Origin of the sequence: Nocardioides endophyticus (assembly GCF_039543845.1) — a bacterium.
GTDB classification, from domain to species: Bacteria; Actinomycetota; Actinomycetes; order Propionibacteriales; family Nocardioidaceae; genus Nocardioides; species Nocardioides endophyticus.
This window is the reverse complement of sequence record NZ_BAABKN010000005.1, coordinates 113,750-223,448: the sequence shown is the minus strand read 5'-3', so window position 1 is coordinate 223,448 and position 109,699 is coordinate 113,750. Positions and strand designations below refer to the sequence as shown.

Annotated in this window: 118 protein-coding genes, 2 tRNA genes and 3 pseudogenes (2 of these 123 cut by a window edge); 71 read left to right on the top strand and 52 right to left on the bottom strand. The window is 68.8% G+C overall.

What is annotated here, in order from left to right; translation table 11 throughout:
- Window positions 1-515, top strand: the 3' portion of a protein-coding gene (locus ABEA33_RS03435) for an FHA domain-containing protein (RefSeq protein WP_345525174.1). Its footprint begins 175 nt before the window's first position; only the last 515 of its 690 coding nucleotides appear in the window; its start codon lies beyond the left edge, outside the window; its stop codon occupies window positions 513-515.
- 107 nt (window positions 516-622) lie between these two features.
- Here the strand turns inward: ABEA33_RS03435 and ABEA33_RS03430 are convergent, their stop codons facing one another.
- Window positions 623-1,189 (bottom strand): O-methyltransferase, encoded by a 567-nt coding sequence (locus ABEA33_RS03430; RefSeq protein ID WP_345525173.1) that lies wholly within the window; start codon window positions 1,187-1,189, stop codon window positions 623-625.
- A 402-nt stretch (window positions 1,190-1,591) separates the two neighbouring features.
- Between ABEA33_RS03430 and ABEA33_RS03425 the strand changes: the two genes are divergently transcribed.
- The 8 genes from ABEA33_RS03425 to yidC all read left to right on the top strand — a co-directional run bounded on the left by ABEA33_RS03425 (window position 1,592) and on the right by yidC (window position 8,538).
- Window positions 1,592-1,729 (top strand): hypothetical protein, encoded by a 138-nt coding sequence (locus ABEA33_RS03425; RefSeq protein ID WP_156390915.1) that lies wholly within the window; start codon window positions 1,592-1,594, stop codon window positions 1,727-1,729.
- An 11-nt stretch (window positions 1,730-1,740) separates the two neighbouring features.
- Window positions 1,741-2,823: a 3-isopropylmalate dehydrogenase gene (locus ABEA33_RS03420; protein WP_345525172.1), complete on the top strand. Its 1,083-nt coding sequence runs from the start codon at window positions 1,741-1,743 to the stop codon at window positions 2,821-2,823.
- A 156-nt stretch (window positions 2,824-2,979) separates the two neighbouring features.
- Window positions 2,980-4,056: a branched-chain amino acid aminotransferase gene (locus ABEA33_RS03415; protein WP_345525171.1), complete on the top strand. Its 1,077-nt coding sequence runs from the start codon at window positions 2,980-2,982 to the stop codon at window positions 4,054-4,056.
- A gap of 129 nt (window positions 4,057-4,185) precedes the next feature.
- Window positions 4,186-5,220, top strand: coding sequence for an iron-siderophore ABC transporter substrate-binding protein (locus ABEA33_RS03410; protein ID WP_345525170.1), 1,035 nt, complete (start codon window positions 4,186-4,188; stop codon window positions 5,218-5,220).
- A 35-nt stretch (window positions 5,221-5,255) separates the two neighbouring features.
- Window positions 5,256-6,314 (top strand): ABC transporter substrate-binding protein, encoded by a 1,059-nt coding sequence (locus tag ABEA33_RS03405; RefSeq protein ID WP_345525169.1) that lies wholly within the window; start codon window positions 5,256-5,258, stop codon window positions 6,312-6,314.
- A gap of 128 nt (window positions 6,315-6,442) precedes the next feature.
- Window positions 6,443-7,354: an MBL fold metallo-hydrolase gene (locus ABEA33_RS03400; protein ID WP_345525168.1), complete on the top strand. Its 912-nt coding sequence runs from the start codon at window positions 6,443-6,445 to the stop codon at window positions 7,352-7,354.
- 26 nt (window positions 7,355-7,380) lie between these two features.
- Complete coding sequence (locus ABEA33_RS03395; protein ID WP_345525167.1) at window positions 7,381-7,692, top strand: hypothetical protein; 312 nt, start codon at window positions 7,381-7,383, stop codon at window positions 7,690-7,692.
- Between the two features lie 57 nt (window positions 7,693-7,749).
- Window positions 7,750-8,538 (top strand): membrane protein insertase YidC, encoded by a 789-nt coding sequence (gene yidC, locus ABEA33_RS03390; protein WP_345525166.1) that lies wholly within the window; start codon window positions 7,750-7,752, stop codon window positions 8,536-8,538.
- 214 nt (window positions 8,539-8,752) lie between these two features.
- Here yidC and ABEA33_RS03385 read toward each other — a convergent pair whose 3' ends face one another.
- From ABEA33_RS03385 to ABEA33_RS03370, 4 genes are read right to left on the bottom strand one after another with little or no spacing between them, the layout of a single operon-like run.
- On the bottom strand, window positions 8,753-9,769 hold the full coding sequence (locus ABEA33_RS03385; RefSeq protein ID WP_345525165.1) for an ABC transporter substrate-binding protein: 1,017 nt from the start codon (window positions 9,767-9,769) through the stop codon (window positions 8,753-8,755).
- Entirely contained in the window at window positions 9,753-10,604 is an 852-nt protein-coding gene (locus ABEA33_RS03380; RefSeq protein ID WP_345525164.1) for an ABC transporter ATP-binding protein, read from the bottom strand. The genes ABEA33_RS03385 and ABEA33_RS03380 overlap by 17 nt, the downstream gene beginning before the upstream one ends.
- A complete protein-coding gene (locus ABEA33_RS03375) occupies window positions 10,601-11,710 on the bottom strand; it encodes a FecCD family ABC transporter permease (RefSeq protein ID WP_345525163.1) in 1,110 nt (369 codons plus the stop codon). Before ABEA33_RS03375 ends, ABEA33_RS03380 begins: the two co-directional genes overlap by 4 nt.
- Window positions 11,707-12,753 (bottom strand): FecCD family ABC transporter permease, encoded by a 1,047-nt coding sequence (locus tag ABEA33_RS03370; RefSeq protein WP_345525162.1) that lies wholly within the window; start codon window positions 12,751-12,753, stop codon window positions 11,707-11,709. The genes ABEA33_RS03375 and ABEA33_RS03370 overlap by 4 nt, the downstream gene beginning before the upstream one ends.
- Before the next feature lie 117 nt (window positions 12,754-12,870).
- Here ABEA33_RS03370 and ABEA33_RS03365 point away from each other — a divergent pair, with 117 nt between their 5' ends.
- Together ABEA33_RS03365 and cimA are read left to right on the top strand one after the other, a co-directional pair.
- Complete coding sequence (locus ABEA33_RS03365; protein WP_345525160.1) at window positions 12,871-14,448, top strand: serine/threonine-protein kinase; 1,578 nt, start codon at window positions 12,871-12,873, stop codon at window positions 14,446-14,448.
- A 168-nt stretch (window positions 14,449-14,616) separates the two neighbouring features.
- A complete protein-coding gene (cimA, locus tag ABEA33_RS03360) occupies window positions 14,617-16,209 on the top strand; it encodes a citramalate synthase (protein WP_345525159.1) in 1,593 nt (530 codons plus the stop codon).
- Here the strand turns inward: cimA and ABEA33_RS03355 are convergent, their stop codons facing one another.
- Window positions 16,210-16,809, bottom strand: a complete 600-nt coding sequence (locus ABEA33_RS03355) for a TetR/AcrR family transcriptional regulator (RefSeq protein WP_345525158.1) — start codon at window positions 16,807-16,809, stop codon at window positions 16,210-16,212.
- A gap of 73 nt (window positions 16,810-16,882) precedes the next feature.
- On the opposite strand from ABEA33_RS03355, the gene ABEA33_RS03350 reads away from it, so the two are divergent.
- The 7 genes from ABEA33_RS03350 to ABEA33_RS03320 are packed head-to-tail and all read left to right on the top strand — an operon-like array spanning window position 16,883 to window position 21,070.
- Window positions 16,883-17,434, top strand: a complete 552-nt coding sequence (locus tag ABEA33_RS03350; protein ID WP_345525157.1) for an NAD(P)H-dependent oxidoreductase — start codon at window positions 16,883-16,885, stop codon at window positions 17,432-17,434.
- Window positions 17,435-17,479: 45 nt separating this feature from the next.
- On the top strand, window positions 17,480-18,877 hold the full coding sequence (locus tag ABEA33_RS03345; RefSeq protein ID WP_345525155.1) for an amidase: 1,398 nt from the start codon (window positions 17,480-17,482) through the stop codon (window positions 18,875-18,877).
- Complete coding sequence (locus tag ABEA33_RS03340; protein ID WP_345525154.1) at window positions 18,871-19,389, top strand: GNAT family N-acetyltransferase; 519 nt, start codon at window positions 18,871-18,873, stop codon at window positions 19,387-19,389. Before ABEA33_RS03345 ends, ABEA33_RS03340 begins: the two co-directional genes overlap by 7 nt.
- A 39-nt stretch (window positions 19,390-19,428) precedes the next feature.
- Window positions 19,429-19,602, top strand: coding sequence for a hypothetical protein (locus ABEA33_RS03335; RefSeq protein ID WP_345525153.1), 174 nt, complete (start codon window positions 19,429-19,431; stop codon window positions 19,600-19,602).
- A gap of 2 nt (window positions 19,603-19,604) precedes the next feature.
- The gene (locus tag ABEA33_RS03330; RefSeq protein ID WP_345525152.1) at window positions 19,605-19,988 is read left to right on the top strand and encodes a VOC family protein; all 384 of its coding nucleotides are present in this window, start codon (window positions 19,605-19,607) and stop codon (window positions 19,986-19,988) included.
- Window positions 19,989-20,000: 12 nt separating this feature from the next.
- A complete protein-coding gene (locus ABEA33_RS03325) occupies window positions 20,001-20,657 on the top strand; it encodes an SDR family oxidoreductase (protein WP_345525151.1) in 657 nt (218 codons plus the stop codon).
- Window positions 20,654-21,070, top strand: coding sequence for an MmcQ/YjbR family DNA-binding protein (locus tag ABEA33_RS03320; RefSeq protein WP_345525150.1), 417 nt, complete (start codon window positions 20,654-20,656; stop codon window positions 21,068-21,070). The genes ABEA33_RS03325 and ABEA33_RS03320 overlap by 4 nt, the downstream gene beginning before the upstream one ends.
- A 2-nt stretch (window positions 21,071-21,072) precedes the next feature.
- On the opposite strand, the gene ABEA33_RS03315 is transcribed toward ABEA33_RS03320, so the two are convergent.
- From ABEA33_RS03315 to ABEA33_RS03305, 3 genes are read right to left on the bottom strand one after another with little or no spacing between them, the layout of a single operon-like run.
- A complete protein-coding gene (locus tag ABEA33_RS03315) occupies window positions 21,073-21,684 on the bottom strand; it encodes an energy-coupling factor transporter transmembrane component T family protein (RefSeq protein WP_345525149.1) in 612 nt (203 codons plus the stop codon).
- Window positions 21,681-22,376, bottom strand: coding sequence for an energy-coupling factor ABC transporter ATP-binding protein (locus ABEA33_RS03310; protein WP_345525148.1), 696 nt, complete (start codon window positions 22,374-22,376; stop codon window positions 21,681-21,683). Before ABEA33_RS03310 ends, ABEA33_RS03315 begins: the two co-directional genes overlap by 4 nt.
- Before the next feature lie 4 nt (window positions 22,377-22,380).
- Window positions 22,381-22,998 carry a biotin transporter BioY gene (locus ABEA33_RS03305; protein ID WP_345525146.1) on the bottom strand — a complete coding sequence of 206 codons (618 nt, stop codon included), beginning with the start codon at window positions 22,996-22,998 and terminating at the stop codon, window positions 22,381-22,383.
- A 117-nt stretch (window positions 22,999-23,115) separates the two neighbouring features.
- Between ABEA33_RS03305 and ABEA33_RS03300 the strand changes: the two genes are divergently transcribed.
- Entirely contained in the window at window positions 23,116-23,700 is a 585-nt protein-coding gene (locus tag ABEA33_RS03300; RefSeq protein WP_345525144.1) for a TetR/AcrR family transcriptional regulator C-terminal domain-containing protein, read from the top strand.
- A 22-nt stretch (window positions 23,701-23,722) separates the two neighbouring features.
- Here the strand turns inward: ABEA33_RS03300 and ABEA33_RS03295 are convergent, their stop codons facing one another.
- The 4 genes from ABEA33_RS03295 to ABEA33_RS03280 form a co-directional block, all read right to left on the bottom strand.
- Complete coding sequence (locus ABEA33_RS03295) at window positions 23,723-24,556, bottom strand: SCO6745 family protein (protein ID WP_345525143.1); 834 nt, start codon at window positions 24,554-24,556, stop codon at window positions 23,723-23,725.
- 77 nt (window positions 24,557-24,633) lie between these two features.
- Window positions 24,634-24,879: a hypothetical protein gene (locus tag ABEA33_RS03290; RefSeq protein WP_345525142.1), complete on the bottom strand. Its 246-nt coding sequence runs from the start codon at window positions 24,877-24,879 to the stop codon at window positions 24,634-24,636.
- On the bottom strand, window positions 24,876-25,691 hold the full coding sequence (locus ABEA33_RS03285; protein ID WP_345525141.1) for an isocitrate lyase/PEP mutase family protein: 816 nt from the start codon (window positions 25,689-25,691) through the stop codon (window positions 24,876-24,878). The genes ABEA33_RS03290 and ABEA33_RS03285 overlap by 4 nt, the downstream gene beginning before the upstream one ends.
- Before the next feature lie 55 nt (window positions 25,692-25,746).
- A complete protein-coding gene (locus tag ABEA33_RS03280) occupies window positions 25,747-26,088 on the bottom strand; it encodes a DUF1801 domain-containing protein (protein ID WP_345525140.1) in 342 nt (113 codons plus the stop codon).
- Window positions 26,089-26,171: 83 nt separating this feature from the next.
- On the opposite strand from ABEA33_RS03280, the gene ABEA33_RS03275 reads away from it, so the two are divergent.
- Both ABEA33_RS03275 and ABEA33_RS03270 read left to right on the top strand, forming a co-directional pair.
- Window positions 26,172-26,432, top strand: coding sequence for a hypothetical protein (locus ABEA33_RS03275; RefSeq protein WP_345525138.1), 261 nt, complete (start codon window positions 26,172-26,174; stop codon window positions 26,430-26,432).
- A gap of 1 nt (window position 26,433) precedes the next feature.
- Window positions 26,434-26,955, top strand: coding sequence for a pyridoxamine 5'-phosphate oxidase family protein (locus ABEA33_RS03270; protein WP_345525136.1), 522 nt, complete (start codon window positions 26,434-26,436; stop codon window positions 26,953-26,955).
- A gap of 142 nt (window positions 26,956-27,097) precedes the next feature.
- Here the strand turns inward: ABEA33_RS03270 and ABEA33_RS03265 are convergent, their stop codons facing one another.
- From ABEA33_RS03265 to ABEA33_RS03240, 6 genes are all read right to left on the bottom strand, one after another.
- The gene (locus tag ABEA33_RS03265; RefSeq protein WP_345525135.1) at window positions 27,098-27,664 is read right to left on the bottom strand and encodes a M23 family metallopeptidase; all 567 of its coding nucleotides are present in this window, start codon (window positions 27,662-27,664) and stop codon (window positions 27,098-27,100) included.
- Between the two features lie 10 nt (window positions 27,665-27,674).
- Complete coding sequence (locus tag ABEA33_RS03260; protein WP_345525134.1) at window positions 27,675-28,112, bottom strand: VOC family protein; 438 nt, start codon at window positions 28,110-28,112, stop codon at window positions 27,675-27,677.
- A complete protein-coding gene (locus ABEA33_RS03255) occupies window positions 28,109-30,352 on the bottom strand; it encodes a GNAT family N-acetyltransferase (RefSeq protein WP_345525133.1) in 2,244 nt (747 codons plus the stop codon). Before ABEA33_RS03255 ends, ABEA33_RS03260 begins: the two co-directional genes overlap by 4 nt.
- A complete protein-coding gene (locus ABEA33_RS03250; protein WP_345525132.1) occupies window positions 30,349-31,605 on the bottom strand; it encodes a lysine N(6)-hydroxylase/L-ornithine N(5)-oxygenase family protein in 1,257 nt (418 codons plus the stop codon). The genes ABEA33_RS03255 and ABEA33_RS03250 overlap by 4 nt, the downstream gene beginning before the upstream one ends.
- Window positions 31,602-33,056, bottom strand: a complete 1,455-nt coding sequence (locus ABEA33_RS03245) for a pyridoxal phosphate-dependent decarboxylase family protein (RefSeq protein ID WP_345525131.1) — start codon at window positions 33,054-33,056, stop codon at window positions 31,602-31,604. The genes ABEA33_RS03250 and ABEA33_RS03245 overlap by 4 nt, the downstream gene beginning before the upstream one ends.
- Before the next feature lie 392 nt (window positions 33,057-33,448).
- Window positions 33,449-33,682, bottom strand: a complete 234-nt coding sequence (locus ABEA33_RS03240) for a hypothetical protein (RefSeq protein WP_345525130.1) — start codon at window positions 33,680-33,682, stop codon at window positions 33,449-33,451.
- Between the two features lie 72 nt (window positions 33,683-33,754).
- On the opposite strand from ABEA33_RS03240, the gene ABEA33_RS03235 reads away from it, so the two are divergent.
- From ABEA33_RS03235 to ABEA33_RS03200, 8 genes are all read left to right on the top strand, one after another.
- A complete protein-coding gene (locus ABEA33_RS03235; RefSeq protein WP_345525129.1) occupies window positions 33,755-35,230 on the top strand; it encodes a recombinase family protein in 1,476 nt (491 codons plus the stop codon).
- 341 nt (window positions 35,231-35,571) lie between these two features.
- On the top strand, window positions 35,572-35,772 hold the full coding sequence (locus ABEA33_RS03230; protein WP_345525128.1) for a helix-turn-helix domain-containing protein: 201 nt from the start codon (window positions 35,572-35,574) through the stop codon (window positions 35,770-35,772).
- Between the two features lie 852 nt (window positions 35,773-36,624).
- Window positions 36,625-36,858, top strand: coding sequence for a hypothetical protein (locus ABEA33_RS03225; RefSeq protein WP_345525127.1), 234 nt, complete (start codon window positions 36,625-36,627; stop codon window positions 36,856-36,858).
- 78 nt (window positions 36,859-36,936) lie between these two features.
- The gene (locus ABEA33_RS03220) at window positions 36,937-41,391 is read left to right on the top strand and encodes a hypothetical protein (protein ID WP_345525126.1); all 4,455 of its coding nucleotides are present in this window, start codon (window positions 36,937-36,939) and stop codon (window positions 41,389-41,391) included.
- 128 nt (window positions 41,392-41,519) lie between these two features.
- Complete coding sequence (locus ABEA33_RS03215) at window positions 41,520-41,777, top strand: hypothetical protein (protein WP_345525125.1); 258 nt, start codon at window positions 41,520-41,522, stop codon at window positions 41,775-41,777.
- Window positions 41,777-42,130: a hypothetical protein gene (locus ABEA33_RS03210; RefSeq protein ID WP_345525124.1), complete on the top strand. Its 354-nt coding sequence runs from the start codon at window positions 41,777-41,779 to the stop codon at window positions 42,128-42,130. The genes ABEA33_RS03215 and ABEA33_RS03210 overlap by 1 nt, the downstream gene beginning before the upstream one ends.
- Before the next feature lie 34 nt (window positions 42,131-42,164).
- Window positions 42,165-43,346 (top strand): hypothetical protein, encoded by a 1,182-nt coding sequence (locus ABEA33_RS03205; RefSeq protein ID WP_345525122.1) that lies wholly within the window; start codon window positions 42,165-42,167, stop codon window positions 43,344-43,346.
- Window positions 43,347-43,616: 270 nt separating this feature from the next.
- Entirely contained in the window at window positions 43,617-43,901 is a 285-nt protein-coding gene (locus ABEA33_RS03200) for a hypothetical protein (protein ID WP_345525121.1), read from the top strand.
- Window positions 43,902-44,063: 162 nt separating this feature from the next.
- On the opposite strand, the gene ABEA33_RS03195 is transcribed toward ABEA33_RS03200, so the two are convergent.
- Together ABEA33_RS03195 and ABEA33_RS03190 are read right to left on the bottom strand one after the other, a co-directional pair.
- Window positions 44,064-44,267 carry a hypothetical protein gene (locus tag ABEA33_RS03195; protein ID WP_345525119.1) on the bottom strand — a complete coding sequence of 68 codons (204 nt, stop codon included), beginning with the start codon at window positions 44,265-44,267 and terminating at the stop codon, window positions 44,064-44,066.
- Entirely contained in the window at window positions 44,264-44,509 is a 246-nt protein-coding gene (locus tag ABEA33_RS03190; RefSeq protein ID WP_345525117.1) for a hypothetical protein, read from the bottom strand. Before ABEA33_RS03190 ends, ABEA33_RS03195 begins: the two co-directional genes overlap by 4 nt.
- A 301-nt stretch (window positions 44,510-44,810) precedes the next feature.
- Here ABEA33_RS03190 and ABEA33_RS03185 point away from each other — a divergent pair, with 301 nt between their 5' ends.
- Window positions 44,811-45,143, top strand: coding sequence for a hypothetical protein (locus tag ABEA33_RS03185; RefSeq protein WP_345525115.1), 333 nt, complete (start codon window positions 44,811-44,813; stop codon window positions 45,141-45,143).
- 152 nt (window positions 45,144-45,295) lie between these two features.
- Here ABEA33_RS03185 and ABEA33_RS03180 read toward each other — a convergent pair whose 3' ends face one another.
- The 5 genes from ABEA33_RS03180 to ABEA33_RS03160 form a co-directional block, all read right to left on the bottom strand.
- Complete coding sequence (locus ABEA33_RS03180; RefSeq protein WP_345525114.1) at window positions 45,296-45,796, bottom strand: hypothetical protein; 501 nt, start codon at window positions 45,794-45,796, stop codon at window positions 45,296-45,298.
- A gap of 62 nt (window positions 45,797-45,858) precedes the next feature.
- Window positions 45,859-46,491, bottom strand: coding sequence for a hypothetical protein (locus ABEA33_RS03175; protein WP_345525113.1), 633 nt, complete (start codon window positions 46,489-46,491; stop codon window positions 45,859-45,861).
- A 33-nt stretch (window positions 46,492-46,524) separates the two neighbouring features.
- Window positions 46,525-47,379 (bottom strand): 3-methyladenine DNA glycosylase, encoded by an 855-nt coding sequence (locus ABEA33_RS03170; protein WP_345525112.1) that lies wholly within the window; start codon window positions 47,377-47,379, stop codon window positions 46,525-46,527.
- A complete protein-coding gene (locus tag ABEA33_RS03165; protein WP_345525111.1) occupies window positions 47,376-48,113 on the bottom strand; it encodes a hypothetical protein in 738 nt (245 codons plus the stop codon). Before ABEA33_RS03165 ends, ABEA33_RS03170 begins: the two co-directional genes overlap by 4 nt.
- Window positions 48,110-48,646 carry a SigE family RNA polymerase sigma factor gene (locus ABEA33_RS03160; protein WP_345525110.1) on the bottom strand — a complete coding sequence of 179 codons (537 nt, stop codon included), beginning with the start codon at window positions 48,644-48,646 and terminating at the stop codon, window positions 48,110-48,112. Before ABEA33_RS03160 ends, ABEA33_RS03165 begins: the two co-directional genes overlap by 4 nt.
- 113 nt (window positions 48,647-48,759) lie before the next feature.
- Between ABEA33_RS03160 and ABEA33_RS03155 the strand changes: the two genes are divergently transcribed.
- The 6 genes from ABEA33_RS03155 (at window position 48,760) to ABEA33_RS03130 (ending at window position 53,057) form a co-directional block, all read left to right on the top strand.
- The gene (locus tag ABEA33_RS03155) at window positions 48,760-49,491 is read left to right on the top strand and encodes a M15 family metallopeptidase (RefSeq protein ID WP_345525109.1); all 732 of its coding nucleotides are present in this window, start codon (window positions 48,760-48,762) and stop codon (window positions 49,489-49,491) included.
- 24 nt (window positions 49,492-49,515) lie between these two features.
- A complete protein-coding gene (locus tag ABEA33_RS03150) occupies window positions 49,516-50,325 on the top strand; it encodes a fumarylacetoacetate hydrolase family protein (protein WP_345525108.1) in 810 nt (269 codons plus the stop codon).
- Window positions 50,322-51,788: a glutamate--tRNA ligase gene (gene gltX / locus ABEA33_RS03145; protein ID WP_345525107.1), complete on the top strand. Its 1,467-nt coding sequence runs from the start codon at window positions 50,322-50,324 to the stop codon at window positions 51,786-51,788. Before ABEA33_RS03150 ends, gltX begins: the two co-directional genes overlap by 4 nt.
- A 17-nt stretch (window positions 51,789-51,805) precedes the next feature.
- Window positions 51,806-52,768: a CPBP family intramembrane glutamic endopeptidase gene (locus ABEA33_RS03140; RefSeq protein ID WP_345525106.1), complete on the top strand. Its 963-nt coding sequence runs from the start codon at window positions 51,806-51,808 to the stop codon at window positions 52,766-52,768.
- 51 nt (window positions 52,769-52,819) lie between these two features.
- Window positions 52,820-52,891: transfer RNA gene (locus ABEA33_RS03135), tRNA-Gln, on the top strand.
- Between the two features lie 93 nt (window positions 52,892-52,984).
- Window positions 52,985-53,057 (top strand) — tRNA-Glu (locus ABEA33_RS03130).
- A 186-nt stretch (window positions 53,058-53,243) separates the two neighbouring features.
- On the opposite strand, the pseudogene ABEA33_RS27350 reads toward ABEA33_RS03130, so the two are convergent.
- A pseudogene (locus tag ABEA33_RS27350) lies at window positions 53,244-54,296 on the bottom strand (tyrosine-type recombinase/integrase); the annotation flags it as partial.
- Between the two features lie 38 nt (window positions 54,297-54,334).
- Window positions 54,335-54,574 (bottom strand): helix-turn-helix transcriptional regulator, encoded by a 240-nt coding sequence (locus ABEA33_RS03125; protein WP_345525105.1) that lies wholly within the window; start codon window positions 54,572-54,574, stop codon window positions 54,335-54,337.
- A gap of 109 nt (window positions 54,575-54,683) precedes the next feature.
- Between ABEA33_RS03125 and ABEA33_RS03120 the strand changes: the two genes are divergently transcribed.
- Window positions 54,684-55,328, top strand: coding sequence for a helix-turn-helix domain-containing protein (locus ABEA33_RS03120; RefSeq protein ID WP_345525104.1), 645 nt, complete (start codon window positions 54,684-54,686; stop codon window positions 55,326-55,328).
- On the opposite strand, the gene mobF is transcribed toward ABEA33_RS03120, so the two are convergent.
- Window positions 55,325-57,910 carry a MobF family relaxase gene (gene mobF, locus ABEA33_RS03115; protein WP_345525103.1) on the bottom strand — a complete coding sequence of 862 codons (2,586 nt, stop codon included), beginning with the start codon at window positions 57,908-57,910 and terminating at the stop codon, window positions 55,325-55,327. The two genes, ABEA33_RS03120 and mobF, sit on opposite strands and share 4 nt — an antisense overlap.
- 285 nt (window positions 57,911-58,195) lie before the next feature.
- Between mobF and ABEA33_RS27575 the strand changes: the two genes are divergently transcribed.
- Window positions 58,196-58,420 (top strand): DUF3024 domain-containing protein, encoded by a 225-nt coding sequence (locus tag ABEA33_RS27575; protein WP_486348355.1) that lies wholly within the window; start codon window positions 58,196-58,198, stop codon window positions 58,418-58,420.
- A 330-nt stretch (window positions 58,421-58,750) separates the two neighbouring features.
- Here ABEA33_RS27575 and ABEA33_RS03110 read toward each other — a convergent pair whose 3' ends face one another.
- Entirely contained in the window at window positions 58,751-59,197 is a 447-nt protein-coding gene (locus ABEA33_RS03110) for a hypothetical protein (protein ID WP_345525102.1), read from the bottom strand.
- A gap of 140 nt (window positions 59,198-59,337) precedes the next feature.
- Window positions 59,338-60,150, bottom strand: a complete 813-nt coding sequence (locus ABEA33_RS03105; RefSeq protein WP_345525101.1) for a COG4705 family protein — start codon at window positions 60,148-60,150, stop codon at window positions 59,338-59,340.
- Window positions 60,151-60,252: 102 nt separating this feature from the next.
- Between ABEA33_RS03105 and ABEA33_RS03100 the strand changes: the two genes are divergently transcribed.
- A complete protein-coding gene (locus ABEA33_RS03100; protein ID WP_345525100.1) occupies window positions 60,253-60,618 on the top strand; it encodes a hypothetical protein in 366 nt (121 codons plus the stop codon).
- 5 nt (window positions 60,619-60,623) lie between these two features.
- Here the strand turns inward: ABEA33_RS03100 and ABEA33_RS03095 are convergent, their stop codons facing one another.
- The 6 genes from ABEA33_RS03095 to ABEA33_RS03070 are packed head-to-tail and all read right to left on the bottom strand — an operon-like array spanning window position 60,624 to window position 66,396.
- Window positions 60,624-62,093, bottom strand: a complete 1,470-nt coding sequence (locus ABEA33_RS03095) for a glycosyltransferase family 39 protein (protein ID WP_345525099.1) — start codon at window positions 62,091-62,093, stop codon at window positions 60,624-60,626.
- Window positions 62,090-62,593 (bottom strand): GtrA family protein, encoded by a 504-nt coding sequence (locus ABEA33_RS03090; protein WP_345525098.1) that lies wholly within the window; start codon window positions 62,591-62,593, stop codon window positions 62,090-62,092. The genes ABEA33_RS03095 and ABEA33_RS03090 overlap by 4 nt, the downstream gene beginning before the upstream one ends.
- On the bottom strand, window positions 62,583-63,356 hold the full coding sequence (locus tag ABEA33_RS03085; protein WP_345525097.1) for a polyprenol monophosphomannose synthase: 774 nt from the start codon (window positions 63,354-63,356) through the stop codon (window positions 62,583-62,585). Before ABEA33_RS03085 ends, ABEA33_RS03090 begins: the two co-directional genes overlap by 11 nt.
- 42 nt (window positions 63,357-63,398) lie before the next feature.
- Entirely contained in the window at window positions 63,399-64,223 is an 825-nt protein-coding gene (locus tag ABEA33_RS03080; RefSeq protein WP_345525096.1) for a PIG-L deacetylase family protein, read from the bottom strand.
- Entirely contained in the window at window positions 64,223-65,359 is a 1,137-nt protein-coding gene (locus tag ABEA33_RS03075; protein WP_345525095.1) for a glycosyltransferase family 4 protein, read from the bottom strand. Before ABEA33_RS03075 ends, ABEA33_RS03080 begins: the two co-directional genes overlap by 1 nt.
- Window positions 65,359-66,396 carry a lysylphosphatidylglycerol synthase domain-containing protein gene (locus ABEA33_RS03070; protein WP_345525094.1) on the bottom strand — a complete coding sequence of 346 codons (1,038 nt, stop codon included), beginning with the start codon at window positions 66,394-66,396 and terminating at the stop codon, window positions 65,359-65,361. The genes ABEA33_RS03075 and ABEA33_RS03070 overlap by 1 nt, the downstream gene beginning before the upstream one ends.
- Window positions 66,397-66,489: 93 nt before the next feature.
- Here ABEA33_RS03070 and ABEA33_RS03065 point away from each other — a divergent pair, with 93 nt between their 5' ends.
- Genes ABEA33_RS03065 through ABEA33_RS03055 form a run of 3 tightly spaced genes read left to right on the top strand, consistent with a single transcriptional unit; the run spans window position 66,490 to window position 69,550 of the window.
- Window positions 66,490-67,584: a phosphatase PAP2 family protein gene (locus ABEA33_RS03065; protein WP_345525093.1), complete on the top strand. Its 1,095-nt coding sequence runs from the start codon at window positions 66,490-66,492 to the stop codon at window positions 67,582-67,584.
- The gene (locus ABEA33_RS03060; RefSeq protein WP_345525092.1) at window positions 67,581-68,240 is read left to right on the top strand and encodes a response regulator transcription factor; all 660 of its coding nucleotides are present in this window, start codon (window positions 67,581-67,583) and stop codon (window positions 68,238-68,240) included. Before ABEA33_RS03065 ends, ABEA33_RS03060 begins: the two co-directional genes overlap by 4 nt.
- The gene (locus tag ABEA33_RS03055) at window positions 68,237-69,550 is read left to right on the top strand and encodes a HAMP domain-containing sensor histidine kinase (protein ID WP_345525091.1); all 1,314 of its coding nucleotides are present in this window, start codon (window positions 68,237-68,239) and stop codon (window positions 69,548-69,550) included. The genes ABEA33_RS03060 and ABEA33_RS03055 overlap by 4 nt, the downstream gene beginning before the upstream one ends.
- 108 nt (window positions 69,551-69,658) lie before the next feature.
- Here ABEA33_RS03055 and ABEA33_RS03050 read toward each other — a convergent pair.
- Together ABEA33_RS03050 and ABEA33_RS03045 are read right to left on the bottom strand one after the other, a co-directional pair.
- Window positions 69,659-70,288 (bottom strand): annotated as a pseudogene (locus ABEA33_RS03050) (alkaline phosphatase family protein); the annotation flags it as partial.
- Window positions 70,289-70,544: 256 nt separating this feature from the next.
- Window positions 70,545-71,255, bottom strand: a complete 711-nt coding sequence (locus tag ABEA33_RS03045) for a VTT domain-containing protein (protein WP_345525090.1) — start codon at window positions 71,253-71,255, stop codon at window positions 70,545-70,547.
- Between the two features lie 78 nt (window positions 71,256-71,333).
- Between ABEA33_RS03045 and ABEA33_RS03040 the strand changes: the two genes are divergently transcribed.
- The 3 genes from ABEA33_RS03040 to ABEA33_RS03030 all read left to right on the top strand — a co-directional run bounded on the left by ABEA33_RS03040 (window position 71,334) and on the right by ABEA33_RS03030 (window position 73,243).
- A complete protein-coding gene (locus ABEA33_RS03040; protein WP_345525088.1) occupies window positions 71,334-72,167 on the top strand; it encodes a COG4705 family protein in 834 nt (277 codons plus the stop codon).
- Window positions 72,167-72,994 carry an undecaprenyl-diphosphate phosphatase gene (locus tag ABEA33_RS03035; protein ID WP_345525429.1) on the top strand — a complete coding sequence of 276 codons (828 nt, stop codon included), beginning with the start codon at window positions 72,167-72,169 and terminating at the stop codon, window positions 72,992-72,994. Before ABEA33_RS03040 ends, ABEA33_RS03035 begins: the two co-directional genes overlap by 1 nt.
- 111 nt (window positions 72,995-73,105) lie before the next feature.
- Window positions 73,106-73,243 carry a hypothetical protein gene (locus tag ABEA33_RS03030; protein ID WP_345525087.1) on the top strand — a complete coding sequence of 46 codons (138 nt, stop codon included), beginning with the start codon at window positions 73,106-73,108 and terminating at the stop codon, window positions 73,241-73,243.
- A 415-nt stretch (window positions 73,244-73,658) separates the two neighbouring features.
- Here the strand turns inward: ABEA33_RS03030 and ABEA33_RS03025 are convergent, their stop codons facing one another.
- The 10 genes from ABEA33_RS03025 to ABEA33_RS02980 form a co-directional block, all read right to left on the bottom strand.
- Window positions 73,659-74,114 (bottom strand): site-specific integrase, encoded by a 456-nt coding sequence (locus ABEA33_RS03025; RefSeq protein WP_345525086.1) that lies wholly within the window; start codon window positions 74,112-74,114, stop codon window positions 73,659-73,661.
- A gap of 33 nt (window positions 74,115-74,147) precedes the next feature.
- Entirely contained in the window at window positions 74,148-74,843 is a 696-nt protein-coding gene (locus ABEA33_RS03020) for a tyrosine-type recombinase/integrase (RefSeq protein WP_345525085.1), read from the bottom strand.
- A 3-nt stretch (window positions 74,844-74,846) separates the two neighbouring features.
- Complete coding sequence (locus tag ABEA33_RS03015; RefSeq protein ID WP_345525084.1) at window positions 74,847-75,062, bottom strand: helix-turn-helix domain-containing protein; 216 nt, start codon at window positions 75,060-75,062, stop codon at window positions 74,847-74,849.
- A 291-nt stretch (window positions 75,063-75,353) separates the two neighbouring features.
- Window positions 75,354-75,959 (bottom strand): energy-coupling factor transporter transmembrane component T family protein, encoded by a 606-nt coding sequence (locus tag ABEA33_RS03010; protein ID WP_345525083.1) that lies wholly within the window; start codon window positions 75,957-75,959, stop codon window positions 75,354-75,356.
- The gene (locus ABEA33_RS03005) at window positions 75,956-76,639 is read right to left on the bottom strand and encodes an energy-coupling factor ABC transporter ATP-binding protein (RefSeq protein ID WP_345525082.1); all 684 of its coding nucleotides are present in this window, start codon (window positions 76,637-76,639) and stop codon (window positions 75,956-75,958) included. The genes ABEA33_RS03010 and ABEA33_RS03005 overlap by 4 nt, the downstream gene beginning before the upstream one ends.
- Window positions 76,633-77,766: a thiolase family protein gene (locus tag ABEA33_RS03000; protein ID WP_345525081.1), complete on the bottom strand. Its 1,134-nt coding sequence runs from the start codon at window positions 77,764-77,766 to the stop codon at window positions 76,633-76,635. Before ABEA33_RS03000 ends, ABEA33_RS03005 begins: the two co-directional genes overlap by 7 nt.
- Entirely contained in the window at window positions 77,766-78,464 is a 699-nt protein-coding gene (locus ABEA33_RS02995) for an AMP-binding enzyme (protein WP_345525080.1), read from the bottom strand. Before ABEA33_RS02995 ends, ABEA33_RS03000 begins: the two co-directional genes overlap by 1 nt.
- 283 nt (window positions 78,465-78,747) lie before the next feature.
- A complete protein-coding gene (locus ABEA33_RS02990) occupies window positions 78,748-78,930 on the bottom strand; it encodes a hypothetical protein (protein WP_345525079.1) in 183 nt (60 codons plus the stop codon).
- Window positions 78,866-79,213 carry a biotin transporter BioY gene (locus ABEA33_RS02985; protein ID WP_345525428.1) on the bottom strand — a complete coding sequence of 116 codons (348 nt, stop codon included), beginning with the start codon at window positions 79,211-79,213 and terminating at the stop codon, window positions 78,866-78,868. The genes ABEA33_RS02990 and ABEA33_RS02985 overlap by 65 nt, the downstream gene beginning before the upstream one ends.
- A 204-nt stretch (window positions 79,214-79,417) precedes the next feature.
- Window positions 79,418-80,173, bottom strand: coding sequence for an enoyl-CoA hydratase/isomerase family protein (locus ABEA33_RS02980; protein WP_345525078.1), 756 nt, complete (start codon window positions 80,171-80,173; stop codon window positions 79,418-79,420).
- Window positions 80,174-80,257: 84 nt separating this feature from the next.
- Here ABEA33_RS02980 and ABEA33_RS02975 point away from each other — a divergent pair, with 84 nt between their 5' ends.
- From ABEA33_RS02975 to ABEA33_RS02870, 22 genes and pseudogenes are all read left to right on the top strand, one after another.
- On the top strand, window positions 80,258-81,946 hold the full coding sequence (locus ABEA33_RS02975) for an AMP-binding protein (RefSeq protein WP_345525077.1): 1,689 nt from the start codon (window positions 80,258-80,260) through the stop codon (window positions 81,944-81,946).
- 81 nt (window positions 81,947-82,027) lie between these two features.
- Window positions 82,028-83,179: an acyl-CoA dehydrogenase family protein gene (locus ABEA33_RS02970; RefSeq protein ID WP_345525076.1), complete on the top strand. Its 1,152-nt coding sequence runs from the start codon at window positions 82,028-82,030 to the stop codon at window positions 83,177-83,179.
- A 10-nt stretch (window positions 83,180-83,189) separates the two neighbouring features.
- Window positions 83,190-83,990: a PaaI family thioesterase gene (locus ABEA33_RS02965; RefSeq protein ID WP_345525075.1), complete on the top strand. Its 801-nt coding sequence runs from the start codon at window positions 83,190-83,192 to the stop codon at window positions 83,988-83,990.
- 110 nt (window positions 83,991-84,100) lie between these two features.
- Window positions 84,101-84,670, top strand: a complete 570-nt coding sequence (locus tag ABEA33_RS02960) for a TetR/AcrR family transcriptional regulator (protein ID WP_345525074.1) — start codon at window positions 84,101-84,103, stop codon at window positions 84,668-84,670.
- 289 nt (window positions 84,671-84,959) lie between these two features.
- Window positions 84,960-86,171: an ABC transporter substrate-binding protein gene (locus tag ABEA33_RS02955; protein ID WP_345525073.1), complete on the top strand. Its 1,212-nt coding sequence runs from the start codon at window positions 84,960-84,962 to the stop codon at window positions 86,169-86,171.
- A gap of 9 nt (window positions 86,172-86,180) precedes the next feature.
- Window positions 86,181-87,122 carry a branched-chain amino acid ABC transporter permease gene (locus ABEA33_RS02950; RefSeq protein WP_345525072.1) on the top strand — a complete coding sequence of 314 codons (942 nt, stop codon included), beginning with the start codon at window positions 86,181-86,183 and terminating at the stop codon, window positions 87,120-87,122.
- On the top strand, window positions 87,119-88,042 hold the full coding sequence (locus tag ABEA33_RS02945) for a branched-chain amino acid ABC transporter permease (protein ID WP_345525071.1): 924 nt from the start codon (window positions 87,119-87,121) through the stop codon (window positions 88,040-88,042). The genes ABEA33_RS02950 and ABEA33_RS02945 overlap by 4 nt, the downstream gene beginning before the upstream one ends.
- Window positions 88,039-88,791, top strand: coding sequence for an ABC transporter ATP-binding protein (locus ABEA33_RS02940; protein ID WP_345525070.1), 753 nt, complete (start codon window positions 88,039-88,041; stop codon window positions 88,789-88,791). Before ABEA33_RS02945 ends, ABEA33_RS02940 begins: the two co-directional genes overlap by 4 nt.
- Entirely contained in the window at window positions 88,775-89,515 is a 741-nt protein-coding gene (locus ABEA33_RS02935; protein WP_345525069.1) for an ABC transporter ATP-binding protein, read from the top strand. Before ABEA33_RS02940 ends, ABEA33_RS02935 begins: the two co-directional genes overlap by 17 nt.
- 54 nt (window positions 89,516-89,569) lie before the next feature.
- Window positions 89,570-90,940 carry an acyclic terpene utilization AtuA family protein gene (locus ABEA33_RS02930; protein WP_345525068.1) on the top strand — a complete coding sequence of 457 codons (1,371 nt, stop codon included), beginning with the start codon at window positions 89,570-89,572 and terminating at the stop codon, window positions 90,938-90,940.
- Complete coding sequence (locus tag ABEA33_RS02925; RefSeq protein WP_345525067.1) at window positions 90,940-91,278, top strand: AtuA-related protein; 339 nt, start codon at window positions 90,940-90,942, stop codon at window positions 91,276-91,278. Before ABEA33_RS02930 ends, ABEA33_RS02925 begins: the two co-directional genes overlap by 1 nt.
- On the top strand, window positions 91,275-92,126 hold the full coding sequence (locus tag ABEA33_RS02920) for a phosphate acyltransferase (protein WP_345525066.1): 852 nt from the start codon (window positions 91,275-91,277) through the stop codon (window positions 92,124-92,126). Before ABEA33_RS02925 ends, ABEA33_RS02920 begins: the two co-directional genes overlap by 4 nt.
- Before the next feature lie 26 nt (window positions 92,127-92,152).
- Complete coding sequence (locus tag ABEA33_RS02915; RefSeq protein ID WP_345525064.1) at window positions 92,153-93,751, top strand: acyl-CoA carboxylase subunit beta; 1,599 nt, start codon at window positions 92,153-92,155, stop codon at window positions 93,749-93,751.
- Between the two features lie 7 nt (window positions 93,752-93,758).
- Window positions 93,759-95,741 (top strand): acetyl/propionyl/methylcrotonyl-CoA carboxylase subunit alpha, encoded by a 1,983-nt coding sequence (locus tag ABEA33_RS02910; protein WP_345525063.1) that lies wholly within the window; start codon window positions 93,759-93,761, stop codon window positions 95,739-95,741.
- Window positions 95,734-96,516 (top strand): enoyl-CoA hydratase/isomerase family protein, encoded by a 783-nt coding sequence (locus tag ABEA33_RS02905; RefSeq protein ID WP_345525062.1) that lies wholly within the window; start codon window positions 95,734-95,736, stop codon window positions 96,514-96,516. The genes ABEA33_RS02910 and ABEA33_RS02905 overlap by 8 nt, the downstream gene beginning before the upstream one ends.
- A complete protein-coding gene (locus ABEA33_RS02900) occupies window positions 96,513-97,340 on the top strand; it encodes a TIGR03084 family metal-binding protein (RefSeq protein ID WP_345525061.1) in 828 nt (275 codons plus the stop codon). Before ABEA33_RS02905 ends, ABEA33_RS02900 begins: the two co-directional genes overlap by 4 nt.
- Complete coding sequence (locus ABEA33_RS02895) at window positions 97,340-97,762, top strand: hypothetical protein (RefSeq protein ID WP_345525059.1); 423 nt, start codon at window positions 97,340-97,342, stop codon at window positions 97,760-97,762. Before ABEA33_RS02900 ends, ABEA33_RS02895 begins: the two co-directional genes overlap by 1 nt.
- Window positions 97,759-98,172 carry a MaoC family dehydratase gene (locus tag ABEA33_RS02890; protein WP_345525057.1) on the top strand — a complete coding sequence of 138 codons (414 nt, stop codon included), beginning with the start codon at window positions 97,759-97,761 and terminating at the stop codon, window positions 98,170-98,172. Before ABEA33_RS02895 ends, ABEA33_RS02890 begins: the two co-directional genes overlap by 4 nt.
- On the top strand, window positions 98,169-99,146 hold the full coding sequence (locus ABEA33_RS02885; protein WP_345525055.1) for a TIGR03617 family F420-dependent LLM class oxidoreductase: 978 nt from the start codon (window positions 98,169-98,171) through the stop codon (window positions 99,144-99,146). The genes ABEA33_RS02890 and ABEA33_RS02885 overlap by 4 nt, the downstream gene beginning before the upstream one ends.
- Window positions 99,143-100,324, top strand: coding sequence for a thiolase family protein (locus ABEA33_RS02880; RefSeq protein WP_345525054.1), 1,182 nt, complete (start codon window positions 99,143-99,145; stop codon window positions 100,322-100,324). Before ABEA33_RS02885 ends, ABEA33_RS02880 begins: the two co-directional genes overlap by 4 nt.
- Before the next feature lie 145 nt (window positions 100,325-100,469).
- Window positions 100,470-101,294 (top strand): 3-hydroxyacyl-CoA dehydrogenase NAD-binding domain-containing protein, encoded by an 825-nt coding sequence (locus ABEA33_RS02875; RefSeq protein WP_345525053.1) that lies wholly within the window; start codon window positions 100,470-100,472, stop codon window positions 101,292-101,294.
- A 14-nt stretch (window positions 101,295-101,308) separates the two neighbouring features.
- Window positions 101,309-101,551, top strand: a pseudogene (locus ABEA33_RS02870) (acyl-CoA dehydrogenase family protein); the annotation flags it as partial.
- A 337-nt stretch (window positions 101,552-101,888) separates the two neighbouring features.
- Here ABEA33_RS02870 and chrA read toward each other — a convergent pair.
- Window positions 101,889-103,265: a chromate efflux transporter gene (gene chrA / locus ABEA33_RS02865; protein ID WP_345525052.1), complete on the bottom strand. Its 1,377-nt coding sequence runs from the start codon at window positions 103,263-103,265 to the stop codon at window positions 101,889-101,891.
- Between the two features lie 50 nt (window positions 103,266-103,315).
- Between chrA and ABEA33_RS02860 the strand changes: the two genes are divergently transcribed.
- From ABEA33_RS02860 to ABEA33_RS02850, 3 genes are all read left to right on the top strand, one after another.
- Entirely contained in the window at window positions 103,316-104,113 is a 798-nt protein-coding gene (locus ABEA33_RS02860) for an arsenate reductase/protein-tyrosine-phosphatase family protein (protein WP_345525051.1), read from the top strand.
- Window positions 104,106-104,495, top strand: coding sequence for a VOC family protein (locus ABEA33_RS02855; protein WP_345525050.1), 390 nt, complete (start codon window positions 104,106-104,108; stop codon window positions 104,493-104,495). Before ABEA33_RS02860 ends, ABEA33_RS02855 begins: the two co-directional genes overlap by 8 nt.
- Window positions 104,496-105,030: 535 nt before the next feature.
- The gene (locus tag ABEA33_RS02850; protein WP_345525049.1) at window positions 105,031-107,445 is read left to right on the top strand and encodes a phosphoketolase family protein; all 2,415 of its coding nucleotides are present in this window, start codon (window positions 105,031-105,033) and stop codon (window positions 107,443-107,445) included.
- Here ABEA33_RS02850 and ABEA33_RS02845 read toward each other — a convergent pair.
- Together ABEA33_RS02845 and ABEA33_RS02840 are read right to left on the bottom strand one after the other, a co-directional pair.
- A complete protein-coding gene (locus ABEA33_RS02845) occupies window positions 107,442-108,590 on the bottom strand; it encodes an acetate/propionate family kinase (RefSeq protein ID WP_345525047.1) in 1,149 nt (382 codons plus the stop codon). The two genes, ABEA33_RS02850 and ABEA33_RS02845, sit on opposite strands and share 4 nt — an antisense overlap.
- A 108-nt stretch (window positions 108,591-108,698) precedes the next feature.
- Window positions 108,699-109,238, bottom strand: a complete 540-nt coding sequence (locus tag ABEA33_RS02840; RefSeq protein WP_345525045.1) for a cation:proton antiporter domain-containing protein — start codon at window positions 109,236-109,238, stop codon at window positions 108,699-108,701.
- A 97-nt stretch (window positions 109,239-109,335) separates the two neighbouring features.
- Here ABEA33_RS02840 and ABEA33_RS02835 point away from each other — a divergent pair, with 97 nt between their 5' ends.
- Window positions 109,336-109,699: the start of an MFS transporter gene (locus ABEA33_RS02835; RefSeq protein ID WP_345525044.1), read on the top strand. 1,235 nt of this gene lie beyond the right edge of the window; the window shows 364 of its 1,599 coding nt (coding positions 1-364); the start codon lies at window positions 109,336-109,338; its stop codon lies off the right edge, out of view.

Below are 109,699 nucleotides of genomic sequence, written 5' to 3'. Positions count from 1 at the left end.
CCTGCGGCTACGACTTCACCACCGGCTCGATGCCCCGGCCCGTGCCGGCGCCGACGGTCCCTGTCCCGGCGCCGACCCTGCCCGACGCCGGGGTCAACCCGTCGCCGGCGCTCGCGGACCGATGGGTCGCCGAGATCTGGATCGACCCCGACTGGTACGTCGACCAGAAGTCCACCGACCCGCTCCCGTCGCCGGGTCTGCCCCTTGTCGTGCCGCTCAAGAACACCTCGGTGCTGATCGGCCGGGCCTCGCGCAGCCGCAACATCACGCCCGACATCGACCTGTCGTCCGACAACGGCATCAGCCGCCGGCACGCCCAGCTCACGACCGACGGCAGCCGCTGGTGGGTCGAGGACCTCGGATCCTCGAACGGCACCTACGTCGGCGGCAACGTCGGCGCCCTGCCGACCACGCCGGTCCCGCAGGGGCAGAAGCAGGAGATCTCCGCCGACGACCGGATCTACGTCGGCGCCTGGACCCGGATCGTCGTACGCCGGGCCACCGAGGGGGAGTAGCTGAGCCGGTCGTCGGAATCCCCGGTGAACCGGGGATTCCCGCACTTCTCAGGCATTGCAATGCCCGAGAAGTGACAGTTTCCCCGGTGAACCGGGGATTCCTGGGACTACCGCTTGGTGGCGATCACGACCGACGCGTCGGGCGCGACCATCACCTCGACGGCGGTGAACCGGTCGTCGGTCAGCCACTGCTCGCGCAGGGTGTCGACGCGCCCGTAGGTGACCGGCGGCCACATCTCGCACGGTGCGAAGTCGTCGAGCACCACGAGGCCGCCGGGCTCCATGAGCTCGGCGATCGAGTCGACGCTGACCTCGGTGGGCTCGCCGGAGTCGAGGAAGAGCAGCGAGAACGGACCCTCGTCGAGCAGCGTCGACCAGTCCGCCGAGCGCACCTCGACCTGGGGGTCGTCCCTGAAGATGACCGCGGCGGCGTCCGCGAGCTTCGCGTCCAGCTCGGCACTGAGGATCCGCGCGTCGCCGCGTACGCCGGACCGCAGCCACGCCGTACCGACACCGCAGCCGGTGCCGAACTCGGCCATCGTCCCGGTGCGAGTCGCAGCCAGGGTGGCGAGCAGGCGGCCCGTCTCGTTGCGGCAGAACGACGCGTAGCCGGCCTTGCGGGAGACGTCGAACGCACGCTGGACGATCTCGGGGAGGTCGGGAGGAGCGCTCATGCTTCGAGTCTTTCATTGCGGGACGGATGTCTCGAATGGCGAACACTCTGCGAAATGGGCTGACCGGGACGAGGAGGTCGACGTACGGTGGGTGCACCATGCGGAGCGTCTTCGTACTTATCGACTGCCGCGGCGGGGCCTGAGAGAGGCCACCTCGCCGCGGTGTTCGGCGTTGACGGCTTCTCGACTCATCTGAATCGAAGACGCCTCCGCCGGCGTGATCCGCCTCAGTAGCGCGTGATCCGCAACTCTGCTGGTTCTCTTCCTCCCGTGTGATCCACGGGTCCGGACAGGTCATTCCGTCCGGAGAGTCTTCGTTTCAGGTGTGTCGAGCCGAATGGAACACCACGACACATCCACTGAAACCGCCCCTCACGGGCGACACACAGGAAGCGAACTGCCATGTACGACATGTACCCCGAGTGGGGACCGGCCCAGCACCACCCCGACAACCCGCGCAGTCACGAGAACATCAGCCAGGCGGTCCAAGCCTCGCTCGACCTTCGGGACAACGGCGGCCAGCGCCCCGACGACAACTAATCTCTCGCCTCATGACCACTGACTCGAACCCCACGGCCGACACCGGCACGATCAAGCTCGCCGTCATCCCCGGCGACGGCATCGGGCAGGAGGTGACGGCCGAGGCGCTCAAGGTGCTCGAGGTCGCGTCGCCCGCCGGCGTGAAGTTCGAGCAGACCCGCTACGACCTCGGCGCCGAGCGCTACCTCGCCACCGGCGAGGTGCTGCCCGAGTCCGTGCTCGGCGAGATCCGCGAGCACGACGCCATCCTCCTCGGCGCGGTCGGCGGGAAGCCCAACGACCCGAACCTGCCCCCGGGCATCCTCGAGCGCGGGCTGCTCCTCAAGCTCCGCTTCGAGCTCGACCACTACGTCAACCTGCGGCCGTCCCGGATCTTCCCGGGTGCCGCGTCGCCTCTCAGCAATCCTGGTGAGGTCGACTTCGTGGTGGTCCGCGAGGGCACCGAGGGGCCCTACACCGGCAACGGCGGCTCCCTGCGCGTCGGCACGCCGGCCGAGGTCGCCACCGAGGTCTCGGTCAACACCGCCTTCGGCGTCGAGCGCGTCATCCGCGACGCCTTCGCCCGGGCCCAGCGCCGTCCGCGCAAGAAGCTCACCCTGGTCCACAAGACCAATGTCCTCGTGCATGCCGGCGCCGTCTGGTGGCGGCTCTTCCAGGAGGTCGCCACGGAGTACCCCGAGGTGACGACCGACTACATGCACATCGACGCCGCGACGATCTTCATGACCACGGACCCCGCGCGCTTCGACGTGATCGTCACCGACAACCTCTTCGGCGACATCATCACCGACCTCGCCGCTGCCATCACCGGCGGCATCGGCCTGGCGGCGTCCGGCAACGTCAACCCCGACCGGACGGCCCCCTCCATGTTCGAGCCGGTGCACGGCTCCGCGCCCGACATCGCGGGCCAGCAGAAGGCCGACCCCACCGCCGCCGTCCTCTCCGCGTCCCTGCTGCTCGACCACCTCGGGTACGCCGATGCCGCCGCGGCCATCGAGACCGCGGTGATCGAGGACCTGGCCGCCCGTACGCCGGGCACTGCCCGGCGTACCTCCGAGGTCGGCGACGCCATCGCCGCCCGAGTATCGGGCTGACCGCTGCCCGCGACCCGGCGGGTTTCCCCGGCTGACCGGTGAAACCCGCACGACACGCCGGTGGACCACGGCGTGTCGTGCGGGTTTCGGCTGACAAGCCCGCTGACGGGCCTGGCCCCGGTGCAACTACCAGGAAGGCCTACTAAGTTGTCCCCCATGGAGATCAGCACGTCCCCGTCGACCACGACCGTCGACGACGCCCGCCTCGCGGAGATCCTCGAGAACCCCGGGTTCGGCCAGCACTTCACCGACCACATGTTCACGGTCGAGTGGACGCCCGACGCCGGGTGGCACGGCGGTCGGATCGAGCCCTACGGACCGCTCACCCTCGACCCGGCCACGGCTGTCCTGCACTACGCGCAGGAGACGTTCGAGGGCATGAAGGCCTACCGCCACGACGACGGCTCGATCTGGTCCTTCCGGCCCGAGGAGAACGCCGCCCGGATGGTGCGCTCCAGCCACCGTCTCGCGCTGCCCGTGCTCCCGGTCGAGGACTTCGTCCAGGCCGTCGACGCCCTGGTCGCCGTCGACCAGCGCTGGGTCCCGGACGGGGCGGGGGAGAAGAGCCTCTACCTGCGGCCGTTCATGTTCGCGTCCGAGGCGTTCCTCGGGGTGCGGCCGTCCCAGCACGTCACGTTCATGGTGATCGCCAGTCCCGCGGGCGCCTACTTCAAGGGCGGCGTGAAGCCGATCTCGCTCTGGCTCACGGAGGAGTACACGCGCGCCGGCCGCGGCGGGATGGGCGCGGCCAAGACCGGCGGCAACTACGCCAGCTCGCTGGTCGCCCAGCAGGAGGCCACCCAGCACGGCTGCGACCAGGTCGTCTTCCTCGACGGCCAGGAGGGCAAGTACGTCGAGGAGCTCGGCGGCATGAACATGTACTTCGTGCACGCCGACGGGCACATCGTCACCCCCGAGACCGGCACGATCCTCGAGGGCATCACCCGCGCCAGCATCATCGAGCTCGCCGGCAAGATGGGTCACCAGGTCGAGGAGCGGAAGTTCTCCATCGACGAGTGGCGCGAAGGCGTCGCCAGCGGCGACATCACCGAGGTCTTCGCCTGCGGCACCGCAGCCGTGATCACCCCCGTCGGTGAGCTCAAGTGGGACGGCGGATCGGTCCCCACCCCCGAGGGCGGCGGCGACCTTTGGCGCAAGATCCGGCAGCAGCTCGTCGACGTCCAGTTCGGCCGAGCCGAGGACCCCTTCGGCTGGATGCACCAGATCGTGTAGAGGCCCGTTGGTCGAGCAGTGAAGGCCGACGCTCGTTGGCGCTCGCTGCTCGACCAACGGGTGGACCCCGGTGACGGCGCCGAAGCAACTTCCTCTAAGGTTAGGCTCGCCTAAGAAAGCGAGTCCTTCATGCGTCTGCGTTCTGCCCTGGTCACCGCTGCGTTGGCCCTCCCGTTGCTGCTCGCCGCGTGCGGCTCCGACGGCTCCGAGTCTCCCGCCGCCGGTGATCCGACGACCTCCGGCTCGGCTGAGGGCGGCACGTTCCCGGCGACCGTCGAGCACAAGTTCGGCGAGACGGTCGTGCCCGAGGAGCCGAAGCGCGTCGTCAGCGTCGGCGTGACCGAGCAGGACGTGCTGCTCCAGCTCGGCGTCGTACCCGTCGGCGTCACGGAGTGGTACGGCGAGCAGCCGGACGCCACCTGGCCGTGGGCGCACGACCTGCTCGACGGCGCGCACCCCGAGGTGCTCAAGACCGACGACGGCTTCGAGTTCGAGAAGATCGCGGCGCTGGAGCCCGACCTGATCGTGGGCACAAACGCCGGCATGACGAAGAAGGACTACGAGCTGTTCTCGGCGATCGCGCCGACGATCACCAGCACGGACGGCTCCAACGACTACTTCTCACCCTGGCAGGACCAGGTGCTGCAGATCGCGCGCGGCCTGGGACGCGAGGCCGACGGGCAGCAGCTCATCGACGACCTCGAGGCCGACTACGCAGCGGTCGCCGCCGAGCACCCTGAATGGGCGGACCTGACCGCGACGTTCTCCCAGGGAGCGCCGTACGACGGCATCCTCTACGTCTACCCGCCAGGGCTGAGCACCGACTTCCTGACCGAGCTCGGGTTCACCATGACCACCGGCTTCGAGGACTACGCCCCCCAGGGCTCGCAGGCCGAGATCTCCGCGGAGAACGTCGGCCTGATCGATGCCGACGTCATCGTCTTCGCCACCGAGGACGAGAAGGGGTTCGACAGCCTGCAGAAGTTCGGCACCATCGGCTCGCTTTCGGCCGTCAAGGAGAACCGGTCCGTCTACACCGACGGCACGCTCGCCGGCGCCGTCTACTTCGACACCCCGCTGAGCCGGGCGTACGTGCTCGAGAAGCTGACGCCGATGCTCGAGCAGGCTGCCAACGGCGAGGCGCCGCGCGCCTTCCCGTCCTGACCCGACCCCGCACGATCGAGCAACCAAGGAGCACGATGAACCCCACCCGCCGCCGCTTCCTCGCCGGCCTCTCCGTCCTGGCCGTCGCGCCGGTCCTCGCGGCCTGCGGCAGCGACTCCGCCAGCGACGGGGGCAGCGCGAGCAAGCCGTCCTCGAGCGGTGCGCCCGAAGAGTCGGCGTTCCCGGTCACCATCAAGCACAAGTACGGCGAGACCACGATCGAGAAGGCGCCCGAGCGTGTCGTCTGCATCGGCCTCACCGATCAGGACACGCTGATGGCGCTCGGGATCGTGCCGGTCGGCGTGACCTACTGGTTCGGCGACGAGAAGCTCCAGGGCGTCTATCCCTGGGCGCAGGACTACCTCGGTGACGCCGAGCTGCCCACTGTGCTCAAGGAGACCAACGGCGTCGAGATCGAGAAGGTCGCCGCCCTCGCACCGGACCTGATCATCGGGCAGTACGCCGGCCTCACCGAGCAGGACTACAAGAAGCTCGAGGCGATGGGCGTGCCCGTGGTCGCCCAGAGCGGCGACTACACCGACTACGGCACGCCGTGGGACGAGGCGGCGCTCACCCTCGGCACCGCCATCGGCAAGCCGAAGGCCGCCCAGGAGCTGATCGACTCGGTCAAGAAGCGGATCACCGACGAGGCCGCGAAGCACCCGGAGTTCAAGGGACAGACCGCCGGTGTCGTCACGCCGTACGAGGGCCTCTTCCTCTACGGCCCGGAGGACCCGCGCTCGCGGATGCTCCTCGACCTGGGCTTCGACCTGCACCCGCTGATCACCGATGCCGACGACAGCGAGTTCGGCATCTCGCTCAGCGCCGAGCGCACCTCGGACCTCGACGACATCGGCGTCGCCGTGTGGCTCGACTACGAGGCCGACAAGCAGACGCAGAAGCTCTTCGATGCCACCACGGCGTACGACGAGGGCCGCTGGATCGACATCAACGACAGCAACGGCAGCTACTACGTCGCGCACAGCTTCGTGACGCCGCTGAGCATCCCCTACGTGCTCGACCGCTACGTGCCGCAGCTCGCCGCTGCCGCCGACGGCGACCCGAAGACAGAGCCGCCGGCCGTCAAGGACTGACCCCACCACCTGAACGACACAGGCTTGTCCGCAGTCGTCGCCACAACCTCAGCGGACAACAAGCAGGAGCCCGGCGCTCGTCACGGGGAGCCGGGCTCCTGTCATGCCCGGGCCGGTAGCGTGCGCGCATGCGCCTCAAGCTCGGCCGCCCGGACCTCGGCCAGTACGCCCACCGCTTCGACGTATCGCCCGCCACCGGCCCGCTCGGGGTCACCTTCCTCGGAGTCGCGAGCCTGCTGCTCGATGACGGCGAGACCGCGGTGATGACGGACGGCTTCTTCTCGCGGCCCTCGCTCGCCAAGGTGGCGCTGGGCAAGGTCTCTCCCGACCTCGCGCGCATCGACGCGGTCCTGTCCCGGGCGGGTGTCGACCGGCTGGCCGCGGTGCTGCCGGTGCACACCCACTACGACCACGCGATGGACTCGGCCGTCGTCGCCGACCGCACTGGAGCGGACCTGGTGGGCGGCGAGTCCACGGCGTACGTCGGGCGCGGCCACGGCCTGCCCGCCGAGCGCATCCGGGTCGCCACTCCCGGCGAGCCGATGACGTACGGCAAGTTCACGCTCACGCTGGTCGAGTCGCACCACTGCCCGCCGGACCGGTTCCCGGGCGAGATCACCGATCCCGTCGTACCTCCCGTCAAGGTCGGCGCCTACAAGTGTGGTGAGGCCTGGTCGATCCTGGTCGAGCACACGAGCGGCGCCAACGCGCTGCTGCAGGGGAGTGCGGGGTACGTCGAGGGCTCGCTCGCCGGGCGTCGCGCGGACGTCGCCTATCTCGGCGTCGGTCAGCTCGGAGTCCAGAGCGAGGACTACATCCGGACGTACTGGGCCGAGACGGTCGATACCGTCGGAGCGAAGCGCGTCGTGCTGACCCACTGGGACGACTTCTTCCGCCCGCTCGACCGCGACCTGCGGGCGCTGCCTTACCTCGGGGACGACCTCGACGTCACGATGCGCGTGCTCGACGAGCTCGCCGCCGAGTCGGGAGCGAGCATCCACTTCCCGACCGTGTGGCGGCGCGAGGACCCTTGGGCGTAGGTGGCAGGAAGCCCTACGATCGCCACATGAGCCGGGCACCTGAGGTCGCGCAGCTGCGACGCCCGCTCGCGCTCGTGCTGCTGGTCAGCGGAGTGCTCGCGCTGCTGCTGCCGCCGTTGCTCACGGTCGGAGCCGACTCACTGAGCGGTGCAGTCACGGTGCTGGCGCTGGCCCTCGTCGGCCTTGTCGGACTCGGCGTGCACTGGGTGAGCCTGCGCGCTCGCCTCGCACGGGCAGCGCTCCGCTCCGATGACACGCCGACTCCCGTCCTGTCCGGGCGGGTCACCGACCCGGCCCACCACCCGGTGCGTCCACGTGCTCCTGGACTGGCCGCCTGACGCTCGCCTCGAGCGAGCCACGGTCGCCCATCCCTTCTCTCGTCCAGGAGCCTCGTCATGTCCGTTCTCGACCCGTTGTCCCATGCCCTCACCGGCGTCATCGCTGCGGCGTACGCCGGCATCACCGCTCTCGGAGCCGACCCGGCAGCCGGGTCCACCTGGGTGCTCTGCATCGCGGCCCTGGTCGTCGTCGTCCGCGTGGCGATGCTGCCCCTCGTCATCCACGGAGTCCGGCAGGCCCACGCCGTCGCGCGCGCCCGACCGCAGCTGCAGGCGCTCGCCCAGCGCTACCGGAACCGCAGGGACCCCGACAGCCTGCGTGCCTACAGCCACGAGCGACGCCGCATCTCGGCCGAGCACGATGTGTCACCGCTGGGGTGCTTGCCGGTGCTGGTGCAGGTCCCGATCTGGTTGGCGCTCTACCACCTCGTCGCCGACGTGGCGGCGGGCCTGCCGGTCGGAGCCGTCGACGCCGGACTCGTGGCGTCCTTGGGGACGGCCACCCTGATGGGCGTCCCGCTGGCCGCACGCGGGTACCTCGGCGGTGGGTCGGCACACCTGGTGGTCGTGGCGGGCCTCGCCGCCAGCGCGGCGCTGCTGTCCTACGTCACCCAGCGGTTCCTGGTCGCACCCAACACGATGCTGACCGATCTGCCCGACGCGATGACCAGAGTGCAGCAGCTGATGCCCGCGGCCTCGGCCATCGGCCTGCTCGTGGCCGGCGGCGTGGTGCCGGCGGCGCTGCTCGTCTACTGGGTGTGCAACTCGGTGTGGACCCTCGGCCAGTCGGCGATCGTCTGGCGCTGGTTCCCCACGCCCGGCTCACCCGCCGCGTGTCGCTCGTGACATCAGCTACCGCTTCGCCCTGGTGCCTGCCCCCGGCGACCAGATCCCCTTGGCGACGGACGGAACGTGCCCGAATCGGCAGGCGCCAAGACGTCATACGAATCGATGCCCCTAGGCCACGATTCGTATGACGTCCCGCGCGCCGACTGACGTCCCGCGCGCCGTATGACGTCCCGCGCGCCGACCGACGTCCCGCGCCGACACGCGACCGCAGCTACGAGACGATGTCCTTGTCGGAGGCGAGCCAGCCGGCGAGCTCCTCCATGTACTTCGTCTGCGACGGGTAGTCCATCGACAGCGACTCCCAGTCGTGGATCTGGCCGTCCTTGTACGCCGCGAGCCGCGCGAACGTCGGCTGCTCGCCGAGCTGCTCGATCGAGTAGGAGTTGCGGGTGGCGTTGAGGTAGATGTCGGCCTCGTAGCGGTCGGCGTTCTCCCAGCTGAGGATCTCCCAGTAGTAGTCCTTGCCGCCGATCTCGGTGAAGTTCACCCCGATGTCCTGGTAGTACTTCAGCGCCGGGTCGTCGGGTGCCTTGGCGAGGTAGAGGCCGTCGGCGTCGCCGTACATCGGGACGACCGAGAGGCCGCTCTCCGCGGCCTTCGACAGGTCGTCGGATGCGGCCTGGAAGGCAGCCTTGTCGTCGGCGACCTGGCTGCCCTCGCCGGTGTCGACCCCGAGGGAGGCCACGAGCTTCTCGTTGGTCTCGATGACGTCCTTCATCGAGCCGACCTGGGCCACGGCGACGACCGGAGCGATCTCCTTGATCTTCGCGAGCTGGGTCTTGTCCTTGAAGCCGTACATCTCGTCGGTGGTGTCGCCGGTGTACGACGTCGCGACGATGATGTCGGGCTTGGCGGCCGCCAGCTTCTCGAGGCTGATCTCGCCGTACACCTCGCCGACGACCTCGGTCTCGGAGAGGTCGAGGCCGTCGAACATGGAGTCCTCGGCCGGGTCCATCCAGGTGAAGATCGCGACCGGGGTGACCCCGAAGTTCCACAGCGCGGCCGCGGCATCGCCGTACGCCGCGATCCGGGTCGGGGTCTTGTCGAGCTCGACGGTCTCGCCGAGGTCGTCGGTGTAGGACCACGGGCCGTCGCTGGGCGTGGCACTTCCGGTGGCGGCCGGGGCGTCGCCGCCGTCGCTGCCGCACGCGGCGAGGACGACGGCGGTCGCCAGGGCGACGCCTCCGGCGAGCAGCCGGCGACGGGTCGTGTCAGGAGTTCGGCGCATCGGCCAGCTCTTTCTTGTCGGCATCGGGGGACAGCTCGACCGAGTCGGCTGAGGAGGTGGGGACGATGATCGGCAGGCCGGTGCGGGGATCCGTCAGCACGTCGGCGTCGAGACCGAAGGTCTCGGCGAGCATTGCGGGGGTGAAGACCTCGGTCGGGTTGCCCTGGGTGACCAGGACGCCGTCCTTCATCACGGCGATGGTGTCGCTGTAGCGGGCCGCGAGGTTGAGGTCGTGGAGCACCATGACGACGGTGCGGCCGCGTTCACGGTTGAGTCGGGTCACCAGGTCGAGGACCTCCACCTGGTGCGCCAGGTCGAGGTACGTCGTCGGCTCGTCGAGCAGCAGCAGGTCGGTGTCCTGAGCCAGGGTCATCGCGATCCAGGCACGCTGCCGCTGACCGCCGGAGAGCTGGTCGAGCGGCCGGTCGCGCAACCCGGCGGTGTCGGTCATCTCGAGCGCCAGGTCGACGATCCGCTCGTCCTCGGGCGACCACTGGCTGAACCACCGCTGGTGGGGGTGCCGGCCGCGGCCGACCAGGTCGCGCACGAGCAGGCCGTCCGGCGCGATCGGGCTCTGCGGCAGCAGGGCCATGGTGCGCGCGACGTCGCGGGTGTGCAGGTCGTGGATGGACTCACCGTCGAGGAGGACCTGGCCGCTGGTGGGCTTCAGCAACCGCGACATGGTCCGAAGCAGGGTCGACTTGCCGCAGCCGTTGGGTCCGACGATCGTCGTGACCTGGCCGTCGGCGAGGGTGATGGAGAGGTCGCGGACGACGGGGTCGCCGCCGTACCCGATCGTGACGGCCTCGGTGCGCAGTCGTGCGGGAGTTGTCATGCTGAGACCTTTCGGTTTCTGCGGAGCAGCAGCCAGATCAGGTACGGCGCGCCGATGGCCGCGGTCACCAGGCCGGCCGGCAGCGGGAACGGGATGATCACCCGGGTCACGAAGTCGGCCGCGACGACCAGGCAGGCGCCCAGCACCATCGAGGCGAGCATGGGCGGGCGGGAGCCGGCGGTCAGGCGCAGCGCGATCTGGGGGACGACGAAGGCGACGAACTCCAGCGGGCCGACGGCGGACACCGACACGGCGACGAGGCCGACGGCGGCGACCAGGGTCATCAGTTGGGTGAGCTGCAGGCGTACGCCGAGACCGCGTGCGGAGTCGTCACCGAGCTGCAGGGCGTTGAGTGAGCGGGCGAGCAGGATCGAGACCGGCACCAGCACCGCCAGTGTCCAGAGCAGCGGGGTCGCCTGCTCCCAGCCGCGACCGTTGAGCGAGCCGTTGAGCCAGACCGTCGCGCTGGCGGCGTCCATGATCCGAGCCTTGACCAGCAGCCACGAGGTACCGGCCGCCAGCGCGTAGCTCAGCCCGATGCCGATCAGGACCAGCCTCTGGCCGTCGATGCCGCGGCGCCACGACAGGAGGTAGAGCAGCGTCGCGGTGAGCAGCGCTCCGGCGAACGCGGCCATCGGGAGCCCGACGGTCTGCAGGGTGCCGGCGACCAGGCCGCCGCCGTACCCCGAGCCTCCGGCGAGCACGATCACGGCGACGGCGCCGAGAGCCGCACCTTGGCTCACGCCGAGGATGTCGGGGCTGGCGAGCGGGTTGCGGGCGAAGGTCTGGGTGAGCGCCCCGGCGAGGCCGAGGGCGCAGCCGACCAGGATCGCCACCAGAGTCTGCGGCAGGCGCAGCTCCATCACGATGAACCGCTGACCGGCGTCACCGCCGCCGAGCAGCGTTCGGACCACGTCGCTGACCGGGACGTCGAAGTCGCCCATCGACAGGTCGAGTGCCACGAGTGCGGCGAGCACGACCAGGCTGCCGACGACCACCAGCCCGGCGCGCATCGGCACCAACCACGACAGCGGGCCGACCCGCAGCGGGGTGCTGAGGGTGGGGGAGAAGCGCGGCTCGCTCTTCTCGCGGGTGAGGGTGTTCATATCCGCACCATCCGGGTGCGCCGGACCAGGTAGATGAAGACGGGGCCGCCGACCAACGCCATCACGATGCCGACCTGCAGCTCTCCGGGGCGTACGACGACGCGCCCGATCACGTCGGCGCCGACCACGAGCAGACCGCCGATGAACCCGGAGTAGGGGATCACCCAGCGGTAGTCGACACCCGCGAAGTGGCGGGCCACGTGGGGCACGACGAGGCCGACGAACCCGATCGGGCCGCAGGCCGCGGTCGCCGCGCCGGTCAGCAGCATCACGCCGAGCACGCCGATGACCTTGTGTCGCATCGGGCTGAGGCCGAGCGAAGAGGCGACGTCATCGCCCAGCTGCAGCAGGTTCAGGGACGAGGCGCTCATCGCGGCCAGGATGAGCCCCACGACGATGAACGGCAGGACGTCCCAGAAGACGTCCATACCGCGGCCCGAGACCGAGCCGACGGCCCAGAACCGGTACTCATCGAGGGCTTTGACGTCGCGGATGATCACCGCCTGCGTCAGTGCCATGAGCAGCGCGCTGACGGCGGTGCCGGCCAGCACCAGCGAGATGGGGTCGGGGCCGCCCCTGGTGGAGCCGATCGCGAACACCGCAGCGGCGGCCAGGCCCGCCCCCACCAGCGAGAACCAGGCATAGCCGGTCAGGTCCTGCACGTCGAAGACGGAGATGCCGATGACGACGGCGAACGCCGCGCCGGCCTCGACGCCGAGCAGACCCGGGTCGGCGAGCGGGTTGCGGGTGTGGCCCTGCATGAGCGCACCCGCGATGCCCAGGGAGATGCCGACGGCGAGCGCCAGCACGGTCCGCGGGATGCGCAGGTCGTGGACGATCGTGGAGGCGTCGGACCCGTCGGGGTGGAAGAGCACGTCGATCACGGTGCCGAGCGAGATGGGCCGGCTGCCGACCGCGAGGCTGACCAGCCCGGCCAGCACGAGGAGCACTGCGAGCACCACCAGGCCGCGCACGGACCCGCGCCGCAGCTGCGGCAGCTGCGCCGGAGTCGAGGCGACCGGTTGTGGCACGGTCGAGGTCATGGCGGGTCCTGGGGTCGAGGCGAGGAGGTAAGGCTTACCTTAGTCGTACTCGTGGCTTGGGTCGAAGGGGGTGTGGTCCTCCCCGGCTGCGGGCGCCGGCACAGGTAGCCTCGGGCCGTGACGACGCATCCCTCCGGAGCCGGGCCCGCTGAGCGGCCCATGGTCGGCGGGTACACGCTGCTGGCCAAGCTCGGCGAGGGCGGGATGGGCGTGGTCCACCTGGCCCGTCGCGGCGGCGGCGACCGGGTCGCGCTCAAGGTGCTCCGGCCGCACATCGTCGGTGACGACGAGGCCAGGCACCGGCTGGCCCGCGAGGTCGGCTCGCTCCGGCGAGTCAACAGCCGTTGGGTGGCGGGCATCGTCGACGCCGACCCGTGGGCGCCGATCCCCTACGTCGCCACCCGCTACGTGCCCGGCCTCTCCCTGCACGACCTGATCGTGGAGGAGGGGGCGATCACCGGTCCCGACCTCTACTGGTTCGCCGCCGGGCTCGCGGAGGGCATCACGTCGGTGCACGCGGTCGGCGTCCTGCACCGCGATGTGAAGCCGTCCAACGTGCTGATGGAGGGGCGAACCCCGATCCTCATCGACTTCGGGTTGGCCCGGGTCGCCGACGACCCGAAGCTCACCCACACCGGCTGGCTGCTCGGCACGCCGGGCTACCTGGCGCCCGAGATCCTGTACGGCGAGGACGCGACCGCGGCCTCCGACGTGCACTCCTGGGCGGCGACGGTGGCGTACGCAGGCACGGGACACCCGCCGTTCGGCCGGGGTCCCTCGATGGCGATCATGGACCGGGTCCGGCGTGGGCAGTTCGACCTGGACGGGCTGCCCGACGACCTGCACCAGGTGGTGGCGGCGGCCCTCGACCCGGAGCCCCGCAACCGGCCGACGCTGCCGCAGCTGCTCGACTGGCTGCGCCCGCTGACCAACCGTCGCGACTCACCTCAGATCGCGCCGCCGGTCGCTGTCGAGCACGACCCCTACACGGTGCCGTTGGCCCTGGCCGCGCAGGCGGGCGCCGACGACGAGACCGACGTCTGGCCCGGCCACAACGCCGCCGAGCCCTACACGCTCGCTCTCCCGCCCGAGGGTGCGACCGAGCTCTACGAGGAGCCGCGGGCCACGCTCGGGGAGCGGCTGCGGCGCGGCAGCCTGCTGATCGCGTCGGTCCTCGCGTCCGGCGCCGGTGCCGCGGCGTACCCCTGGCTGACGGTCGGCCTGCTGCTCCTGCTGACCTGGCTGACCCGCAGCATCTCGCTGGCGGCTTCGGCCCACGACCAGCGCCGCCAGTACCGCGGGCGCAAGTGGTACGACGGCGTGCAGCTGCTCGTCGCCGCGCCCTGGCACCTCGTGCAGTCGATCCCCGGAGCCGTGCTGCTCGGGCTCTGGGCCCTCGGGCTGTCCGCCGCTGCGGCCCTGGTCTGCTACGCGATCGCCACCGGCGTCGAGCTGGCGCTCTTCGTCTGCGGCGTCGTCCTCGCCGGATCGCTGTGGTGGGGCCCGGGCGGGTCGCGCCTCCGCGGCCCGGTCAACCGGATCGTCGTACCTCTCGCGGCCGATCCGCGGCGCTGGGCCGTCGCGCTCGTCGTCGTCCTCGCGGTGGCCGCCGCGCTGGGCTTCCGTGCCGACGTGACGGGGGCGAGCTGGGACCCCGCCGACGGCCAGCCGCATGCCGAGATCCCTGGTCCATGATGTGGTCGTCGTGGCACGATGGCGACGTGCATCACTCCGTGATCATTATTTCCTAGCGCGTCGCCGCCTCCCGACCGGGAAGCTCGACGCGCCAACCTCTCGTGCCTCGAGAGGTTTTTTTGTTGCTCCGAACCTCTGACGCAGCCACGTGACCGAACAGGAAATCCGATGGACCTCCACGGCGACTTCCACGTCTACGACACCACCCTGCGCGACGGCGCCCAGCAGGAGGGGCTCAGCCTCTCCGTCGCCGACAAGCTGTCGATCGCCCGCCAGCTCGACAGTCTCGGCGTGGGATACATCGAGGGAGGGTGGCCGGGGGCCAACCCGAAGGACACCGAGTTCTTCGGACGCGCAGCGGCCGAGCTCGACCTGCGCAACGCCAAGCTGGCCGCTTTCGGGGCAACCCGGCGGGCCGGGGTGAAGGCCGCCGACGACCCGCTCGTCGCGGCGCTGCGCGACAGCGGCGCCGACGTGGTCACGCTGGTGGCGAAGTCGTACGACCGCCACGTCGAGCTCGCGCTGCGGACCACGCTCGAGGAGAACCTCGCGATGATCCGTGACACCGTCACCCACCTCCGCGAGGAGGGGCAGACGGTCTTCCTCGACGCCGAGCACTTCTTCGACGGCTACCGGGCCAACCGTGACTACGCGCTCGAGGTGCTGCGCACGGCGTACGACGCGGGCGCCGAGGTGATCGCGCTGTGCGACACGAACGGCGGCATGCTGCCGAGCTGGGTCGGCGACGTCGTCCACGACGTCCGGGAGAGCGCGCAGGTCCGGGTCGGCATCCACTGCCACAACGACACCGGCTGCGCGGTCGCCAACACCCTCGCCGCGGTCGACGCCGGGGCCACCCACGTGCAGGGCACGATCAACGGGTACGGCGAGCGCACCGGCAACGCGGACCTCGTCTCGGTCGTCGCCAACCTCGAGCTCAAGCTGGACAAGCGAGTGTTGCCGCAGGGCCTGCTCGCCGACGCCACCCGGATCGCGCACGCGGTCGCCGAGGTCACGAACTTCCCGCCCGCGTCGCGCCAGCCGTACGTCGGCAGCTCGGCGTTCACCCACAAGGCGGGTCTGCACGCCAGCGCGATCAAGGTCGACCCGGACCTCTACCAGCACATGGACCCGGCCGGTGTCGGCAACGACATGAGGCTGCTGGTCTCCGACATGGCCGGGCGGGCGTCGATCGAGCTCAAGGGTCGCGAGCTCGGCTTCGACCTGTCCGGCGACCGGGAGCTGGTCACCCGGATCACCGATCGGGTCAAGGTCCTGGAGAACCGCGGCTACACGTTCGAGGCCGCCGACGCATCATTCGAGCTGCTGCTGATCGAGGAGGTCGAGGGCGCGCGCCCGTCGTACTTCGAGGTGGAGTCCTGGCGCGTCATCACCGAGACGCTCAACAACCGGACCGCCGGCGACGAGGCCGTCTCCGAGGCGACGGTGAAGCTCAAGGCCGACGGCGTCCGCTACGTGATGACGGGTGAGGGCAACGGTCCGGTCAATGCCCTCGACCACGCGCTGCGCGAGGCGATCGGCCGGGCCTACCCGGAGGTCGCGAAGTTCGAGCTCATCGACTACAAGGTGCGCATCCTCGACCAGGGTCACGGCACCGACGCGATCACCCGGGTGCTGATCGAGACCAGCGACGGCGAGTCGTCGTGGGTGACGGTCGGAGTCGGCGCCAACGTGATCGAGGCGTCCTGGGGCGCGTTGGTCGACGGAGTCACGTTCGGCCTGCGCCGCCAGCAGGTCTGATCAGGCCGAGCGCCCGACGACCCGGCGCGCCAGGTCTACCCAACCGTCGTAGAAGCGGTCGACCGGGAACCCGTCCAGCGAGACCTGCTCGAGGATCGGCAGCTCGAGCGGCGCGAGGATCGCGACCGCGAGCAGGGGGATGTCGCCACTGACCCGAAGCTGCGAGAGCAGGTAGCGGACGTGGGTGGCCGCGAACGAGTAGGCACCCGAGGCGCGGGCTCCCGAGCGGCCAGCCTCCCGGATCAGCTCGGCGTGCAGCAGAGTCGTCTCGAGCCGGGTGCGTCCGAACACCAGCAGCCGGTCCCAGGGCTCGGCGCCCGGGCCGAGCGGCGGCGGGCCGCTCATCACCTGCGCCTGCCACTCGCTCTCGGAGTGGTTCAGCACGGCTGCCATCAGCCCCTCGCGCGACTCGAACCGGCGGAAGAGCGTGCCCTTGCCGACGCCGGCCGCGGTCGCGACCGCGTCCATCGTCACGGCGTGCGCGCCATCTCGCTCGACCAGCTCCTTGGCGGCGCCGAGCAGCCGCTCCCGGTTGCGCGCGGCATCGCGACGCTCCGGCGGGGGAGCATCGAGGAGTGGCAGCAGGTGTGGTTCGGACATGTCTGCGCCAATCTAGTGAGCCAGCGCACGCCGCACCGGGAAGAAAAGCGGACCGTGGTCCGTTTTGCCAGTCATGACTCACACCACGATCGCCGTCCTCGTCGGCAGCCTCCGCACCGACTCCGTCAACCGCAAGCTGGCCGAGGTGCTGCGCGACCAGGCCCCCGACGGTGTCAGCATCGAGATCATCGACGGGCTCGGCGAGGTGCCGTTCTACAACCAGGACGTCGACACCGCCACCGACATCCCTGCCTCCGCCGCGCGGCTGCGTGAGCAGGTCGCGTCCGCGGACCGGGTGCTGGCCGTGACGCCGGAGTACAACGGCCGGATGCCCGCCGTCCTCAGCAACGCCATCGACTGGCTCTCGCGCCCGTACGGCGCCGGCGCGCTCGTCGGCAAGCCCTTCGGTGTCGTCGGCGCGACCCCCACGCCGTACGGCGGCAAGTGGGCGCACGCCGAAGCCGTCCGCTCGGCGGGCATCGCCGGCGCGACCGTCGTCGAGGACGTCACCGTCTCGCAGTCGGCCCTCGAGGTCGACGTGCTCACCGACCCCGAGGTGCAGGCGCGTCTCGCCCGGGCGGTCGAGGTCCTGGTCGAGTTCGACCGCGAGACCGCCGCGGCCTGACCCACCTTCCACGCCGGGCGCCACGACATGGCCTAGCGTCGGGTCGTGCCCGAACTCCATGACCTGACCGCGCTCGAGCAGGGCGCCCTGGTGCGCCGCCGCGAGGTGTCGCCCCTCGAGCTCACCGAGCACTACCTCGAACGCGCCGACCGACTCGACTCGGTCGGCGCGTTCGTCACGCTCACCCCCGAGCTGGCGCGCGAGCGAGCGGCCCGGCTCGACGCCGGCGCGGCGGACGGGCCGCTCTTCGGCGTGCCGACGGCGATCAAGGACCTCAACCTCACCGCCGGCGTCCGGACCACCTTCGGCTCTGCCGCGTTCGCCGACTTCGTTCCGGACGTCTCCGACGGTGTGACGCTCTCGCTCGAGGCGGCCGGCCTGGTCAGCCTGGGCAAGACCAATGCGCCCGAGTTCGGGTCGCCCTGCTACACCGAGCCCGACGTCGCACCCGCGGCCGTCACGCCGTGGGACCGCACCCGCACGGCCGGCGGCTCGTCCGGGGGAGCCGCGGCCGCCGTCGCGGCCGGCCTGGTGCCGCTCGCCCAGGGCTCCGACGGCGGTGGATCGATCCGGATCCCGGCCTCCTGCTGCGGGCTCGTCGGCCTCAAGCCCACGCGTGGGCGGATCAGTGGTCACCCCATGTACGGCGACCCGGTGGGTTTGGCGACGGCCGGGCCGATCGCCCGCACGGTCGCCGACGCGGCGGCGATGCTCGACGTGCTCGCCGGTCGTCGGGTGGGCGATCCTTCCTGGGCGCCACCTCCTTCCGAGACGTTCCTGGCTGCTGCCGGTCGCGACCCGGGGCGGCTCCGGATCGGTCGCTTCATCACACCAGTGATCACCGACACTCCCGTCGACCCCGAGTGTGCACGGGCCTGGGACGACGCCTCGCGGCTGCTGGAGTCGCTGGGTCACGAGGTCGAGGACGTCCCGGTGCCGCTGCCGCCCGAGGCGGTCCCGGTCTTCGAGACCTGCTGGGCGGTGCTGACCGCACTCTCCGTCGTGCCACCCGAGAAGGAGCACCTCCTCCGGCCTCTCACCCGCTGGCTGTCGGACCAGGGGCGGGCGGTGAGCGGACCGGAGTTCGGGCTCGCGATCGGCGCGATGCGGCGGTTCGCCGCCGAGGCGCTCACCGCGCTCGCGCCGTACGACGCCGTGCTGACGCCGACGCTCGCGACCCCGCCGGTGCTGCTCGGGGCGTTGCGCGACGACGCCGACCCGCAGGCCGACTTCGACGCCCAGAAGGCATTCACGCCCTGGACCTCGGCGTGGAACGTCACCGGGATGCCGGCCATCTCCCTGCCCCTGCACTGGACGCCCGACGGGCTCCCGGTCGGGGTTATGCTCGCGGCCCGACCGGCCGAGGAGGAGCTGCTCGTGGCGCTCGCCGCTCAGGTTGAGACCGCCGCGCCCTGGGCCGACCGGAGGCCCCCGGGATGGTGACCGTGCGCCACACCGCCCAGCTCTCGGCCGACGAGCTGACTGCCGCCCGCGCACTCTGCGACGCGTCGTACAGCGACTTCGGCGACGCGGACTGGGAGCACGCGCTGGGCGGGATGCACGCGCTGGTCTTCGAGGACGGCGTGTTGGTGGCGCACGGTGCGGTCGTGCTGCGCCGGATGCTGCACCGAGGCCGGGCGCTCCGGTGCGGCTACGTCGAGGCGGTCGCCACGGATCCAGACCACCGACGACGTGGCCACGGCCATGCGGTCATGGCCGGGCTCGAGTCGCTCGCGCCGGCGTACGACCTGCTCGCGCTGTGCTCGTCACGCGAAGGGAGGTCGCTGTACGAGTCACGCGGCTGGTCGCTCTGGCGCGGGCCGACGTCCGTGCTGACGCCCGACGGACTGAGGCCTACTCCTGACGAGGACTCGATCTACGTCCTCGGCGGCCCCGCGGGCCTCGACCTCGACGACCCGATCTCCTGCGACTGGCGAGACGCAGACGTGTGGTGAGCCCTCGACTGTCGCCTTGCATGGGTGCATCCTGAGTCTGTGGCCAGCCCGTCCCGCCTGCTCTGCCTGGTCGGGTACCACGTCCCGGCCAAGAAGTTCCGGCGTGAGTACAACGACGAGGGCCAGGTTGCTGCGCTCGTCTGCCCGCGCTGCGGCAAGCGCAAGGACCCGGGCTCGGGTGCCGCGTGGAACACCCCGATCGACTTCCGCTAGCCATGGGTGAGCTGACGCCGTACCTCTGCGTCGCCGACGCCCGGGCCGCGATCGCCTGGTACGTCGACGTGCTCGGCGCGGAGATCACCTACGCGCCGATCGAGATGCCTGACGGACGGATCGGCCATGTGGAGCTGGCCGTCGGCGGCGCCGGTTGGATGATGTCCGACGAGTTCGCCGAGGCGGGCGTCGCACCGCCCGACCCCGGTCGCGGCAACGCTGTGTCGCTGCACCTGACGGTCGGCGACGTGGACGCCGTCTGCGCCCGGGTCGCCGAGGCCGGTACGACGATCGACCGGGGTCCCGAGGACAGTCCGCCCGCAGGGCGAGTGGCGATCTTCCGGGATCCGTTCGGTCATCGCTGGTTCGTCAACCAACCCCTCTGAGACAGTGGACGCATGAGTCGTCCCGTGATCGTCGTCGTCGGAGCAGGACCGGGTGTGAGCGGCTCGGTGTCGCGTCTCTTCGCCCGAGAGGGGTACGACGTGGGCCTGCTCGGCACCGACGAGGAGCAACTCGCGGAGCTGGGCGGTGACCTCGAGGAGCTCGGCGCGAACGGGCAGATCGCCGTCGTCGACGTCACCGACGGTGACGCGACGTCCGAGGTCATCACCTCCATGGCAGAGAACTTCGGCGGGATCGACGTGCTCCACTTCAACCCGAGCGCGTTCCGCGAGCGCGATCCGCTCGAGCTGACGGTCGACGAGCTCCTCGAGGACGTCGCCCTCGGCGTCGGTGCGCTGCTGACCAGCGTGCAGGCCGCTCGGCCGTTCATGTCCGCGGGCGGCCGGATCACGGTCACCGGCAGCATGGCCGCCGACAAGCCCTGGCACAAGGCTGCGTCGCTCGGCGTGCAGAAGGCCGGCGTACGCAACCTCGTGCACAGCCTCGACAAGACCCTCGAGCCGGACGGCATCCGCGCCGTGTCGGTGACGGTGCGCGGCACCCTCGGGCGGGAGGGGGCGTTCACACCGGACCGGGTCGCCGAGGCGATCTGGGCCGCGGCGCACCAGGACGAGGAGGGGTGGCAGAGCGAGGTGCCCTACTCCGGATGAGTCCACGCACGCGCAAGGCCCGAGTCGAGGACGTCCACGAGATCGCCCTCTCGATGCCGTACGCCGAGCTCGCGCCCGGCTCGCGTCGACCCGTCTACCAGGTCGGCAAGAAGTCGTTCGTCTTCTTCCGGACGCAGCGGCCCGACGCGTTCGACCCGGAGACCGGGGAGAGGTACGACGACGTCATCGTCTTCTGGGTCGACCCCGCCGACAAGGACGCGATGGTGCTCGACGAGTCCACGCCGTACTTCACGACTCCGCACTTCAACGGCCACCCGTCGGTGCTCCTGCGCGGAAGCCGGATCGGCGAGCTCACCCGCGATGAGGTCGCCGAGGTGGTCCAGGACGCCTGGCTCTCACGCGCTTCGAAGCGGCGTGCCGCCGAGTGGCTCGCCGCGCATCCGCCACGCTGACGTCAGTCGTCGCCGATCCCGCGGGCGTGCAGCGCGTCGCCGGTCTCGTGGGCGCGGGCGACGACCCGCACCACGAACGGTGCGAGGAAGGCGCGTGGGTGACGTACGCCGCGCGCCCGGGCCGCGTCACGGGTCTCGACGGCCAGGGCGACCGTGCCCGGAAGCGCCTGGATCGCCAGCCCGATGGTGAGGGCGACGCGCTCGGGGTCCACACCGATCGGCCGCAGGGGAGTGATCCAGCGGATGAACGAGTCCAGCATCGCGTTGACCGGGGTGGTGGCCGAGACGACGACGGCGGCGATCGACAGCGCGAGCAGGTCGACGAGTGTCTCGATCGCCTTGTCGCGGCCGTACCACCACCACTGCAGCGCGCCCACGAACACCGCGAGCAGCAGCACCGTCCGGGCCGCCCGCAGGAGGGTGCCGAGCCGGACCTGGGCCAGCAGCGCCAGTGCGAGAGCGATCGCGAGGAACGCCCACGCCCACGGCATGCTGCGCACCAGCACGATCGCCAGGCTGAGCGCCATCAGCCCCCCGAGCTTGGCGCCGACGGGCAGCCGGTGCAGCACGGTCGTGCCCGGTTGGTAGACGCCGACCAGTCCCGTGGTGGTCATGACGCGACCGAGGTCAGGTAGTCGTCGACCGCAGCGTTGGCGGCACCGTCGTACCGCACCCTCGCGCCCTCGACGACCAGCACCCGGTCGCAACGGCGGGCCAGGTCGAGGTCGTGGGTGACCAGCACCAGCTGCTGGTCGAGGGCGAAGAGCAGGTCGGCGACCCGCCGGGTGTTGGCCAGGTCGAGCAGGGTCGTGGGCTCGTCGGCGACCACGATCGCGGGCTCGACGGCGAGGACCCCGGCCAGCGCGAGCAGCTGCTTCTGCCCGCCGGAGAGCGCGTGCACGCTGACGTCCGCGTGCTCCGCGAGTCCGTAGCGGCCCAGCACCTCGAGCGCCCGGTCGTGGCGGCGCGAGGCGTTCTTCTCGTGTCGCCGCAGCGACAGCTCGACGTCCTCGACGCAGGTCGGCATCACCAGCTGCGAGGCCGGGTCGGTGAAGCAGAAGCCGACCCGGCGCCGTACGGCGCCGCCGTGCCGCGCGACGTCGACACCGTCGACGAGGACGCGACCGGTGGTGGGCGCGACCAGGCCGTTGACCATCCGCGCCAGCGTCGACTTGCCCGACCCGTTGGCGCCGATGATCCCGACGCGCTGCTCGGTCAGCTCGATCGTGGTCGGCTCGAGGACGACCCGGGTGCCGCCGGCGACGGGGACGCTGAGACCGGCGGCGTCGAAGGTGATCGTGGGCAACGGATCAGCGGTCGACGCGCTGCATCCACGGGAACGCGCGGAACACCTCGGCGGCGACCAGTGCGACCAGTGCGGTCTTGAGGATGTCGCCGAGCCAGAACGGCGTGTCGTAGGTGAGGGCCTCGTGCCACGAGACGTCGAAGTAGAGCTTCATGCCGGCGATGCCCATCGGGTGGATCACCAGGATGCTGGCGGTGATCGAGCACGCGAACACCCAGATGGCGCGGGTACGCCGCTCGCGCGCGACGTACTTGACCAGGAAGCCGGCCAGCGCCGCGGCGATCGGGAACGCGTAGAGGTAGCCCGCGCTCGGGCCGGAGAAGACGCCGAGGCCCGAGGAGTGCTCCGCGAAGACCGGCAGGCCGAGGACGCCGAGCAGGAGGTAGAGGGAGACCGCCAGGAAGCCGCGGACCGCTCCGAGCACGCAGCCGGCGAGCATCACGCCGAAGGTCTGCAGGGTGATCGGTACGCCGGAGCCGCCGGCCGGGATCGCCCCGATGTAGGCGCACGCCGAGATCAGCGCCGCGAAGCCCGCGATCAGCGCGATGTCGGTCGTCGACGAGCGACGGCGCGCGGCGGGCGCGTCCGCGGTGGGGGTGGTCGGTGTCTTGGACATCGTCATGCTCGGTTCCTTCGATCGGACCTGAACGGTGTTCAGGTGAACGCCGTTCAGGCTAGGGTTCGGATCGAACCCGGTCAATCGTGACCGAGGAGTAGTTTCAACAGGAAGGGGTGTGACGTGCGCCACCACCGCGCCGACGTCGTCGACCGGGCACTGACGGTGCTCGACACCTACGGCCTCGCGGACCTGACGATGCGCCGCCTCGCCGGGGAGCTCGGCGTCCAGCCCAGCGCGCTCTACCACCACTTCCCCAACAAGCAGTCGCTGCTCGCCGCCGTCGCTGACGAGCTCCTCGCCCGCGGCCGGCGCCACGCCACCTCCAGCCAGCGCCCGGCCGCCTGGGACGCTCGGGTCGAGGCCGTCTGCACCGAGCTCCGCGACGCGATGCTCGCCTACCGCGACGGCGCCGAGCTGGTCGCCACCGTCCGCTCCTTCGGCCTCGGCGCGGCCACGCCGTACGACGAGCTCGCGGACGCCCTCACCGACGGTGGGCTCGAACCCTCGCTGGTCCCGACGGCCGCTCGCACCCTGCTGCACTACGTCTTCGGTCATGCCGTCGACGAGCAGACCCACCTGCAGGCAGGCGCCGTCGGCGCCATCGAGGACGCGCCGCGGGACGACTCGGACTTCGCGCTGGGCCTGCAGATCGTGGTCGACGGGACCCGGCTGCTGACGGGTGCGCGGTCGGCTCAACCAGCCTGACGGAGCATCGAGGCTAGGCGTCCTACTTCGACCCTGCAGCCCGAAGCGTCCTGGAGATGGGCTCGAGCGACGCGATCAGGTCATCGAGCTCGAACGGCTCCAGCGCGTCGTACGGAGCTTCTGCGAGGGCGTCGGTCAGAGCCTCGATCCGGACCTTGGTCGCACGCCCGGCGTCCGTGAAGCGGCCCGAGGCGTCGAGGAGGCCGCGATCGCGCAAGCCCTCCATCACCGCGGCCAGACGGGCCTTGGGGAGGTGGTGGATCCTGCCGAACGACTCTGCGGGATGGATCCCGATGTCGAGAGCGCTGAGCACGTGGGCCTCGGTCCCGCCGATCCGCTCGGAGACCAGAGCCGCGATGTGGCCGTCTCCGCGGTGCTCCCGAAGCATGTTGGCGGCGTGCCAGAGTCGGGCGACGGGCTCCTCGGGCATCGGCAGCGCGCGGAGGGCGGCGTACATGACCCGTCCCTCGGTCGGTGCACTGGTCGAGGCCTTGGCGAGCAGCTCGGCAGCGCGTGCGAGCCCGGGAGTCTCGACGAGATCGCCGAGGATCCGCCGCAGCGCCGCCACGCAGCCCTGCTCGCGCGCGGCGTGCGCCGCCACGGGGGTGGTCGTGTCCCAGACCTGGGGGATGTGGCGGGCCACCTCACCGTCGGCGAAGTTGTAGAAGACCGCGTGGACCACCTCGGCCGAGACCCGTCCGAGCGGCGCAGAGCGTCCGGCGAAGTAGCCGTCCCAGTAGTTGTGGAAGCCGAGCGCTGCCATCGACTCGTTGGGCTCGTCGGAGAAGAAGTTGACCAGCGAGATCGGCTCGGTGAGGTCGAACAGTCGGCGCGCGACTGGCTCCGGATGCTGCATGTGTCATCTCCTGTGATCGGTGGGCGTCCTCTCACCAGTGCTACGAACGGGTCGACCGCCGTACGACACCGTCGTAATCAGCTGGGCCGACGGAAGTCAGGGACGTCACCGAGTGCGACGAAGCCGGCCGCGGGCAGCGGCCCACGCGCCGGATCCGACAGGTCGGCCAACAACCGCGTCGCGAGCGGGGTATCCCGATCGACGCTCGGTGCGATGCCCATGCGAATCAAGCCCGCACCGTCCACCAGACCCACGGCGAGAATCTGCCCGTCACGCCAGACTCGAAGGGAGCCGGCGAGGTGCGCCGTCCCGCGGGCGGTCACGTGCCGAAGCGTCGCTGCAGATCCGCGTACGAGATCGCGCCGTCGAGGAAGTCGAGTGTGCCAGGGCCGAGCAGCTCGCGACCGGCGCGCTCCAGCATGCTCAACGAGGCCCGGGCCAGGCTGCCGCCGACGCTGACCCGCTTGACGCCGAGTGAGAAGAGCGTCGGCGCGTCGGTGGTGCTCGCGAGCCCGGCCACGACGTTGAGCGGTCCCGGGACCGCGACAGCGAGCCGGCGGATCGTGTCCTCCTCGACGACCCCGGGCACGAAGACGCAGTCGGCACCTGCCTCCACATAGCGGACCGCACGCTCCACCGTCTCGTCGAAGACGTCCCCTTCGGCGTCAGCGCGGTAGGTGTCTGTGCGGGCGTTGAGCACGAAGGTGCCCTTCGGTGCAGCAGCACGTGCGGCGACGATCCGGTCGACCGCCTCCTCGATCCCGTACAGCCCGCCCGTCCGGGCGTCTTCGATGTTGGCACCCACGACACCGAGCGCCGCGGCGCGGGCCACGGTCTCCCCGACGTGGTCGGCGGTCTCGCCGTACCCCGCCTCCAGGTCCGCGGTCACCGGCACGCTCACTGCCGACACGATGCGGCCGACGTGCGCGAGCATGGTCTCGCGGTCCAGCGACCCACCGTCCGGGACTCCCCAGGACCAGGCGATGCCTGCACTGGTCGTGGCGATGGCTGGAAAGCCGACGTGCTCCAAGGTGCGTGCGGAGCCGGCATCCCAGGCGTTCGGGAGTACGAAGCCGGGACCGGTGTGCAGGCCGAGGAGCGTTGCTGCCTTGTCGTTCGCGGCTCCGGTGGTCACCCGGCCATCATGCCGCCAACCGGTGTGTCATGACACCGCACGAGATGCGCGCGGGTCAGGAGCGGTTGTGCTCCACGGCGCTGCGGACCAGCTCGACGAAGGCGTCGTCGTCGAGCGAGTCGGACTCGTGGAGGTCGATCGCGCGCCGGGTGCCGGCGTCCAGGCTGGCGTTGAAGAGACCCGACGGGTCGTCCAGTGACGCACCCTTGGCGAAGGTGAGCTTCACCTTGTCCTTGTAGGTCTCGACGGTGCAGACCAGACCGTCACAGGAGAAGGTCGGTACGCCGTCGGGGTTCGACGCCTTGCGCCACTTGGTCTCCTCGACCATGTCGGGCTCGGCCGCCAGGATCAGGGCTCGGACCTTCTCGATCGTCTCGTGGCGCCAGTCGTTGCTCACACGCCGACGATACCCGTGCTGGGGTCGCCAGGAATCGAGAAGCACCCACCGCGCCCGAGCTCGACCCCAAGACCTGGTACGGGATGCCGGCGTACGCCCGCGACGGCAAGGTGCTGTGCTTCTTCCAGCCGGCGGAGAAGTTCGAGGCTCGCTACGCGACGTTCGGCTTCAACGACCTGGCGCAGCTGGACGACGGCGCGATCTGGCCGACGGCGTACGCCGTGACCGACCTGAGCGACGCCGATGTGCAGAAGTTCGAGGAGCTGGTCAGGAAGGCTGTCGGCGACACTAGGACACGCCCTGGGTGGCCGATGAGTGGCGGGCCGAGCCCGGGTCGGTACTGACATGACCATCGGAAAGATCGACCCGAGGTACGGCGACCCGTCGGCCACCGCACCTGCGTGGGCGAAGATCGAGAGACTCCTCGTCGACGCCCAGCTCTATTGGATCATCACCGTCCGCGTGGACGGCCGCCCGCACGCCGTCCCGCTCGTCGGCGTCTGGCACGAGGGCGCCTTCGCCTTCTGCACCGGTGCGGAGGAGCAGAAGCAGCGGAACCTCGACGCGCACCCACACGTCGCGGTCACCACCGGCAACACCGGCGGTCGCCGCTGGAACAGCGGGGTGGAGCTGGTCGTCGGGGGAGCGGCCGAGCGGGTGACCGACGACGGCCTGCTCGAGGCGTTGGCGGAGGCGTGGTTCGCCAAGTACGGCGAGGACTGGAAGTTCGTGGTCCGCGACCAGGAGTTCGTCGAGGTCAGCGATTCCGGTGGCAGCACGTCAGGAGGTGCCCGCGTCTACCGGGTCACGGCCTCGAAAGTGATCGCATTCGGCGGCGATCACGGCCAGACTACGTACCGGTTCTGAGCCGACCGACGTGTCCTCAGACCTCGAACTGTCCACCGCTGCGCCAGGTGATCGAGTACGACGAGCAGCTTGGCGTGCTTCGACGGGATGGTGTGCAGCCGGCCGTCGGCGTCCATGAAGTGCGACAGGACCCGCTGGTCGGTCATGGCCGCTCGCGCGGCGTCAGCGCCAGCAACGGTCGCGGCCAGGTCGCCGTGGAGAGTCCACCGCCGACGGCGCGCCGCTCGAAGTGCAGGTGGCAGCCGTCGGGCGCGCCGCTGTCGCCGGCACGCGCGAACATCGTGCCGCGCCGCACGACCTGGCCCTCGCGGACGTAGACGCGCCGGGTGTGCCCGATCACCAGGTCCCAGCCCAGCCTGGCGTTGCGCAGCAGCAGCGGGTTGTCGCCGTACGCCGGCCCGAGGGAGTCGTTGGAGACGACCTTGAACCTGTACGGCGCATACAGCGGCGTGCCGCAGCGCATCGCGATGTCGAGTCCGTGGTGGAAGCCGCGCTGGTCGCGGCAGCGTGAGTCGGGGGAGTAGTACGGCGCGGTCGTGCAGCCATAGGGGACCATCACACGGTGCGCGCCCTTGAACCACGGAGACTCGTAGCGGGTCTTGTCCTTCGTGTAGAAGACCCACCGCGGGTCGGCGTGCACGGCCGTCGTCAACGATCCGACGAGCACCAGCCCGAGCAGGGCGGCGAGCAGCAGGCGTCCGAGTCGCATGCGACGCACCCTAGCCCGCCGCCGCTCCATCGGCCGGGAGCTCGAACTCGCCCGGCGCGAGGCTGCGCAGCACACAGAACTCGTTGCCCTCCGGGTCCGCCAGCACCACCCACTTCGTCTGCCCCTGGCCGATGTCGACCCGATGGGCGCCGAGCGCCTCGAGCCGCGCGACCTCGTCGGCCTGGGAACCGTCGATCGGCGTGAGGTCGAGGTGCAGCCGGTTCTTGCGCGCCTTCGCCTCCGGCACCGGGACGAAGAGCAGCGCCGGCGCCACCGGACCGCGCCGGATCCCTTCGAGGAGCTCGGTGTCGGGCACCTTGGCGGGACCGATCTCGACGTAGTCGTCCCCCTCGTGCAGCACGACGTATCCGAGGACGCGGCACCAGAAGTCGGCGAGGGCAGTCGGGTCGGAGCTGTCGATGACGGTCTCGGTCAGGCGTGAGGTCATGCGACGGGATTATCCAGCGTTCCCGCATAGATGAGCGACTCCGCCTGGTCGGAGATGTCGACCATCTCCAGCGTGTTGCGCAGCTGCAGCCGGTTGAGGCAGCTGCGCCGGAACTCGGCCCGGAAGAGGTCGTACGCCGCCGCTGCGTCGGCCAGCTCCGGGTGCTCCTCGGCGTGCTGACGCAGGCAGCGCCCGACCTCGGCCCAGAAGGCGCCCTCGTCGAGCACGCCGTCGACGTGCAGGATCGCAGCGAGGTGCCGCAGGACGCCGTCGAAGACGTCGGCGTGCAGCGCCAGTGCCTTCACGTCCGGATCGACCTCGGCCTGGATCCGGCGTACGTCCTCGGGAAGGTCGCGCTCGTCGTCCATGACCGCCACCTCCTCGCCGACGTCCTTCATGAAGGCCCTCACCGGCACTTGGTCGCGCAGCACGAGCACGAGGTTCTCGCCGTGCGGCATGAACGCCAGGTCGTACGCGAGCAGGCAGTGCACGATCGGCCGGAGGTAGGCGTGGAGATAGCTGCGCAGCCACGAGACCGCGTCGAGCGGCGAGGCGGCGATCATCGCTGCGGCCAGTGACCGGCCCTCGGCGTCGCGGTGCAGCAACGCCGCCATCGTGGCCAGCCGTTCACCGTCGGCGACTCGCGGCACCGGGCTCTCGCGCCACAGCGCCGCGATCATCTTCTGGTACGGCGAGCTGGTGCCGGTGTGCTCGGCGAGTCGGTGGAACGCGTCGCCGGTGTAGCCGATCGACGCGTGCTCGCGCAGCACCGAGAAACCGCAGCCGCGCAGAGTCGGGTCGGCGTCGACGAGCTCGGCGACCCAGTCGTTGATCGCCGGGGTGGCGGCCATGTAACTGGGCGAGAGCCCGCGCATGAAGCCCATGTTCTGGATCGAGAGCGCGGTCTTCACATACGGCCTCGTCGGGTCCGTGGTGTTGAAGAACGTGCGGATCGACTGCTGCGCGCGGTAGTCGTCCGACCCCTCGCCCAGGTGCACCAGGTCGCGCCGCGCGAGATCAGGCGCGAACGTGATCGCGATCTTGTTGCGCCACTGCCACGGATGCACCGGCAGCAGCAGGTACTCCTCCGGGTCCAGGCCGTGTGCGTGCAGCAGCTCCTTGTCGAGCACGTCGGCCTCGCGGACCCCGGCGCCCAGGGAGAGTCGGGTGTGCTGACGCCGAGCGGCCAGCCAGTGCAGGCGGACGGCGCTCCCGGTCTCGGGTGCGTACGCCGTGTAGTCGTCGGCGCCGAACCCGATCCGGCCGTTGTTGGCGACGAACCCGGGATGTCCCTCGGTCATCGCGGCCTCGGTCTGCTGGTAGTCCGCGCGCAGCAGGTCGTCGACGGTCGCCGTCGAATGGCGGAGCTTCCAGCAGGCCGACGCGAGCGTGGACGCCAGTTCTTCGAGGTACGTCGGCAGCAGCGCGTCCGGGATGCCGAGCACCTCGGCGAACTCCACGACGAAGTCCTGGACGTCGAGATCGGCGGGCTCGTCCTTGACCGACCGGAGCAGCGTGCCGGGGTCGATCGCCCAGTGGTCCAGGGCGAGCCTGGTCGCGGCGAAGGAGTACGTCGTATCGCCGGTCGGTGTGCTGAGCACCCACCGACCCTGCCCGTCCTCGGCGGCGTCAGGGGCGGGCTCGAGCAGCCGCTCGTGGGCGTACTCGCTGATCGCCTTGGTGACCAGGCGTCGCTGAGCCCGGGCGAGGTAGTCGGGGGTGAGATGGCTCTGCTGGATCTTGGGGGAGTCGAGGACGGACAAGGCTGCCTCCTTGGTCGGCAGGGAGATCGTGCGGAGCTCGCGGAAGCCGAACTCCCGGTTGAGCGCACGGATCCGGTCGTTGCGGGTGTCGGGCTCGACGACGACCCGTCGTACGGCGTGGTCGGCGAAGCAGTGGTCGATCACGGCGGCGAAGACGGCGCGCGTGAAGCCGTGCACCGGCGAGTCGGTCGGCGCGACCAGCACGTGCATGCCGAGGTCGCCCGGGCGCACTTCCGGCAGGCCCGAGAGCTCGGAGTGGGCCGGGTCGTAGGTCTCGACGAGGAAAGCCGGCGCACCGTCCACCCGGCCCAGCCATGCGTGATGGTGGGGGTTCTCGTCGATGAGGCGGTACTCTGCGGCCACGTCGGCGATGCTCGTGTCCTGCATCTCCCAGTAGACGCTGCGGGGATGGGTCACCCAGGCGTGCAGCAGTGCGATGTCGGTCTCGAGGTCGAGCGGCTCGAGGGTCAGTCTCATCGCGGCACCCCGAAGCTCTGGACGGCGATCTGCTTCTCGACCGGATAGACCTCGCGACCGGTCAGGGCCGCGATGATCACGGAGTTGCGGTAGGCGCCCATGCCGAGATCGGGAGCGGCCAGGCCGTGGGTGTGCTCCTCGGCGTTCTGCACGAAGATCTCGCGGTTGCCGTGGTCGACGGTGTAGTCGCGCGCCACATCGAAGCGGCCACGGTCGTCCCAGCGGATCCGGTCGCGCACGGGGTCGAGGAACGACGGGACCTCGGCGGCGTACCCCGTCGCCAGGACGAGCCCCTCGCTGCGCAGGGTGAAGTCCTCACCCGTCTCGTCGTGGTGGCAGGCGAGCTCGTACGCCCCGTCACCGGCAGGGTCGCGGGTCGCGCCGGTCACCGTCGTGCTGGTGACGAGGGTGGTGTGCGGCCCATCGCCCTGCACCCGCAGTCGGTAGTGCAGGTCGAAGATCTCGTCGACGAGGTCGGCGCTGATGCCCTTGTAGAGCGAGCGTTGCTCGCGCCCGAGTCGCTCGCGCGTCGTCGAGGGCAGGTCGTGGAAGTACGACGTGTACTCCGGCGACGTCATCTCCAGCGTCAGCTTCGCGTACTCCATCGGGAAGAAGCGCGGGCTCCGGGTGAGCCAGGTCAGCCGGTAGCCGTGGTCGGGACTCTCCTGGAGCAGGTCTCGGTAGATCTCCGCGGCGCTCTGCCCGCTGCCGACGATCGTGATCGAGCCGAGCCGCTGCAGCTCGTGCTTGTGCAGCAGGTAGTCGGCCGAGTGGATTCCCATGCCCTGGAGGGCTTCCGGCACGCGCGGCTTGGTGCCGACCCCGAGCACCAGCCGTCGTCCCCGGTACTGCTCGCCGGTGGACGTCGTGACGACGTATGACGAGCCGTCATGGTCAACGCGCGTGACCGCCTGGCCGAACCGGACGGACTCGAGCTGTTCGGCGGCCCAGCGGCAGTACTCGTCGTACTCGCGCCGCAGGGGGTAGAAGGACTCCCGGATGTAGAACGGGTAGAGGTTGCCGGTCTCCTTGAGGTAGCAGAGGAACGACCAGCGCGAGCTGGGGTCGGCCATCGTCACCAGGTCGGCGAGGAAGGGCACCTGCAGGGTCGCATCGTCGAGCATCATCCCGGGATGCCAGGCCAGCTCGTCGCGGGCCTCGAGGAAGACCCCGTCGAGCTCGTCGACGGCATCGGTGAGGCAGGCGAGGCCGAGGTTGAACGGACCGACGCCGATGCCGATGAAGTCCCTCATCGCGCCACCGCCGCGGCCAGATCTTCCCCGATCTCGACGATCTGGCGGGTGATGGCCAGGATGTCGTCGGAGGTGGCGAGCGGGTTGAGGAGCGTGAGCTTGAGCCAGTGCCGTCCGTCGACCTTGGTGGCGGCGACCATGGCGCGGCCGCGTTCGTAGAGCGTCGTGCGGATCCGTGGGACGAGCCGGTCGGCCTCGTCCTCGGACATCCCGTCGGGCCGGTAGCGCAGCACGACCGTGCTCAGCTGCGGGGCCGCAGCGAGCTCGATCGCCGGATCGAGTGCCTCGGCGACCTCGGCGGCGAGCTCGACCACGCGGTCGACGTACGTCCCGATGGTGTCCGGGCCCATGACGCGCAGGGTCAGCCAGAGCTTGAGCGCGTCGAAGCGCCGAGTCGTCTGGAGGCTCTTGTCGACCTGGTTGGGGTTGCCCCCGATCTCCCGCGGGTTGAGGTAGTCGGCGTGCCAGGTGACGTGCCCGAGCCGCCGGCCGTCGCGTACGACCAAGGCGCTCGCCGAGACCGGCTGGAACCAGGTCTTGTGGAAGTCGACGGTGACCGAGTCCGCGCGCTCGATGCCGGCCAGCCAGTGGCGCCGGGTGGGAGAGACCAGCAGGCCGCCGCCGTACGCCGCGTCGACGTGCAGCCAGGTGCCGTAGCCCTCGCAGAGTGCGGCGATCTCGGGAAGCGGGTCGATCGCGCCGAAGTCGGTGGTGCCGGCGGTCGCCACGACGGCCATCGGCGTCAGTCCCGCGTCGGCGACCTCGGCGAGCGCGCGGCTGAGGGCACCGAGCTCCATCCGACGGTCGCCGTCGGTCGCGACGGTGACGACCGCGCGGTCGCCCAGGCCCAGCAGGCGCGCGGCCTTCTGCACGCTGAAGTGGCCGTCCCTGCTGGTCAGGATGCGCAGGCCGGACATCTCCGGTGGTCGCGCCTCTCGCGACCCCGTGGCGATCGCGTGGTCGCGAGCGAGCAGCAGCGCCTGGAGGTTGGACTGGGTGCCGCCGCTGGTGAAAATGCCGTCGGCGTCCGGCCCGTATCCGATCCGGCCCGCCGTCCAGTCGACCAGGTGCCGCTCGACGTACGTGCCGCCGACGCTCTGGTCATAGGTGTCGAGGCTGGGATTGACCGCGCTGACGAACACCTCCGCGAGCAGTGCCGGCACGACGACCGGGCAGTTGAGGTGGGCGGCGTACGACGGCTCGTGGAACCAGACCGTGTCGTCCAGCCAGAGCCGGCCCATCTCCTCGAGCGCCGCGCGCTGGTCGCCCAACGGCCGGTCGAGGTCGACGTCGGTCACGGCCTTGGCCGCGACCTCGGGGCGGACCCCCGTCGACGGGCCGGAGACCCGCCCGAGCGAGCTCGCGAGGAAGTCGACGCCGAGCCGCATCGTCGCGACGTACTGGTCGGTGTGGGCCGGGTGGAACAGATGTTGGGCAGGGGGAGTTGGCACCGTCGATCCTTCCGAGAATGGGATTTAGGTAAGCCTCACCTAACTCGCGTTCTCAGGTGAACCGCAACCCGGGACCCGCCATCTGGGACGTTTGTCACAGCTCGCGGGTGGTGGTCTCGAGGCTCGCTTCGCTCGCGCCTCAAACGCCGTCATGGTCGCTGAGGAAGCGAGGGGCGATACGCCGTTCACGGTGGTTGAGGTGTAACGCGCGCTAGCGCCGAGCCTCGAAACCACCCGAGTCAGCGGCGATATCTCTACGCTGGCATCGTGAACCTCAACCTGTCGGTCTTCTGGACGCTCGTGGTCCTGGCGATCGGGACGCCCTTGCTGACGGCCATCCTGGCGGTTCTGTCGTTCCTGATTGCCGAGCCCACCATGGAGGTGTAGGTCGCTCAGGCGGCCGCCAGCAACCGCTCGCACTCCTCGGTCAGCCGCGTCCGCAGCGGTTCGCCACGAGATGCGAAGACCCGCTGCGCCTCGGCGTACTCCGCCTTGCCGGCTGCGGTCTCGATGCGCACGGGGGCGTAGCCCAGGTCCTCCAGGTCGTACGGCGCCGCGCGCATGTCGAGCTCGCGGATGTCGCGCGCGAGCTCGAAGCAGTCCGCGACCAGGTCGGAGCTGATCATCGGGGTCAGCCGGAAGGCATGCTTGTAGAGGTCACTGCACGAGTGACACGCAGGCAACTAGGATGTGACGCGATGTCGACACCACTGAACGTATCGCTCTACGTGCGCCTCTCGGAGGATGAGCGCGGAACTCAACTCGGCGTCGCCCGGCAGGAGCAGGCGTGTCGCGAACTCGCAGAGGCGAAGGGCTGGACGGTCCGCGATGTTTTCGTGGACAACGATCTGTCAGCGACGACGGGAGTTCGTCGCCCTGAGTTTGAGCGGCTGCTGTCGTCCAAGCCCGACGCAATCCTCTGTTGGCACACGGACCGACTCGTCCGGCTGAGCCGTGAGCTCGAGCGCGTCATTGACCTCGGCGTGAACGTCCACGCTGTCCAGACGGGACACCTGGATTTGTCGACGCCTGCCGGGCGAGCGGTGGCGAAGACGGTCACCGCTTGGGCGCAGTACGAAGGCGAGCAGAAGGCCGAACGTCAGAAGCTCGCGGCGAAGCAACGCGCGCAAGCGGGCAAGCCGTGGTGGCCGACTAGGCCCTTCGGGCTGAACATAGACGGCACACTCCATCCCGACGAGGCGCCGGCACTCAAGAAGGCGTACGAAGAACTTCTGAACGGCTACACGCTCGCTCGAGTGTCGCGAGAGCTGGCCGAGGGCGGCTTCACGACGAACAAGGGCAACCCGTGGAAGGCGGCGTCTCTCCGGCCGGTCCTTCTGAACGCCAGGAATGCCGCCATCCGCGTCTACAACGGCGTGGAGGTCGGGAAGGCTGCTTGGGACGCGATCGTGCCTGAAACGACGTATAGGGCGGTCGTACGTCTGCTCAACCATCCCGACAGGCGCTCGAACGGCGGCGCTGGCGGTAAGGGGCGTCGTACGAACCTCCTGACGGGCTTCGCGACATGCGACAAGTGCGGAGCGACGGTCAGAGGTGGTTGGCGCGGCACCGCGGGGGATGAAAACGCATACAGGGTCTACGAATGCAGTGGCCGGCATTGCGTCTCGCATCCCGCGGAGTGGGTGGACAGTGTTGTGACGCGCGTGGTCATTGAGCGAGTCGAGACATGGGCTGACGTGCTCGCCACTGGCGATTCCGCTTCGGATGTAGCCGCCGCCGAACTCCGGATTGAGGAGAAGGCACTACAGAGTCGCCGCGCCGAGCTCGGTGAGTTGTTTGCGTCCGGGAGGGTCGGAGTCGAGACGTTGACGGCCGGCGTACAGGCCGCGGAGCATCGACTGAGCGAGATCGCAGACCTTTCGGCGCAACGAGCCGCGAACGCCTTCAGCGTCGACCTATATGACGTGGAGGCGCTCTGGCTGTGGGCCGACGACGTAGACAAGTTCCGTCCCGTGGTTGAGCGGGTCTGCCTCGGAATTCGACTCAAGCAGCGAGGAAAGGGCTACCGCGGGATGCCGCGCTACCCCGAGCACCTCGAGATCGACCTCAAGCCGCTTCCCAAGGTCGTGGAACTGTCTTACCAGCCTCCGGCGTTGCCGGAGTCGGCCCGGCAGGTGTGGACCGACGCCCGGCACGAAGTTGCGAAGTCGTGACCGAAACCATCCGACATGGGTCGGTTCTGAGACCGTCAGCAACTGTGTAGCGGTGAAAGTTCTTCTCGGCGACGTGCATGCGAAGCGGTTCTGAGACCGTCAGTAACTGTGTAGCGGTGAAAGTTCTTCTCGGCGACGTGCATGCGAAGCGGTTCTGAGACCGACAGTAACTGTGTAGACCTCTTCCGACCGGCGTGCCTCGTGTAGCAACCGATGTCCAGCATCGGGCGAGCGAGTCCCGGTCCGACAGCCCCTGTGTCTCTTGGCGGGCACGGGGGCTCCTCTCTTTGCCCATCCGTGCGATGAACACACATCACTCTTGAAAGGAGGTTGATCGGGACATGGACTCATTCGACCTTGGTGGACACGCCTACCGCTCTCGTCGAGCCACAAGTGAAGAGCTCGGCGTGCATCCGACGACGCTATCCAACTGGCGATGCTCCGGCCGCGAGCCGCTCCGCTCGTACAAGTTCGGTCACGGGATCTACTACCGCCAGGACGACATCGACGCCTATCTGGCGCGTCACCGCGTTGCAGGCTGAACAGTTCGAAGCGAGGGTGCAGCGTCACCGTCCGCTACTACGAAAGCGGCGGTTCGCGCTCGAGGGCGAATGCTCCCCGCCGTCCGGCCAGGCGGGCTACTGGTGCGCCAATGCCGTCAGAGACGTCCCACTGAGTGGCCAGTACGTTGCCAAGCAGCTCGCGCGGCTATGCGGCGACGACTCGAAGGTCGCAATGCCGTGGCGATCACTGGCTGACGCCGTGGGCGTGACAGACAGGGCCGGGCGCCACGTGGCATATACCCAGCGCGGGGTTCTGGCACTCGTTGAAGCTGGCTGGCTGCGTGTCGAGACGGTCGGCGCCGGCAGAGGCGCTGTGACGACGTTCTACCTGATGCCCGGAGATCGCTTCGACCTCCTCTGGCGACGCCCTGCGACCGCGGATCTGGCGGCGTAGCGAGAAACGTACAGAAGTACAGGTGGGGCGTTCAGTAGTACAGAAATACGGTCTCCGATGCCACCGGGGAGCATGCCGCTCTGTCTTGAGTTCTCCACCGGCAAGGTAGATAAGAAGAATTGTCAAGTTAGAAACTTTTAGGAGAAGTGAGATTTCAACCTTCATTCCATCAAAATCAAAGTCAATCCATGTTGGCAAGGGACTATCTCATCTGCCGGTGAAAGATAATCCGAGCGTGGCGCCCGTACGTCTTGCAGAAATACGTAGGAGCCGTGAGATCGGCTGGCTTACGCCATTCGTAACGTATCCGGCCTCTCGTGATACTCAGGTGCCTTGTCGGTGCCGGTGTGGTGCTTCCGTTGCTCCCCGAGCTGGCGCGATCGCCGATGGCACTGTCCGGTCGTGCGGACTGGTCTCGGACGCCGATGGAGGCGGACATGGCCGACACTGATTGGACCGAGTACTCACCCGAGGCGATCGACTTTCTGTACGCCACGTACGGGATCAGACTACCCGACGACATGCCGCGGTGGATCGAGGCCGGCCTCCTGCCGACCGAGGTGAACCTGGCGATCGTCCTGCACGATCAGGGCTTCACGCCGAAGGTCGTCTCCACCGCGTACATGGGCAATGAGCCAATCCTCGACTACTTCCGTCGCGCTCTTGCCTGACGCTCAACGACCACTTCAAGCCCTCGCCGGGGGAGCAATTCCGCGAGGGCTTCTACATGCCCCAGAAGGGGGTGACACATGACTAACGCCACGATCATCGGCGAGGTCGCCGTGAAGGTTCGCCCGACAACCACGGGCTTCCGCGCGGAAGCCAAGCGCGAGCTGACTGCCATCGAGAAGGTGCTGCAAGACGTAACCATCGGCTTCGAGATGAACGTCGACCAGTTCATCCATGATGCCCGCGATGCGGTCGACCAGGCCCAGCGACGAGTCGGAAGCGTCGAGGTCGGTTTCGGCATCCGCGAGGCTGACAAGAAGCTGGTCCAGGCTCAGCTAGCAGCCCTTACGCACCGCCGTACAGTCTCGGTCGCACCGGACCTCGATGAAGCTGCCGCTGCGAAGGTGGGTGCCTCACTGGCTGCCCTCTCCGGCGCTCGAGCACTCAAGGACGTCGGGACAGACTTCACGGAGTGGGTCGGAGAACTCGACCGACAGACACCCAAGATCGCGGCCTCGGCGACTGCCGTCACCAACCTCGGCGCAGCCCTCGGCGCCGGTACGAGCAACGCCCTCGCGTTCGGGGGTTCCCTCGCATCCACTGCCGGCGCAGGTCTGGCCTTGCCCGGGATCCTCGGTGGAATCGCCATCGGGGCTGGCGCCACTGTCGCCGTGCTCAAGGACTTCAACAAGGAACTCCCAGAGGTTGGCGAGAAGTTCAGCGATCTGCAGGACTCGATGTCCGAACGGTTCTGGACGAAGGCGAAGGAGCCGATCCGCGGTCTTGTGGATGGCCTGCTGCCTGAGCTGTCCGACAGTCTCGATCGCACCGCCGATTCCCTCGGGGGCTTCTTCTCCAACCTCGCAGGCTCCACCCAGGGCAAGTTCAACGGCGAACTCCAGTCGATGTTCGACGACCTCAACGAGTCGGTCGACATTGCCAGCGACCACACCGACGCGTACGCCGGCATCCTCCAGAAGCTCGGCTCCGTAGGTGCGGGCAACCTTCCGCGCCTCGCCGGGTGGTGGGGAGACATCAACGAGCAGTTCAACGGATGGCTCGACGACAAGGGCCAAGCCGGACTCCAGGAGTACGTCGATACGGGCATCGCCGCCCTGGAAGACCTCGCCAATGCCGCTGGGTCCGCGGGCAGCACTCTGTCCGGGCTGGCCTCGGCTGCGGAAGCGGCTGGTGGTGGCTCACTCGCCGGCCTGGCCGACACGCTTGAGGACGTCTCCGACGCGGTGAACGCTGCGGACTTCCAGCGCAACCTCACGGGCGTCTTCGAGGGCGCTCACAAGGCGATGGACGGCGTTTCACGCGGTTCTGGTCCAGAGTTCCGCTCGTTCATGCTGCGCGTGTCTGACTTGCTCGCAAACGTGCTCCCACAGTCGGGAGAGACCGCGGGCAAGGCGCTTGGCGCCGTCTTCGACGCGCTAGACCGTCCAGGGCTCCAGAACTCGATCGAGGACACCTTCGGCAAGCTCGACACCGCCGTCGACAACCTCACTCCGTCACTGCCGGCCGTCTCCGACGCCCTGGCCGACATCCTCGGCGTAGTCGGGGACGTGACCGTCTCGGTGTCACGCGGGCTCGCTCCAGCACTCGACACGGCTGCACCAGCAGTCTCTCGGCTGACTGACGACCTCGACCCGCTCATCGACGCGCTCGGCGATCTCCTCGTCAACGCTGTCGAGGTAGCCGGTCCCGTGGTCGACGATCTGAGTGGCTCCATCGGCATCCTGGCGGGCAACGTCGCCACCGTCCTGCGGCCCATCAACGAGCTCATCGACCTGTTCCAGCAGCTTCCGGGTCCGGTCACCGGAGCCCTCGGTCACCTCGTCTCGCTCGGCCTCCTGGTCGGCGGCACTATGTGGCTGGGGACGATGATCCGCGCCAAGGTCGCGCAGTTCGGTATGGCCGTCACGGTCGCCGGCAACCAGGCCACGTTCGCGCAGGGCGCCTTCTTCCGAGCGGGTGCCGCAGCGCAGGGGCTCACGTCCCGCATGTCTGGCGCTCGAGGCGGTATCGCCGCCGTGGGCGGGGTTATCGGCATCATGGGCCAGGAACTCGGCGGCGCCAACCAGGCTGTCGGCATCCTGTCCGGCGCTGTGGGTGGCGCCGCGATGGGCGCAACGTTCGGCCCGTGGGGTGCCGTTATCGGCGGCGCTGCGGGCGCGCTTCTCAGCTTCACCAGCAACACCCACGACTCGGGTGACGCGATGGACGTGGCGACTGCCAAGGGCAACGCGTACGCCGACACCCTGAATCGGATCACGGGTGCGACCACCGAGGCGACTCGGGCGATGGCGTACGACAACCTCGTCAAGGGCGACGCCTTCAAGATCGCAGCCGACTATGGCCTATCCGCGAGGACGGTCGTAGACGCGGTAACCGGCGAGGCGGACGCCCGCAAGCAGCTCTCCGCGGTCATTGCGACCGCGAACGCTGAGGGTGACGCCTACGCAACACAGGCTCAGGCGCTCTACCGCCAGTACGGCGACACCATGACCAAGGCGCAGGGCGACGAGTACCAGATGTACAAGAAGCTCGGGGAGCAGCACCACGCCGCCGCGGACGCCCTCGCCGAGGAGACCGGCGACCTTGATCGCACGACGGCCGCGATGCGTCGCAAGATCTCGGCGATCACTGACTACTCGGCGATGTTCCGTGGGGACCGCATCCCCAAGGCAGTTCTCACGCGGTTCGAGGCTGTCGGCATCCCCGCCACCGTGCGCGGGATGGCGAAGCTCGCCAACAAGTACGACCTCGTGCCTGCGAAGGTCAAGACGATCATCGAGGAGTCGGGCGCCGACTTCACCTGGAAGCAGGTCAAGCGCGTCCTCGCTCAGCTCGAGGCGGCAGATGGCACGACGGCTCGTCCGCGCATCACCATCGACACCAGGACCGGCGACAAGCAGGTCAACGACACCAAGGCCAAGGTCGAGGATCTCGACAAGGTTGAGGGCGTCTCGAAGGTGCGGGTCAAGGACGAGGCGACCAAGCCCCTCCAGACCATCCGCACCCGACTCGTCCAGTACACCAAGGTCACCGCCAAGGCCACGGTCGACATCAACGATCTCGCCACGGCGAAGATCAACGCGATCATCACCCGGCTCGAGAACCTCGATGGCAAGGTCTCGACGGCCACGACCAACCTGCGCACGGTCTACACGACCGAGGGCAAGGGGAAGTCCGGCCGCATCGCCGCGGGCGGGGGTATTCAGGAGCCGACGCAGCTCATCACGTACACGGCCAACGCCCTCGGCGATGCCGTACGCGATGCGCTCATCAAGGCGACAGAGGACTGGCTCGAAAGCGTGCAGGCGAGCGCCACCACGGCGCGTGACGCGATCAGTAAGTCGCTCGAGGGTGCCGAGAACCGGCTCGAGAAGGCGAAGTCGAAGCGCGACAAGGAGCAGCAGAAGCTCGACCAGTACGACAACAAGGTCAAGTCGGCTCAGGCAGTCGTCGAGGCGCGCAGGGAGCAGGTCCGCAAGGCGGGCAATGCCGAGGCGCGCAAGCAGGCGCAGATCCAGCTCAACGCAGCAGAGCGTGACCTCGCTGCCGCCAAGAAGAAGCAGGCGGCACAGCAGAAGATCGTCAACGGTGCCCAGGCGGAAGTCCAGGCAGCCAAGGATCTTCTCAAGACGCGCAAGGGTCTGGCGAAGGGCTGGGAGATCCAGGCCGTGGCGCTGGACGCTGCGATCGAGGCGTACGAGGACGTCAACGCGCAGCTCGAGGAGGCATCCGCCAACCTCGACAGTCTGCGCGAGCAGATCAAGTCGTACAAGCAGGGTCTCGCCGACGCGTACATGGGCACCGCTTCGATCCTGAACGCGGGCTCGTCGTACAACTCCATGACCAAGTTCCTCGAGCGCCAGATCAAGGATCTGACTGAGTACAACGCCGGGGTCGACGCCCTCATCAACATGGGGCTCGACGACAACGTGATCGACCAGATCGCGCAGGCCGGTCCCGAAGCGCTTGCGTGGATTCGCTCGATCCTCAAGGAGGGTCAGGCGGGGGTCGACACCCTCAACGGCCTCTGGGGCGAGGTTGAAGGTCTGAGCATCGAGACCGGCGAGCAGGTAGGCGACTACGTGTTTGTCGACGAGCTCAAGACCGCGACCGACGCTGTGGACGTTCTGCTCGCAGAGCTCCAGGCGATGAAGGACCCGATCAAGGCCGCAACTGACGCGCTCCTCGCCGCCATCGGCGACAGCACGGCAGCCGGGGCGTCGAACATCGTGGAGCAGCTCGGAGTGATCCAGGCCGCGTTCGCGGAACTCGCCGGCATGACCGGCGTGACGTTCACCGTCGATGTGCCCAAGCCGACGAAGCCCAAGTCGCCGAAGGACAAGCCGAAGAAGCCGAAGAAGCCCAAGAAGCCGAAGTCGGCGAACACCCCGAGTTCCGGAGCAGCCGCTCGATCGGTCTCGCAGACGCTCATCTATAACGCCGCCCCCGGCAAGACGCTCTCCTCTGAGGAAGACCTCTGGGATGCACTCGGGAAGGCACAGGGAGGTTGGTAATCCCGCCAACCGCCCGCACAACAACTAAATAGGCACAACCGCCGCACCCGGCCTCCCAGGCGCTCACACGTCACAGGAGGCCGGGTGCGGTGCATCCAGATCCGTCAACCAGAGGAGCCCGCAACCCAATGACCAACGACATCGACCGCGCACAGCTCGTCCAGAGCGCAGCGCTCGAGCACAACCTCCCGAACGAACTCGCCGAGGCGCTAAAGGGTGAGACTTCCGAGGAGATCGAGGCACACGCCAAGGTGCTCGCCAAGTTCGCCTCGGTAGAGCCGGCAGACGACCCGGAGCTCAGCGGGGGACTCGATCCTCTCGGCGACCCAGACGGCGAGTTCGACGCCCTCGCAGCAGCGCGACGCGCCCGCGCGCAGCGCTGGTGATGGCCGACATGAGCGCGGCGGTAGATGAGCAGCAGGAAGTACCAGAGCAGGCACTCGATCACAGAGGGGCGATCCGAGCCCTCAGCAAGGTGCGTCGCGAGGCAGCAGCGACCCGGCTCCGCATCCAGCAGGCCGAAGCCCTGCTCGCTGGCTCTCGGACGTCGGAGGGGCTTGAGGCTGAGCTGGACTCCATCCGCGAGGCAGGGCGAGTCGCCAACCACCCGCTGCTAGTCGAGAACGTCGCCCTTCGATTCGGGCTCCCTGAGGAGCTCGCCGAGGCGCTCAAGGGCGACACCCGAGGGGAGCTTGAGGCGCACGCCAGGGTGCTCGCTCGCTTCGCTCCGGTCAACTGACCCCACCATCGAAAACACCGAGGAGACCCACAGAGTGACTAGGTTCGAAACCAGCATCCGCAGCGCCGAGGACAAGCAGCGAGCGGTGATCGAGACGTCAAACGAGACCGCGCGACAGGCGAAGGTGCGACTCAACAGCATCGGCATTGAGTACCTCGCGGCCCAACAGAAGATCAGGGACATCAAGAAGGACTGGGAAGTCCTCGACGAGCCAGACATCGCGACGCCGGCCGACCTCGCGGCAGCGGAGGCCGACCTCACCCGAGCCGAGATTCGCATCCGGGCGGCGAACTCGGCAGCGAATACGACGGCAAAGGCGGTGCGCTCGACGGACACGCGGCTAGCTGAGATCGCAGCCCAAGCGCTGGCGAACGCGTACGCGGACATCCCTATTCACTGCACCTTCGCCGACATCGGGACAGCGCGCCCGGCCCGCAACGAACTGCCACTGATCGTACTTACCCAGATCGCCGAAGCGAGCGCGACCGGCGACGGGGCACTGAGCGGGGAGGTCCAACTGACCTACTTCCGAAACGACGGCATCCACAAGGATCTTGATCTGACGGCGATCGGGGACGCCGCCAGTCGCATTGACGCCCGCATCGAGGCTGGCGCTGGCGGCGGAAGTTACGGAGCCAGCCAGGGTGCTTCCCTGAATGTCTGGGGGCACCCGGCGCTCCCGGTCATTTCGAACGTGTCACCCGCGGACTGTCGGCGACTTGGCGCCCACCTCATTCGCTCAGTGGCAACCCAGTACGCCGACCCCGGTCACTCCCTGCATCAGGGCGCGAGTGGGCTCCTACTCCAGACCCCAACCCAGCAGACGTACGGTCGAATGTCGGTTCTCAACGCCCGGTGTGACGGCGTGGAATCTGTTGATGGTGCTGAGCGCACGGTGACAATCGAGGGCGTCATTGTGGCCGGTTGGGCAGGTAGCCGGGGTGGCCCAGAACTCGCCGACGCCTTCCAGGACGCGCTCAACCGCACGACCGGCATCGCCGTTGACAACCTCGGACGCATCGCCTCAATCGAGGTTGTCAGTATCTCCAACTCACAGCTTGCGATGAGTGACAAGGAAGCGGGCGTCTGTCTTCGGGACGCAACCTCTGACGGCAGTGGCGGCATCCGCCGGTTCGGCACTGGCGACGCGGACGCCTTCCACTTCAAGGCAGTCGCGGTCAGTGAGGTCGGCCAGCCCGGCGAGCAGGCTGCCTGAGATGTGGAGCCAGCACGCCAGTCCAGACGAGGACATGCTCCTGTTCGACGGCCTCTGTTGCTGGTGTGAGGAACCTATGGACCTCGACCAGATCATGGATAGTGGCCGCGTGACCTGTAGCGACCGCTGTCGACAAGCACGGAGCCGCGCTAACCGCGCGGCAGCCGCTCTGCGGTAAGCAAAGACGAAGCCCCACTCAGCCACGCGCTGAGTGGGGCTCTTTCGTCGTTCTACCGGCTGACGTGGCTGTTCTCCGCTAGAACGTTCGTCATGGCAGTCGACTACATGCGCGAGAGCGCGCAGGAACTCCTCAAGAAACTCATCCTCGGAGGGATCGGTCTGTCGATCATTGGCGGTGTCGTCGCATTCGCAGCATGGCCGGGAACCGAACTGGTCACCTCGGGGGCTGGGGAGGTCGGCACCGGCGACACGGGTAGCGCGGTCGTGGCCGCACTCGGTGCCCTCGCAGCATGGGCAGGAAACATGGCGCTACTGGTCGGCCTCGTCGGCTGGGGGGTCAAGTTGGGCAACGAGGCCACTCTCCGCAAGTCCTGAACCTCGCGGGCGCAGGAGCGCAGCCAGTTCAGTGCGCACGCCCGCGGTTAGTGGCGGCAGCGTCGCCATCTGATAGTCGACCCACTCGTCCTTAGTCACACTCCGTCTCGGGATGCCGCCTGGTTGGGTGGTCATAGAGCCACGTTAGGTGCGCGAACTCCGCTACGTCTTGGGTAGGTGGATGGAGCCTGCGACGTAGCCTCTCAGCAGCGCCACGATCGCAGCGTTGCGGTTGATGCCGTCGCCGGCAGCCCGCTCGGCGGCTGCCTCCCATAGCTCAAGGTCGACACGAACGCCGCGCACGGGGTTCGCGCCACGGTCATGGGTCTTACCCGCGACACCCTTGCGCGGATCGGGTCGGCTCATTCCTCAGGCACTCCCAGTCTCTTGAGGTCGGCGCGGCGGGGCTTAGCGACCCGTACCTCTGTCCAGTGAACTCCGAGCCGTTCGGCCACGATTCTGGCCTGAGCCTCTGCCTCCGGGCCAGTCGCGTAGTTCTTGCGTCGCCACTCCTCGTGTTCGGCGTCGGTCACCGGTCCGAGTCCTCGGCGGGCTCGGTTGGCGCTCGCCCACGCAAACGATTCTTCACGGGGGGTCATGGTGGTCATGTCATTATCCTTTCGTTGGTGTTGCAACACAAAGCATGCACGAGGCGATGCGGTGTTGCAACACCAATCAGAATCTGGCCTGGACCACCGCACGCTCAGGGGACGTTCCTACGCTCGCGGAATGACGCCAACTGACGATGAGATCCGTGAGCGCATACTCGCGCCCCTCACTCCGGAGGAGCGCGAGTTCGTTCTGAGACAGCACGCCGCTTCGCCGCCCGTGTCTCCAGAGTTGGCTGCCGAGGTAGCTCGACTACGTGCAACGCACCTGCGGCGTTGATTGATCCGTACGCTGCACGCCATGACGGATGCAATCTGGGTCGCGCTCATCGGCGTGATTGCTGGCGCAGTAGGTTCTCTTGCCGCGCCCTGGGCTCAGTGGGGGATCGAGAAGCGGCGGGAGCGATTGACGCATCGGCGCGCGCTCGTGAGCACGTGGCGAGCCGGACTCTCGTCGTGGGAGATGGCTCTGCGTCGAGGCGATGAACATGAGCACTTTGCGTCGTACATGACGACCGAGTGGTACCTGTCGCTCCAGCCACACGTTGCCGGTCAATTGGCGTCGGCGCAGGACGTCACAGACTTCCTCGCTGACGAGATCTCCCGCGTAGAACGGGAGTGGGACCTCACGTAGGGGGTGGGGGAGGACCCGGAAGCCGGCAGAGACCCCCACCGGGGAGTCTTAGCAGTCGGGATTCTGCCACGGTTACCAAGTCGCTGTGACAGGGCCCAATTGGGGCACTGGGACTGGCCTGTGGAAGCGCCTGGGATGCTTGCAGCTTGGGCTTACAGCGGAAATTCGACCTTCTTGCTCACAACGGTCTGCCCTGTCCCGAGATCGAGCCGGCCTCGCACGAGCCTCGTGGAGCCCAGCGTCTGATTCGAAACTCGCACGAGCTTGTCGATGTTCTCGAGCGGAATGCAGAACGTTGCAGACGACCCTGGCTCAAGACGGTGCGGCAGGGTCGGGTTGATGTTCCAACCCGGAAAGCCGAAGGACGCGCCACTGTCGATCGCGACGTCAAATCCAGTGACGTCAACCGGCATCCGACCGCGGTTGCGACCTCTGACGACGACAACGAAGCTATCGAAGCCTTGGTCGGCCAGGTCTTCGAGCCTGACCGTGTGGAATGGCCCGCTAACAAGCTGACTGCCCCTCATGGCGCCAAGTAGTAGCTCGACCTTGACCCGCGCCCCGCTGAGGTTGTGCTGGACGACCTGCCACGTCAGAGAGATTGCAGACACGACGAGACTGAGAATCGCAAGGACGACGGCGAAGATGGTCACGGGGGCACCCTAGTGAGCAATTCCGTCCTAAGTGCGGCCTCCATGCAGATTCGTCCCGAGTGCTAGCGCCGGGACGGAAGTATGCGACCTCGAAGCCGTCCCGGCACGGCTGGACGAGGCGCCTGACCGTCTGCAAGTGCGCTGAGCGTGCTCACGAGTTCGCGTACGGCTACCAGTTCGTTGCTAGTGATCGAGTCGACTCGTTCAATGGTCGGAGGCGCCGCGATCCCGCCGTTTCCGTTCCACACCTCGTGGATGAGGGCCGTCAACTCAATCTGCTGAAGTTGATAGCCGCGGCGCGCGGCTTTGAACGGGGTTAGTCCGTCGAGATTCTCACCAAGGCCCTCCACGCGGTCGCTCAGCCACTCGACCTGTGCTCCAACCCGCCTGTAGTCAGCCTGCGCCTCACGCAGTTCCTTGGCTACGTCGCTCTTGGCCTCCGCAACTTTGTCGGCTTGCCACCCGAGGGCCGGCCTATTGACGAACGCACCCTTCCAGAGCGTGGTGCTTAGCGCCTGTGCTGCGGCACTCTGTTCGAAGGTCAGCAACTCGCCGAGCGCGCGGACATCGCGCTCCCAGCGGTCCTCGCGTCGCTTGCGAGCCTCGACGCGCGGCACAACGTATAGCTGCACCGTCGAGGCCACGCCGAGCGTCAAGAGAGCCGTGACGATGAACGGCCAGAGCGTCGACCACATGGCTGTGAGTGTGCAGCAGTCTGCCGACTTCGGTCAGGACAACAGCCGATCGCACTCATCGATCAGCTGCTGGCGCAGGAGTCCTCCACGCTCGGCGAAGTCCTTCTGCGCCGCGGCGTACTCCTTCTTGCCCTCGGGAGTTTCGATCTCAACAGGGGAGTAGCCCAGCCCACTCAGGTCGTACGGAGACGCTCGCATGTCGAGCTCGCGAATCTCGACCGCCAGGTCGAAGCAGTCGGCCATGAGGTCCGAGCAGATCATCGGTAGAAGTCTGTATGATGCCTTGTAGAGGTCCATCCCGGCGTGCAGGCAGGCCGGCTGCTCGAACTCCGCACGGTCGGCCGAGGTGGGAGAGAGCGTGTTCAGCGGCGCGGCCGACGGGGTGAAGAAGCGGTAGGCGTCGAAGTGCGAGCAGGCGATCCGGTGCGACTCGACGACCTCGTCGGTGCCGGCCGGGCCGAGCCGCAGGGGCCGGTCGGCATGGCGGGTCTCGTCCTCCGGGAGCCGGTAGACCATGGCCCACTCGTGCATGCCGAAGCAGCCGAAGTTCGCGGGTCTCGAGGCCGTTGCCCGCAGCAGTCGCGCCAGCGTGGTGAGCAGGACGCGCTGGGACGAGACGTACGACGTATCGACGGTGGTCGAGCCTGTCGAGACCCCGTAACCCTTGAGGGACTCGTACTCCGGCGCCTCGGCCAGCGCGACGCCGTACCCCGGGTGCCAGCGGCGCAGCTGTGCCGGGCGTTGGGAGTAGTAGGTGAAGAGGAAGTCGTGGACCGGGTGCTTCACGCTCTCGGAGCGCCGAGCGAGGTGCGGGGCGACGAACGCGTCGACCCGCACCTCGTGGGCGGTCGCCCGGGCAGTCCACTCAGCCCGGGGCAGCACCTTCATGGTTCCAGGGTAGGTCGCTCACTCGGGCGCTGCGCGCCCACCTGGTCCAGGGGCTGCATCCCGTCCGGCTCCGTCGACCCGCCGCCGAACTCGGCACCGTCACCGACGTGCACGCTGGCCGTGAACGCGAGCATCGTGTCCTCGTCCCAGCCGGTGTCGTTGGGGTACTGGAGCCGCACCGCGCCCTCGGGCTCGCCCGGCAGCGTCCAGGTCGAGATCGTCGTGTAGCCGGAGTCGCCGGTGATCCAGAACCGACGCCCGTCCACGTCGACCTCCCGGCCGCCGGGGGGGCGGGGCTCGAACATGATCACCAGCTTGCCCTCGAAGTCGTCGGGGTGGTCGGAGACCGAGCCGTCGGTCGGCGCGATGGTCACCGTCCACGGGTGCTCTCCCTGGACCGCCCACCCCTGCGGCGTGAGGTCGAAGGTGTACGGCGACGCATCGAGCGTCTCGGCGACGAGCTGGATGCCGTCCGGGGCCTTGGTGGAGGGCTGCGGCGTGGAGCTGCTGCCTGCCGAGGGTGTGCCCGACGAGTCCTGCCCGGTGAGGACGGCGGTGGTGCCGATGCCGAGGACGGCCACGGCGGCGATGCCGGAGAGCCCGGCGCGGACGCGGCGGCGCGACCGAGCCTGGCCGGCCGCGCGGGCGCGGGCCAGGTCGTCGGCCGGGTCGGGCGCGTGTCGTGAGGTCGAGGCCGCGAGGTGCAGGGCCTGCTTGAGGTCGTGGTCGGTCATGGTGACTCCTCCAGGATGAGGTGGTGGTCGGCGGTCTCGAGGACGGTGCGCAGGTGGGCGAGTGCCCGGGCGTTCTGTGACTTGACGGTGCCGGTGCTGCAGCCGAGGACGTGGGCCGTCTCGGCCACGTCGAGGTCGAGCCAGTGCCGGAGCACCACGACCGCCCGCTGGCGTGGTCCGAGGGACTGCAGGGCCGCGAGCACGGCCTCCCTCAGCTCGAGATCGGTCCCGGCACGCACCGGCTCCCTGGCCAGGGCCAGCGTTGGATCGGCCGACGTGGTCTCCCGCCGTCGGTGCGCACGCTTGGTCTCATCGATGAACAGATGAGTCAGGCTGGTGCGGGCATAGGCGAGCGGGCTGTCGGCGCGTCGTACCCGCGCCCAGGACAGGTAGAGCTTGGTCAGTGTCGTCTGCACGAGGTCCTCGGCGTGCGCCTCGTCACCCGCGCAGAGCAGCCCCGCGGTCCGCATCAGGTCCCGCCGGTGGGTGCGGGTGAACTCCACGAACTCGGTTGATCGTTCTTCATCGCGCATCTGGCCTCCTTTCACCCCACTTGACCCGGGCCGGCATGCGTTCGGTTGCATGCAACCTGTGGGCCTTCCGCTCCGGTCATCGAGATGTGAGTAACACGCGAACGTCCGTCGGGGTGGCCGCAGCCATTGTCCTGCTCGCGACGGGGTGCGCGAGCGTCGGCGCAGCGCCGGTCGGGGAAGGAGCTCTCTCGACGCCCGCGGCCGTCGCGACTCTTCGGTCCGAGGGGCATGAGGACCCCCAGCCCGGCACCACACAGCCCTTCGACCGCTCCGCCCACTCGACGACCAACCCCGCGAGCATCTGGGTGGTGATCAACAAGACGCACCCGATCGACGCCGCTTACCGCCCGGCGATCTCGCTGGTCCGCGGCTACCAGGTCGCCGTCCCGGCGGCCGGGCCGCTGACTCGCCTGCTCGCCGACAGCGACGGGCTCGGTCTGGGCTTCAAGATCGCGAGCGCCTACCGCTCCTACGGCTACCAGGCGAGCGTCTACGGCAACATCGTGGCCGCGAGCGGTCAGTCGGCGGCCGACCGGGTGTCCGCCCGGCCCGGCCACAGCGAGCACCAGACGGGGCTCGCCGCCGACCTGGTCACCCCGGCGAGCCCGGGCTGCGACTTCGAGGCCTGCTTCGCCCGTACGCCGGGCGGCCGGTGGCTCGCGCGCAACGCATGGCGCTACGGCTTCGTGGTGCGCTACCAACCGGGTTCCACCGCCGTCACCGGCTACTCGCCCGAGCCCTGGCACCTGCGGTACGTCGGGCGGCCGCTGGCCGCTGAGCTCCGCCGCACCGACACCGACACCCTCGAGCAGTTCTTCGCCATCAACGGCGGCGACTACCCGTAGTACCGGGGTCGATAGGGTCAGTGCGTGCGTATCGCGAGATTCACCACGGGCGAAGACCCGATGTACGGCGTGGTCACCGGCGAGGTCGACCAGTTCGGCCAGCCCGACCCCGAGAGCGTGGTCGTCGCCCTGGCGGGCGACCCCCTGTACGTCGGGGTGAAGCTGCTCGACCAGGAGTTCAAGCTGGAGGACGTCCGCCTGCTGGCGCCGGTCCTCCCGCGGAGCAAGGTCGTGGGCATCGGGCGCAACTACGCCGCGCACGCGGCGGAGATGGGCAACGACCTCCCGACCGAGCCGCTGATGTTCCTCAAGCCCAACACCAGCGTGGTCGGTCCCGGCGACCCGATCTTCTACCCGCCGCAGACCAAGAACCTGCACTTCGAGGGCGAGCTCGCGGTCGTGATCGGGCGGATCTGTCGCGACGTGCCGCCCGAGCAGGCGACCGACGTCATCCACGGTTACACGATCGCCAACGACGTCACCGCGCGCGACCTGCAGAAGGGCGACGTGCAGTTCACCCGGGCCAAGGGCTTCGACTCGTTCTGCCCGCTCGGGCCGTGGGTCGAGACCGACCTGGACCCGGCCGACTTCGCCGAGGGCCGCGCCGTCCAGACCTACCTCAACGGCGACCTCAAGCAGGACGGGTCGACCAAGGACCTGATCTTCGACATCCCCACGCTGATCGCGCACGTCTCCAGCGTCATGACGTTGCTCCCGGGCGACGTCATCCTCACCGGCACCCCCGAGGGTGTCGGTCCCATGGAGGTCGGTGACGAGGTCGAGATCTCGATCGCCGGTCTCGGCACTCTCACGAACAAGGTGGCACAGCGATGAACGCCCCGGTCCGCGTCCGCATGGCCCCCAGCCCGACCGGGAGCCCGCACGTCGGCCTGGTCCGGACGGCGCTCTTCAACTGGGCGTTCGCGCGTCACCACGGTGGCACCTTCGTCTTCCGCATCGAGGACACCGACAAGGAGCGCAGCACCCAGGAGTCGTACGACGCGATCCTCGACCTGATGCGCTGGCTCGGCCTCGACTGGGACGAGGGCCCCGAGGTCGGCGGCCCCTACGCGCCGTACCGCCAGAGCGAGCGCAGCGACCTCTACACCGACGCGCTGGCCAAGCTGGCCGCGTCGTCGTACACCTACGACTGCTTCTGCACCACCGAGGAGGTCGACGCGCGTCGCAAGGCCTCCGGCTCCAAGGTGATGGGGTACGACGGCTTCTGCCGCGATCTCTCGGCCGAGCAGCGGGCGGCGTTCGAGGCCGAGGGGCGGAAGCCGGTTGTGCGGTTCCGGATGCCCGAGGGCTCGATCACCTGGAACGACCTGGTCCGCGGCGAGGTGACGTTCGAGACGCAGTTCGTCCCCGACTTCGCGCTGTGCCGGGCCAACGGCGACCCGCTCTACACGCTGGTCAACCCGGTCGACGACGCGCTGATGCGGATCACCCACGTGCTGCGCGGCGAGGACCTGCTCTCCAGCACCCCGCGCCAGATCCCGCTGCACGCCGCGCTGATCGAGCTCGGCATCGGCACCGTGATGCCGGAGTTCGGCCACCTGCCGTTCGTCATGGGCGAGGGCAACAAGAAGCTGTCGAAGCGCGACCCCGAGGCGCATGCCCTCGCCTATCGCGACCAGGGCTTCCTGCCCGAAGGACTGCTCAACTACCTGGCCCTGCTGGGCTGGGCGATCGCTGCGGACCGCGATGTCTTCTCGATGGAGGAGATGGTGGCGGCCTTCGAGATCGGCGACGTCAACCCCAACCCGGCCCGTTTCGACATCAAGAAGGCCGACGCGATCAACTCGGCCCAGATGCGTCTGCTGTCGGTGGAGGACGTCACCGACCGCGCGCTGCCCTTCCTCAAGGCGGCTGGCGTGGTCTCCGACCCGGTCAGTGACGCGGACGCGCAGCTGCTCGAGCAGGCGATGCCGCTGGTCGCCGAGCGGATCAACAAGCTCACCGAGGCCGTCGACATGCTCGGCTTCCTCTTCGTGGACGAGGCGTCGTTCGCGGTGGACGAGGCGGACGCCGAGAAGCTCCTGAACGACGACGGGCGCGCCGTCGTCGCGCGGGCGCGTGGCAAGCTCGAGGGCCTGCACGAGTGGTCGACCGCGGCGATCCAGGACGCGCTCCAGGCCGAGCTCGTCGACGCCATGGGGCTCAAGCCGCGCAACGCCTTCGGGCCGGTCCGGGTGGCCGTCACCGGCCGCCGGATCTCTCCGCCGCTCTTCGAGTCGATGGAGCTGCTCGGCCGCGAGCGCTCGTTGGGTCGACTGCAGAGCGCTCTGGGCTGAGATGGCCGAGGGCTGACGTGGCAGAGGATCTGGGGCAGGGCCTGCCCTACCACCTCGTCCAACGAGGCGGCCGGCCCGGCGTGTGGCGACCGGTCCTCGGCGTCGGCGCGCTCGTCGTGTCCTTCGTGCTGGTCGTGCCGCTGCTCATCCAGGTGCCGTTCGCGATCGGGCTGGAGCTCGCTGGCCGTGACGTGGCCGATGGCCTCAACCAGCTCCTCGACTTCGACGATCCCACCCCACTCGGACTCGCCTACCTCAACATCTCCCTGGCTTGCGCGATCCCGGTTGCGTGGCTGCTCACTCGGGCGCTCCACGGGCTCCGTCCCGGTTGGCTCGCGTCGATCGCTCCGCGGATCCGCTGGAGCTGGATGCTGGTCTGCTTCGGGCTCGCCTTCGTCGCGCTCTTCGCGACGCTGGTCGTCTCGGCGATGGTGCCTGCGTCCGCGGAGGACGTGCAGGTGAGCGGGGAGCTCAACGAGTTCACGAGCACGACCCGCGACTACCTGCTCGTCATCCTGCTGCTCACCCCGCTGCAGGCGGCAGGGGAGGAGTACGCCTTCCGCGGCTACCTGACCCAGGCCTTCGGCAACGTCTTCGGCAAGGCGTGGGCCGCGGTGCTCTTCCCGGCCCTGCTCTTCGCGCTCGCCCACGGCAGCCAGAGTGCGCCGGTCTTCTTCGACCGGTTCGCCTTCGGCGTCGTGGCCGGCCTCGCCGTCGTCCTGACCGGAGGCCTCGAGGCGGGCATCGCGATGCACGTCCTGAACAACTGGCTGGCCTTCGGCATCGCGCTGGCCTTCAGCGACATGGCGTCGACGCTCAATCCGACCGGCGACAGCTGGTGGACGATCCCGGTGACCCTCACCCAGTCGCTGGTCTTCCTCGGCCTCGTGGTCTGGGTAGGCCGCCGGATGGGCGTCCGGACCGCCACCGAAACGCCAGCAGAGCCGGGCGTTTTGGTCGGCTCCAGACCTCGCGTGTAAGGTTTCTTCTCGCCCGGAGACGGGCTCGAAGGCCCTGCTGATCGGGGCCATTGGGATATGGTGTAATTGGCAACACGACTGGTTCTGGTCCAGTTATTCTAGGTTCGAGTCCTAGTATCCCAGCGAAGATCGCCACCTCAGAGGTGGCGATTTTGTGCGTCACGACAGCTACGGCTAGAGTTTCGCAGGTTGTTCGGGAGCCTCTCCCGAGGACATGCCCCCGTTGTGTAGCGGCCTAGCACGCCGCCCTCTCAAGGCGGTAGCGCCGGTTCGAATCCGGTCGGGGGTACAGGTCAGAAAAGGGGCCCTGACCAGCGAAAACGCTGGACAGGGCCTCTTCTGCATTTCGGCCGAATTCGGCTTCGGGCAACACTGGGGCAACACGGGGCAACAGACGTCGCCGCTGCTGGGCGGCCTCGCGGGCCCGATCGAGCGCGTCCCCGACCTCGTCGAGACGGTCCTCGAAGAGGTGACCGTAGGTGTCCAGCGTCATCGTGGCCGAGCTGTGTCCGAGCATCTGCTGGACGACCTTGACGTCGGCGCCGCTCGCGATCGCCAGGCTCGCCGCCGTGTGCCGGAGCTTATGCGGGGACAGGTCCGGTACGTCGATGGCTCGGGCGGCCGCGCTGAATGCCGTACGGAAGGTGCTGACCCGTAGCGGCTGGCCGTTGCGGATGCCGGCGAACACGAGGTCGTCGGGCTTCCTGCCGACGATGTGGTCGGCGAGCTCGGCTGAGAGGAAGCGCGGGATCGGAACCTCGCGTCGCTGGTGGGTCTTGGGTGTGCCCCAGACGAGTCCTTGGCCTTGGACCGGAGTCACGGACTCGGCGATGACCGCGCGGTTGCGCCTCACGTCGAGCCGGGCGACGCGGAGCGCCGCCATGTCTCCGAAGCGGACCCCCGTGTAGGCCAGGAACAGCACCACGAGTCGGTAGGTCTCGTTGGCGCGGGTGTCGAGGCTGCTGAACTTGCTCGCGTCGGATGGGTAACCGGTCCCTGTTGCGAGATCCTCGACCTGGTCGTGGGTCAGGTAGCGGTGCTCGTGCTTTCCGACCCGCGGCAGATTGACCCCGGTCGCCACGTTGCGCGCGAGCCGGCCGTCCTTGACCGCCATGTCGAGGACCAGGCTGAGGACCCGATGGATCTTCTGGACGGTCGCGGGGGAGTGATGCCTTGTCAGTTCAGTGATCCAGGCCTGCACGTCACCGTGCGAGACGTTGGCGAGCTTCACCTGGTCCCACTTGGGGCGGATGTGCTTGCTCAGGATTCCGGCGTATCGGGAGTGAGTGGTCGGCTTGAGGTGCGCTTGGCCGTCGAGCCAGCGCTGTGCCCACTCGCCGACGGTGACCTTTGAGAGTGCTGGGTCGACGTACGTGCCCACGACCTTGGCGTTCTCGACTCCGGCGAGGAAGCGCTCGGCATCCACCTTGCGGGTGAAGGTCTTGTTGCGCTGGTTCCCCGCGGGCGTGCGGTAGTGCGCACGCCAGGACGTCTGACCGTCACGGATGCGCTTCTCGATGCTGGCCATGACTCATCCTGCCTTCCGGACCGGGCGGCTGTCGTCGGTCACCGTCGGTCCTGGGGACGGTTGGTCTGGTCGGTGAGCCAGAAAGTGAGGTCGGTGCGCCAGTAGCGGACGTGGCGGCCGATCTTGAAGCTGCGGGGTCCGCATCCGAGGTGGCGCCAGTAGCGGAGGGTGCCTTCGGGGACGCGGAGGTAGGCGCAGGCTTCCTGGAGGGTGAGCACCTCGTCGCCGGGGCTTCTGGCGACGCGGTGCTCGTCGGGGTTGAGAGGTGATGCGGTCATGGTGATGCTCCTCGATGAATTCGACCCGGGCGGGCCGCGGCCGGTGGTTTCCGGCCTTGTCCATGAGGTGGGTATGGATTCCCAATCGATGATCGGCGATATTTAGTGCGTGGAGCCGAAGACGGTGATCGAGGTGGCCCGCCGGAAGGCGGGATTGTCGCAGCGTCGTCTGGCCGAGATCGCGCGGACTCAGCAGTCGTCGGTCTCGGAGTACGAGTCACGGCGTAAGTCTCCGACGTTGGAGGTGGTCGAGCGGCTGCTGGATGCCGCCGGCGCGGAGCTCGCCGTGAAGCCGACGGTGTTCTGGGAGTTCGTCGAGGACCCGGATATCGGAACGTTCGGTGTGCCGGACCGGTTGTGGTCGGTCCCGATCCCCGAGTGCTTCGCGCGCGTCCAGGGCTGGAAGTACGTCTTCCCCGCCGAGGTCCACACGAGTTGGTCCGAGGACATCCGGATCTGGGACCTCTCGGAGGAGACCGAACGGATCGGCTTCTACGAGCTGCTCTTGCAACACGGTGCGCCGCCGATGATCGAGGGTGCGGTCGATGGGGTGCTGCTGATTCAGGCGTGGGCACGGATGAGCCTCCCCGAGGCGATCCGGACGCGATGGCAGCCGTTGATCGACGCGACCACGGCCACCCAGAAGGGGCCGCTGCATGACCCGGGCAGGTTCAACGCCTGGATGGCGAACGAGATCGGCGTTCCACTGCCGGTGAAGAGGCGGCGGCGCCGCCGCCCCCGGTCCGAGGATTAAAGGGTCAGGCCGCGGCCGTGCCTCGACGGTGCAGGCGGCGGCGGAGGAGCCGGGCGGCGTGCATTGGGGCCGTAGCGGTCGATGGCGTCGATGGCCTGGTGCCGCGCGTTCGCCGGTCCGAGGTCGGCACGGTCGCGACTGAACACCTCGACCCACTGCCTCCTGGCATCCTCGAGGTCCTCGGCGACCAGATGCGCGGTGTTGGCCCGTCGGCCCCGGGTCATCGCGACGTACGCGGCGGCGGCACCGGTGTGCTCGCCGATCAGGACGTGCGCGGCCTCGACGGTGTCGCCCTGGGCACCGTGGACGGTGGTGGCGTAGGCGAGCTCGACGAACCGCTGCGCGTACTCGGCCGGAACCACCCGATCCCGCCCGTGGCCGTGGAGCACCACGCCGCCATCGTCGCCGATGCCGGCCACAGTCCAGGTCTGTCGGTTCGTGACCTGCAGGTCAGCGTCGTTGTGTCGGGTCGCCACCCGGTCACCCAGCCCAATCCGTTCGCCGGCGGCGGTAGTGGTGATGACCTCGCCGCAATCGGCTTTGTGGTGGTGGTCGCGGATGGTGGCGTTGAGCTCGGCGACCTGCTCGCGGGTGCTCGCGACGACCAGGTCACCGCGCGCGCCAACTTCTGCGAGTGCCGCGGTGCGTTCGACCTCGGAGGGGTGGACCACGACGCGGCCTCGGCGGACCAGGGCGTCGAACACACCGCCCGGGTCATCCCCGGTGCGCATCCGCAGACTCAGGGCGGCGTAGTCGGGGTCGGCGAATCGGTGCACGGCGTCCAGGGTGACCACGGCGCTCGGGTGCGCCCACGCGACGGCATGGTCGAGCACGCCGCCGCGACCGACGGCCGGGAGCTGGTGCCGGTCCCCGATGAGCGCGACCCGGGCGCCTGTCTCGTCCGCGACCGTGAGCAGGGCGCGGGCGGTGTCCTGGTCGAGCATCCCGGCCTCATCGACCAGCAGCAGGTCCCCGGGGCGAAGACGTGCCGACGGGTCCGAGCGGGGGTTGGGTTCACGCGTCCAGTGCCCGTCGTCGTCCCAGCGCCACCCATGCTGGTGGACCATCCACGCTGCGGAGTGCCCTTCGGCGCCGGTCTCGTCGGCGGCGACCTCCGCGGCCTTCAACGTCGGAGACACGACCATCAGCCGGTGCCCCTGTCCGGCGAGTACCTCCTGCGTGGTCCGCAGGGCCGTGGTCTTGCCCGCCCCGGCGGCACCTTCGACCACCACCAGGGGCCCGTCGGCGGCCAAGACGCCGACCACGGCGGCCTGGGTCGGGCCGATCCGGACCAGCCCACGCCCGCAGACGCGGACGCGTCGCGCCGGCTTCTCCGAGCGGCGCGCGAGCCGGGCGATCAGATCGGCCTCCACCTCCAGAACTTGAGGCGACGTGAGGGACCGGACGTGCTCAGGCACATCGGGCTGGTTCAGCAACCGGACGCACCGGTCGGCGGCTCGGGCGGCGATGTCCTCGGCGAGCTCGCCCCGCACGGCGGAGTCGGCGAGCAGGCCGGTCTCGGCGAGGAGGACCTCGGTCTTCCCGCGGAGGTCGGCGGTGTTCCACGCTGACTGCTTTGCCCCGAGCCTCGCGACGACCAGGTCGGCCGCGGCATCCCGATCGATCCACCCCGGCCGCGTCCCCGCCAACACAACAGCCGCGTCACGTTCAACGTAACCGAGCTCGCGCAGCTCCTCGTTCCAACGAGTCACCAGCTCGCGGCCGTCCGTCGGGACGACCTTGTCCGGACGAGCCTGCGCCCACGCCGACTGGTCCCACGCCTCACGCAGCCGCAGGCCGGGCTCCTCACCGGGATGCTCGCCACGCCAGGTCGCCTCGTAGCGGTCGACGTTGCGGCAGATCTGCGCGGACCGGGCGCTGAACGCCCCCACGTACGGGGCCAGCTCCTGGATCTCGTGGGTCGCCGGGTCGAGCGTAAACCCGTGCGCCGCGAGCACCGCCCGGAACTGCGGGTCGGTGGCCACCGCGGCGTGCCCGATTCCGTTGATGGCCTCGATGCTGTCGCGGATCCCGACCGAGTGGATACCCCGCCATGCCCCGGCGGCGTAGACGCGGGCGTTGACTTGGAGGTGGAGGTGGCGGTGGGGATCCCCGGCACGTGACGTGTAGTGCCTGATCACGGCCGCCTCGATCCGCTCAACCGGCACTTGCACCTGGCGTCCGCGCGGCCCGACCCGAGTCGTCGCATGCTGAGCCACCCAGCCGACGATCTCGGCAGCGGCCCTGTCCTGCGCCGCGTCCAACGCCGCCGAGATGTCCGGGTGAAGCGCAGCCGCCAGCGACCAGGTCTTTGGGCCATTCACCACCACCTCGACGAACCGCAGGGCATTCGCGTCGTCACGGACCCGACCCTTCCTGAGGCCCGTGTCGACGTCGATCCCAGCGACCCACCGCTCATACGTTTCGCCGTCCATCAAGCCCGCGCGCTCGACACCGGACGGCGACGCGGTGAGTCGCTCGGCGACGCCGGTGCCCTCACCGAGGTAGTAGTCGTCGGCCCTGGAACTATCGCGCTCTACGTAGGCACGCGCCGCACGAGCGGCACCGCGATAGAACTTCACCCCGCCACGCACCCGGACCACCCGCGATCACTGGCTCCACGGTGTCCGTCGACAACCAACGGACGCCTAGAAATGCCGCGTGGGTCGCCCGACCACGGGCGACCCATCTACGAACCTTCGTAGCATGCGTGCCGCTTCGAAGACAGGGCTGGAAGCCCTTCAGCAGAGAGGATCTGAGTCAGATTCTCGGGATCGTGAAGAACCAACGGTGTCCAGTCGAAGGCGGACGAAGGTTCATCAGGCAGGTCGTCGATCGCAGGTCCTGGCTCGTCAGGTTCTTGGCACATGACTGTCCCGGAGACCGACCTCGCGCGCATTCGGAGGTTCTGCGAGAACCAGGTTCCGCCAGAGGTGACGGACAAGGTACGCGTGGAGCACCGCGTGCGCGGTCGGACAGTCACCATCGTCGAGCATCGACCGCCGTGGAATCCGGCGTCGGCCCTGAGTAGGAACCGAAGAACATCGACGTCCAGGGCTTCGAACCGGCTTGAGCGGCCGCCGATGCGGTGAGCATCCCAGGTCGAGTTTGAACCTGGCCTGTCTCCGTGTCCGATCAGACCAGTGCCGCGACGGTGGGCGACACAGCGGCCATGAATGTGGTCTTCGGCGGCTGAGCGTGACGTTCGTCGCCTGTGTCTGCTCGGTCGGACCGTTCGGTCCGCACTGGGTCAGCCGTCGCCCGAGCAACTCGCGTCTTGAGGTCGCCGGCGTCTCGATGCTGGTCAGGCACCGCAGTTCGTGCTGCAACTCGAGGTGCCGGTCGAGTGACATCGATGCAAAGGCGTGCATGGCGGCCGTTCCGAGTACGTCCGGTGCTCGACAAGCTCTGGTTTCGCAAGACTAGCCGGGCGTCTGCCTGGGGCCAGCGGGGACGGTCTTTACCGGAAGACCCCAGTGCTTGAGTCGGTGGGCGAGGTCCTGGTGGAGCCAGGTCGAGAGGTGGTGTTCTGGAAGCGCGAGCATGATCTCGTCGATGGGCTCGTCGGCGAGGGTCGACTCGATCGCGTCCATGGGGTCGTGGCGCACTGAGACGGAGCCGTTCACGCGGCAGCCGGTCACCTCCTTGATCCGGGGGAGGGCCCGGTACAGAGTCACCTCGGCCTCGGCCGCCTTGTCGTGGCGCTCGGGGTGCAGGAGATGCACCTCGGCACGGGCGGGGTTCAGCACGACCAGCCGGAACTGCACCTCACCTCCTTCGCCACGCCGGCGCAGGGCCTCCAGCAGGGCAGGGGTCGGCTCGACGTGGTCGGTGACGACCAGGACGCGCGTGGCTCGGCCTTCGGGCATTGCCGGTCCTTTCGGTATTCGCCGCAGCAGCCCCCGACGTCGGGCTCAGACGTCGGGGGCTGCCGACGGCTCGTGGAGCATGCTGCATCCGCTCACCTGCCGACTTCCTGACTGCTGGTCGCACCTGCGGGAGGACTGCGTCACCGGTGGGCGTCGGGGGCTGGTTCGTCGTCGCGGGTGTGCCTGAGCTCGGTGCGGTCCACGCGGCTCACGGTCAGGTAGATCACGGTGGCGAGGATGGCGGCGAGGAAGAGCACGCTGGTGACCAGCGTGCCGAGTCCGAGGCCGCCTTCGCTGCGAGGTGCGGAGAGGAAGTCGCCGATGTTGGCGCCGAGGGGTCGGGTCAGGATGTAGGCGAGCCAGAAGGACAGCACGGGATTCAGGCCCAGCTTCCAGGCGACTAGGACGGCGGTGATCAGGCTGGCGGAGATGAGGATCGAGGCGCCCGGCGACCAGCCGGTGAGCTCGAGCGTCCAGTCCCCGATCGCGGTGCCGAACGCGAAGGTCACCAGGACGACCAGCCAGTACCAGCTCTCGCGCGCGGTCGTGTTGATCGAGTGGATCGAGAGCGTTCCCTCCCGGGCGTACCAGAGCGTGAAGACGCCCGCGAGCAGCACTGCGAAGACGGTCGAGCTGACCCAGAGCGGCACCCCGCGAGCATCGGTGAGGTTGTCGGTCAGCAAGGTGCCGACCACGCTGATCAGCACGACGGCGAGCCAGTAAGGCCCGGGCACGTAGCCATCCAGTCGGAACTGCACGACCAGGGCGGCGATCAGGGCGACGCTGAAGAGGATCGTGGTGTTGGTGAGTCCGAAGCCGAGGGTCTCGTTGATGTAGTCGGCGAGGCTCTCGCCGACCGTGGTGCACAGGATCTTGATGATCCAGAAGAACACCGTGACCTCGGGCACCTTGTTGAGCATCTGACGGTGGCCGGTACCAAGTCGTGTAGTCATCACGGCGTGCATCCTGTGCGGCCCGGGCTGCCGACAACCTGACCGCCTGCAGCCGGGTCTGCAGTCAGGTGCGTGGCAGGTGTCTGCGTCTAGCGTCCCCGGATGATCGCGCCCTACGAGTCGACGGCGCTCCTCGTCGTCGCGGTCGCCCTGGTGGTCGACCACGGGATCGGGCTGCACCGGGGCGCCGCGGCGGACGTCCTGGTGGCCGCGGTCGGTGCCGCGACGTACGTCGAGGGCGTCGACCTGTCCACGCCGGTTGCAGCGCTGTGGCTGGTCGCCGCCGCCGTTGCGGGCGACCAGGTCGCACGGCTCGGAGGCTCCGCTCCGCGGCGAGACCCGCTCGGCCTGCTGGCGCAGACTCACACTGCGGGGGCGTACGCCGTCGCGTCGCTGCTCACCGCGGCGACGTGGACGCTCGGTCTGGTGCTGACCGGCTGGACGGCCGCCTGCGTCGTTCTGTCCTGACCCGGCTATCGGAGGTGGTAGACGCGGTAGTCGCCGATCACATCGTCCAGGTGGTACTCCCGATCGAACACCGCCTGCGCACGGCTCGTGTCCACGCCCCACGTGGCGAGCGACGCGCCGTTGACGACGGCCCAGGTCGGCGCGTCCGGTCCACCGATGACGTGGGTGAACTCGGCGAGGCCGGGGTCGAGCACGCGGACCGGGAGGCTCCAGAGCTGGGGGTAGGGACTGCCCAGTCCCGCGGCCTCGAGGATGGCGGGGTTGCCGAACCCGACCACGCCGGAGTCGCCGGCCGCCTTGTGGTCGGCGAGGTAACGGGCGACGGCCACATCGGACGGGACGTCGGTGTCGTGGACGACGAGGCCGACCGTCGCGACAACGGCGGCGGTGGTGGCGTACACGAGGGACGCGGCGGCCCACCGGACCCGGGCCGCACTGGACCCGGCGACCACGCTGGCGGCCAGCACCAGCCCGGGGACCAGGCCGAGCAGGTAGTGCAGCCAGTAGCTGCCGCCGAACGCGATCCCGACGACCTCCCACCCGAGCACGGCGGCGGCCAGCAGGCGGACGTCGGGACCGCCGGCCCGGCGGGACAGACCGGGCAGGAGGCCCAGCAGCACGATGACGATCGCACCGCTCGCGAGGAACGACGTCGACAGCGTCAGGGCCCTGCCGGGCGTCGCGGAGTTCGCCTCGCCCGAGATCACGGCGGCCGCCTGAGCCCGGAACGTGATCACGGCCTGCCAAAGCCCGATCGGCCCGGTGCCATGGGTCGCAGCCCAGACGAGCACGACCCCGAGGCAGACCACGGCCCCGAGTCCGACGTACGCGATCGCGTCGACGGCATCGCGCCCCCGCCGGTGCGTCGACAGCCAGACGACCACGACCGCCGCCAGCACGAAACCGTCGGCCATGCTCTGCTTCACCAGGACGGCCGCCATCGCGGCGACACCGGCACCCGCCCACCACCACCGGTTCGGCCGCTGCAGCGCCTGCAGCGTGCACAGCACGCTCGCCAGGACGAACGGGACCGCGAGCAGCTCGCCGTCGACCTCGCTGGCACCGAAGAGCGGTGTCGTCATGAACACGGCTGCCGTCGCTGCGACCAGCACGGGCGCGCGCCGTACGCCGGGTGCCGCGAGCCGGCCGATCCGGGCGGCCAGCAGCACCGAGGCCACGACGGCCAGCAGGCCGATGATCCGCAGCGCCAGCAGGCCGCCCCCGAGATCGGCCAGCTGGAAGATCCCGATGAGGAGCGGCGGTCGGTCCACCCAGTAGTCGCCGTACAGCGAGGTCCCGGGCGACCACTGCGAGGCGACGAGGAGGAATCCCCCCTCGTCGGAGGAGAGTGGGCGGGCGAGGTTCGGCAGCCACACCAGTGCAGCGGCCAGCGCGATCGCGGGCACCGCCCACGACCGGCGCAGGTGCGTCGACGGAACTGAGGAGGCAGCGGGGTGCGTCAGCAGGGAGGTCATGCGGGCACCCGCGCCCGGTGCCGGTCGTCCACCGGGCGCTCCGGCCCGGGGTCGACGGGCGTCTCCGTGAACACGAAGCTGTTGTAGGACCAGTACCGGAACGCGGTGCCCAGCCCCAGGCCGACGACGTTGGCCGAGATGTTGTCGGCCAGCGGGCTGGTGAGGCCGAGGACGTCGTGGCTGACGACGAGGCTGGCGACGGCGATGCCGAGGCCGACCAGGTTGAGCAGGACGAACCGGAAGACCTCGCGGCGGGTGTCGCCGGCGCGGTCGCGCCAGGTGAGCAGCCGGTTGCCGAGGTAGGTCACCACCATTGCGACGCACACGGCCAGCACCTTCGACACCGCCGGGTCCAGGGCCGCCGTGGGCGGCTGGCTGCGCAGCCAGTTGAAGGCGAGTACGTCGATGACGTACCCGGCACCACCCACGGCCAGGAACGTCAGCACCTCGCGACTCGGCAGCGGGAGGTGGACCCCGGTGGCCCTGGCCTCAGGCGGCACCGCTCGCTCCGATCGCGCTCGTGCCGTGGGTCCCACCGGCGAGCTCGCGGGCCCGCCACTGGAGGACCCGGAGCAGGGCCTCGAGCGCGACGCGGCCCGACATCTTGGACGCACCGGCCCGGCGCTCGGTGAAGGTGATCGGCAGCTCGAGGATCCGCGCGCCCGCCCTCTCGGCGTGCCAGGTGCACTCGATCTGGAAGCAGTAGCCGTTGGACTCCGTGGCGAGGATGCCGAGGTCAACCAACGCCGCGCTCCGCCAGGCCCGGAAGCCCGCGGTGGCATCGTGGGTGCGCAGCCCGAGGACGATGCGGACATAGCGGTTCGCGCTGCTGGACAGCAGCCGCCGGCTCGCCGCCCAGCTCGCGGCGCGACCACCGGCGACGTAGCGCGAGCCGATGACGAGCTCGTGCCGGTCCAGCGCGGCGAGCATCGCCGGGACGCGGTCGACCGGGTGCGAGCCGTCGGCATCCACCTGGACGATCGCGTCGTAGCCGTGGGCCAGTGCCCACCCGAACCCCGCCCGGTACGCCGCGCCGAGACCCTCCTTCGCCGTCCGGGAGAGCAGGTGCACCCGCCCGCCGTACGCCGGGTCCCGCCGGACAAGCAGACCGGTGCCGTCGGGGCTGCTGTCGTCGACGACCAGGACGTCGGCGTTGAGGTCGGTGGTCGCCACGAGCACCTCGTGCAGGAACACCTCGATGCTCTCCGCCTCGTTGTAGGTCGGGACGACGACGATGCAGCGGCGGCCGGCAGCGGTGGTCATGGTGCGACAGTGGCTCCGCGAACCTGCCACGGACCTGACCGATCAGGGACGCGAGACAACCTGCGAGCGCAGGCTGGCGAAGATGTCGTCCTCGAGCACGCCCCCGGGACTCCGTCCGGGCTCGCGAAACCACTCGCGGCCGAGCACGCGTCGCGCCAGCGGTCGGGGCAACCGCAGCAGGAGGGCGAGGGTGCGCGGCCCGCCACCGGTCTGCGAGACGTGGGCGCGCAGCGCAGCGAGCTTGGCGTCGATGTGGACGCGCACGTCGACCTCATGGGTGAGGTCGGCACGGGCGGTGAACGCCCGGCTCGTGTCGGGCAGCTCGGGCACCGGCACCGCCCGTCCCAGCTGACGGAGGACCCGCACCACGCGGTCGATGAGCCCACGGTCGAGCGTCGCCTCGAGCACCACCGGGGTGCCGGCGAGCTCGGCCGCGAGCCGCCCGACGCGGTGGACCTGCACGTGGTCGGGGTGCCCGTAGCCACCCGCGGCGTCGTACGTCGTCAGGACGTCGGCGTGCTCGGCCCGCAGGATGTCCGCCAGTCGCGCGGCGACCTCATCCGGCGGCAGATCACTGAACGTCGGTGCGGCGGCGCCCGCCCCGCCCCAACCCGAGTCGGCGTAGCCCAGCACCTCCACACGGGTCACGCCGAGCGCGCAGGCGGACGCCGCGAGCTCACGGGTGCGCCGCTCGGCCAGGTCGGCGAGGTCGGCCTGCGACGCCAGACCGGCCTCGCCGGCGGTGGCGACCACGAGCACGACCCGGTGCCCGTCGGCCGCCGCCCGGGCGAGGGTGCCCGCGGTCAGCAGGGCCTCGTCGTCGGGGTGGGCGTGGAACGACACGACGGTGAAGGGCGGCCCGCTCATCACGCCACCGCCGACGTCAGCCGTGCGAGACGTGGGCGCACGGCGTACGCCGCCTCGGCGTACAGCTCCTGGGTGCGCCGACAGGCCTCGACCCAGTCGTGCCGTGGCGGCACCGTCGCGTTGTGGTGTGCGATCCGCGCGCGGAGGGGTGCATCGGTGACCAACCGGGCGAGCTGAGCGGCCAGGGCGTCGTCGGTCGCGCCCAGCAGACCGTCCACGTCGTGCCCGATGAACTCGACCACGCCACTGTGGGAGCTCGCGACGACGGGCAGACCTGCGGTCCGGGCCTCGAGCGCGGCGATGCCGAACGACTCCAGCTCGGCCGGTGCCACGAAGACCGAGGCATCCGCCAGCACCTGGCGGATCGCCTCGCGCTCGAGCCGTCCGGGGAGCTCGACCCAGTCGTCCATCCGGTGCCGACGCAGGAACCGCTCGAGCGCGCGACGCTGCGGCCCGTCGCCGACGACGATCGCGCGCAGCGGCACGACGCCAGGGACCCGACATCGCACGTCGAGCAGGATCCGTGCAAGCGGGAGGGTGCGCTTCGTGCGGGTCATCCGCATCACGCTGACGATCGTCGCGACGCTCGGCGGTGGTGCAGGGACGAGCGGTCGCCACGATCCGGGCTCGACGGCGTTGGCCAGCACGTGCACCGGCACGTCGGACCCGAGCATGGCGCGCAGCGGCGCGGCGGCGGGTTCGCTGACCGCCGACCACACCACCGGCCAGGACCCGAGGCGGAGCAGGCCGTGGGCCGCCCCCGGGAGCGGGCCCAGGCGCGACCACATCGAGTGGACCGTCACCAACGTCGGGAGACCGGCCGAGGAGGCCCGACGGGCCGCGGTGGTCGCGAACGGCGAGAGCACCGAGACGTGCACGTGCACCACGTCGGGAGAGAGGTCCTCGAGCAGCCGGCGAAGCCCGGCGTCCGCGCGTACGAGACCTCCGAGAGGACCAGCCGTGGCGTCGACCCGGTGGACCCACCGTTCGTCGACCACCCCGGCCGATGCCGGCGTCGAGGTGACGACATGGGTGTCGTGCCCCTCGAGGCGCTGCTGGTGGACGAGGTCACGCACATGGAGCTCGATCCCGCCCAGGCGCGGGAGGTAGCAGTCGCTGACGTGGACGATGCGCATCACGCCACCGCCCCGCCGGTCACGGGGCCGGCCCGGGCGCCGCGGCGGCGCCAGAGCCAGACGGCCAGCCCCACACCGCCGACCGGGATCTCCAGCCCGTAGGTGAGCGCCCGGTAGAGGAGCACTCCCGCGACGATGCTGGCCGAAGCACCGCCGAGCGCGACGAGCGCACCGGTCAGCCCGACCTCGACGACCCCCGCGCCGCCCGGAGTCAGGCCTACCAGGGTCAGCAGCCGCTCGACGGCGAAGCCCACCAGCACGACCGCGGGCGCGAGCGCCGAGCCGGTGACCGCGAGGCAGGCCCAGAGCAGGAGGAACAGCAGGGCCGTGTACAGCACCATGCCGAGGCTGAGCCGCATCCACCGCGTTCGGACCAAGCCGCTGCAGCTCGCCTGCAGATCGATGAGGGCTGGGCGCAGGCGAACGCGTCGGGGTGAGCGCACGATCCGCAGAAGGCCGAGAACACAGCGCTCCAGCAACCCCCCGATCCATGAGGCCGCCGACGCCCGGGACAGCACGGCGACGATGACCCCGCAGACGAATGCCAACCCGAGGGAGCCGAGGAGCGCAGGCCCGAAGGCCGGTCCCATCGACACGCCCGTCACGAGTGCGATGGCGGGTACGACGGTCAGTGGCAGCGCGAGCTTGGTCAGCACGTCCCAGACGTTGGTGATCACGGTGAAGGCGGCGAACTGGTCGGCGCCGTACCCCCACGTCCGTGCCATGCGGCCGTTCAGCGCGATGCCGGCGGCGCCCCCGAGCGGCAGGACGTTCGCGACCGCGCTGCCGGTGAGGCTGAGCGTCAGCGCCCGGCGGTGTGTCAGGGACGGCAGCGCGGCCGTGAGCGTGATCGTGTGGGACAGCAGCCCCAGCACCCACAGCCCTACCAGCCCCACGAGCTCCAGCGCCGGTACCGCGGCGACCACCGACCACGCGCTCGCCCACGGGACGCCGGTCCCCATCGGCAGGGCGACGACCAGCAGTCCCAGCGCCAGGCAGACGCCGATCAGCCAGCGTCCCGTCGTCGTCGTGATCACGGTCCCAGCGTCGAGCGCGCTTCCTGCACCTCACCTGACTGCGCGGGCGATCCGGTCAGGTGGCGTGCAGGTGCCGGGCACGAGCATCGTGCGGTGCGCCTCACCCTGCCCTCCGTGCCGTACGTCGCTGGATCGCCCGTCGGGGACGACGGCGCGGAGGACTCGGAGCCGGCCGCGGGTTGGCTGCTGAGGATCTGGGCGATCGCCGTGGTCTTCGCCGGAGTGGCGTTGTGGCGGTCAGTGGTCGTCGGGATCCCGGTGCGCGACCCCGGTAGCGAGATCCTCCGGGTGCGGATCGCGATCACGACCGGGACCTTCGTGGTGCTCGCGGTCCTGGACGCCGTACGGCGGGTGCCGCGTGGACGGCATCGCCTGCGGGTCATCTGGGAGATGTTGGGCCGGCGGTGGCCGGTGCGGCGGCTCCTCCGGGCAGCCTCCGCCCTGCTCGCCTATCACCTGGTATACGCCAGTTACCACAACTTGAAGAGCTGGGACGTCCTGAACGCGCCCCGCGACCACGCCCTGACCGGCGTCGACCGGGCGCTCTTCCTCGGGCACTCGCCGGCGGTGCTTCTCCACACGCTGTTGGGCGAGCACTGGTCGGCGTACCTGCTGGTGATCGTCTACGAGTCCTTCCCGACGCTGGTCTCGATCGCGTTTGTCGCCGCTGTGGTGTTTGCCGATCGGATTCGGGACGGAGTCGTCTTCATCGCCTCGGCGGTCTGGGTGTGGATCCTGGGGGTCGCCAGCTACTACCTGGTGCCCTCGCTCGGGCCCTTTCACGACCGTCCGCAGGACTTCGCCGGGCTTCCGCACACGATCGTGACGACCACCCAGGCGACGTACATGGGACAGCGCGCCCACCTGCTCGCGGATCCCTCCGCGCACGACGCGTTCGCCCAGGTGTCGGCGTTCGCCAGCCTGCACGTCGGTGTCACCACCGTGATCGTGCTGATGGCGGTCTACTACCGGCTGCGCCGGACGGCACTCGTCCTGGCCGGGTACCTGGTCCTCACGATCGTGGCGACGGTCTACCTCGGCTGGCACTTCGTGGTCGACGATGTCGCCGGTCTCGCTATCGGTGCGGTGGCCGTGGTGCTCGGCATCGTGACGACCTACCCGACGGGCCGGCCAGAACGCCGCGTTCAGGCTGTTGGCACGTTGCCGGGTCGAGAATGGTCGGCATGATCATCGGCGTGTGCGAGGACGACCCGGCCATTCGCCGGCTCCTGGCCGAGGCGCTGCGCTTCGCCGGGCACGAGACGGTGATGGCGCACGATGGGGGAGAGGCGCTGCGGCTCTTCGGTGCCGACAGCGGCATCGGCGTGCTGATCATCGACATCGGGCTGCCCGACTCCGACGGCCGCGACGTCTGCCAGGCGCTCCGGTCCGCGGGCCAGAACGCGCCGGTCCTTTTCCTGACGGCACTCGGCGCGACCCACGACCGGCTGGCCGGCTTCGGCGCGGGCGCCGACGACTACGTCGCGAAGCCTTTCGAGCTCAAGGAGCTGATCGCCCGGGTGGAGGCGCTGGGTCGCCGCGGCCGCCCGCCGCTCTCGACGACGGCGGGCCTCGATCTGGATCCGGCCCGGCACGCCGCACGCACGCCGTCCGGCGAGGTGCTCCTGACGCCCACGGAGTTCCGGATGCTCGCCGCAATCACGTCGCGGCCCGACGAGGTGGTGCGTCGGCGTACGGTGATCGCGGCAGCCTGGCCGGAAGGAGCCGTCGTGGCCGAGAACACCGTGGACTCCTTCATGCGCCGGATCCGGACCAAGCTCGAGTCCATCGCCTCGCCGGTCTCGATCGAGACGGTCCGGGGTGTTGGGTTTCGCATCCGGTGAGGTGGCCGCGCCTGCCGCGCTCCTTCCGGCGGCAGATCGTCCTCCTGACGGCCGGCATCACCGCCGTGGCGATGCTTCTCCTCACCCTGGTCGTCCAGGTGGTGCTCGCCCGGATCACCACCAGCGACGTCGACCGGGTCCTCCAGGATCGGGCTGACGCGGTCATCAGCTCGGCGACGACGGCCTCGTCGGGTGAGCTGGTCGTCCCCGACGCCCAGCTCGACGCCGGGGTCGCGGTATACGACGACCGGGGTCACCTCGTCGCCGGCGCGCCCCCCACGAGCCTCAGCGCGCACTACGCCGAGCTCGCCACCGTCGACACGAAGACCGTCGAGACCCATGGAGAGCACGGCCGTGTCCTCGCCGATCCGTTCACGGCCACGGGTGGTGCGTCCGGCGTCGTGATCGTGACGGAACGGCTGGAGCCGTACGAGGAGGCGGAGCGCCTCGCGCTGATCGTGACCCTGGTGACCGGGGTGCTCACGACGATCGCGGCGGCCGTGATCGCTGCCTGGACCACCCGTCGCGCCCTGCGTCCGGTCACCGTGATGGCCGAGACGGCCGCCGAGTGGAGCGAGCAGGACCTCAGCCGTCGCTTCGACCTCGGCACGCCGGACAACGAGCTGAGTGCGCTGGCCGGGACCCTCAACCAGCTCCTCGAGAAGGTCGCCTCGGCGATCCGCTCCGAGCAGCGGCTGACCTCCGAGCTCGCCCATGAGCTCCGGACGCCGCTGACGACGATCCAGGGCATGGCCGACCTGATCCTGCTTCGCGACAATCTCCCGGCGGAGGCGCAGCGCGACGTCGAGGAGATCTCGGCGGCCAGCCAACGGATGTCGGCGACCATCACCGCACTGCTCGAGCTCGCGCGCAACGAGGCGCAGATCGTGACGGCGTCGCAGTGCTCGCTGGTCGAGGTGCTCCGCGACGTCGCGGAGCAGGCCTCCGCGGGCTCGGTAGTGCTCGACGTCGACGTCGCGGAGGGGCGGCTGGCGCTGCCGCACGCCCTCGCCGTCCGTGCCATCAGCCCGGTCGTCGAGAACGCCCTGCGCTTCGCGCGGACCCGGGTCGAGGTCACGACAGTGGAGACGTCCGGCGCGGTCGACATCTTCGTCGACGACGACGGGCCGGGGGTCGCGAGCGAGGAGGTCGAGCGGATCTTTGAGCCGGGTCGTACGTCGGCCTCGGGATCCGGGGCCGGGCTCGGGCTCGCCATTGCCCGCCGGATCGCGCGCACCGTCGGCGGTGACGTGGCCGTCGCGCCGAGCGAGGCCAGCACCCGGTTCCTGATCCGACTGCCTCGCGGCTGAGGCGCGGGTGCTCAGGAGGGGGGCGATCGGAAGACCGAACGCTGCGGCCAGGTCGGGCGCGGATCGGGCCCCGCGCAGCAGCGGCGCGCCGAGCACCTGGTCGTACAGGCGGGTCAGGCTCGTGTGGTCGAGTACGGCGCCGACGACGTGGCCGTGCTGGCTCGGGTGCAGGACCGTCGTAAGGACGCGGTTGCCCTGCGAGTAGTCGTCCTCGTCCGCGGTCACGACGACCGCCAGGCGGCCTGCCGCGAAGTCCGGTCCCGCCAGGACCGGCCTCAGCAGTCTCCGCAGCCACCTATCTGCATCGCCGAGCGAGCAGTCCCTGTCGTGCGCGTCGTGGCAGAGGTCAGGAACCACCATGCCGGCGTTCGGCAGCTCCCCGGCCGCGGTGTCGCCGCGGAAGGCGGCTAAGGAGACGTCATCGCGGTGGCAGGCGGGGCGCTCGCCCACGAAGTACGCCCACGGGTTGTGCTTGACGGCGTAGCGCCGACCGCCCGACTCGAGCGCGCACGGTCGAGGCATGCCCTCGGCGTAGACGCGAGCGGTCTTGCCTCGGGTCACGGCCTGGCCGAAGACCGACCTGCCGTGAACGGGGTGGCTCGCGGGTGACGCATCGTCGAGGACGCCGAAGGTGCTCCCTCCGGCGATCGCGAGGTAGTTGGGCAGCGACGGATGAGTGATGGCGTGGAACCGGGTCGCGTATCCGTACGTGCGGGACACACGGAGCGTGTACGGCATGCCGTGGCGCATCTCCGCCAGGGAGTGGTTCTCGACGACCACGACGAGGAGCTTCGAGACGGGGACGACGGACGACGGGGTGAGCGGCGCGTGTCTGCTGGTCTCACGCCCTTCGGATGAGTCCGAGCCGGTGCCGCCGCAGGCGACCAGGAGGAGGACCGCGGTGAGGACGGGCGCGGTCGATCGCAGGAGCGACATGACGATCATCGGAAGACCTCGCTCCCGGGCGGTCCGTAGCGGCTGAACCGCATCCGGCTCACCGGACAGGACTGCCCGACATCGCGTCCGGCGACTGGGCGATCGGCTCGGCGTCGGTCTTCTCGGCACGGCCGGCACTTCGGCGGTGGCGCGCCGTGGCGACGACCGCGGGTACGAGGGAGACGGCGACGACGCCGAGCAGAATGAGCTCCACGTGAGCCGCGACGAACGGCACGCCACCGAGGAAGTAGCCGGCGGTCAGCACCCCGACGCCCCACGCGAGCGCGCCGAGGAGGTTGTAGGCGAGGAACCGGCGGTACGGCATCCGCCCGACGCCGGCGACGACAGGCGTGAACGTGCGCGCGACGGGCACGAACCTCGCCAGCACGACGGCGCGCGAGCCATGGCGGGCGAAGAACGCTTGCGCCCGGTCGGCATGGGCCTGGGAGAAGAGCCGCGATCCCGGACGGTTGAAGACTCGGGGGCCTCCGCGCCGCCCGATCAGGTAGCCGACCTGGTCGCCCACGAGTGCGGCGACACAGATGCCGAGCGCCACGACGCCGAACGGGAGCCCGAGCACGCCCGCCGAGGTCAGCACCCCGACGGTGAAGAGCAACGAGTCGCCCGGCAGGAAGAACCCGACCAGCAGCCCGGTCTCGGCGAAGACGATCGCCATCACGACGAGGAGCGCGACGGGGCCGAGGCCGGCCAGGTACGCGTCAGGGAGGGGATCACGCTCGCACGCTAGGAACCTCTCCCTGCCACTCACCTGACCGCGGCGTACGGCGGTGGTCAGTTCGCGACAAGTCAGGTTGCGTGCAGGAAGCGATCCCTAACGTCCCGACCCGTGTACCCGACAGCCGACGCGCTCGACGCGCCCACTCCCGTCCCTGCCCGCACCCGATCCCGGCGCTCGCGTCTCGAACCGATCGCAGCCAAGGTCCCGGAGATCACCGCCCTCTTCTGGGTCATCAAGGTGCTGACCACCGGCATGGGAGAGGCCGCGTCCGACGGGCTCGGCGAGGCCAGCCTGGTGCTCGGCGGCATTATCGGCGTCGGCGGCTTCGCCCTCGCCATGTGGCTTCAGCTGCGCGCCGACCGGTACCACGCCCCGACGTACTGGTTCTGCGTGTCGATGGTGGCCGTCTTCGGGACCATGGTGGCCGACGTCCTGCACGTCGCCACCGGTCTGTCCTACTACGTCACTTCGGCGTTCTACGCGCTCGCGGTGGCGGTCCTGTTCACCTGGTGGCACCGCTCCGAGGGCACGCTCTCGATCCACCACATCGACACCCGCAGACGCGAGCGCTTCTACTGGGCCACGGTCCTGGCGACCTTCGCGCTGGGTACGGCGGTCGGCGACCTGGTCGGACTCACCATGGACCTCGGCTTCTTCTCGGCGGGCCTGTTCTTCCTGGCGGCGATGATGGTGCCCCTCGTCGCGTGGCGGCTCGGGGCGAACGCGACGCTGTGCTTCTGGGCGGCGTACGTGCTGACCCGCCCGCTCGGAGCGTCGTTCGCCGACTGGATCGGCAAGGAACACGAGATCGGCGGAGGCCTGGGATTCGGCGACCTGCCCCTCACGGCGATCCTCGCCATGGCGATCGCCACGCTCGTCGCCTATGCCCACCGTTCCGGCCACGACATCCAGCGGCCCATCCCCGTGGATGCCGAGGCGTGATCGGCCTCTGGCAGGCGGCCGTCCTCGGCGTCGTCGAGGGACTGACCGAGTTCCTCCCGGTCTCTTCGACGGGCCACCTCAAGATCGTCGAGGGCCTGCTCGGCCTGGACGTCGGCGACGACAGCATCGTCGGGTTCACCGCGGTGATCCAGATGGGCGCCATCGCTGCCGTGCTCCTCTACTTCGCCCGCGACATCGCGCGGCTCGCGACCGCCTGGGTGCGGGGCCTAGTCAGCCGGGAGCGCCGTACTGACCCGGACTACAGCTTCGCGTGGTGGATCGTGTGGGCGACTATCCCCGTCGTCGTGATCGGACTGCTCGCGAAGCCGCTGATCGACGGGCCGCTGGCGTCGCTCTGGGTGGTCGCGGCGTCGTTGTTCGCGGGCAGCGCGTTCATGTGGGTGGCTGACCGGGTGGGCTCGCACACGCGACCGGAGTCCGACATCACCCTCACGGACTCCGTGGTGGTCGGAACGGCGCAGGTGCTGGCCCTCTCGTTCCCGGGGTTCTCCCGCTCGGGCGCGACGATCTCGACCGGCCTGCTCCGCGGCCTCGACCGCGTCGCCGCGACCCGGCTGTCCTTCTTTCTCTCCATCCCCGCCCTGACCGGCGCGGGACTGTACGAGCTCAAGGAAGCGGTCGGCGGGGGAGTCGGCATCGGGCCAGTCGCGGTCGGGACGGTCGTATCGTTCGTGGTCGCGTACGCCACGATCGCGTGCCTCCTGCGCTACGTCGCGCGGCACAGCTTCGACGTCTTTGTCTACTACCGGCTCGGCGTTGCCGTCCTGCTCATGGGTCTACTCGTGACGGGAGCGGTTGCTGCCTGACCGGTCCGGCCGGGAAGTTGGCAGCAGAACCCGCAGATGTGCACCGGCGGGAGAGTCGAGCAGGTCGAGCCGACCGCCGGCCCGCTCGGCCAGCCCACGTGCGATCGCAAGATGCGCAAGCGCCTGATCATCAGAGCAGCGGGACTCGCGCCGGTCGCCGCGCCGTTCGCCGCGACGATCGCCGGCGGGGTCGCGGTCGCCACTGGTGGCGAGGGCGACGGACCGTCGAGCCACAACCTCACGCGGTAGCAGGCCGACGCCGCGACCGAGGCCCTCCTTGCTGCCACGGCTGGCGGCCCTGTCTACAGCGTGGAGACCGACAGCGAGAACGGCGCGACGTAGAGCCGGCGCCGCTGCCCCCGAACTGCCCTCACAGATTCGAGGACGCTTCTTCGTGGCGGCTCCTCGCGTCCATCGGGCTGCGTGCTCCGGTCCGGGTGTCTCGGGCAACACTGGGGCAACACAAGGTCCAGAAACAGCCCGAGATTGCCAACGGTGGCCAATCGCCGATTGTGCCTCTGACCTGCAGTTTCAGTGATTCTCGTCATCGTCCATCAACCCCTCGATCCCTCTCTCAAGGCGGTAGCGCCGGTTCGAATCCGGTCGGGGGTACAGGTCAGAGAAGGGGCCCCTCCCAGCGGAGACGCTGGGAGGGGCCTCTTCTTCATTTTCGGCTGAGATCGGTCTCGAGCAACGCTGGGGCAACACGGAGCAACAGACCTCTCCGCGTCCGCGCCGCTTCACGGGCCCGATCCATCGCCTCGCCGACCTCGTCGAGCCGGTCATCGAACAGATGGCCGTAGGTGTCGAGCGTCATCGTCGCCGAGCCGTGCCCGAGCATCTGCTGGACGACCTTGACGTCGGCGCCACTGGCGATCGCCAGACTTGCCGCGGTACGCCGGAGCTCGTGCGGGTGGAGATCGGGCACGCCGATCGCCCTGGACGCGGCACCGAACGCGGTCCGGAACGTGCTGACCCGCAGCGGCTGGCCGTTGCGAATGCCGGCGAAGACCAGGTCGTCGACCTCCTTGTCTTTCACGTGCTCTGCCAGCTCGGTCGCGAGGAACCGCGGGATCGGCACCTCGCGTCTCTGGTGCGTCTTCGGGGTGCCCCAGACCAAGCCCGCCCTGGACCGGCGTGACGGACTCGGCGATCACCGCGCGACTTCGGGGCAGGTCGATCCGGCCGACCCGCAGCGCGGCCATCTCGCCGTACCTGACGCCCGTGAGGCCAGGAAGAGCACGACCAGCCGACAGGTCTCATTGGTGCGGGTGTCCAGACTGCTGAACTTGCTCACGTCGCTCGGGTAGCCGGTCGCCGTGGCGAGGTCGTCCACCTGCTCGTGGGTGAGGTAGCGATGTTCGTGCTTGCCGACCCGCGGCAGGTTGACACCGGTCGCGACGTTGCGCGCGAGTCGGCCGTCCTTCACTGCCATGTCGAGGACCAGACTGAGCACGCGGTGGATCTTCTGGACGGTGGCGAGGGAGTGGCCCCGCGCCAGCTCGGTGACCCAGGCCTGAACGTCACCATGGGAGACATTGGCGAGCCTGACCCGGCCCCACTTCGGATGAATGTGCTTGCGCACGATTACCTCATAGCGCGCTCGCGTGCTCGGCTTGAGGTGAGTCTGCCCGTCCAGCCACCGCTGAGCCCACGCGCCGACCGCCACCTTCGCCAGCGTCGGGTCGACGTACGTCCCGGTGACCTTGGAGGTCTCCATGCTGGCGCGGAAACGCTCGGCGTCGACCTTGCGGGCAAAGCTCTTGCTCCGCTGAGCGCCGGCGGGCGTGCGATAGAGCACGCGCCACGACGTCCGACCGTCGCGGACGCGCTTCTCGATGCTGGCCATGACTCATTCTCCGTGCTGACGCCGACAGCCGCCGCTGTTCATTCCCGCTCCTGTTGACGGTTGGTCTGTTCGGTGAGCCCAGAGGACGAGGTTGGTGCGCCAGTAGCGGACGTGGCGGCCGATCTTGAAGCTGCGGGGTCCGAAGCCGAGGTGGCGCCAGTAGCGCAGGGTGCCTTCGGGGACTCGGAGGAAGGCGCAGGCTTCTTGCAGGGTGAGCATCTCGTCCCCGGGTGGCGAGGATTTTCGGGACCGATCAGAGCCAACGATGTTCGATCCATTGGGCGAAGTAGACCCCGTATAACGGGCATGAGCGTGGGGCGGTCTACGACGAGCGACCAGACATCACGAGGCGCGACGCGGTATGGCCCCGCTGTGGAGCACACCACGCGGGATGGCGGCGCCCTGCGGCATCAGCATCGGGCCGTTGCGACTCGCAAGGTTTCTCCCGAGTGGACCTTTCACCCAACCCAAGCAACGGCACGCTCAAATTCGCAAGCGCATGGTCAAACGTCAGTCGTCGAAGCCGCGCGCGGCTAGCGCGTCGCCCATCTCGTCGGCGCGCCTCAGCGCGCCCACGATGAGCGGCACGGCGAATGCGCGTGGACTGACGACTTGTCCGCGCGCGTGCTGCGCGTCCCTGATCGATTCCGCCAGCTCAATGACTAGTGGTACTCCGCGGATGGCGAGGTTCAGCATGAGACCGATCCGTTCCGGACTGACGCCCAGAAAGCGCAGATGCCGGCTCAGTCGGACTATGACGTCGACCAGGTCGCTAGTGCGAGTCGTGAGGGTGACGAGTCCGGCGAGCAGCACCAGGGCCACGATCACGCCGACGATGACCGCAGCGCGAACCCAACCCATGACGATGACCTGGAAGGCAGCCAGTGGGACGACAACCCACAACAGGGGCCGCAAGGTCTGCCACAACAAAGGGAGCGGGATCCCGCCGGCGGCATAGCCCAGCACCACGACGACCAGCGCGGCGGCGGTCTGGGCAGGAGTGCGCACGAGAATGGAGCAGAAGCCGGCCACGACCAGCGTCGAGAGCTTGATCCCTGCCGGCAGCCGGTGCAGGACCGAGGTGCCCGAGCGGTAGAGCCCGATGGTCGTCGTCATGTCATCAGGTCTCTGTAGAGCTTGATCGACTCGGCCGGGGCGCCGTCATGGACCAGCTTGGCCTCGTCGAACACCAGGACCCGGTCGAAGTCGGTGAGCAGCTCAAGGCCATGGGTGACCAGGACGACCTGCTGTGGGAGGTCGGCGACCAGTTGGGCGACCATCTTCGTGTTGCGCAGGTCGAGCAGTGTCGTCGGTTCGTCCATGACCAGGAGAGCGGGCTCGGTCACCAGAATCGACGCGAGGGCGAGCAGTTGCTTCTGCCCACCGGAGAGGAGGTGAGCCGCGTGGTCGGCGTGCTGGTCGAGTGCGTACTCCGACAGGATGCCTTTCACCCGGGAGGCCCTCTCGTCCTTGGTCAGACCGCGCCGTCGAAGCCCGAACGCCACGTCCTCTGCGACTGTCGGCATCACGATCTGGGAGTCGGGGTCGGTAAAGCAGAAGCCGACCTTCCGGCGGATCTCACGCCCTTGGCGCGATGTGTCGAGCCCGTCGATCGTGACGCTGCCCGAGGACGGGACGACGAGTCCGTTGAGCAGACGGACGAAGGTCGACTTCCCAGAGCCATTGGCTCCGATCACGCCGATCCGTTGCTCGTCCAGCACGACATCGACGTCGCGCAGCACCGGGACGGGACGACCGGGGTAGGTGTGTGTGACGCCAGTGACGCTGATCAGCACCGCTCCACCACCATGGCTACCCCCATACCGCCGCCGGCGGCGATCGCAGCCAGACCGAGGCGGCCCTGGTTTCGGGTCACCAGCCGTGAGAAGAGCCGGACCACAAGGACCGCCCCGGATGCACCCCACGGATGGCCGAGCGCGAGCGCGCCACCCTCGGCACACACCCGTGCCGGGTCCAGGCCGAGTTCGTCGCAACAGGCCAGGATCTGCCCGGCGAAGGCTTCGTTGAGCTCGATCGCGTCGACCTGGTCGAGCGAGGCTCCGGCTCGTTCGAGCGCCAGGTGTACGGCGGGAACCAGCCCTCGTCCGGGGCGGGAGGGCATGACGCCCGTGGTGGCGGTGGCCAGCACGCGCAGCCCGGGCACGGCCAGGCGTTCCTGCACCTCTCGACTGACCACGGCCACGGCGGCCGCTCCGTCGCTGATGCCGCAGGAGTTCCCGGCGGTCACAGTGCCCCTTGCGCGGAACGCCGGGCGAAGTCGCGCAAGTCGTTGTTCCGTGAATCCGGCGCGGGGGCGGTCATCTCGCGACACCGTGGCGAGCGGCACGATCTCGGCGTCGAACACGCCGCCCTGCTGCGCGGCCACGGCGCGTGCGTGGGAGCGAGCCGCGTATGCGTCCTGGCGCTCGCGGGCAACGCCCGCCTCGGCGGCCAGTAGGTCGTTGGCCAGCCCCATGTCCAGGTCCTCTGGCGCAGGGGCGAAGGGGGCGCGCTGGTAGCGGACCGGCTCGGCGCCATCCACTGGTGGCCAGGACCGCCAGGGTGCGGTGCTGGCCGACTCCACGCCCCCGGCGAGCACGATGCGAGCGCCCCCGCGGACCAGCTGGGCGGCGAGGTCGATTGCGGCCAGGCCGCTGGCGCACTGCCGATCAACGGTGAGTCCTGGGACTCCCGCCGGCAGTCCGGCCGTGAGCGCCGTGAGCCTGGCGACGTTCCCGCCTGGTCCCATGCAGTTGCCGAGGATCACGTCATCGACTTCGTCACCGTTGAGACCGGTCCGGTCGAGGAGCGAACGGAGAACCGGAGCACCCAGCTGCTCGACGGTGAGGCTGGCGAACGCGTGGTCGGCGGTGCCGATCGGCGTCCTCGCGGCGGCGACGATCACGGGGCTGACCTGGCTCATCACTGGAGCGCACCACTCGTCGACACGGCGCTCACCACGGCGCGTCGATCGACCTTGCCGTTCGTGGTGAGGGGCAGGGACTCCAGGTGCAGCCAGCGCCGCGGCTGCTGCGGTGTGGACAGCCGTTGTCGCGAGCGCGCTCGCAGGTGGGGCACGTCGTCGGAGCGGGTGACCACGGCGACCACCACCTCGCCCAGCTCGGGATGGGGCAGTCCCACGACGACTATGTCGCCCACGGCGTGGGGACGCAGCACGTGCTCGATGTCGGCCACCATCACCGTCGCACCGGCGGTGGTGATACCGCCTTCGCGGCCCAGGACGGCGACGTACCCGTCCACGACCTCACCCCGGTCGCCCACCGTCGACCACCCCGCGCTGTCGCTGCGGACGACCAGGTCCGCCTCCAGGTATCCCTCGCACACGTAGGGCGAACGCACCCACAGCTCGCCACTGCGGCTGGCCACCTCGACTCCCGGGAAGGGGCGCAGCGATTTGGCGTGTGCACCCCACGCGACGAAGGACAGCTCCGCCGCTCCGTAGTAGTGGCTGACCCGAATGCCGTGGGCGGTGGCCTCGTCGTACGTGGATCGCTTGAGCCCGTCGCCGGCAACGAGGACGTGTCGGCCGACGAGGACTTCGGGGCGGGCATCCAGCTCATGACGCAGAGTGGCCGGCAGCATGTGCGCGTGCGTCGCCATGTGCGGTGTGTCCACGCGCGTCGCGCCCGCCCATGCTGTGTGCACGGCTGCGAACAGATTCATCGTCGAGGCGAGAGGACCGGGGATCCATACTCGGCTGGAGGCGTCGAGGCCAAGCAACGACGAGACATGCGGGAATGAGTCCACCCACGAAGCCGTGGACCGCACGATGCGGCGTGACCGCGCGGAGGTGCCCGACGTGGTGAGCGCGACTCGGCGACCCTCCCGGTGTGATTTTGCGAAGGACTCGACTGGGTCCTTGGCTGCGAGGATGTCCGTCGGCTCAGACGGAGACATACGAAGGGTCACGGCGTCCTTGCCAACGCCGCTCGGGCAGCAATCCGGGGGAGGCGGCGTGTACTCCGCGCGCGACCAAGGCACAGAGGACGGCCTTGATCACGTCACCAGGCACGAACACCAGAGCCGCCGACACGGCTGCGGCAGGGCTGAGGTCGGCTCGCACCACGAGGCCGAAGATACCCAAGGCATTGAGGACCAAGACACCGCCGAGCACGTTGACCAGGACCCCCCCGGGAGACACGGTAGGGGGCTCCGGCTGCATAGGTGAGGGCGCCGACCGCGAACGCTGCGACGGGGAATCCGATGAGGTAGCCGACGGAGGGCCCGGCGAATACGCCGAGGCCGCCACGACCCCCGGCGAGCAGCGGCAGCCCGAGAGCGACCAAGGTCAGGAACACGATGAGTGCCAGGGCGCCGCGGCGCGGCCCCAGGATTGCTCCGGCCAGCATCACACCGAGGGACTGGGCCGTGATCGGTACAGCGCCACCGAAGGCCGGAATGGCGGGAATGAGCCCGAGGGCGGCAACGATGCCGGCGAACACGGCGACCCTTGCGAGGTCCTGGCTGCTCGGTTTGATGGTCCTACGGAACATGGTTCTCTACCTTCGGGGTGCGGGGATGGACATGACTCGGTCGCCACGGGGTCGTCAGCGTCATCGCTGGGGTCGACTCAGCAGGAACTGATCAAGCTCGCTCTGGTTCTGCTTGCGCATCAGTCCGATCGTCTGGCACTCCTCGCCGAGACGAGACGGAAGTGTCACGTCCCAAGCGGAGCGTAGGAGCGAGCGAGTGGCGCCAGCCGCACGCCATGCCCCGCTCGCTACTTCCGCAGCCAGGGCATGGGACCGCGACTGGAGGTCGGCTGCGGCCGCGAGCTCGGTGACCAGACCCCATTTGAGCGCCTCTGGGCCTCTCACCTCACGCCCAGCGACAAGCATTGCTGCGGCTCGGTGGCTACCGACTGCCCGGGGGAGTAGCCAGCTGGCACCCGCGTCGGGGGTCAGGCCGACCTTGTGCCATGCCGCGACGAACCTGGTCTCGGGTGTCGCGACGACGAGGTCTGATGCGAGAGCCAACGACAGGCCTGCACCTGCTACGGCGCCTTGTGCCCCCGCGACGATCACCTTCGACGACGCGTGCAGGGCACGGATGCACTCGTGCATCGTGCGGGCGACCTGGGTCGCCCACTCGGGCGGCTCGGCAGCCATGGCCTTCACGTCGCCTCCGGCGCAGAAGTGCTCACCGCGACCCAGCAACAGCAGGACATGGACGTCGTCTCGGTCGAGCAGTGCCGTGACGGCTGACGTCAATTGCTCGGCAACGTGCAGATTGATGGCGTTGGCATGGCGTGGTCGGGCCATCGTGATGACCCCGACGGCGTCCGCCACAGCACTCTGAATGTGATTCACAGTTCACTAGTGTCGCCCCGAAGCCGGAAAAAGACCAGGAAAAGTCGCTGGGAGACTAGCCAAGTGAATTGAGATTCGCTTAGTGTGCTGCTCGTCACCCGAGGAGGGCATGTGAATACCCAGGCATCTGCATCGCACGACGTCGTCAATCTCTACGACCGTCGCGCCGACCAACGATGGAACCGAGTGAGTGTCGCCGACATTGTCGAGCGCCTCACGTGGAGCACCCCCGACAAGGAGGCGCTCGTGGCCGGCAGCGGCGCCTTCGCCGACCCGGCCTTCGAGCGCCTCACCTTCGCCGAGCTGGACCGCCTGATGAACCAGGTCGGTCACGGGCTGCGAGCTGCGGGGCTGCAGCGCGGCGATCGCGTCTTGATGGTGTGTGAGAACAGCGTTGAGGGCTACGCCTTCAAGCTCGGGGCATCCAAGATCGGCGTCGTCGTCGCTCCCCTCAACCCCAACCTCGCCCCGGACGTGGTGCGGCACCTGGTCGATCGCGTGGAGCCCAGCTACCTCGTCGTTGACGCCGAGCTGTGGCCCAGGGTGCGTCCCGCGTTCAGCGACACCGACCGCGAGCCAGACGTCACGATCGAGATCGGCGGCGACGTCATCGGCGCGAGCCAGTCGTTCACCGACTTCGTCGCAGGACAGCCCACGGATGAGCCCGAGGCAACCGTCCATGGCGATGACATCTGGGAGATCCTGTTCACCTCTGGGACCACCGCGATGCCCAAGGGCGTCATGGAGTCCCACACCACCGTGACGCTGGCCGCTCACGGCTTCGCCCTGACGCTCACACGAGGGCTGCGCGTCGAGTCCGACGTGAAGGTGGCGACCTTCTTGCCGATGATGTATCACGTCGGCCACTACGTGTTTGCTCTTGCGGCCTTCGTCGCTGGCGGCTCCGTCGTGCTTGGACGCTCACCCGATCCGGAGGCGATCGCGCGTGCCATCGAGGCCGAACGCGTGACGGCGCTCTGGGCAGGCTCCCCGGCCATGGTCCGGGCACTCGTCGGCGTACTGGACGAGAGTCCACGCGATGTTGCCAGCCTCACCATGGCCGTCTACGGATGGGCGGCCCTCCCGCCATCGGTCCTGAAGGGCTTCCGGGTCCACTGCCCCCAGCTCGATGTCGTCGAGATCTTCGGACAGACCGAATCGATCTCGTGTCACCGCTTCTGGCCGGCCAAGTGGCCCGATGTCTACGAGGCCACGGCCCCGCAGATGAACTACGTGGGCATCCCGAGCCCACTCCTCGCATCGCGAATCATCGACCTGGACGGCAACTCCCTCGAAGGACAACCAGGGATGGCCGGTGAGGCCGTGTACCGCTCCCCGGTGATCGCAGCGGGGTACTACAAGGACGAGCCCGCGACGCGCGAAGCGTTCCGCGACGGGTGGTTCCATTCGGGAGACAGTTGCCTCTACGACAACGACGGCTTGCGCGTCATGGTCGACCGCTACAAGGACCTGGTGAAGTCCGGCGGAGAGAACGTGTCAACGATCCGCGTTGAATCCGTTGTCTCAATGCATCCATCGGTTGCCAAAGTCGCGGTCGTCGGGCTCCTCGATGACCGCTGGGGGGAAGCCGTCACAGCGGTCGTTGTCCCGGCTGACGGGAGCACGACGACCGAGGAGGAACTCATTGCGTTCGCGCGCGAGCGGTTGGCGGGCTTCGAGACGCCCAAGCACGTGATCTTCGTCAAGGCGCTACCGGAAACCGTGGGCGGCAAGGTCATGAAGTACAAGCTCAGGGAGCAGTTCCAGGGCTGAGTCTCCTCATGCAGGACCCGTCTATCGGCGTACCGAGCGTCACTTCACACCCAGATCAGCGACAGCAATGGCAGGAGCATCATGGACTTCGAGGAGAGCTACGAGCACGCAAGCCTGCGCAAGGCAGTGGCGCAGTTGTGCACCTCATTCGGCGACGAGTACTTCCGGGATGTCCTGGCCCGCGACGGTCGCACCCACGAGTTGTGGTCAGCGCTGGGCCAGTCCGGTCTCCTCGGGGTCAACCTGCCCGAGGAATACGGCGGTGGCGGTGCCGGCATCACGGAACTGGCCATCGTGGTGGAGGAGACCGCCGCGTCCGGCGCTCCCTTGCTCCTCCTGCTGGTTTCCGCGGCCATCTCAGGAGAGGTGCTCAAGGAATTCGGCACCCACGAGCAGAAGCAACGCTGGTTGCCGGCCATGGCGGACGGGTCGGACAAGATGGTGTTCGCCATTACCGAGCCCGACGCGGGGTCCAACACGCACGAACTCACCACCAAGGCCGTCCGCGACGGGGACGAATGGGTGCTGTCCGGCACCAAGTACTACATCTCGGGCGTCGATGAGGCCTCCAACCTGTTAGTGGTCGCTCGCACGGGCACGTCCGCGAAGGGAGGCGGCGAAATGACGTTGTTCGTCGTTCCCACGGACGCCGTTGGTCTCGAGCGCGCGCTGATCCCGGTCGAGGTTAGGGCGCCCGAGAAGCAGTACACCCTCACGTTCGACCAGGTCCGCATCAGTGACGATCGGCGAGTGGGCGAAGTCGGTGAGGGCATGAAGATCGTCTTCCGAGGGTTGAATCCAGAACGCATCACCGGCGCTGCGATCGAAACCGGCATCGCGCGCTACGCCTTGGCCAAGGCCTCCGCCTACGCGCGGCAGCGTGAGGTGTGGGGAGTGCCCATCGGCGCCCATCAGGGCGTGTCGCACCCGCTCGCCGCAGCGGCCGTCGACGTGGAGCTCGCTCGCCTGATGACTGCCCGCGCCGCCTGGCTGCACGACAACGGAAAGCCTGCCGGGGAATCGGCCAACATGGCGAAGTACGCCGCCGCTGAGGCAGCGCTCGTGGCTCTCGATGTCGCCATCCAGACGCACGGAGGGAACGGACTCGCAAGCGAGTTCGGCTTGGCCCACCTGTGGGGGACCGCACGGCTCTTGAAAGTGGCGCCGGTCAGCCGGGAGATGGTCCTCAACTTCGTGGCCACCCACACCCTCGGACTGCCCAAGTCGTACTGAGGTGGAACGATTGAGCGTCGTCGCGCCGGAGGGCGCGGTCGACCTTGTCCTCAGTGGCCCAGACCTGCTGTTCGAGGTTGCCCGTATCGACCGTCGCCAAGACGGCTCGTTGTACGCATGGATGCCGACCGGCACGTCCGTGACAGCCGGAGGGCGACCCCAGGTTGCCGGGCTCGGCGTCCTGGTCGACGACGTGCTGGGCTACGCGGTGAACGACATGGCCGGAGGATGGTCGGTAAGCACCGAGCTCTCCGTGGATGTGACGGGACCGCTCCCATCAACCGGTGGCATCACCTGTGTCGGCCGCGTGGTCCACGCGGACGAACTTGGAGCGCTCGCGACAGGTGAGGTGTCTACCGCCGACGGGCGAGTAGTTGCCCGCTGCGTCCTGCGAGGCCGTTTCCGTGACGAACAGCCCCGATCGGAGGCCAAGCGCCCTGAACGACAGATCGAGCTCGCGCCCTTGGACCGCACCGACATCGATACCGTCCTCGGGTATGCCGCGAACGGAGCTCCGCCCCGTCTCGCGCTCACGGTGACCGAGCGGCTCACCAATCCCATGGGGAACCTTCATGGCGGAATCCACTTCTGCCTCGTCGAACGTGCAGCGGCTCGTGCCGCCCCCGCACTGAAGAGCACCGCGTCGGTGCGCCTGCAACTGGTACGTGGTGCTCCTCAGGGCACGAATCTCATGGTGACGGCCAAGGTAAGCCACCTCGGTCGCACGCAGGCCGTGGTGGAGATCCAGACTCGAGATGAGCTTGGAAAGCTGTACAACACGGCCACGGTCGTGCGGCACGCGTCCGCCTGATTCGGGTCCACACGTGTTGAGATGACCGAGTTGCTAATGTCCATCCGATGACTGACCGTCGTTGGTCGGTCGCCGGCACTGCACAACAGAACGTCGAGCAAGGGGGACCAGTGGCACAGCGCACTCGCGATCCTGCCCGCAAGGAAAAGATCCTTGACGCGGCCGCCGGTCTTCTCGCGGACAGCGGCTACCACTCCGTTTCGATGGCCGAGATCGGAGAGCGCGCCGGCATCGTCGGGTCGGGAATCTACCGACACTTCGAGAGCAAGGCGGCGATCCTGGTCGAGCTCTTCGAGCAGGTCATCGACGACCTCCTGGCTCAGGCGCGCTCCGCCGTCGAGGGGACGGACGACCTTCAGCAAGCACTCGACCAACTGGTCCAGGGACAGATCGAGTTCGTCGTGTTCAAGCGGCATCTCGCCCAGATCTACTACAGCGAGTTGTCCAACCTGCCGCGCGACGACCAGGTGCGACTGCGCCGCAAGCAGCGTTTGTACCTGGAGGAGTGGGTGCACGTCCTCGGTGAGCTCGAGGGTCTCAGCGAGCCCGTCACCCGGACGAGGGTGTACGTCGCGATCGGTGCCATCCAGGCGGTCCTGTTCCACCAAGTGGTGTTGAGCGGCGACGAGCTCGTGGAGATCCTGACTCGCTCGGCGCAGTCCATCTTGAAGCTCGCCTAGGCGCTGATTGGACCGTGTCGGCGCCAGCCGGCCCCCTGTGCAAGGCAGGGACGGAGGTCTGACGTGCCCGACGCCGGGTGCCGCGTCAGGGCCGAGGGCTCCCAAGCAAGTGATGCCCGTTTCACTTGGACCTCCAGAGGGCCACACGTGGCCCTGTCTGCATGTTTCCGAACGCCTGGGCTGAGCGTGTCGGCTCCAAACTAGTGAATTCAATGTCACTAATCTCTTGTGAATTACGATTCACTTGTGTCACCCTGTGGGCCTCGTCACATCAGCGAAGGAGCAGGTCATGGAGCCGTTCGGCCCGAAGCATTCACAGAAGCGATCACGGGGTCAGTTGGTAGGAGGTGTGGTGCTGGCGTCGTCGTTGTTCCTGGCAGGCTGCGGCGGTACCGCCGCGGGTCCCGGGGGAGCCGGACCGAGCAGTGGGGACGAACTGCCGGAGACCGTGAAGGTCATGGTCAGCGTCCCGCTGACCGGGCCTGCCGCGTTCGCGGGTGCTGAAGCCGAGAAGGGCTATGAGCTCGCCGCGGCGGAGATCAACGAGTCGGGCTTCCTCGGGGACGGGGTCACCCTCGAGATCGACGTCCGGGACACGCAGGCGTCCGTGCAGAAGGCCGCGAGTGACGTCACCGCTGCGATTGCGGACAGCGAGGTCACCGCGGTGCTCGGCTCACTGAGCAGTGCCGAAGCGCTGGCCCAGTCGCCGATCGCGGAGAAGCAGAAGATGCCGATCGTCTACATCCAGGCTGGCTCGCCCGGCGTGATTCTGGGTGATTACACCTACCGGTTCCCGACGCCCATGAGCAGCTACTACAACATCCTCTCGGAGCAGATCGCAAAGGAAGGTTGGACCTCCATCGGCATGGTCTACGGGGCATGGGTGCCGACACTCAAGGAACTCGGCGAAGTGGCGATTCCGGAGATGGCCGAGGAACTCGGCATCGAGGTCACCAGCTCGGTCGCGACCCAGCAGACGACCCAGGACTTCAGTGCGCCGATCAAGCAGGTTCTGGAAAGTGATCCCGATGTGGTCTCGATCCTGCAGATCGGCCCGGCAAACGCGACGGCGATGCAGCAGCTTCGGCAGGCCGGGTTCGATGGCCCGGTCCTGGGCAACTCCTCCGCTGGCGCCAACACTCTTGAGCCCGCTGGCGAGAACGGCGCCGGGATGATCTGGCCGGTCGACTTTGCTCCGGGCACCGACGACCCTGCCTCGATCGAGTTCATCGAGAAGTACAAGACCGCGAACAACGATGAAGAGCCGTTCCCGTACGCCGCCGAAGCATATGACGCCACCTGGTTCGTCGCGAAGGCGATCGAAGCGGCTGGTAGCGCCAACCGTGGCGCGGTGAAGGACGCCATGGTGGAGATGGCCGGCGGCACGTGGACCGGTGCGCTCGGCAGTGACCTGTCCTTCGAGGAGAACAGCCTCAAGGTGAACGGCACCGTCATCGAGTGGGACGGCACTCGCGAGAACGTCCTCTATTCGGCCAACTGAGGCCCGTCGGTGGGCCGGTCAGCCGACCGGCCCACTTCGCCCACCCGTTGGAAGGGAACCCCGGTGCAAGAACTTGTCGCCACCGCGAGCCTCGGCTCGGTCTACTTGCTGTTCGCCCTGGGTCTCAGCGCAGCCTGGGGCACCATCGGCATCCTCAACTTCGCGCACGGCGCGATCTTCGTGTCCGCCTCGTACGCGTGCTACGAGCTGCTGGCGATCCAGCAGCTGCCGGTCCAGGTGCTAGCCGTGATCGCGGTCGCCGTCGGCGCTTTGCTCTCGGTCGTGATGCAGGTCCTGGTGTTCGACCAGATCCGCAAGCGCGCCAAGAGTGAGCGCGCCGCTGAGACGCGGATCCTGATCGGCGGAATCGGCGCGGCCATGATTCCTGTTGCAATCGCATCTCACCGCACCAAGAATCTCGCGTTCGGCCTGCAAGGTTCGGGCTTCCAAGCTTCGGTGTGGGAGTTCGGCGGGGTTCGCATCACCTCGATCCAGGTGGTGACGGTGCTCTGCGCACTGGGTGCTGCGACGACACTCGGCTGGTACCTCAAACGGACCCGGGCCGGCCTGGCCCTGCGATCACTCGGGGTCGACGACCAGGTTGCCGCGTTGATGGGCATCGACCGTCGCCGGTACGCCTGGGCCACGATGGCGTTCGCCGGCGGGCTCGCTGGACTCGCGGGCGTCCTCCTGACGCTGAATCTGGGAGCGATCTCGGCCGAAAGTGGTGACGCACTGCTGGTCAAGGCCTTCGCCTGCGTGGTGCTAGGCGGCGTGGGCAGCACGACCGGTGTTGTCGTGGGTTGTATGACGTTGGCGGCATCCGAAACCTGGGTGCTGACACAGACCAGCGGCATGTGGGTCGAGGCCGTCTCCTTCGGCATCATCTTTGTGGTCCTCCTGCTCCGACCCCAAGGCATCTTCGGCCGGCAGGAGGTGCGCCGAGTATGAGCTCCGTCTACGACTCCAACCTGGTGCTCATCCAGTCCGCGCTGGTCGCTGTGCTCCTCGCGCTCAGCATTCAGGTGCCGCTCCGACTCGGAGTGTTCTCGCTGGCGGGGGTTGGGTCCTACGGCATCGGCGCCTACGTCTCGGCAAACCTCGTGCTGCGCTACGAACTGGGCTCCATCCCCACCATGGCGCTCTCGGCACTGGCCGCCGCGGCGGTGTCCTTCCTGCTCGGCGTCGTCATCTACCGGCTCGCGGGTCTGTACCTGGCGATGGCAACCATCGCGTTCGACCTTACCGTCGCGGTGGTGGCGCTCAATGGCGGCGAGTGGACAGGCGGACCTGTCGGCCTGTTCGGCGTCTTCACCGACCTGACGATGGGTCTGTTGTTCGCAGTCGTGGCGCTGTGTCTCGTCGCGGTCCACGTGACCGAGATCGGACGCTTGGCGCGGCGAGTCACCACGGTCCGGGAGGATCCCGAGCTGGCGGCGTCCGTCGGTATCAATGTGCGGGCCTACCGCCTCACGGCATTCGTCGTGAGTGGCTTGGTTGGTGGCCTGGCTGGATGCCTGAACACCCTCACCCGCTCTGCTGTGGGTCTCCAGGACGTGAGCTTCCACCTAGTCGTGCTGGCTCTCACGACCGTCATCGTCGGGGGCGCGCTCTCGTGGCGTGGCGCGGTGATCGGTTCTGTGCTGTTCACCTGGCTGCCCACCGCACTCGCCTTCGTTGGCGACTGGCAGGAGCTGGTCTACGGAGCCATCGTCGTGCTGGCGGCCATTTTTCTTCCGACCGGGCTGTACGGCGCCTGGTGCAGTGCCCGGCGGCAATTCGCCGTGTCCTTCGTCGGTCGAAGGCGCGAGGCGGCAGTTCGGGCGCGACTTCATCAAGGAAACGTCGACAAGGAGGTGGCGGCATCGTGACGAATGTTCTCGAGGCGAGCGACGTGGCCGTGCACTACGGCGGTGTGCGAGCCGTGGACGGAATCTCCTTTGCCCTCGAAGAGGGGCGGATCTCCGGCATCATCGGCCCCAACGGATCCGGCAAGAGCACGCTGGTAGCCGCTCTCACCCGATTGACGCACCTGACACGTGGAGAGCTCAGCTTCGCCGGCGCGCGCTACGAGTCCGTACGCCCAGCGTCGATCGCATCCATGGGAGTTGCTCGAACGTTCCAGACGGTCCGCCTCCTCCCTGACCTCACCGTGGCGGCGAACGTCCAGCTGGGACATGACGCCCGAGCGCGGCGAGACAGGCCGCGGGGGCGTGGTCTGCCCGCTCCGGTGAGCCAAGCCCTGGATCGGACCGGACTCGCCGAGATGGCTCACGTGTTGCCGTCGGAGCTGTCCTACGGCACCCAGCGTCGGGTCGAGATCGCCAGGGCCATCGTGATGGCACCCAAGCTGCTGTTGCTCGATGAGCCGACGGCAGGCATGAACCAGTCCGAACGACGCGACATCTCGGCGTTGTTGCGGCAGTTGAGGGACGAAGGACTGACACAGCTCCTGATCGAGCACGACGTCCAGATGATGCTCGACACGTGCGACCACTTGTTCGCGATGGCTCAGGGGCGACTGCTCACTGAAGGTCGTCCCGCTGACGTCGTCGCCGACGCGCGGGTCCAGGAGGCCTACCTCGGAAAGGGATGGAAAGCGCATGCTGGAGATCAATGACCTGCACGTGAGCTATGGCCACGTCGAGGCGGTCGCGGGAGTCGACCTGTCGGTTCGCCCCGGGACAGTGTCCCTGGTGCTCGGCCCGAACGGCGCCGGCAAGAGTACGACGCTCAACGCCGTCGCTGGCATGGTCAGGCCGACATCCGGCAGCGTCCGGATCGACGGGGCAGATCTCACCGGACTCCCCGCACACCGCGTCGTGGCCAGGGGAATCGCGCTGGTGCCGGAAGGACGCAGAGTTTTCGCCCCGCTGTCCATCGAGGAGAACCTCCGCCTTGGCGGCCACACGACCAAGGCGTCACGAGCGCGGGAGATCAGCGATCGGGTGTACGAGATGTTTCCAGTGCTCCATGATCGTCGCCGCAGCGCGGCCGGGCTCCTCAGTGGCGGCGAGCAACAGATGCTCGCGTTCGGTCGGGGGCTCATGTCCGACCCGGCCTACGTGCTGCTCGACGAGCCGTCGATGGGCCTGGCGCCGGCGATGGTCGATGTCGTGATCGAGAAGGTCGCTGTGATGGCCGAGGCGGGCATCGGGGTGTTGATGGTGGAACAGAACACCGAGGCCGGTCTCGAGATCGCCAGCGAGGTCACCGTCATGAGTCGAGGCTCCGTCGTCTTCCGGGGTCCGAGCGAACGGGTTCGTTCGGACCCTTCCGTGCTGCGGGCCTTCCTCGGCGACGCCGCACTGTCCGGGCCCGACTCGTCCGCGCCCGTTGCTTGACAACCCCCACCACCTAAGTCATAGTGAATTCACTTTCACTAGCAGAGGATTGCAATGACAGAAAAAGTCGTGAAGGTCGGCAACGGCCAAGGATTCTGGGGCGACTCGGCCCGCGGTCCGGCGCAGCTCGTGAAGGGTGGAGGGATCGACTATCTGACGATGGACTTCCTCGCCGAGGTGACGATGAGCATCATGCAAAAGCTCCGCTCGCGAGACCCGCAGGCCGGCTACGCCACGGACTTCGTCTCGCAACTGGAGCGCATCCTCCCGGAGTGTGTCGAGCACGGCATCAAGATCATTGCCAACGCCGGCGGGGTCAACCCCGAGGCATGCGCAGCCGCGGTCGACGACGTGGTTCGCAAGCTGGGCCTGGAAGTCACCGTCGCCACAGTCGGTGGAGACGACGTCATGCCCGACCTGGCCTCCCTCATCGCGCAGGGCCACCCGCTGACCAACATGGCGACCGGCGAGCCGCTCGCCGGCGACCTGGACCGCGTGCAGAGCGCCAACGTCTACCTGGGTGCCTTCCCCATCGCCGAGGCGCTCGCGGCGGGTGCCGACATCGTGATCACCGGCCGCGTCACCGACCCTTCCCTCACGGTGGCCCCACTGATCCACGAGTTCGGCTGGACCGAAACTGACTTCGACCTGCTCGCGGCCGGAACCGTGGCTGGACACATCCTCGAGTGCGGCACGCAGTGCACGGGCGGGAACTACGACCGCTGGGACGAGGTCCCGGATCTCGCTGGCATCGGCTACCCGATTGTCGAGGTGCGTGCTGACGGCGAGTTCGTCGTGACCAAGAAGGACGGCACCGGCGGCCTCGTCGATGTCGGGACGGTGACCGCCCAGCTGCTCTACGAGCTCGGCGAGCCTGAGCGCTACCTCACCCCCGACGTCGTCGCGGACTTCACCTCCATCCAGCTCGACCAGGACGGACGTGACCGAGTCCGAGTCCGGGGTGTGCGGGGCAGTGCCCCGACGGACAGCTACAAGGTGTCGATCAGCACACTCGACGGCTGGCGCACGACTGCGCAGCTCACCGTCGGTGGCCCCGATGCTGCAGCGAAGGCCCGCGCTACCGCCGACATTCTGCTGGCGCGGCTCGCCGAGGAAGGTGTGACCTTCGCGGACGATGATTGCCGCGTGGAGGTGATCGGCACCAACGTCCTGTACGACGGCATGCTGCCCGAGCCCGCGTCCCCGCCCTCCGAAGTCGTGCTGCGCGTGTCGGTCCGGTCCTCCGACCGCAAGGCCGTCAACCACCTCGGCGCCGAGCTCGCGTCCCTCCTGACCTCCGGTCCGCCCGGTCTCACCGGTTTTGCGGGCGGACGCCCGAAAGCCAGCGAGATCGTCGGGTTCTGGCCGGCGCTGATCGACAAGTCTGCCGTCCAGGCGCGCGTGCACGTGAAGGAGGTCGTGTGATGGCAACGAAGAAGGTGCTGCTCGCGGAGATTGCCTCGGCGCGCTCCGGTGACAAGGGAGCCGACGCCAACATCGGCCTGTGGACCCACGACGACAGGCTCTACGAGGTACTGCGCGACGTGGTGACCCCGGCCCGGGTCGAGGCACACTTCGCCGCATTGTGCCGCGGTGGTGTGATTCGCTACGAGCTCCCCAACCTCAAGGCGCTCAACTTCATCCTCCACGACGCCCTCGACGGCGGCGGGGCGGCGTCCCTGCGCACCGACGCACAGGGCAAGACCCTCTCTCTCGGCCTGCTCCAGATGTCGGTGGAAATCCCTGCCGAGCTGGCACCGTGACCGTGCGGATCGGCCTCGCCGACGCGGGCGACCCCCGCGTCGTCGAGGCCGCCGCCCGCGTCGCCGCGGCCGGCACAGTCCTACCGGTGCTCGTCACTGAGGCCGAGATGAACGTGCCGGAGGGCGTAGAAGTCGCCACGACCGGACATGGGATCAGCGAGCTTGAGGCCCTCGCCGACCTCGTGGCGACCGGACGCGTGGCAGCGGGCGTCGGCGGAAGCCTGAGCGCCAGCCCAGATGTCTTGCGCGCGGGGATCCGCCGACTTCGGAACTCTGCGTCGGGCCTTGTCTCCGGGTGCTTCGCCATCGGCAGTCACGACGGGTGGACGACGTACGCCGACTGCGTGGTCGTACCGACGCCCGACGCCCATCAGCTTGCCGAGATCGCCGCCAGCGCGGCCGATCACCACTCCCGAACCTTCGGCGAAGAGGCGCGGGTGGCGATGCTCTCCTTCTCGACCGCCGGCAGTGCGACCCATCCCCGCGTCGCCCTGGTACAGGACGCGACCCGCCTGCTGCGGCTAGCGCGCCCCGACCTCGAGGTCGAGGGCGAGGTGCAGTTCGACGTCGCGGTCGACCCCGGGGTGGCCGCCCGCAAGGCGCCGGACTCACGGGTCGCCGGGATCGCCAATGTCCTGGTGTTTCCCTCACTCGAGGCGGCCAACATCGCCTACAAGGTGGCCGAGCGGGTCGGCGGTGCGACCGCCCTCGGCTCGTTCGTGCTCGGCCTCGACCGTCCGTGGGTCGACCTGTCCCGCGGCTGTTCGGTCGACGACATCGTCGCCACCATCACTCTCCTGGCGCGCGCCGCGGAAGCCGAGCGCGCCCCGGAATCTGTCGCGGGCTAAGTCCCGCCAGCGGAAAGGAAGGCACGATGAAGGTCCTCAGCTCCACGTTCGATCTCGACTCGGACGTCGCCGTCGCCAATCGCGAGGGCAATCTCGAGCGGATCGCCGAGCTCGAGCGCCAGCTCGACCTTGCCATCGCCGGAGGAGGCGGGAAGTACGTCGAACGCCACCGAGAACGGGGCCGGCTGCTCGCCCGCGAGCGTATCGAGCTCCTGCTCGACCGTGACGCACCGTTCCTCGAGCTCAGTGGCGTCGCAGCCTGGGGCACCGAGTATCTGGTCGGCGCCAGCGTCGTCACAGGTATCGGTGTCGTGAGTGGCGTCGAGTGCATGATCGTCGCCCACGACCCGACGGTGCGCGGCGGCGCCTCCAACCCGTACACGTGGAAAAAGGTCCTCCGGGCAATGCACGTCGCCCGCGAGAACCGGCTGCCCACGATCAGCCTGGTGGAGTCGGGTGGAGGCGACCTCCGTCGCCAGGCCGAGCTGTTCGTCCCGGCAGGCCGTCTCTTCCACGACCTGTCCGCGCTGTCCGCCGCCGGGATTCCCACGATCGCCCTGGTCTTCGGCAACTCGACCGCCGGTGGCGCCTACGTGCCCGGCATGTGCGACTACGCGGTGATGGTGCAGAACCAAGCCAAGGTCTTCCTCGGCGGCCCGCCGTTGGTGAAGATGGCGACCGGCGAGGACGCCGACGACGAGAGCCTCGGCGGCGGCGACATGCACGCTCGAACCTCCGGCCTGGCGGACTACCTCGCGCGGGACGAGCACGAGTGCATCGCCATCGGCCGTGACATCGTGGAGCACCTCAACTGGCGCAAGCACGGCCCCGGCCCGACCGAGCGGCCAGACGAACCCGTGTACGACACCGAGGACCTGCTCGCGATCGCGTCAGTCGACCTCAAGGTGCCGTTCGACCCGCGAGAGGTGATCGCCCGGCTCGTCGACGGGTCGCGCTTCGAGGAATACAAGCCGCTGTACGGCACGGCGCTGTGCACAGGCTGGGCCTCGATCCACGGCTACCCAGTGGGGGTGATCGCCAACGCGCGTGGAGTTCTCTTCAACGAGGAGGCGAAGAAGGGCGCCGAGTTCATCCTGCTCTGCAACCAGACCGACACGCCACTGGTGTTCCTCCAGAACACGACCGGTTTCATGGTCGGCACGCAGTACGAGCAGAACGGCATGATCAAGGACGGCTCCAAGATGATCAACGCGGTGACCAACAGCAAGGTCCCGCACATCACGATCAACCTCGCCGCCTCCTACGGCGCCGGAAACTACGGCATGTCGGGACGCTCCTACGACCCGCGGCTTCTCTTCACCTGGCCGAACTCCAAGACTGCGATCATGGGGCCCGAGCAGCTCGCTGGGGTCATGTCCATCGTCGCCCGCCAAGCCGCCGAGAACGCAGGTCGGCCCTTCGATGAGGAAGCCGACGCGATCCAGCGAGCCAAGCTCGAGGAACGGATCGAGTCCGAGTCGCTGGCGCTGTACATGAGTGGACAGGTCTACGACGACGGTGTCATCGACCCCCGCGACACCCGTGACGTGATCGGGATGGCGCTGTCGATGTGCCACAACAACGAAGTGATCGGGACCCGTGGGTTCGCGGTCTTCCGGATGTGAGGACGAGATGATCACCAAGGTTCTAGTTGCCAATCGAGGCGAGATCGCCCGCAGGGTGTTCCGCACCTGCCGAGAGATGGGCATCGCCACGGTCGCGATCTACTCAGACGCCGACGCGAATGCGCCGTTCGTGTTGGAGGCAGACGAAGCGGTGGCCCTGGGCGGCTCGACCCCCGCCGAGTCCTACCTTCGCATCGACGCCGTCATCGAGGCCGCCGAGCTCGTCGGGGCGGACGCGATCCACCCCGGATACGGCTTCTTGTCGGAGAACGCCGAGTTCGCGCACCTCTGCGGCAAGGCCGGCATCACGTTCATCGGACCCACCGTCGAGGCCATCGAGGCGATGGGCAGCAAGCTCACGTCCCGCGACATGATGGAGGCCGCCGGTGTGCCGGTCCTTCCGGGCCGCGACCTCACCGGCGTCGCCGAGGAAGACGTGCTCGGACTCGCGGATGAGATCGGCTGGCCCGTGCTGGTCAAGGCCTCCTTCGGGGGCGGCGGCCGAGGCATGCGGGTGGTGAGGGAGCCAAGCGAGCTGGCCGAGGCAATCGCTTCGGCGCGCCGGGAGGCCGGATCAGCCTTCGGCAACGACACCGTCTTTCTCGAGCACTACGTCGACGAACCACGACACGTGGAGATCCAGATCTTCGGCGACACCCACGGCGGGATCGTCCACCTCAACGAGCGCGAGTGCTCCATCCAGCGACGACACCAGAAGATCGTGGAGGAGTCACCCTCCCCGGCCGTGACTCCCGAGCTGCGCGAGCGGATGGGCTCCGCGGCCGTTGAGGCGGGTCGCGCGTTGCAGTACGTCGGTGCCGGCACCGTGGAGTTCCTGCTTGCACCCGGTGGGGACTTCTACTTCCTCGAGGTCAACACGCGCCTGCAGGTCGAGCACCCGGTCACTGAGCTGGTCACCGGCCTGGATCTGGTCCGGATGCAGCTCGACGTCGCTGCCGGCCATCCGCTCCCGGCCGAGGCGTTCCACCCCACGATCACAGGCCACGCCATCGAGGTGCGGCTCTACGCCGAGGACGCCGTCAACGGATTCCTCCCGGCGGCGGGACGCCTTCACCGCTTCGAGATCCCGGAGTTCGAGGGCATCCGGGTCGACGGTGGCGTCGAGTCCGGCGACGTGGTCAGCACCAACTACGACCCGATGCTTGCCAAGGTGATCGGCTACGGCCGGACCCGCGAGGAGGCCACCGCCCGCCTGGTCCGCGCACTACGCTCGGCACGCATCCTTGGGGTCACGACGAACCGCTCGCTGCTTGTCGGGATCCTCGAGAACTCGGACTTTGTGGCCGCGAAGGTCGACACGCACTTCCTCGACCGACTGGAGCCACGTGACCTCATCCCCAAGGAGGACGAGGCGGTCGAGGTCGCGGCGGCCCTGGCTGCGGCGCTGGCTGACCAAGCCGCCGAGCGCGCTGCCGCTCGTGTCCTCCCGGGTATCGCGTCCGGGTTCCGAAATGTCCGCTCCCAGCTCCAGACGCGGACCTACGCGAGGGGCGAACGGGAGATCGTGGTCAGGTATGACGTCGGTCGAAGATCGCGCTACGAAGTCGACGACACCCCCCTCGACGTCCTCCTGCACTCCTGCACGCCCGAGCACGTCGATCTCGTGGTCGACCGCGTGCGACGACGGTTCGGTGTGCTCCGCGCCGGCGGGTCGACGTACCTCACCTGGGCTGGCGGGACCGTCGACCTGACCGATGTTCCGAGGTTCCCCGACGTCGACTCGGCGCTCGAGGCTGGCTCGCTCGTGGCGCCGATGCCGGGCACGGTCGTCCGCATCAACGTCAAGCCCGGCGATCGGGTCACCGCGGGAGAGACGGTGCTGGTCATCGAGGCCATGAAAATGGAGCACGCCATCAAGGCGACCGTAGACGCAGTCGTGGCGAGTGTGCCGGTCAGCACGGGGGGCGCGGTCGACACCGGCGCCGTCCTCATCGTGCTCGAAGAGGATGAAGAGGTCAGCGATGACTGAACAGCGTCTGGACACCGATCAAGTCCGCTACGAGGTCCGGGACGGTGCCGCATGGGTCACCATCAACCGCCCCGAGGCCCGCAACGCCCTCAACGCGGCGGTGCGCACGGGGTTGAAGGAACGGTTCCTCGAGGCGGAGGCCGACGACAACGTGCAGGTCATCGTGCTGACGGGCGCGGGCGACAAGGCGTTCTGCGCCGGCGGCGACCTCAAGGAGATGGCGAGCACCGGGCTCACCGTGCCGCCGCCCGACTTCGTGCCCCAGCCGGGGCGCACGCTGAACATCACCAAGCCCGTGATCGCAGCGGTCAACGGCGGAGCTTTTGGGGGCGGCTTCCTGTTGGCCCAGTCCGCCGACCTCGTCGTTGCGGCTGACACGGCGACCTTCGCCGTCTCCGAGGCCAAGGTCGGTCGTGGCTCGCCCTGGGCCGCCCCGCTTCCGTGGCTGGTACCACCGCGGATCGCCATGGAGATCCTGCTGACCGGCGACAAGGTGACCGCGCAGCGCGCCTACGAGATCGGTCTCGTCAACCGCGTCGTCCCAGCCACTGAGCTACGCCAGGCCACGCAAGCCCTGGTCGACACGCTGGTAGCCAACGCGCCACTGTCGGTTCGGGCTGCGAAGCGGATGGTCTACGCGGTGGCCGAGCACGGCCGCAGCGCCGCATTCGAGGTGGCCGAGGAGATCTGGGCTCCGGTGTACTTCAGCCACGACGCCCAAGAAGGCCCTCGCGCGTTCGCCGAGAAGCGAGCACCGCAATGGGAAGCGCGATGACAGACGCCAGCCCCATACCCGGCCTCATCCGGGACCTCGAGGCCGAACGCACCGCACTCATCTCCTTCCTCGACGCACAGCCGACCGAAGTGTGGCAGCGGAGCACGCCCGCGCAAGGCTGGACCGTGCACGACCAGATCGCGCACCTGGCCCACTTCGACGAGGTGACGCGCATGTGCATCGCCGAACCCGAAGCGTTCGAACACTTTCGTGACGCGATGGACGACCTGCAGACCTACGTCGACTCGGTCGGAACCCGGTTTGCCCACCTCGGACCGGACGGCATGTCGGCGTGGTGGACCGAAGCGGGAGAGGCCCTGTCGGTCGCGGCGACCGCAGCAGACCCTGCCCGCCGCGTGCCGTGGTTCGGCCCGCCCATGAGCCTGGCCTCCAAGCTGACCGCGCGGATCATGGAGACCTGGGCCCACGGTCAGGATGTGTATGACGCTGTCGGAGCACAACGCGAACCGACGGAGCGGTTGCGACACATCGCACGCATCGGGGTCCTGGCCTTCCCGAACAGCTTCCGCACCCGAGGATTGCCGGTCCCGAGCACGCCCGTCCGCGTCGACCTCGAGGCCCCCGACGGCTCACGCTGGGCATGGGGCGATCCAGATGCGACGGACGTGGTCAGCGGACCGGCGGAGGACTTCTGCCTCGTCGTGACCCAACGCCGACACATTGCAGACGTAGAACTGAAGCCCGACGGGGTCGTCGCCCAGACCTGGATGGAGATCGCGCAGGCCTTCGCAGGACCGGCCGGATCCGGCCGCGCCCCCGGCCAGTTCGCCCCCGGATGGGTCGCGGCGATGGGAACCCGCTGATGGGAGCCGCGATGGTCGACGGCGCCCTGCGAATCCAGGGATATGAGGACTGGCTCCTGCGCGACGCTGTGGGCGCTGTCCGAGATGCCGACCGCCCACACGGCGCGTGGGCGATCGTCGGGCCGTTCCGCGGCATGGGAACCGGGCTGGAGGGGTTGTTCGAGCTCCTCGGAGCGGGGACCGAGGACGGGCTCATGTTCGGCGAGTGCCGTGTCGAGCAATTCCGCCCCCTTGAGCGGGATCGCGATTACGTCGTCACCTGCAAGATCGTCGGCAGCACCCGCCATCGGGGCCGCAAGGTCGCTGAGTTCGACGCGGTCGACTACGTCACCGAGGTCGTGGACGACGAGGGGATCGCCGTCCGATGTCGAAACGTCCTCATCGTTCCGCGAGAACAACAGATTCCAGAGGCGCGGTCATGACGCCGGCGATCGGCGAGCGCCTGCCTGGTTTGGCGGTCACGGTCGAGGCTGCGCCCATGAAGCCGATGGCGCTGCTTCTGCGCGATCCCAACCCGATCCATCTGGATCCAGCCGCTGTGGCAGAACTCGGGCTGGGCGACCGGGTGATCAACCAGGGTCCACTCAACGCCGCATACATCTGGGAGATGCTCGGCCGCTGGCTCGGGGACTCGGCGCTGGTGCAGACGCTCGACCTCCGCTTCACCAGCAGTGCTTTCGCCGGTGATCGGCTGCTGGCTGAGGGGATTGTCGACTCGATCGACGCCGAGACCGCCACCTGCTCCGTGTGGCTCAGTGCCGACGACGGTCGCGACGTGGTGCGTGGCACCGTCGTCATCAGGCTCCTCAGACAACCGGTGGCGGGCACATGAAGGTAGATCTCTACCCCGGGTTTGGTCTCCGCCTCCAAGATGCCGGTCAGGTGGCCCGCAGCGCGGCGGCCTCCGGCTACCAGGGGCTCTGGGCGCTCGAGGCGGCTCGGGAACCTTTCTCCCCGCTCGCACTCGCGGCCTCTGCGGCGCCAGGCCTCGAACTTCGAACGGCGGTCGCGGTGGCCTTCGCCCGGAACCCGATGGTCATGGCACAGCTCGCCCACGAGCTCGCCGGTGTCACCGAAGGAGGGTTCGTCCTCGGCCTCGGCACCCAGGTTCGGGCACACATCGAGCGTCGATTCGGCGAGACCTGGGCCAGTCCCGTCGCGCGCATGGCCGAGTACGTCGACGCGCTGCGTGCCATCTGGTCGGCCTGGAACGACGGTCGAGCGCTCGAGTTCGAGGGGCGCTTCTACCGACACACGCTGATGACGCCGATGTTCGATCCCGGTCCCTCCGGGCAACCCTCCCCGCCGATCCACCTTGCCGCGGTCGGCCCAGCCATGGTGGCCCTGGCCGCCGAGAAGGCCGACGGAATAGTGCTCCATCCGTTGTCGTCGATGCGCACGGTGACCGAGTTGGTCCTCCCGCACATCGCGCATCGACGTGTGCGCGGCGACTTCGAGGTGACCTGCCCTGTGATGGTGGCCACCGGCGCCACCGACGAGGAGATCGACGTCGCTCGACACGGGGTCCGCAAGCAGGTTGCGTTCTACGCCTCGACGCCTGCGTACCGCGCGGTGCTCGACCTGTACGACGAGGGCGACCGTGCCGATCGACTGCGGGCTCTGTCTCGACAGGGTCGCTGGGACGACATGACCGAGTTGGTCGGTGACGAGCTGCTGGACGAGTTCTCTGTGACAGCGACAGAAGCAGACTTGTCGCGAGTTCTCCACGAGCGCTGGTCCAGCGTCCTCGACCGAGTCGCCGTCTACCAGCCGTACGACATCAGCCAACCAGGGATGGACACATGACCGAGAACTCAGGCATCTTTCTCGTCGATGGGGCGCGGACGCCCATCGGCAGCTTCGCGGGCGCCTTGGCGGGCGAGCCGGCACACGAGCTCGGCGCTCATGCAGTTCGCGTTGCTCTGGAGCGGGCCGGAGTTGACGGTGCGGACGCGCGCGAGGTGGTGATGGGTTGCATCGGACAGGTGGGTCCTGACGCCTACTTGGCACGCCGCGTGGCAATCGCTGCCGGACTGCCCGTCGTGACGCCAGCCTTCACGGTCAACCGACTGTGCGGCTCGGGCCTGCAGGCGATCTGGTCTGCGGCGCAGGAGATGCGATGGAACGACCTGGATGTGACGGTTGCCGGGGGAGCCGAGTCGATGTCTCGCATGCCCTTCTATGACTTCGGCGCCCGCAACGGCTACCGCCTCGGCGACCGTGCCCTGGCCGACGGCACGGTGATGATGCTGACCGATCCTTTCCATGGATTTCACATGGGGGTCACGGCCGAGCGAGTAGCAGCCACTTACGACGTCACCAGGACGCAGCAGGACGAGTTCGCCGTTGAATCCCAGCGCAGGGCGTCGACGCCGTTAGCCCGCGCGGCATTCGCCGAGGAGATCGCCCCCATGGAGACCACGGGCCGACGCCCGCGGCTGGTCGAGGTCGATGAGCACCCGAAGCCTCGTACGACCCTCGAGACGCTCGCAGCCCTGCGTCCCGCGTTCCAGACCGACGGAACGGTGACCGCAGGCAACGCGAGCGGCATCAACGATGGCGGGGCGGCTGTGGTGCTGGCGTCGGCACGGGCCGTGGCGGAGCAGGGGCTGACACCGCTCGTGACCCTCGAGGCCGTCGCGACGGCGGCGATGGAGCCCGAGCTCATGGGCTATGCCCCAGTGTTGGCACTGCGCGCATTGTTCGAGCGCACGGGCACAGCTCCCGGCGACATCGACGTGGTCGAGCTCAACGAGGCATTCGCGTCACAGGCCGTGGCCGTCATCCGCGACGCCGGTCTCGACCCGGACAGGACGAACCCCTACGGCGGCGCCATCGCGCTAGGGCATCCCGTCGGAGCGACCGGTGCCATCTTGGCCCTTCGCGTCGCCAAGCACTTGGCGCGAACCGACGGCGAACTGGGGATCGTGACTATGTGCATCGGCGGTGGCCAGGCGATGGCGGCACTCTTCCGCCGAGCGTGACTGGCCGAAGAGCTGGTCGCCCGAGGACGAACTTCTCTTCTGTGGCCCGAAACATGCGGGACCGAACGAGTGGTCATGAAGTGCTCCAGGTCCAAGGCAGCAACACAATGCTGCGAACCGTGCTCAGTCCTATGTGCAGGTTGTTGTGGTCAAGGTCGGTGTGGTGGGTTGCCGTCTGATGGGCGCGGGCATTGCCGAGGTGTCGGCCAGGTCCGACCTGGATGTGGTGGTGATCGAGAGCGATCGGGCTGCGGCGGATGCCGGGCGAGCTCGTCTGGAGCACTCGCTGGCGCGGGCCGAGGCCAAGGGGAAGATCACCTGTGCGGCCGAGGTGATGGCTCATGTTCGCGTCGTGGTGGATCTGAATGAGCTGGCTGATCGCGACGTCGTGGTGGAGGCCATCGCGGAGAACGAGCAGGCCAAGACGGAGCTGCTCATTGCCGTCGACAAGATCGTCGAGTCGCCTGACGCGATCATTGCCTCCAACACTCCGTCAATCCCGATCATGAAGCTGGGGTCGTCACCACTCGTCCGCCAATGTGATCGGCATCCACTTCTTCAACCCGGTACCGGTCCTGCCGTTGGTGGAACCTCACCCGAGACCATGGCCCGAGCCCGCGCGTTCGTCGAGGGCGCGTTGGGAAAGAAGGCGATCGATTGTCAGGACCGGGCCGGGTTCGTGGTCAACGCGCTACTCATACCGTTCGTGCTCTCGGCGATCCGGATGCTCGAGTCGGGCTTCGCCACCGCGGAAGACATCGACCGTGGTCTCGTATTGGGAGCCGCCCACCCGCAAGGTCCGCGCGCCTTGGTCGATCTGATCGGCTTGGACACGACCAAGGCGGTGGCTGAGTCGCTGTACGAGGAGTTCAAGGAGCCCTTGTACGCCTCGCCGCCCTTGCTCAATCGCATGGTCGACGCAGGCCTGTTCGGCCGCGGCTTCCACACGTACCAATGGACACCCCGATGAGCTCCGACTTCTACGCCGGCTCCGACGCCGCCAACCAGAAGACGACCGCCGAGGGCGACGGCGACTTCTGGGTGCTCAACGGCGTGAAGCGCTGGATCACCAACGCCGGTGTGTCGGAGTTCTACACGGTGCTCACGATGACCGATGCGTCCAAGCGCACGCGCGGCATCACGGCCTTCGTCGTCGAGAAGCCCGACGAGGGCCTCTTCTTCGGTGCTCCGGAGAAGAAGATCGGCATCAAGGGCTCCCCGACCAGGAGGTCTCCCGCCATGAGCGACGCAATGCACCACGCGACAAGCACTTTGAACCGCGGTGTTTCCGTGGTTCGCGACCACGGCTCTGGGGCCACCACGAGCGCCAATCACCAATGGAGGCTCTGACCTGCGGTTTTCATCGATTTCCAGCGTCGTCCGATGACCTCTCGGTCGCTCTCACGGCGGTAGCGCCGGTTCGAATCCGCTCGGGGGTACCGGTCAGAAATGGGGCCCTGACCAGCGGAAACGCCGGGAGGGGCTCCTTCTTCGTCGGCCGAGATTCGCCTCGGCCGGCGCTCGGCAATGGCGGCCGCGGTCATCCTGCCGGGGCGCTACCGGCTCAGCTGACGAGCGATGCCACGAGCCCTACGGCAGCGCACGCGCCGAGGGTCCGCAGCGGCGACCAGTTGCGGCCGAACAACAGTGCGAGGGCGACTGCGGTGAGGGCGAACGCGAACGGGTCCCATGCGTCGAGGACCGGCAGCTCCAGACCGAGCGGTCCCGCGTCGACGGTCCGGGTGGCGTCGAACAGCGTGTGGAGCGAGAAGTAGACGGCCAGGGATGCGATGACGCCGACGACTGCGGCGGTGATGCCGGTCAGGGCGGCAGTGAGGTGCGTGTTGTGGCGGAGGCGCTCGACGTACGGGGCGCCGAGGAAGATGAACAGGAAGCACGGGACGAACGTCACCCAGGTGGTCAGGAGCGATCCGACCAGCATCCCGGCCCAAGGGTCGAGCGGGCCCGGGTCGCGATAGGCGGCGACGCCGCCCACCCACTGTGTGACCATGACCAGCGGGCCAGGCGTGGTCTCGGCAAGAGCGAGTCCGTGCACCATCTCGCCCGGGGCCAGCCATCCGTAGACCTCGACAGCCTGCTGCGCGACGTAGGCGAGCACGGCGTACGCACCGCCGAAGGTCACGACCGCAGCGCCCGAGAAGAAGAGGCTCTGGTCGACGTAGACGCTGGTGCGGCCCAGGACTGCGCCGGCGAGCAGGACGGGCGTGAACCAGACGACGAGGCCGAGAGCGATGATGGCGACCGCGCGGCGGATCGAGGGACGCGTGGCGTGCAGCGCGTCGTCATCGATGAGTGGCGGCGGACCGTCCTCGCCGCCGTGCGCCTGGAGCGTCCGCAGGGCCGGCACCCACCGCGCCGCCGTCCACCCCAGCAGACCCGCCGCGAGGATGACGAGGGGGAACGGCACTCCGAAGACGGCAAGTGCCAGGAAGGACGCGACGGCCAGGAAGATCAGGACCCGATGGGTCAGGGCACGCTTCCCGACCCGGTAGACGGCCTGGACGACGATGGCGATGACGGCGGGAGCAAGGCCCGCGAACAGTCCGGTGACGGCGGCGGTCGATCCTGCCGCGAGGTAGAGGATGGTGAGCCCGAGCAGGGCTAGCATGCCGGGCAGGACGAACAGGATGCCGGCGATCAGGCCGCCGAGAGTTCCGTTGAGCAGCCATCCGGTGTAGATCGCGAGCTGCTGAGCCTCGGGACCGGGCAGCAGCATGCAGTAGTTCAACGCGTGCAGGAAGCGGCGCTGCCCGATCCAACGCTTCTCGTCGACGAGCTTGTGCTGCATGACCGCGATCTGGCCGGCCGGACCACCGAACGTCTGAAGCGAGATCGCGAACCACGCCCTCGTCGCCTCCCTGAGTGGGATGACGTCGCCGGGGTGGGTGCCTTCCGATCCTCGCAGCCGGCCCGCTCGCACAAACGGACAGTACATCAATCTGGATTGATGCAATCGAGTAGAGTGCTGTGATGCCCGGTGCAGACACACTCGGTTACCCACGGTTCGTCCGCTTGGTGGGCCATCCGCTGCGGTGGCGCCTGCTGACCGAGCTGGCTCGCAGCGACCTGCGGGTGCGCGAGCTGGTGAACCGGGTGGATGAACCGCAGAACCTGGTCTCGTACCACCTTCGGGTGCTGCGCACCGGTGGCCTGGTCTCGGCGACGCGTAGCAGCTTCGACGCACGAGACAGCTACTACCACCTCGACCTCGACCGATGCGCGAACGGACTGGCCGCCACCGCGTCGTCGCTTCATCCCTCGCTGAGGGTGGGCCCAGAACCGCCACCATCCCGGTCCGCGGCGAAGGATGTCGTCAGGCCAAGTGTCCTGTTCGTGTGCAGTGGCAACAGTGCGCGTTCGCCGCTGGCCGAGGCCGTGATGCGACGTCGGGCCGGCGAGCGGGTGCGGGTGAGCAGTGCGGGCACCCGACCCAAGGACCGCATCCACCCGTACGCGGCACGGGTGCTGCGCGAGCAGTACGGCATCGACATCGGTGGGCAGGTCCCACGGCAGCTGGACCTCACCTCCGGTGGCGGGTTCGACCACGTCGTGACGCTGTGCGACCGGGCCCGCGAAGAGGTGTCCAGGTCAGCCGGTCGCCACGGCCTGGTCCATTGGAGCGTCTCCGATCCGGCCGACGCCGCGGACGCGAGCAAGCGGGGCGGCTACCGGCGCTTCCTCGCAGCAGCAGCGGACATCGACCGTCGCGTGCGACACCTGTTGCCGACACTGTCCGACGACACGACAAGGAGCATCAGCCATGAGTGAGACCGACCAGCTCGCCAGCGTCCGCTACATCGTCGACGACGTGACGGGGGCCATCGACTTCTACACGACCCATCTCGGGTTCACCCTGCGCAGCAACCCCGCGCCGGCCTTCGCCGACGTGACCCGCGGTCCGTTGCGACTCCTGCTGTCGGGCCCGGCCAGCTCCGGCGCACGCGCAACACCCGACAGCGCCGCTGGAGCAGGCAGAAACCGAATCCACCTGATCGTCGCGGACCTGGACGCTGAGATCGACCGGCTTCGAGCGGCCGGAGTGCCCTTCTGCAGTGAGCAGATCGCCGGCCCCGGTGGACGCCAGATCCTCATCGCAGATCCTGCCGGAAACCTGGTCGAGCTGTTCCAGCCCGCAGCCCACCACCCGTGACGACATAGGTGGCAACCCCAAGTCCGAGGCGGCCTCCAGCTGAAGGCGGGAACCGTCGTCGTGGCGATCTGGATCGTCTCACCGGACTGGCGTGCCGGCTTGACCGGTCGTTCTCAGGAGTCTCCTCGCGCGCCGAATGAGATCGGCTGGCTTCGAGAGCTCCTCGAACCGGATCCAGCGTGGGTGAGATGGCCGGCCAGAAACGTAGTGATCGAGGTCTTGAACCTCGGAGGCGGTTGGGGGTCTGCAGCTCGGGCAGGACCGGGGCAACACGCAGTCCAGAAGCAGCTGAGATGCCAGCAACTCTGGCGGCTGATGGGGCTGGTGACCTGCAGGCTGACTGAGTCCAACATCGCCCGGGATCCGTTGATCCCCTTGAGGCGATATGCCGGTTCGAATCCGTCCGGTTCCCACGAGGGCGTGAGCGAGTGAAGCGAGCGAGGGTCCTTGCGGGTCGCCCGATCCGGGTGGTGTGTGGAATCAGTCGTGCTGGCACCGTGGAGCTGCGACGGCACGCAACCCACCGGGAGGACGCATGACCGAGACGACCCTGTCCGACGACGAGCTCCAGCACCTCGACGCGTGGTGGCGAGCCGCGAACTACCTGGCCGTCGGCCAGATCTACCTGCTCGACAACCCGATGCTCGCGCGGTCTCTGGAGCCCGAGGACATCAAGCCCAGGCTGCTCGGCCACTGGGGGACCACACCGGGCCTGAACCTCGTCTACACCCACCTCAACCGGCTCATCCGGCAGCGCGACGTCAACGCGATCTTCCTTGCCGGTCCTGGCCACGGCGGTCCGGCGGCGGTCGCCTGTGCGTGGCTCGAGGGGACCTACAGCGAGCTGTATCCGCGGATCAGCTACGACCTGACCGGGATGCAGCGGCTGTTCCGCCAGTTCTCGTTCCCCGGCGGGATCCCGAGCCACGTCGCGCCCGAGACGCCAGGATCGATCCACGAGGGTGGCGAGCTCGGCTACGTCCTCTCCCACGCGTACGGCGCCGCGATGGACAACCCCGACCTCGTGGTCGCGGCGGTCGTCGGCGACGGTGAATTCGAGACCGGTCCACTGGCCGCATCGTGGCACGCCAACAAGTTCGTCGACCCGGTGTCGGACGGTGCCGTGCTGCCGATCCTGCACCTCAACGGCTACAAGATCGCGAACCCGACCGTGCCCGCCCGGATCCACCGCGACGAGCTGGAGAGCCTGCTGCGGGGCTACGGCCACGAGGTGATCACCGTCGAGGGAGACGACCCCGCCGACGTACACCGGCAGATGGCCGCGGCGATGGACCACGCCCACGACGTGATCAGCGAGATCTGGCGGGCCGCACGCGAGGATGGAGATGTGGAGCGCCGGCCCTGGCCGATGATCCTGATGGTGACCCCGAAGGGGTGGACCGGCCCGAAGGTCGTCGACGGCCTGCCGGTCGAGGGCACCTGGCGCGCGCACCAGGTCCCGCTCGCCGGCACCCGCGACAATCCCGAGCACCGTGCCCAGCTCGAGGAGTGGCTGCGGTCCTACCGCGCCGAGGAGCTCTTCGACGACGGCGTGCCGATCGAGTCGCTCCGTGCTCTCGCGCCGACCGCCACCCGCCGGATGAGCGCCAACCCGCACGCCAACGGCGGGCTGCTCACCAAGCCGTTGCAGCTGCCGGACTTCCGGGACCGGGCGGTCGAGGTGACGGCTCCCGGCGCCTCGATCCACGAGCCGACGAAGGTGCTGGGGGAGTACCTCATCGACGTGGTGCGCGACAATCCCACGAACTTCCGCATCTTCGGCCCCGACGAGACCGCGTCCAACCGGCTCAGCCCTGTCTACGAGGTCACCGACAAGGTCTTCGCCGGCGACATCATCGACACCGACGAGCACCTCGCCCGCTCGGGGAGAGTGGTCGAGATCCTGTCCGAGCACACCTGTCAGGGGTGGGTCGAGGGCTACACGCTCACCGGACGGCACGGGTTGTTCAGCTGCTACGAGGCGTTCATCCACCTCGTCGACTCGATGTTCAACCAGCACGCGAAGTGGCTCAAGACCACCCGCGACATCGCCTGGCGTCCGCAGGTGCCGAGTCTCAACTACCTGCTCAGCTCCCACGTCTGGCGCCAGGACCACAACGGGTTCTCGCACCAGGACCCCGGCTTCATCGACCACGTGGTCAACAAGCGCGCCGAGGTGGTCCGCGTCTACCTCCCGCCGGACGCCAACACGCTGCTGTCGACGATGCAGCACTGCCTGGAGAGCCGGCACTACGTGAACGTCGTGGTCTCGGGCAAGCAGCCGTCCTTCGACTGGCTGACCGGCGACGAGGCCGACCTGCACTGCGCCCGGGGCGCCGGCATCTGGGAGTTCGCCTCCAACGACGAGGGGCGCCCGGAGGTCGTGATGGCCTGTGCCGGCGACGTGCCGACCCTCGAGACCCTGGCCGCTGTCAAGATCCTCCGGGAGAGGCTGCCCGAGCTGCGGGTCCGGGTCGTCAACATCGTCGACCTGATGCGGCTGCAGGACGAGACCGAGCACCCGCACGGCATGGTGCACGCCGACTACGACAGCCTCTTCGGCACCGACGTCCCGGTGATCTTCGCCTACCACGGCTACCCGTGGCTGATCCACCGGCTGACCTACCGCCGCGCCAACAACCACCACCTGCACGTGCGCGGCTACAAGGAGGAGGGCACCACGACCACGCCGTTCGACATGGTGATGATGAACGACATGGACCGCTACCACCTGGTGATGGACGTCATCGACCGGACGCCCGGTCTCGGCACCCGTGCCGCGTCCCTGCGTCAGGAGATGGTCGACACCCGGCGCCGGGCCCGACAGTGGACCCGCGAGCACGGCGACGACCTGCCGGAGGTGCGCGACTGGCAGTGGACCGACGACGGCGTGGAGCTGGGCAGGGACACCTCGCCGTCGGTCGCGGCTTCGACGAGCGCGGACTTCTAACGCAGGAGCGCGGCCGTCGCGCGGGCGATCGCCAGCTCCTCGTCGGTCGGCACCACCAGCACCACGACCCGCGAGGAGTCGGTGGAGATCCGGCGGGCGTGGGTCGCGGGCGCCCGGTTGCGGTCGTGGTCGATCTCGACGCCCAGGCGGTCGAGACCGCTCAGCGCGTCCTCGCGCAGCCGCGCATTGTGCTCGCCGACGCCTGCCGTGAAGGTGATGACGTCGGCGCCGTCGAGCACGGCCAGGTAGGCGCCGACGTACTTGCGGATCCGGTGGCAATAGACGTCGTACGCCGTCCGCGCGCGCCCGTCTCCGGCGTCCACGGCCGCGAGCAGGTCGCGGAAGTCACTGTGGCCGGCCATCCCTTGGAGACCCGAGCGGTGGTGGAGCAGGTCCTCCAGGCCATCGGTGTCCAGGTCGCCGTGCCGCAGGAGATGGAGCAGCACCCCGGGGTCCAGGTCGCCGGCTCGGGTGCCCATCACCAGTCCCTCGAGCGGCGTGTGCCCCATCGACGTGTCGACCGGACGTCCTCTCCGGATCGCCGCCGCCGATGCTCCGTTGCCGAGGTGGAGCACGATCTGGTCCAGATCGGCCAGGGGACGGTCGAGGTGCTCGGCGGCGGCACCGGAGACGTACTGGTGGCTGATGCCGTGCGCGCCGTAGCGCCGGATCTGCTGACGCTCGGCGACCTCCGCATCGAGGGCGTACGTCGCCGCCGCGGCCGGCAGGTCGGCGAAGAACGCGGTGTCGAACGCGGCGACCTGGGGGACGGCTGGGAAGTGCTCCCGGGCGCTGCGGATGCCCGCCGCCGCCGGCGGGTTGTGCAGGGGAGCGAGCCGGGCCAGGCCGTCGATCTCGGCGAGCACATCGTCGTCGACGACCGTCGCGCGGGTGAGGTGCGGGCCACCGTGCACCACCCGGTGCCCTACAGCCAGCAGGGCGGACTCCTCGAGACCCTGCTCGGCCAGGTCCGCCTGCATCGCGTCGAGGGCCGCGGTGTGGTCGGGCACCTCCGGCCCGCCGATCCGGTCGACGACGCCGTGGAGCGAGGTCGTGCCGGCGGCAGGGTCGACCACGGCGTACTTCAGCGTGGAGGAGCCGGCGTTGAGGACGAGCACCCAGCCCGGTCTGCCGTTCCTGCCCATGCTCGAAGTCAAGCACCGTTTGGCACAGATGCCGAAGTGCTCGGCACCCTCCGCGCGGTCCCGGTACGCGCGGCAGGGCTGCCCCGAACGTCCGCGTGTGTCGATCGGCTACTGCCGGCTGGCCGGGTCGGAGCTCTTTAGCAGGATCGCGACGAGTGGGAAGAGGAGGACGGAGAGGACACCTGCGCCGACGAGCGCAGCGGCGTTCTCGGGTCGCATCGTCTTGCTGGCGAGCCCGATCTGGGTGAGCGCGACGATCATCGGGAGAGAGGTCGCGACGCACAGCATGAGTCGGATGCGCTCGCGGACGACGAGGTCTCGCCGGTAGACCACCAGGGTCGGAAGCCCGCGGACGACGAGCAGCAGGGCGACGAACACGATCAACCGCGCGGGGGACTCGAGGATCGAGTGGACGTCGATGTCCATGCCTGCGCTGACGAAGAAGACCGGGATGAAGAATCCGTAGCCGACGGCGTCGAGCTTGCCCTCCAAGGCGTGGGTGTCTCCGGGGGCCCACCACCTGAGGACGGCTGCTGCCAGGAATGCGCCGAGGACGACGTCGAGGCCGAACTCTCCTGCGAGGACCAGGAGGCCGAGCAGCAGCAGGATCGAGATGCGCAGAGTGGTCTGCCATTGGGCGCCCCGCACCTGACGCTGCGCACCACCTTGATTTGAGTGAAGACGGCAGAACATCACGCAGAAGGGGTGATGCGCAGTCACCGGTGGCCGGACCTACAGTGCGACCGTGACCGGTACCTCGAAGGCGTCATCGGCTGCCCCCAAGCGCGCGGGGCTGGTCCTGGCCGCGTTGATCCTGGGCGCCGCCGTCGCCAACCTCAACCTCGCGGTCGCGAACGTCGCTCTGCCGTCGATCGGCAAGGCCTTCGACTCCTCGCAGACGTCACTGAACATGGTCGCCGTGGGCTACTCGCTGGGGCTGGCGGCCTCGGTGCTCTACCTGGGCGCGGTCGGCGACCGGTACGGTCGCAAGCTGATGCTGATGCTGGGCATCGCCTTGTCGATCCCGGCCTGTCTGCTCGCGGCGTACGCGCCCAGCGACACGGTGCTGATCATCGCTCGCATCTTCGGCGGCGTCTCGGCGGGCATGG

Excerpts from the sequence above, each read along its gene's own strand:
- ABEA33_RS03020 (WP_345525085.1), bottom strand. The coding sequence starts at position 74,843 with ATGGCCAGCATCGAGAAGCGCGTCCGCGACGGTCGGACGTCGTGGCGC.
- ABEA33_RS02910 (WP_345525063.1), top strand. The coding sequence starts at position 93,759 with ATGATCACCAAGGTTCTAGTTGCCAATCGAGGCGAGATCGCCCGCAGG.
- ABEA33_RS03315 (WP_345525149.1), bottom strand. The coding sequence starts at position 21,684 with ATGACCACCACGGGACTGGTCGGCGTCTACCAACCGGGCACGACCGTG.
- ABEA33_RS03295 (WP_345525143.1), bottom strand. The coding sequence starts at position 24,556 with ATGCAGCATCCGGAGCCAGTCGCGCGCCGACTGTTCGACCTCACCGAG.
- ABEA33_RS03160 (WP_345525110.1), bottom strand. The coding sequence starts at position 48,646 with ATGCGCGATGAAGAACGATCAACCGAGTTCGTGGAGTTCACCCGCACC.
- ABEA33_RS03170 (WP_345525112.1), bottom strand. The coding sequence starts at position 47,379 with ATGAAGGTGCTGCCCCGGGCTGAGTGGACTGCCCGGGCGACCGCCCAC.
- ABEA33_RS03380 (WP_345525164.1), bottom strand. The coding sequence starts at position 10,604 with ATGACAACTCCCGCACGACTGCGCACCGAGGCCGTCACGATCGGGTAC.
- ABEA33_RS03015 (WP_345525084.1), bottom strand. The coding sequence starts at position 75,062 with ATGCTCACCCTGCAAGAAGCCTGCGCCTTCCTCCGAGTCCCCGAAGGC.
- ABEA33_RS03420 (WP_345525172.1), top strand. The coding sequence starts at position 1,741 with ATGACCACTGACTCGAACCCCACGGCCGACACCGGCACGATCAAGCTC.
- ABEA33_RS03265 (WP_345525135.1), bottom strand. The coding sequence starts at position 27,664 with ATGCGACTCGGACGCCTGCTGCTCGCCGCCCTGCTCGGGCTGGTGCTC.
- ABEA33_RS03195 (WP_345525119.1), bottom strand. The coding sequence starts at position 44,267 with ATGAGCCGACCCGATCCGCGCAAGGGTGTCGCGGGTAAGACCCATGAC.
- ABEA33_RS03260 (WP_345525134.1), bottom strand. The coding sequence starts at position 28,112 with ATGACCTCACGCCTGACCGAGACCGTCATCGACAGCTCCGACCCGACT.
- ABEA33_RS03275 (WP_345525138.1), top strand. The coding sequence starts at position 26,172 with ATGCCGGCGTACGCCCGCGACGGCAAGGTGCTGTGCTTCTTCCAGCCG.
- ABEA33_RS02925 (WP_345525067.1), top strand. The coding sequence starts at position 90,940 with ATGGCAACGAAGAAGGTGCTGCTCGCGGAGATTGCCTCGGCGCGCTCC.
- ABEA33_RS03350 (WP_345525157.1), top strand. The coding sequence starts at position 16,883 with ATGACTCACACCACGATCGCCGTCCTCGTCGGCAGCCTCCGCACCGAC.
- ABEA33_RS03085 (WP_345525097.1), bottom strand. The coding sequence starts at position 63,356 with ATGACCACCGCTGCCGGCCGCCGCTGCATCGTCGTCGTCCCGACCTAC.
- ABEA33_RS03060 (WP_345525092.1), top strand. The coding sequence starts at position 67,581 with ATGATCATCGGCGTGTGCGAGGACGACCCGGCCATTCGCCGGCTCCTG.
- ABEA33_RS03270 (WP_345525136.1), top strand. The coding sequence starts at position 26,434 with ATGACCATCGGAAAGATCGACCCGAGGTACGGCGACCCGTCGGCCACC.
- ABEA33_RS03220 (WP_345525126.1), top strand. The coding sequence starts at position 36,937 with ATGACTAACGCCACGATCATCGGCGAGGTCGCCGTGAAGGTTCGCCCG.
- ABEA33_RS03340 (WP_345525154.1), top strand. The coding sequence starts at position 18,871 with ATGGTGACCGTGCGCCACACCGCCCAGCTCTCGGCCGACGAGCTGACT.
- ABEA33_RS03080 (WP_345525096.1), bottom strand. The coding sequence starts at position 64,223 with ATGAGCGGGCCGCCCTTCACCGTCGTGTCGTTCCACGCCCACCCCGAC.
- ABEA33_RS02880 (WP_345525054.1), top strand. The coding sequence starts at position 99,143 with ATGACCGAGAACTCAGGCATCTTTCTCGTCGATGGGGCGCGGACGCCC.
- ABEA33_RS03370 (WP_345525162.1), bottom strand. The coding sequence starts at position 12,753 with ATGACCTCGACCGTGCCACAACCGGTCGCCTCGACTCCGGCGCAGCTG.
- ABEA33_RS03030 (WP_345525087.1), top strand. The coding sequence starts at position 73,106 with ATGCGCAAGCGCCTGATCATCAGAGCAGCGGGACTCGCGCCGGTCGCC.
- ABEA33_RS03255 (WP_345525133.1), bottom strand. The coding sequence starts at position 30,352 with ATGAGACTGACCCTCGAGCCGCTCGACCTCGAGACCGACATCGCACTG.
- ABEA33_RS03325 (WP_345525151.1), top strand. The coding sequence starts at position 20,001 with ATGAGTCGTCCCGTGATCGTCGTCGTCGGAGCAGGACCGGGTGTGAGC.
- gltX (WP_345525107.1), top strand. The coding sequence starts at position 50,322 with ATGAACGCCCCGGTCCGCGTCCGCATGGCCCCCAGCCCGACCGGGAGC.
- ABEA33_RS03190 (WP_345525117.1), bottom strand. The coding sequence starts at position 44,509 with ATGACCACCATGACCCCCCGTGAAGAATCGTTTGCGTGGGCGAGCGCC.
- ABEA33_RS03210 (WP_345525124.1), top strand. The coding sequence starts at position 41,777 with ATGGCCGACATGAGCGCGGCGGTAGATGAGCAGCAGGAAGTACCAGAG.
- ABEA33_RS02850 (WP_345525049.1), top strand. The coding sequence starts at position 105,031 with ATGACCGAGACGACCCTGTCCGACGACGAGCTCCAGCACCTCGACGCG.
- ABEA33_RS02855 (WP_345525050.1), top strand. The coding sequence starts at position 104,106 with ATGAGTGAGACCGACCAGCTCGCCAGCGTCCGCTACATCGTCGACGAC.
- ABEA33_RS02915 (WP_345525064.1), top strand. The coding sequence starts at position 92,153 with ATGAAGGTCCTCAGCTCCACGTTCGATCTCGACTCGGACGTCGCCGTC.
- ABEA33_RS03100 (WP_345525100.1), top strand. The coding sequence starts at position 60,253 with ATGATCGCGCCCTACGAGTCGACGGCGCTCCTCGTCGTCGCGGTCGCC.
- ABEA33_RS03125 (WP_345525105.1), bottom strand. The coding sequence starts at position 54,574 with ATGACCGCATCACCTCTCAACCCCGACGAGCACCGCGTCGCCAGAAGC.
- ABEA33_RS03305 (WP_345525146.1), bottom strand. The coding sequence starts at position 22,998 with ATGACGATGTCCAAGACACCGACCACCCCCACCGCGGACGCGCCCGCC.
- ABEA33_RS03240 (WP_345525130.1), bottom strand. The coding sequence starts at position 33,682 with ATGATCAGCTCCGACCTGGTCGCGGACTGCTTCGAGCTCGCGCGCGAC.
- ABEA33_RS03110 (WP_345525102.1), bottom strand. The coding sequence starts at position 59,197 with ATGCCCGAAGGCCGAGCCACGCGCGTCCTGGTCGTCACCGACCACGTC.
- ABEA33_RS03415 (WP_345525171.1), top strand. The coding sequence starts at position 2,980 with ATGGAGATCAGCACGTCCCCGTCGACCACGACCGTCGACGACGCCCGC.
- ABEA33_RS02970 (WP_345525076.1), top strand. The coding sequence starts at position 82,028 with ATGGACTTCGAGGAGAGCTACGAGCACGCAAGCCTGCGCAAGGCAGTG.
- ABEA33_RS03330 (WP_345525152.1), top strand. The coding sequence starts at position 19,605 with ATGGGTGAGCTGACGCCGTACCTCTGCGTCGCCGACGCCCGGGCCGCG.
- ABEA33_RS02905 (WP_345525062.1), top strand. The coding sequence starts at position 95,734 with ATGACTGAACAGCGTCTGGACACCGATCAAGTCCGCTACGAGGTCCGG.
- ABEA33_RS02945 (WP_345525071.1), top strand. The coding sequence starts at position 87,119 with ATGAGCTCCGTCTACGACTCCAACCTGGTGCTCATCCAGTCCGCGCTG.
- ABEA33_RS03200 (WP_345525121.1), top strand. The coding sequence starts at position 43,617 with ATGGCAGTCGACTACATGCGCGAGAGCGCGCAGGAACTCCTCAAGAAA.
- ABEA33_RS03215 (WP_345525125.1), top strand. The coding sequence starts at position 41,520 with ATGACCAACGACATCGACCGCGCACAGCTCGTCCAGAGCGCAGCGCTC.
- ABEA33_RS02900 (WP_345525061.1), top strand. The coding sequence starts at position 96,513 with ATGACAGACGCCAGCCCCATACCCGGCCTCATCCGGGACCTCGAGGCC.
- ABEA33_RS03405 (WP_345525169.1), top strand. The coding sequence starts at position 5,256 with ATGAACCCCACCCGCCGCCGCTTCCTCGCCGGCCTCTCCGTCCTGGCC.
- ABEA33_RS03010 (WP_345525083.1), bottom strand. The coding sequence starts at position 75,959 with ATGACGACGACCATCGGGCTCTACCGCTCGGGCACCTCGGTCCTGCAC.
- ABEA33_RS02860 (WP_345525051.1), top strand. The coding sequence starts at position 103,316 with ATGCCCGGTGCAGACACACTCGGTTACCCACGGTTCGTCCGCTTGGTG.
- yidC (WP_345525166.1), top strand. The coding sequence starts at position 7,750 with ATGTCCGTTCTCGACCCGTTGTCCCATGCCCTCACCGGCGTCATCGCT.
- ABEA33_RS03430 (WP_345525173.1), bottom strand. The coding sequence starts at position 1,189 with ATGAGCGCTCCTCCCGACCTCCCCGAGATCGTCCAGCGTGCGTTCGAC.
- ABEA33_RS03400 (WP_345525168.1), top strand. The coding sequence starts at position 6,443 with ATGCGCCTCAAGCTCGGCCGCCCGGACCTCGGCCAGTACGCCCACCGC.
- ABEA33_RS02890 (WP_345525057.1), top strand. The coding sequence starts at position 97,759 with ATGACGCCGGCGATCGGCGAGCGCCTGCCTGGTTTGGCGGTCACGGTC.
- ABEA33_RS02895 (WP_345525059.1), top strand. The coding sequence starts at position 97,340 with ATGGGAGCCGCGATGGTCGACGGCGCCCTGCGAATCCAGGGATATGAG.
- ABEA33_RS02885 (WP_345525055.1), top strand. The coding sequence starts at position 98,169 with ATGAAGGTAGATCTCTACCCCGGGTTTGGTCTCCGCCTCCAAGATGCC.
- ABEA33_RS02955 (WP_345525073.1), top strand. The coding sequence starts at position 84,960 with ATGGAGCCGTTCGGCCCGAAGCATTCACAGAAGCGATCACGGGGTCAG.
- ABEA33_RS03385 (WP_345525165.1), bottom strand. The coding sequence starts at position 9,769 with ATGCGCCGAACTCCTGACACGACCCGTCGCCGGCTGCTCGCCGGAGGC.
- ABEA33_RS03320 (WP_345525150.1), top strand. The coding sequence starts at position 20,654 with ATGAGTCCACGCACGCGCAAGGCCCGAGTCGAGGACGTCCACGAGATC.
- ABEA33_RS03395 (WP_345525167.1), top strand. The coding sequence starts at position 7,381 with ATGAGCCGGGCACCTGAGGTCGCGCAGCTGCGACGCCCGCTCGCGCTC.
- ABEA33_RS03375 (WP_345525163.1), bottom strand. The coding sequence starts at position 11,710 with ATGAACACCCTCACCCGCGAGAAGAGCGAGCCGCGCTTCTCCCCCACC.
- ABEA33_RS03000 (WP_345525081.1), bottom strand. The coding sequence starts at position 77,766 with ATGAGCCAGGTCAGCCCCGTGATCGTCGCCGCCGCGAGGACGCCGATC.
- ABEA33_RS03230 (WP_345525128.1), top strand. The coding sequence starts at position 35,572 with ATGGACTCATTCGACCTTGGTGGACACGCCTACCGCTCTCGTCGAGCC.
- ABEA33_RS03075 (WP_345525095.1), bottom strand. The coding sequence starts at position 65,359 with ATGCGCATCGTCCACGTCAGCGACTGCTACCTCCCGCGCCTGGGCGGG.
- ABEA33_RS27575 (WP_486348355.1), top strand. The coding sequence starts at position 58,196 with ATGACTGTCCCGGAGACCGACCTCGCGCGCATTCGGAGGTTCTGCGAG.
- ABEA33_RS03235 (WP_345525129.1), top strand. The coding sequence starts at position 33,755 with ATGTCGACACCACTGAACGTATCGCTCTACGTGCGCCTCTCGGAGGAT.
- ABEA33_RS03410 (WP_345525170.1), top strand. The coding sequence starts at position 4,186 with ATGCGTCTGCGTTCTGCCCTGGTCACCGCTGCGTTGGCCCTCCCGTTG.
- ABEA33_RS03185 (WP_345525115.1), top strand. The coding sequence starts at position 44,811 with ATGACGGATGCAATCTGGGTCGCGCTCATCGGCGTGATTGCTGGCGCA.
- ABEA33_RS03165 (WP_345525111.1), bottom strand. The coding sequence starts at position 48,113 with ATGACCGACCACGACCTCAAGCAGGCCCTGCACCTCGCGGCCTCGACC.
- ABEA33_RS02930 (WP_345525068.1), top strand. The coding sequence starts at position 89,570 with ATGACAGAAAAAGTCGTGAAGGTCGGCAACGGCCAAGGATTCTGGGGC.
- ABEA33_RS02995 (WP_345525080.1), bottom strand. The coding sequence starts at position 78,464 with ATGGCGACGCACGCGCACATGCTGCCGGCCACTCTGCGTCATGAGCTG.
- ABEA33_RS03250 (WP_345525132.1), bottom strand. The coding sequence starts at position 31,605 with ATGAGGGACTTCATCGGCATCGGCGTCGGTCCGTTCAACCTCGGCCTC.
- cimA (WP_345525159.1), top strand. The coding sequence starts at position 14,617 with ATGGACCTCCACGGCGACTTCCACGTCTACGACACCACCCTGCGCGAC.
- ABEA33_RS03355 (WP_345525158.1), bottom strand. The coding sequence starts at position 16,809 with ATGTCCGAACCACACCTGCTGCCACTCCTCGATGCTCCCCCGCCGGAG.
- ABEA33_RS02935 (WP_345525069.1), top strand. The coding sequence starts at position 88,775 with ATGCTGGAGATCAATGACCTGCACGTGAGCTATGGCCACGTCGAGGCG.
- ABEA33_RS03105 (WP_345525101.1), bottom strand. The coding sequence starts at position 60,150 with ATGACTACACGACTTGGTACCGGCCACCGTCAGATGCTCAACAAGGTG.
- ABEA33_RS03095 (WP_345525099.1), bottom strand. The coding sequence starts at position 62,093 with ATGACCTCCCTGCTGACGCACCCCGCTGCCTCCTCAGTTCCGTCGACG.
- ABEA33_RS02845 (WP_345525047.1), bottom strand. The coding sequence starts at position 108,590 with ATGGGCAGGAACGGCAGACCGGGCTGGGTGCTCGTCCTCAACGCCGGC.
- ABEA33_RS02985 (WP_345525428.1), bottom strand. The coding sequence starts at position 79,213 with ATGCTGGCCGGAGCAATCCTGGGGCCGCGCCGCGGCGCCCTGGCACTC.
- ABEA33_RS03425 (WP_156390915.1), top strand. The coding sequence starts at position 1,592 with ATGTACGACATGTACCCCGAGTGGGGACCGGCCCAGCACCACCCCGAC.
- ABEA33_RS03175 (WP_345525113.1), bottom strand. The coding sequence starts at position 46,491 with ATGTGGTCGACGCTCTGGCCGTTCATCGTCACGGCTCTCTTGACGCTC.
- ABEA33_RS03225 (WP_345525127.1), top strand. The coding sequence starts at position 36,625 with ATGGCCGACACTGATTGGACCGAGTACTCACCCGAGGCGATCGACTTT.